Origin of the sequence: Actinomycetospora sp. NBRC 106375 (genome assembly GCF_030269665.1) — a bacterium.
GTDB lineage: Bacteria > Actinomycetota > Actinomycetes > Mycobacteriales > Pseudonocardiaceae > Actinomycetospora.
Window position 1 is genome coordinate 1 of sequence record NZ_BSTS01000024.1, and the last position, 98442, is coordinate 98442.

General features: G+C 75.2%; 87 protein-coding genes, 1 tRNA gene and 1 pseudogene. 50 read left to right on the forward strand and 39 right to left on the reverse strand.

Annotation, left to right across the window (positions count from 1 at the left end; all coding sequences use genetic code 11):
* Window positions 1-128 precede the first annotated feature (128 nt).
* Window positions 129-968, reverse strand: coding sequence for an SDR family NAD(P)-dependent oxidoreductase (locus QSK03_RS28380; RefSeq protein ID WP_285658939.1), 840 nt, complete (start codon window positions 966-968; stop codon window positions 129-131).
* A 60-nt stretch (window positions 969-1028) separates the two neighbouring features.
* On the opposite strand from QSK03_RS28380, the gene QSK03_RS28385 reads away from it, so the two are divergent.
* The gene (locus tag QSK03_RS28385) at window positions 1029-1904 is read left to right on the forward strand and encodes a LysR family transcriptional regulator (protein WP_285658940.1); all 876 of its coding nucleotides are present in this window, start codon (window positions 1029-1031) and stop codon (window positions 1902-1904) included.
* A gap of 80 nt (window positions 1905-1984) precedes the next feature.
* Here the strand turns inward: QSK03_RS28385 and QSK03_RS28390 are convergent, their stop codons facing one another.
* Together QSK03_RS28390 and QSK03_RS28395 are read right to left on the reverse strand one after the other, a co-directional pair.
* Entirely contained in the window at window positions 1985-3265 is a 1281-nt protein-coding gene (locus QSK03_RS28390; RefSeq protein ID WP_285658941.1) for an ATP-binding protein, read from the reverse strand.
* Between the two features lie 10 nt (window positions 3266-3275).
* Window positions 3276-3947, reverse strand: coding sequence for a response regulator transcription factor (locus QSK03_RS28395; RefSeq protein WP_285659017.1), 672 nt, complete (start codon window positions 3945-3947; stop codon window positions 3276-3278).
* 91 nt (window positions 3948-4038) lie between these two features.
* Here QSK03_RS28395 and hisN point away from each other — a divergent pair, with 91 nt between their 5' ends.
* Entirely contained in the window at window positions 4039-4854 is an 816-nt protein-coding gene (gene hisN / locus QSK03_RS28400; protein ID WP_285658942.1) for a histidinol-phosphatase, read from the forward strand.
* Here hisN and QSK03_RS28405 read toward each other — a convergent pair.
* Window positions 4851-5108: a hypothetical protein gene (locus QSK03_RS28405; RefSeq protein ID WP_285658943.1), complete on the reverse strand. Its 258-nt coding sequence runs from the start codon at window positions 5106-5108 to the stop codon at window positions 4851-4853. The two genes, hisN and QSK03_RS28405, sit on opposite strands and share 4 nt — an antisense overlap.
* 66 nt (window positions 5109-5174) lie before the next feature.
* Between QSK03_RS28405 and QSK03_RS28410 the strand changes: the two genes are divergently transcribed.
* On the forward strand, window positions 5175-5654 hold the full coding sequence (locus QSK03_RS28410) for a MaoC family dehydratase (RefSeq protein WP_285658944.1): 480 nt from the start codon (window positions 5175-5177) through the stop codon (window positions 5652-5654).
* Here QSK03_RS28410 and QSK03_RS28415 read toward each other — a convergent pair.
* Window positions 5599-6303 (reverse strand): PH domain-containing protein, encoded by a 705-nt coding sequence (locus tag QSK03_RS28415; protein WP_285658945.1) that lies wholly within the window; start codon window positions 6301-6303, stop codon window positions 5599-5601. The two genes, QSK03_RS28410 and QSK03_RS28415, sit on opposite strands and share 56 nt — an antisense overlap.
* A gap of 30 nt (window positions 6304-6333) precedes the next feature.
* Window positions 6334-7164, reverse strand: a complete 831-nt coding sequence (locus tag QSK03_RS28420; RefSeq protein ID WP_285658946.1) for a biotin--[acetyl-CoA-carboxylase] ligase — start codon at window positions 7162-7164, stop codon at window positions 6334-6336.
* 119 nt (window positions 7165-7283) lie between these two features.
* Between QSK03_RS28420 and QSK03_RS28425 the strand changes: the two genes are divergently transcribed.
* The 5 genes from QSK03_RS28425 (at window position 7284) to QSK03_RS28445 (ending at window position 11623) form a co-directional block, all read left to right on the forward strand.
* Window positions 7284-8927, forward strand: coding sequence for an acyl-CoA carboxylase subunit beta (locus tag QSK03_RS28425; RefSeq protein WP_285658947.1), 1644 nt, complete (start codon window positions 7284-7286; stop codon window positions 8925-8927).
* Window positions 8924-9151: an acyl-CoA carboxylase subunit epsilon gene (locus QSK03_RS28430; protein WP_285658948.1), complete on the forward strand. Its 228-nt coding sequence runs from the start codon at window positions 8924-8926 to the stop codon at window positions 9149-9151. Before QSK03_RS28425 ends, QSK03_RS28430 begins: the two co-directional genes overlap by 4 nt.
* 26 nt (window positions 9152-9177) lie before the next feature.
* The gene (locus QSK03_RS28435; RefSeq protein WP_285658949.1) at window positions 9178-10068 is read left to right on the forward strand and encodes a YceI family protein; all 891 of its coding nucleotides are present in this window, start codon (window positions 9178-9180) and stop codon (window positions 10066-10068) included.
* 89 nt (window positions 10069-10157) lie between these two features.
* Window positions 10158-10979, forward strand: a complete 822-nt coding sequence (locus QSK03_RS28440; RefSeq protein ID WP_285658950.1) for an SAM-dependent methyltransferase — start codon at window positions 10158-10160, stop codon at window positions 10977-10979.
* An 11-nt stretch (window positions 10980-10990) separates the two neighbouring features.
* Entirely contained in the window at window positions 10991-11623 is a 633-nt protein-coding gene (locus QSK03_RS28445; protein WP_285658951.1) for a Maf family protein, read from the forward strand.
* 338 nt (window positions 11624-11961) lie between these two features.
* Here the strand turns inward: QSK03_RS28445 and QSK03_RS28450 are convergent, their stop codons facing one another.
* Window positions 11962-12891 carry a hypothetical protein gene (locus QSK03_RS28450; RefSeq protein WP_285658952.1) on the reverse strand — a complete coding sequence of 310 codons (930 nt, stop codon included), beginning with the start codon at window positions 12889-12891 and terminating at the stop codon, window positions 11962-11964.
* A gap of 268 nt (window positions 12892-13159) precedes the next feature.
* Between QSK03_RS28450 and QSK03_RS28455 the strand changes: the two genes are divergently transcribed.
* From QSK03_RS28455 to QSK03_RS28465, 3 genes are all read left to right on the forward strand, one after another.
* Complete coding sequence (locus QSK03_RS28455) at window positions 13160-14968, forward strand: acetyl/propionyl/methylcrotonyl-CoA carboxylase subunit alpha (protein WP_285658953.1); 1809 nt, start codon at window positions 13160-13162, stop codon at window positions 14966-14968.
* A 28-nt stretch (window positions 14969-14996) separates the two neighbouring features.
* Window positions 14997-15431 (forward strand): DUF1707 SHOCT-like domain-containing protein, encoded by a 435-nt coding sequence (locus QSK03_RS28460; protein ID WP_285658954.1) that lies wholly within the window; start codon window positions 14997-14999, stop codon window positions 15429-15431.
* Window positions 15432-15603: 172 nt separating this feature from the next.
* On the forward strand, window positions 15604-17088 hold the full coding sequence (locus QSK03_RS28465) for an MDR family MFS transporter (RefSeq protein ID WP_285658955.1): 1485 nt from the start codon (window positions 15604-15606) through the stop codon (window positions 17086-17088).
* 71 nt (window positions 17089-17159) lie between these two features.
* Here QSK03_RS28465 and QSK03_RS28470 read toward each other — a convergent pair whose 3' ends face one another.
* Window positions 17160-17627 (reverse strand): anthrone oxygenase family protein, encoded by a 468-nt coding sequence (locus QSK03_RS28470; protein ID WP_285658956.1) that lies wholly within the window; start codon window positions 17625-17627, stop codon window positions 17160-17162.
* A 206-nt stretch (window positions 17628-17833) separates the two neighbouring features.
* A complete protein-coding gene (locus QSK03_RS28475; protein ID WP_285659018.1) occupies window positions 17834-19549 on the reverse strand; it encodes a glycerol-3-phosphate dehydrogenase/oxidase in 1716 nt (571 codons plus the stop codon).
* Window positions 19550-19961: 412 nt separating this feature from the next.
* Between QSK03_RS28475 and QSK03_RS28480 the strand changes: the two genes are divergently transcribed.
* On the forward strand, window positions 19962-20684 hold the full coding sequence (locus QSK03_RS28480; protein ID WP_285658957.1) for an MIP/aquaporin family protein: 723 nt from the start codon (window positions 19962-19964) through the stop codon (window positions 20682-20684).
* A gap of 48 nt (window positions 20685-20732) precedes the next feature.
* On the forward strand, window positions 20733-22235 hold the full coding sequence (gene glpK, locus QSK03_RS28485; RefSeq protein WP_285658958.1) for a glycerol kinase GlpK: 1503 nt from the start codon (window positions 20733-20735) through the stop codon (window positions 22233-22235).
* Window positions 22236-22301: 66 nt separating this feature from the next.
* On the opposite strand, the gene QSK03_RS28490 is transcribed toward glpK, so the two are convergent.
* Entirely contained in the window at window positions 22302-22748 is a 447-nt protein-coding gene (locus tag QSK03_RS28490; RefSeq protein WP_285658959.1) for a nuclear transport factor 2 family protein, read from the reverse strand.
* Between the two features lie 204 nt (window positions 22749-22952).
* Here QSK03_RS28490 and QSK03_RS28495 point away from each other — a divergent pair, with 204 nt between their 5' ends.
* Window positions 22953-26519 (forward strand): ATP-binding protein, encoded by a 3567-nt coding sequence (locus QSK03_RS28495; protein WP_285658960.1) that lies wholly within the window; start codon window positions 22953-22955, stop codon window positions 26517-26519.
* A 300-nt stretch (window positions 26520-26819) separates the two neighbouring features.
* Window positions 26820-29597, forward strand: a complete 2778-nt coding sequence (locus tag QSK03_RS28500) for a helix-turn-helix transcriptional regulator (RefSeq protein ID WP_285658961.1) — start codon at window positions 26820-26822, stop codon at window positions 29595-29597.
* Between the two features lie 3 nt (window positions 29598-29600).
* Here the strand turns inward: QSK03_RS28500 and QSK03_RS28505 are convergent, their stop codons facing one another.
* Window positions 29601-30998 (reverse strand): NAD(P)H-quinone dehydrogenase, encoded by a 1398-nt coding sequence (locus tag QSK03_RS28505; protein WP_285658962.1) that lies wholly within the window; start codon window positions 30996-30998, stop codon window positions 29601-29603.
* A gap of 147 nt (window positions 30999-31145) precedes the next feature.
* Here QSK03_RS28505 and QSK03_RS28510 point away from each other — a divergent pair, with 147 nt between their 5' ends.
* Window positions 31146-31616: a gamma-glutamylcyclotransferase family protein gene (locus QSK03_RS28510; RefSeq protein WP_285659019.1), complete on the forward strand. Its 471-nt coding sequence runs from the start codon at window positions 31146-31148 to the stop codon at window positions 31614-31616.
* 52 nt (window positions 31617-31668) lie between these two features.
* Here QSK03_RS28510 and QSK03_RS28515 read toward each other — a convergent pair whose 3' ends face one another.
* On the reverse strand, window positions 31669-34398 hold the full coding sequence (locus tag QSK03_RS28515; RefSeq protein WP_285659020.1) for a Tex family protein: 2730 nt from the start codon (window positions 34396-34398) through the stop codon (window positions 31669-31671).
* Between the two features lie 131 nt (window positions 34399-34529).
* Window positions 34530-35750: an amidohydrolase gene (locus tag QSK03_RS28520; RefSeq protein ID WP_285658963.1), complete on the reverse strand. Its 1221-nt coding sequence runs from the start codon at window positions 35748-35750 to the stop codon at window positions 34530-34532.
* A gap of 287 nt (window positions 35751-36037) precedes the next feature.
* Here QSK03_RS28520 and QSK03_RS33270 point away from each other — a divergent pair, with 287 nt between their 5' ends.
* The 4 genes from QSK03_RS33270 (at window position 36038) to QSK03_RS28540 (ending at window position 41596) form a co-directional block, all read left to right on the forward strand.
* Window positions 36038-39268: a serine/threonine-protein kinase gene (locus tag QSK03_RS33270; protein WP_352232063.1), complete on the forward strand. Its 3231-nt coding sequence runs from the start codon at window positions 36038-36040 to the stop codon at window positions 39266-39268.
* 10 nt (window positions 39269-39278) lie between these two features.
* Complete coding sequence (locus QSK03_RS28530) at window positions 39279-40109, forward strand: purine-nucleoside phosphorylase (protein WP_285658964.1); 831 nt, start codon at window positions 39279-39281, stop codon at window positions 40107-40109.
* Window positions 40106-40582, forward strand: coding sequence for a flavodoxin family protein (locus tag QSK03_RS28535; RefSeq protein ID WP_285658965.1), 477 nt, complete (start codon window positions 40106-40108; stop codon window positions 40580-40582). The genes QSK03_RS28530 and QSK03_RS28535 overlap by 4 nt, the downstream gene beginning before the upstream one ends.
* Before the next feature lie 78 nt (window positions 40583-40660).
* Window positions 40661-41596, forward strand: a complete 936-nt coding sequence (locus QSK03_RS28540; protein WP_352232064.1) for an NADP-dependent oxidoreductase — start codon at window positions 40661-40663, stop codon at window positions 41594-41596.
* A 36-nt stretch (window positions 41597-41632) separates the two neighbouring features.
* Here the strand turns inward: QSK03_RS28540 and rsmI are convergent, their stop codons facing one another.
* The gene (gene rsmI, locus QSK03_RS28545) at window positions 41633-42469 is read right to left on the reverse strand and encodes a 16S rRNA (cytidine(1402)-2'-O)-methyltransferase (protein WP_502872233.1); all 837 of its coding nucleotides are present in this window, start codon (window positions 42467-42469) and stop codon (window positions 41633-41635) included.
* 46 nt (window positions 42470-42515) lie between these two features.
* Here rsmI and QSK03_RS28550 point away from each other — a divergent pair, with 46 nt between their 5' ends.
* Window positions 42516-44078: a dolichyl-phosphate-mannose--protein mannosyltransferase gene (locus tag QSK03_RS28550; protein ID WP_502872232.1), complete on the forward strand. Its 1563-nt coding sequence runs from the start codon at window positions 42516-42518 to the stop codon at window positions 44076-44078.
* Here QSK03_RS28550 and QSK03_RS28555 read toward each other — a convergent pair.
* A complete protein-coding gene (locus QSK03_RS28555; RefSeq protein WP_285658968.1) occupies window positions 44029-44757 on the reverse strand; it encodes a DUF4386 family protein in 729 nt (242 codons plus the stop codon). The genes QSK03_RS28550 and QSK03_RS28555 overlap by 50 nt on opposite strands.
* A gap of 116 nt (window positions 44758-44873) precedes the next feature.
* Here QSK03_RS28555 and QSK03_RS28560 point away from each other — a divergent pair, with 116 nt between their 5' ends.
* Window positions 44874-47801, forward strand: a complete 2928-nt coding sequence (locus QSK03_RS28560) for an ATP-binding protein (RefSeq protein ID WP_285658969.1) — start codon at window positions 44874-44876, stop codon at window positions 47799-47801.
* Here the strand turns inward: QSK03_RS28560 and QSK03_RS28565 are convergent.
* Window positions 47779-48630 carry a class I SAM-dependent methyltransferase gene (locus QSK03_RS28565; RefSeq protein WP_285658970.1) on the reverse strand — a complete coding sequence of 284 codons (852 nt, stop codon included), beginning with the start codon at window positions 48628-48630 and terminating at the stop codon, window positions 47779-47781. The two genes, QSK03_RS28560 and QSK03_RS28565, sit on opposite strands and share 23 nt — an antisense overlap.
* Before the next feature lie 54 nt (window positions 48631-48684).
* Between QSK03_RS28565 and QSK03_RS28570 the strand changes: the two genes are divergently transcribed.
* Window positions 48685-49305: a PadR family transcriptional regulator gene (locus tag QSK03_RS28570; protein WP_285658971.1), complete on the forward strand. Its 621-nt coding sequence runs from the start codon at window positions 48685-48687 to the stop codon at window positions 49303-49305.
* 14 nt (window positions 49306-49319) lie between these two features.
* On the opposite strand, the gene QSK03_RS28575 is transcribed toward QSK03_RS28570, so the two are convergent.
* From QSK03_RS28575 to glp, 4 genes are all read right to left on the reverse strand, one after another.
* Window positions 49320-49392: transfer RNA gene (locus QSK03_RS28575), tRNA-Ala, on the reverse strand.
* 63 nt (window positions 49393-49455) lie between these two features.
* The gene (sepX, locus tag QSK03_RS28580) at window positions 49456-50757 is read right to left on the reverse strand and encodes a divisome protein SepX/GlpR (protein ID WP_285658973.1); all 1302 of its coding nucleotides are present in this window, start codon (window positions 50755-50757) and stop codon (window positions 49456-49458) included.
* Window positions 50758-50983: 226 nt separating this feature from the next.
* Entirely contained in the window at window positions 50984-51655 is a 672-nt protein-coding gene (locus QSK03_RS28585) for a GNAT family N-acetyltransferase (RefSeq protein ID WP_285658974.1), read from the reverse strand.
* A 21-nt stretch (window positions 51656-51676) separates the two neighbouring features.
* On the reverse strand, window positions 51677-52930 hold the full coding sequence (gene glp / locus QSK03_RS28590) for a molybdotransferase-like divisome protein Glp (RefSeq protein WP_285658975.1): 1254 nt from the start codon (window positions 52928-52930) through the stop codon (window positions 51677-51679).
* Between the two features lie 108 nt (window positions 52931-53038).
* Between glp and QSK03_RS28595 the strand changes: the two genes are divergently transcribed.
* The 3 genes from QSK03_RS28595 (at window position 53039) to QSK03_RS28605 (ending at window position 55561) form a co-directional block, all read left to right on the forward strand.
* The gene (locus QSK03_RS28595; protein ID WP_285658976.1) at window positions 53039-54400 is read left to right on the forward strand and encodes a UTP--glucose-1-phosphate uridylyltransferase; all 1362 of its coding nucleotides are present in this window, start codon (window positions 53039-53041) and stop codon (window positions 54398-54400) included.
* Window positions 54397-54984 carry a 5-formyltetrahydrofolate cyclo-ligase gene (locus QSK03_RS28600; RefSeq protein ID WP_285658977.1) on the forward strand — a complete coding sequence of 196 codons (588 nt, stop codon included), beginning with the start codon at window positions 54397-54399 and terminating at the stop codon, window positions 54982-54984. The genes QSK03_RS28595 and QSK03_RS28600 overlap by 4 nt, the downstream gene beginning before the upstream one ends.
* 190 nt (window positions 54985-55174) lie before the next feature.
* Window positions 55175-55561 carry an FmdB family zinc ribbon protein gene (locus QSK03_RS28605; protein WP_285658978.1) on the forward strand — a complete coding sequence of 129 codons (387 nt, stop codon included), beginning with the start codon at window positions 55175-55177 and terminating at the stop codon, window positions 55559-55561.
* 199 nt (window positions 55562-55760) lie between these two features.
* On the opposite strand, the gene QSK03_RS28610 is transcribed toward QSK03_RS28605, so the two are convergent.
* A complete protein-coding gene (locus tag QSK03_RS28610; RefSeq protein ID WP_285658979.1) occupies window positions 55761-56669 on the reverse strand; it encodes a DMT family transporter in 909 nt (302 codons plus the stop codon).
* 214 nt (window positions 56670-56883) lie between these two features.
* Here QSK03_RS28610 and QSK03_RS28615 point away from each other — a divergent pair, with 214 nt between their 5' ends.
* Window positions 56884-57567, forward strand: a complete 684-nt coding sequence (locus QSK03_RS28615; RefSeq protein WP_285658980.1) for an SAF domain-containing protein — start codon at window positions 56884-56886, stop codon at window positions 57565-57567.
* A 27-nt stretch (window positions 57568-57594) separates the two neighbouring features.
* Here the strand turns inward: QSK03_RS28615 and QSK03_RS28620 are convergent, their stop codons facing one another.
* Both QSK03_RS28620 and QSK03_RS28625 read right to left on the reverse strand, forming a co-directional pair.
* On the reverse strand, window positions 57595-57777 hold the full coding sequence (locus QSK03_RS28620; RefSeq protein ID WP_285658981.1) for a hypothetical protein: 183 nt from the start codon (window positions 57775-57777) through the stop codon (window positions 57595-57597).
* A 95-nt stretch (window positions 57778-57872) separates the two neighbouring features.
* Window positions 57873-58391: a MogA/MoaB family molybdenum cofactor biosynthesis protein gene (locus QSK03_RS28625; protein WP_460380314.1), complete on the reverse strand. Its 519-nt coding sequence runs from the start codon at window positions 58389-58391 to the stop codon at window positions 57873-57875.
* Window positions 58392-58483: 92 nt separating this feature from the next.
* On the opposite strand from QSK03_RS28625, the gene QSK03_RS28630 reads away from it, so the two are divergent.
* Window positions 58484-59542, forward strand: coding sequence for an NAD-dependent epimerase/dehydratase family protein (locus QSK03_RS28630; RefSeq protein ID WP_285658982.1), 1059 nt, complete (start codon window positions 58484-58486; stop codon window positions 59540-59542).
* Window positions 59543-59635: 93 nt separating this feature from the next.
* Here the strand turns inward: QSK03_RS28630 and QSK03_RS28635 are convergent, their stop codons facing one another.
* Window positions 59636-61015, reverse strand: coding sequence for a hypothetical protein (locus QSK03_RS28635; RefSeq protein WP_285658983.1), 1380 nt, complete (start codon window positions 61013-61015; stop codon window positions 59636-59638).
* 192 nt (window positions 61016-61207) lie between these two features.
* Between QSK03_RS28635 and QSK03_RS28640 the strand changes: the two genes are divergently transcribed.
* Genes QSK03_RS28640 through QSK03_RS28650 form a run of 3 tightly spaced genes read left to right on the forward strand, consistent with a single transcriptional unit; the run spans window position 61208 to window position 63365 of the window.
* Complete coding sequence (locus QSK03_RS28640; RefSeq protein ID WP_285659023.1) at window positions 61208-61903, forward strand: glycosyltransferase family 2 protein; 696 nt, start codon at window positions 61208-61210, stop codon at window positions 61901-61903.
* 47 nt (window positions 61904-61950) lie between these two features.
* On the forward strand, window positions 61951-62655 hold the full coding sequence (locus QSK03_RS28645) for a TIGR04282 family arsenosugar biosynthesis glycosyltransferase (RefSeq protein ID WP_285658984.1): 705 nt from the start codon (window positions 61951-61953) through the stop codon (window positions 62653-62655).
* A complete protein-coding gene (locus QSK03_RS28650) occupies window positions 62652-63365 on the forward strand; it encodes a class I SAM-dependent methyltransferase (protein ID WP_285658985.1) in 714 nt (237 codons plus the stop codon). The genes QSK03_RS28645 and QSK03_RS28650 overlap by 4 nt, the downstream gene beginning before the upstream one ends.
* A 16-nt stretch (window positions 63366-63381) precedes the next feature.
* Here the strand turns inward: QSK03_RS28650 and QSK03_RS28655 are convergent, their stop codons facing one another.
* Window positions 63382-65184: a S1C family serine protease gene (locus QSK03_RS28655; RefSeq protein ID WP_285658986.1), complete on the reverse strand. Its 1803-nt coding sequence runs from the start codon at window positions 65182-65184 to the stop codon at window positions 63382-63384.
* Between the two features lie 251 nt (window positions 65185-65435).
* On the opposite strand from QSK03_RS28655, the gene QSK03_RS28660 reads away from it, so the two are divergent.
* The gene (locus tag QSK03_RS28660; protein WP_502872234.1) at window positions 65436-66821 is read left to right on the forward strand and encodes a HAMP domain-containing sensor histidine kinase; all 1386 of its coding nucleotides are present in this window, start codon (window positions 65436-65438) and stop codon (window positions 66819-66821) included.
* Window positions 66822-66917: 96 nt separating this feature from the next.
* The gene (locus QSK03_RS28665; protein WP_285658988.1) at window positions 66918-68108 is read left to right on the forward strand and encodes an LLM class flavin-dependent oxidoreductase; all 1191 of its coding nucleotides are present in this window, start codon (window positions 66918-66920) and stop codon (window positions 68106-68108) included.
* 52 nt (window positions 68109-68160) lie between these two features.
* On the opposite strand, the gene QSK03_RS28670 is transcribed toward QSK03_RS28665, so the two are convergent.
* On the reverse strand, window positions 68161-68865 hold the full coding sequence (locus tag QSK03_RS28670) for a response regulator transcription factor (RefSeq protein ID WP_285658989.1): 705 nt from the start codon (window positions 68863-68865) through the stop codon (window positions 68161-68163).
* Between the two features lie 202 nt (window positions 68866-69067).
* Between QSK03_RS28670 and QSK03_RS28675 the strand changes: the two genes are divergently transcribed.
* Window positions 69068-70279: a L,D-transpeptidase gene (locus QSK03_RS28675; RefSeq protein WP_285658990.1), complete on the forward strand. Its 1212-nt coding sequence runs from the start codon at window positions 69068-69070 to the stop codon at window positions 70277-70279.
* A 384-nt stretch (window positions 70280-70663) separates the two neighbouring features.
* Here QSK03_RS28675 and QSK03_RS28680 read toward each other — a convergent pair whose 3' ends face one another.
* Both QSK03_RS28680 and QSK03_RS28685 read right to left on the reverse strand, forming a co-directional pair.
* On the reverse strand, window positions 70664-71239 hold the full coding sequence (locus QSK03_RS28680; protein WP_285658991.1) for a hypothetical protein: 576 nt from the start codon (window positions 71237-71239) through the stop codon (window positions 70664-70666).
* 11 nt (window positions 71240-71250) lie between these two features.
* Complete coding sequence (locus tag QSK03_RS28685; RefSeq protein WP_285658992.1) at window positions 71251-72240, reverse strand: helix-turn-helix transcriptional regulator; 990 nt, start codon at window positions 72238-72240, stop codon at window positions 71251-71253.
* A 64-nt stretch (window positions 72241-72304) separates the two neighbouring features.
* Here QSK03_RS28685 and QSK03_RS28690 point away from each other — a divergent pair, with 64 nt between their 5' ends.
* The 12 genes from QSK03_RS28690 (at window position 72305) to QSK03_RS28745 (ending at window position 84776) form a co-directional block, all read left to right on the forward strand.
* Entirely contained in the window at window positions 72305-73195 is an 891-nt protein-coding gene (locus QSK03_RS28690) for a DNA-3-methyladenine glycosylase family protein (RefSeq protein ID WP_285658993.1), read from the forward strand.
* Window positions 73196-73224: 29 nt separating this feature from the next.
* On the forward strand, window positions 73225-73833 hold the full coding sequence (locus tag QSK03_RS28695) for a TIGR03086 family metal-binding protein (RefSeq protein ID WP_285658994.1): 609 nt from the start codon (window positions 73225-73227) through the stop codon (window positions 73831-73833).
* 60 nt (window positions 73834-73893) lie between these two features.
* Window positions 73894-75282 carry an MFS transporter gene (locus QSK03_RS28700; RefSeq protein ID WP_285658995.1) on the forward strand — a complete coding sequence of 463 codons (1389 nt, stop codon included), beginning with the start codon at window positions 73894-73896 and terminating at the stop codon, window positions 75280-75282.
* Between the two features lie 208 nt (window positions 75283-75490).
* Window positions 75491-75925, forward strand: a complete 435-nt coding sequence (locus QSK03_RS28705) for a MarR family winged helix-turn-helix transcriptional regulator (RefSeq protein ID WP_502872235.1) — start codon at window positions 75491-75493, stop codon at window positions 75923-75925.
* 184 nt (window positions 75926-76109) lie between these two features.
* Window positions 76110-77378: an FAD-dependent monooxygenase gene (locus QSK03_RS28710; RefSeq protein ID WP_285658997.1), complete on the forward strand. Its 1269-nt coding sequence runs from the start codon at window positions 76110-76112 to the stop codon at window positions 77376-77378.
* Window positions 77379-77416: 38 nt separating this feature from the next.
* The gene (locus tag QSK03_RS28715) at window positions 77417-78808 is read left to right on the forward strand and encodes an MFS transporter (protein WP_285658998.1); all 1392 of its coding nucleotides are present in this window, start codon (window positions 77417-77419) and stop codon (window positions 78806-78808) included.
* Between the two features lies 1 nt (window position 78809).
* Window positions 78810-79679 carry an FAD binding domain-containing protein gene (locus QSK03_RS28720; RefSeq protein ID WP_285658999.1) on the forward strand — a complete coding sequence of 290 codons (870 nt, stop codon included), beginning with the start codon at window positions 78810-78812 and terminating at the stop codon, window positions 79677-79679.
* Complete coding sequence (locus tag QSK03_RS28725) at window positions 79676-82099, forward strand: xanthine dehydrogenase family protein molybdopterin-binding subunit (protein WP_285659000.1); 2424 nt, start codon at window positions 79676-79678, stop codon at window positions 82097-82099. The genes QSK03_RS28720 and QSK03_RS28725 overlap by 4 nt, the downstream gene beginning before the upstream one ends.
* Window positions 82096-82581 (forward strand): (2Fe-2S)-binding protein, encoded by a 486-nt coding sequence (locus tag QSK03_RS28730; RefSeq protein ID WP_285659001.1) that lies wholly within the window; start codon window positions 82096-82098, stop codon window positions 82579-82581. Before QSK03_RS28725 ends, QSK03_RS28730 begins: the two co-directional genes overlap by 4 nt.
* A complete protein-coding gene (locus QSK03_RS28735) occupies window positions 82578-83267 on the forward strand; it encodes an SRPBCC family protein (protein WP_285659002.1) in 690 nt (229 codons plus the stop codon). Before QSK03_RS28730 ends, QSK03_RS28735 begins: the two co-directional genes overlap by 4 nt.
* The gene (locus QSK03_RS28740) at window positions 83257-83925 is read left to right on the forward strand and encodes an isochorismatase family protein (protein ID WP_285659003.1); all 669 of its coding nucleotides are present in this window, start codon (window positions 83257-83259) and stop codon (window positions 83923-83925) included. The genes QSK03_RS28735 and QSK03_RS28740 overlap by 11 nt, the downstream gene beginning before the upstream one ends.
* On the forward strand, window positions 83922-84776 hold the full coding sequence (locus QSK03_RS28745; protein ID WP_285659004.1) for an alpha/beta fold hydrolase: 855 nt from the start codon (window positions 83922-83924) through the stop codon (window positions 84774-84776). Before QSK03_RS28740 ends, QSK03_RS28745 begins: the two co-directional genes overlap by 4 nt.
* Window positions 84777-84858: 82 nt before the next feature.
* Here the strand turns inward: QSK03_RS28745 and QSK03_RS28750 are convergent, their stop codons facing one another.
* Together QSK03_RS28750 and QSK03_RS28755 are read right to left on the reverse strand one after the other, a co-directional pair.
* A complete protein-coding gene (locus tag QSK03_RS28750; RefSeq protein WP_285659005.1) occupies window positions 84859-85641 on the reverse strand; it encodes a maleate cis-trans isomerase family protein in 783 nt (260 codons plus the stop codon).
* Window positions 85638-86669, reverse strand: a complete 1032-nt coding sequence (locus QSK03_RS28755; RefSeq protein ID WP_285659006.1) for a 2,5-dihydroxypyridine 5,6-dioxygenase NicX family protein — start codon at window positions 86667-86669, stop codon at window positions 85638-85640. Before QSK03_RS28755 ends, QSK03_RS28750 begins: the two co-directional genes overlap by 4 nt.
* A gap of 112 nt (window positions 86670-86781) precedes the next feature.
* Here QSK03_RS28755 and QSK03_RS28760 point away from each other — a divergent pair, with 112 nt between their 5' ends.
* Window positions 86782-87921 carry a PIN domain-containing protein gene (locus QSK03_RS28760; RefSeq protein WP_285659007.1) on the forward strand — a complete coding sequence of 380 codons (1140 nt, stop codon included), beginning with the start codon at window positions 86782-86784 and terminating at the stop codon, window positions 87919-87921.
* Here QSK03_RS28760 and QSK03_RS28765 read toward each other — a convergent pair.
* The 8 genes and pseudogenes from QSK03_RS28765 to QSK03_RS33280 all read right to left on the reverse strand — a co-directional run.
* A complete protein-coding gene (locus QSK03_RS28765) occupies window positions 87900-88628 on the reverse strand; it encodes an aspartate/glutamate racemase family protein (protein WP_285659008.1) in 729 nt (242 codons plus the stop codon). The two genes, QSK03_RS28760 and QSK03_RS28765, sit on opposite strands and share 22 nt — an antisense overlap.
* Window positions 88628-89347, reverse strand: a complete 720-nt coding sequence (locus tag QSK03_RS28770) for a mycothiol-dependent nitroreductase Rv2466c family protein (RefSeq protein WP_285659009.1) — start codon at window positions 89345-89347, stop codon at window positions 88628-88630. Before QSK03_RS28770 ends, QSK03_RS28765 begins: the two co-directional genes overlap by 1 nt.
* Window positions 89348-89356: 9 nt before the next feature.
* On the reverse strand, window positions 89357-90886 hold the full coding sequence (locus QSK03_RS28775; protein ID WP_285659010.1) for an NCS1 family nucleobase:cation symporter-1: 1530 nt from the start codon (window positions 90884-90886) through the stop codon (window positions 89357-89359).
* Window positions 90887-90996: 110 nt separating this feature from the next.
* Window positions 90997-91626 carry a maleylpyruvate isomerase family mycothiol-dependent enzyme gene (locus QSK03_RS28780; RefSeq protein ID WP_285659011.1) on the reverse strand — a complete coding sequence of 210 codons (630 nt, stop codon included), beginning with the start codon at window positions 91624-91626 and terminating at the stop codon, window positions 90997-90999.
* Window positions 91627-91670: 44 nt separating this feature from the next.
* The gene (locus tag QSK03_RS28785) at window positions 91671-92438 is read right to left on the reverse strand and encodes an SDR family oxidoreductase (protein WP_285659012.1); all 768 of its coding nucleotides are present in this window, start codon (window positions 92436-92438) and stop codon (window positions 91671-91673) included.
* A gap of 12 nt (window positions 92439-92450) precedes the next feature.
* Window positions 92451-93593, reverse strand: coding sequence for an acetyl-CoA C-acetyltransferase (locus tag QSK03_RS28790; RefSeq protein ID WP_285659024.1), 1143 nt, complete (start codon window positions 93591-93593; stop codon window positions 92451-92453).
* A gap of 102 nt (window positions 93594-93695) precedes the next feature.
* Window positions 93696-94064 (reverse strand): oxygenase MpaB family protein, encoded by a 369-nt coding sequence (locus tag QSK03_RS33275; protein ID WP_352232065.1) that lies wholly within the window; start codon window positions 94062-94064, stop codon window positions 93696-93698.
* Window positions 94057-94725, reverse strand: a pseudogene (locus QSK03_RS33280) (oxygenase MpaB family protein); the annotation flags it as partial. The gene QSK03_RS33275 and the pseudogene QSK03_RS33280, both read right to left, overlap by 8 nt.
* On the opposite strand from QSK03_RS33280, the gene QSK03_RS28800 reads away from it, so the two are divergent.
* The 3 genes from QSK03_RS28800 to QSK03_RS28810 are packed head-to-tail and all read left to right on the forward strand — an operon-like array spanning window position 94664 to window position 97699.
* Window positions 94664-95659 (forward strand): thiamine pyrophosphate-dependent dehydrogenase E1 component subunit alpha, encoded by a 996-nt coding sequence (locus QSK03_RS28800; RefSeq protein ID WP_285659013.1) that lies wholly within the window; start codon window positions 94664-94666, stop codon window positions 95657-95659. The pseudogene QSK03_RS33280 and the gene QSK03_RS28800 overlap by 62 nt on opposite strands.
* Window positions 95647-96651 carry an alpha-ketoacid dehydrogenase subunit beta gene (locus QSK03_RS28805; RefSeq protein WP_285659014.1) on the forward strand — a complete coding sequence of 335 codons (1005 nt, stop codon included), beginning with the start codon at window positions 95647-95649 and terminating at the stop codon, window positions 96649-96651. Before QSK03_RS28800 ends, QSK03_RS28805 begins: the two co-directional genes overlap by 13 nt.
* Before the next feature lie 7 nt (window positions 96652-96658).
* Window positions 96659-97699 (forward strand): hypothetical protein, encoded by a 1041-nt coding sequence (locus tag QSK03_RS28810; protein ID WP_285659015.1) that lies wholly within the window; start codon window positions 96659-96661, stop codon window positions 97697-97699.
* A 45-nt stretch (window positions 97700-97744) separates the two neighbouring features.
* Here the strand turns inward: QSK03_RS28810 and QSK03_RS28815 are convergent, their stop codons facing one another.
* Window positions 97745-98272 carry a TIGR03086 family metal-binding protein gene (locus QSK03_RS28815; RefSeq protein WP_285659016.1) on the reverse strand — a complete coding sequence of 176 codons (528 nt, stop codon included), beginning with the start codon at window positions 98270-98272 and terminating at the stop codon, window positions 97745-97747.
* Window positions 98273-98442: the final 170 nt, after the last annotated feature.

Sequence of the window (98442 nt, forward strand, 5' to 3'; positions counted from 1 at the left end):
ACAGTTCCCGGACGAACACCTCTGCAGGCCGTGCCATCGCCCCACCTCCCGGGCGACAGCCTCCAACCCCTCAAGATCCTGATCAAGCCCTCGGTTACAGCGCCAACGTTCCTTGCCGCGGCACTAGATCACCCGTCGTCCCGGTCGGTCGACGTCGACACCGCCTCCCAGCGGTCCAGGTCGTCGACGAGGCCGGTCAGCCGCGCACGGATGCCGGTGACGGCGTCGCGCCCGAGCGGCAGGCGCAGCGGCGCGTCCTCGGCGTCGAGCACCCGCAGGATCGCCGCGGCGGCCTTGTCCGGGTCGCCCGGCTGGCTCCCATCCCCGCCGGTGACGAAGGCCCGCGTCGGCCCGACCGTCTCCTCGTACTCGGCCATCGGCGCCGACATCACCGCCGCCCCGGGCCGGAAGAGCTCGGTGCGGAACGCGCCGGGCTCGACGATGAGGAACCGGACGTGCGGGCACTCCTGCGCGACCGTCTCGGTGAGCCCCTCCAGCGCGAACTTGGTCGCGCAGTAGACCCCGAAGCCCGGCACGCACACCTGGCCGCCCACCGACGACAGCTGGACCACGGCACCCGAGCCCTGCGCGCGGAAGTGCGGCAGCGCGGCCCGGGTCAGCAGCGCGGGGCCCATGACGTGCAGGTCGAACAGCGCCCGCAGCTCGTCCTCGGTCGTCTCCTCGAGCGCGCCGACCTGGGTGCGCCCCGCCACGTTGGCCAGGACGTCGAGACGGCCGTGGCGGGCGACGACGTCGTCGACGGCGGCGGTGAGGTCGGCGCCGGGCGCGGTGACGTCGAGGGCCAGGGGTTCGACGCGGCCGGGGTGGGCGTCGGCGAGCTCGGCGAGGGCGTCGGTGCGGCGCGCGGCGGCGACGACCGTGTCACCGGCCGCGACCGCGGCCTCGGTGATCGCGCGGCCGAATCCGCTCGAGGCGCCGGTGACCAGCCACACGCGGGGAGGAGTCATGCGACGAGCCTGGCGCGCGCCGCGCTGGACGTCCAAGACCTGCTGCGATCACCATCGGCTATGGACGTCCACTCCCGCGACCTGCGCTACTTCGTGGCGGTCGCGCAGGAGCGCCACGTGACGCGGGCGGCGGCGCGGCTGCACGTCTCGCAGCCGGCGCTGAGCAAGCAGCTGCGGGCTCTCGAGCGCCAGGTCGGCGCGACGCTGCTGCGGCGCCTGCCGCACGGGGTGGAGCTGACGCCCGCGGGCGAGGCCCTGCTGCCGCACGCGCACGCGGTGCTCGAGCGCGTGGACCTCGCCGCCGCGGACGTCGCGACCGCGGGCCGGCGCCTCGTGGTCGGCGTGAGCACCGGCGTCGGGCGGGGCCTGCTGCCGGCGGTGCGCTCGCGGGTCGCCGCCCGCGAGCCCGGCGTCGATCCCCACGTGCGCACCGTCGCCTGGGACGACCCGACCGCCGGGCTCGCCGACGGCACCAGCGACGTCGCCGTCGCGTGGGCGCCGGTACCCGGGCGCGTGCGCACCCTGGAGCTCGCGCGCGAGCCCGTCGTCGTGGCGCTGCCGCCCGGCCACCCGCTGGGCGGGCGGGCGGCGGTGCCGTTCGCGGCCGTGCGCGACGAGGCGTTCCTCGCGCTGCCGGCCGACGCCGGGCCGCTGCGCGCGTTCTGGCTCGCCGAGGCGCACCGCGAGGGCCCGGCGCGCGTCGGCGCGGAGATCCGGTCGGTGGAGGAGACCCACGAGGCGCTGCTCGACGGGCGCGGCGTCGTGCTGCTCGCCGCCGGGAACGCCGGGGCCCTGGTGCGCGACGGTGTCACCGTCGCCGCCGTCGAGGACCTCCCACCGTGCTCCCTCGTGCTCGCCTGGCGCCACGACGACCGACGCCCCGCCGTGCGCGCGTACGTCGACGCGTGCCGTGAGGTCGTCGCCGCGCGGGGCTGAGCCCTCGAGAGGCACCGTGCGCATGATCGACAGGGCCCGGCGCCTGCGGAACGTGCCCCTCGCACGAGGGACCGGGTCCCTCAGCGCGGCCCGCTCGTCGGCAGCGGGCGGGGTGCGGCGACCGTGCGGTCGGTGCGCGGCACGGGCAGGAACACCGCGAACGTCGCCGGGCGAGTGCGGGCGAGCTCGAGGCGCCCGCCGTCGGCCTCGACGAGCGCCCGGGCGAGCGCGAGCCCCACCCCGGTGGACGCGGCGCCGGAGACCCCGCGGTCGAAGACGTGCGGCGCCAGCGCGGGCGGGATCCCGTCGCCGTGGTCACTGACCTCGACGACGATGGTGTCGTTGTCGCCCAGCCGCGCCGTGAGCGCGACCGTGCCGCGGCCGTGGCGCAGGGCGTTGTCGACCAGCACGCCGAGCGCCTCCCGGAACCGTCCGGACGTCGCGCGGGCCACGAGCCCCTCGGGCGCGCGCACCCGGACGGCGCGGTTCTCCGTGCGCAGCGGGTCCCGCCACTCGTCCGCGACGGCCTCCAGCTCGCCCGCGACCTCGATCGGCGCCGCGCCCGCCGCCCGCGCCTCGCGCGCCGAGGCGAGGAGCTCGTCGAGGACCTCGTTGAGGCGCTCGGCCTGCTCGAGCGCGGCGGCGCCCTCGGCGGCGACCTCCTCGTCGGGGTGCGCCGAGAGCTCGTCGAGGCGCAGCTGGAGGGCCGTGAGCCGGCTGCGCAGCTGGTGCGACACGTCCCCGACCAGCTCCCGCTCGCGCTGGAGCAGCTCCGCGAGCGCCGTGGCCGAGGAGTCGAGGACGTCGGACACGCGGTCGAGCTCGGGGATGCCGTGGCGGTGCGGCGCGGGACGGAAGTCGCCGGCGCCCAGCCGGGCGGCGCGCCCGGCGACCTGTTGGAGCGGGTCGGCCAGACGCCGCGCGGTCAGCGTCGCCACCACCGCGCCGACCGCCACCGACAGCAGCACGGCCGCGAGCACGAGCGCGACGGCCTGGAGCTGGCGGGCCCGCATCTCGTCGATCGGCTCGGAGAGCACCGCCGAGCCCGACAGCCCGAACGGCAGCGTCTCGCTGACCGTGTCGCCCGGGGCCAGCACCCCGAGCGTGCTCACGCCGCGCGGCGTGCGCACGACCAGCGAGCCGCCCGGTGGAACGGCGATCCCCACGGCGCTGAGGTCGACGGGACGGTCGACCGACGCCTGCGAGTCCAGCGTCGCGACGACCTGGCGCAGCCGGGAGTTGATGTCCGCCCGGGTGAAGTCCTCGACGAGGCGCCAGGTGGTCAGCGCCAGCGGTCCCCCCAGCACCGCCACCGTGATCGTGACGACGATGAGCGTGGAGACGAGGATCCGGCGCCGCACCTGACGAGCCCTAGGTGTTGAAGCGGAACCCGACCCCGCGCACCGTGCTGATGCGCTTGCCGACGCTGCCGCCGTTGCCGCCGTCGTCGGCGAGCTTGCGGCGCAGCCACGACATGTGCATGTCGAGGGTCTTGGAGGTCTTCATCTCAGGGTCGTTCCAGACCTCGCGGAGGATCTCCTCGCGGGAGACCACCTGCCCGGCGTGCGCCATGAGCACCCGCAGCAGCTCGAACTCCTTGTTGGCCAGCCCGATCTCCACGCCGTCGACGGTGACCCGCCGCGCGGAGGGCTCGAGACGCACCCCGCCGGCGTCGAGCACCTCGGGTGCCCGGCGGCGCAGCAGGGCCCGGACCCGCGCCAGGAGCTCGGCGAGCCGGAAGGGCTTGCCCACGTAGTCGTCCGCGCCGGCGTCGAGGCCGACCACGAAGTCGACCTCGTCGGTGCGCGCGGTGAGCATGAGCACCGGCAGGTCGGGCTGGTCGACCCGGACCCGGCGACAGACCTCGAGCCCGTCCATCCCGGGCAGCCCGAGGTCGAGCACCATGAGGTCCGGCCCGGACGCGCCCGCCTGGTGGAGCGCGGCCTGACCGTCGCCGACGACGTCGACCTCGTAGCCCTCGCGCTGCAGGGCACGGGAGAGGGGTCCGGCGATCGCCGCGTCGTCCTCGACGAGCAGCACCATGGTCACAGCGCCACAGTAGACCTCGATCGATGGTCGAGCTCCGCTGCGCTTCGTCTCCCGCCCGGAGGTGGAGCTGGCACCATCGCCCGCCATGACCTCCGCCGGTCCGACCGGATCTCCCGCCGGCCTCTCGGCCGACCTCGCCCTCGCCCTGACCCTGGCCGACGCCGCCGACGCGGTGACGCTGCCCCGCTTCCGCGCGAGCGATCTGCGCGTCGAGCGCAAACCGGACCGCACCCCGGTGACCGACGCCGACACCGCCTGCGAGGACCGGCTGCGCGCCCTGCTCGCCACCCACCGCCCCGACGACGCGGTGCTCGGCGAGGAGCGCGGCGGCTCGCTCGGCGCCGGGCGCGTGTGGGTGCTCGACCCGATCGACGGGACCAAGAACTTCTCCCGCGGCGTGCCGGTGTGGGCGAGCCTCGTCGCGCTGGTCGAGGACGGGCGGCCCGTGGCCGGCGTCGTGAGCGCGCCGGCGCTGGGCCGGCGCTGGTGGGCCGCGGCGGGCGAGGGCGCCCACACCCGGGACCCGGCCCGCGGCATCGAGGACGGCCCGGTCGGCGTGTCCGGTGTCGCCGACCTCGCCGACGCCTACGCCTCCACGACCGACCTCGACCACTGGCGCACCCTCGGCCGGCAGGAGCAGTGGCTCGCCCTGACCCGCGAGACCTGGGAGAGCCGGGCGTTCGGCGACTTCTGGCACCACTGCCTGGTCGCCGAGGGCCTCCTGGACCTCGCGGTGGAGCCCGAGGCCAACACCTGGGACCTCGCCGCCACGCAGATCCTCGTCGAGGAGGCGGGCGGGCGCCTCACCGACCTCGCCGGCGCCGCCCGCCCCGACGGCGGCGACTCGCTGACCACCAACGGGCACCTGCACGACGCCGCCCTCGCGCTCGTGCGCCGCTAACCGGACCCGGCGAGCCGCGCCCACACCAGCCGCCCGAAGAGCGAGAAGCAGGCGGCCGACTCGTCGTCGAACCGCGTCCACTCGAACCGACCGCCCCGTTCGCACCAGAACACCTCCCAGATCCCTTCCTCGCCACCGTCCGTTCCGGGCACGGCGCGCACGCACCACGCCCGCTCGGCCTCCGCACCCACGCTGACCGGCGCGGACGTCACCCCGGCCGCGTCCAGCCAGCCCGCCAGCTCCGCGGCTCGCACACCGGGTTCGACGCAGCCGGGGCGCGCACGGTTCCGTCGGGGGAGGGAGATGGCACGATCACCGCCGTGAGCGAGCCCGAGGTCTTCTTCGAGGACCTGCCCGCCGGCCGTCAGGTCGCCCTGGGCACGGTGGTGGTCGACCGCGACGAGATGCTCGCGTTCAACCGGCGGTTCGACCCGCAGCCGTTCCACGTCGACGAGGAGGCCGCCCGCCGCTCGCTCTTCGGTGGGCTCTGCGCCTCCGGGTGGTTCACCGCGTCGCTGTGGATGCGGTGCTACGTCGACGGGCTGCTGACGCGGGCGGCGTCGCTGGGCTCGCCGGGCGGCGACGAGATCGCCTGGCCGTCGCCGGTGTTCCCCGGCGACCGGCTCGAGGCCGCCATGGAGGTCGTCGCCGCGCGCGCCTCGCGGAGCCGTCCGCAGCTGGGCCTGATCACCCTGAACGGCACGCTCGTGCGCGACGACGGCACCGAGGTCTACCGGGCGCGCTTCACCGGGATGTTCGCGCGGCGCGAGGCCGCCGACCCCGCCACGACCCCCGCCTGAACCGCCCGGCGAGACCGCGCCGCGGCGGCGGGTCCTCGCCCGGGTCCGCGTCCTCGTCCAGCTCGTCGTCCTCGTCCCCGGGGTCCTCGTCGTCCCACGTGCCCCCGTCCGACCGGACCAGCAGCGACGACCCGGTCGCCGCGCGGTCCAGTCCCCCGCGGTCCTCGGCCATGCCCTCGACGAGCCGGGCGAGGGTGTCGACGTCGCCGAGCCCGGCGAACTCCCACGGCTCGTCGGCGCCCGCCGTCGCCACGACCAGCGTGCCGGCGCCCAGCACGCGCTCGAGGGCGGTGCGGCGGGTGCGCACCCCGGTGATCGTCGCGCCGCCGACGTCGACGCTCTCGCGGGTGAGCACCCCTTCACGCACCAGCACGCGGCGATCGGTGACGACGAGGTGCGTGCACCGCCAACGCACCAGCGGGAGGACGGCGAGCCACCCGATCGCGACGACCGCGAGCAGCACGAGCGCGAGCCGCAGCGCCGTGCGCGTCGACCCGGCGGGGACCGCGTCCGCGAGCCCGGCGAGCAGGGCCGCCAGGAACACCGCGGCGGGCGGGACCAGCGCGGGCACGACGAGCATGCGCCAGTGCGGGCGACGGTGGGCGAGCACGTGCTCGCCGCGGCGCAGCACGCCGTCGGGGTAGGCCACGCACACCCCCTCCCCGGATCGGCCCCGAGGCTAGCGAGCCGCGGGCCGCACGTGGACGACGTCGCCCGCCGACACGACGGTCGTGTCCCCGTCGGGTGACCGCACGGCGAGGCGGCCGTCGCGGTCGACGTCCACCGCGCGGCCCTCGAGCACGCGGTCGCCGGGCAGCGTCACCGTCACCTCGCGTCCGAGCGTCGCGCACCGCGCCCGGTAGTCGTCGACGATCCCGGCCGCGACGACGTCGCCGTGCGCGTCTCGCCAGCGGCCGTCGAGGTCGGCCAGCGCGCGCAGGACGGCGACGAAGACCGCGTCCCGCGCGACGTCCGCCCCCTGCGCGGCGAGGGACGTCCCCCCGGCGGGCAGCGCGTCCGCGGGCGTCGCGACGTTCACGCCCATGCCGATCACCAGCGCCCGGTCGTCCGCGGCGCCGGCACCGACCTCGGCGAGGATCCCCGCGCCCTTCGCCCCGGGGTCGGGCCCCAGCAGCAGGTCGTTGGGCCACTTCAGGGCGGCCGGCACGGAGCTGACCGTCCGCACCGCCTCGACCAGCGCCAGGCCCGCCAGCAACGGCGCCCAGCCCCATCGTTCGGGCGCGATCTCGCGGGGGCGCAGCAGCACCGAGAACGTCAGCCCCTCGCCGGCGCGGTCCTCCCAGATGCGCTCGCGGCGACCCCGCCCGGCGTCCTGGTGCTCGGCCACGAGGACCGTGCGGTCGGCGGCGGGGGCGGGGCCGCCCGCGCGGGACAGGAGATCGGCGTTGGTCGAGCCGGTGCGGGCGACGACCTCGAGCGACGCCCACGGGCCGGACGGCGGGCCGAGGGTGCGCCGCAGCGCGTCCTCGTCGAGGGGAGCAGGTTCCACGGCGACGTACCGTAGTAGTGCGCCTGATCACCTCACCCGCACGAAACCGGGCGCTGTCGGGGCCGGTCGCTACAGTGCCGGGCCATGACCGACGCGCAGCGCAGCGGAGCCGGAGCATCATGAGTGCCGCGACGGAGCCGTTGCCGGAGCCCGAGGACTCGTCGGACGAGCCCGACGTCCACACCTCCGCGGGCAAGCTCGCCGACTGGCACCGCCGCCAGGACGATGTCGTCCACGCGGGCAGCGAGCGCGCCGTCGAGCGCCAGCACGCCAAGGGGCGCAAGACCGCCCGCGAGCGCATCGACCTGCTGCTCGACGAGGGCAGCTTCCTCGAGTTCGACGCGATGGCGCGCCACCGCTCCACCAACTTCGGCCTGGAGGCCAACCGCCCGTACGGCGACGGCGTCGTCACCGGCCAGGGCACGGTCGACGGCCGCCCGGTGTGCGTGTTCTCCCAGGACGCGACGGTGTTCGGCGGCGCGCTGGGCGAGGTCTACGGGGAGAAGATCGTCAAGGTCATGGACGTGGCCATGAAGATCGGCTGCCCCGTCGTCGGCATCAACGACGGCGGCGGCGCCCGCATCCAGGAGGGCGTGGTCGCCCTCGGCCTCTACGGCGAGATCTTCAAGCGCAACGTGCACGCCTCGGGCGTCGTCCCCCAGATCTCGCTGGTCATGGGCCCGGCCGCCGGCGGCGCCGTGTACTCCCCGGCGCTCACCGACTTCACGGTCATGGTCGACGAGACGTCGTTCATGTTCATCACCGGCCCGGACGTGATCAAGACGGTGACGGGCGAGGACGTCGGCTTCGAGGAGCTCGGCGGCGCCCGTACGCACAACGCCACGTCCGGCAACGCGCACTACCTCGCCTCGGACGAGGACGACGCGATCTCCTACGTCCAGGAGCTGCTGGGCTACCTGCCGTCGAACAACCTCACCGATCCGCCTCGGATCCCGGGCGAGGAGGAGACGGGCTCGGTGCCCGACGGGATCGGCGAGACCGACCTCGAGCTCGACACCCTGGTGCCCGACTCGCCCAACCAGCCCTACGACATCCGCGAGGCGATCACGCGGGTCGTCGACGACGGCGACTTCCTCGAGGTCCAGGCGCTCTACGCCGCGAACATGGTCGTCGGCTACGGCCGCGTCGAGGGCCGGCCGGTGGGTGTGGTGGCGAACCAGCCCACGCAGCTCGCGGGCTGCCTCGACATCGGGGCCAGCGAGAAGGCCGCGCGGTTCGTGCGCACGTGCGACACGTTCAACATCCCGGTGCTGACCTTCGTCGACGTGCCGGGATTCCTGCCGGGCACCGACCAGGAGTACAACGGCATCATCCGGCGCGGCGCGAAGCTGATCTACGCCTACGCCGAGGCCACCGTCCCGCTGGTGACGGTGATCTGCCGCAAGGCCTACGGCGGCGCGTACGACGTCATGGGGTCCAAGCACCTCGGTGCCGACGTCAACATCGCCTGGCCCACCGCCCAGATCGCGGTCACCGGCGCGTCCGGCGCGGTGAGCATCCTGTACCGCAAGGAGCTCGCGAAGGTGGAGGAGGACGGGGGCGACGTCGAGGCCCGCCGCGCCGAGCTCCAGCAGGAGTACGAGGACACCCTCGCCAACCCCTACATCGCCGCCGAGCGCGGGTACGTCGACGCGGTCGTCCCGCCGTCGCACACCCGCGGCTACGTCGCCCGCTCGCTGCGGATGCTCGAGACGAAGCGCGAGACGTTGCCGCCGCGCAAGCACGGGAACGTGCCCCTGTGAGCGAGGAGGAGGCCCCGGCCCGGCCGTTCCTGCGCGTCGTGCGCGGCGAGCCCGACGCGGCCGAGATCGCCGCGCTGACGGCCGTGCTCGCCGCCGCGGGCGGCGGCGGTGCGGACGAGCCCGACACCGCACCGGTGTCGAGCTGGGCCCGTCACGTCGATCTCGTGCGCGGCCCCGTCCAGCCCGGGCCCGGCGGCTGGCGGGCCTCCGCCCGCCCGCGCTGACCACCTCCGACCGACCTGGTGACCTGATGGCCCTGTTGCGCCGACGACGTCGCTCGCTCGTGGGTGGCGAGTCGTACCGCGACGCCGACCACGCCCTCATGCCGATCCCGCCGACCGGCGGGCTCGTGAGCTGCCAGCTCCGCAACACGGAGGGCCGCCCGCTGCCGGGCGTCACCGTTGCGGTCGTCGAGACCGAGGGCCTGCGCCGCGTCGTCACCGAGTCGCCCACCGACCCGTTCGGCTTCTACACCGCGGCGGTGCCGAGCGGCGCCTACACCCTGCGCGCGAGCCTGGGCGGCTACCGGACGCTCACCCGGGACATGATCATCGGGCGGGGCGAGCACGCCGCCCTCGGCGCCCTGACCCTCACGGCCGACCAGGGCAGCACCCGCCCCTCACCGGGCGAGTGGGTGATCGACGACGCCCACAGCAGGCTCGGGTTCGTCGCGCGGCACATCGCGCTGAGCAGGGTCTACGGCCAGTTCACGCGCTTCCGCGGGTCGATCCACATCGCCGAGGAGCTCGAGGACTCGAGCATCGACGTCGTCATCGACGCCGCGAGCATCGAGACCCACAACGCCCAGCGCGACGCCCATCTGCGGTCCCAGGACTTCCTGGCCGTCGACGACCACCCCCAGCTGCAGTTCTCGAGCACGCGCTTCGCGGTGCGCGCCGGCAACTCCTGGACGATCGACGGCGACCTCTCGATCCGCGGGCGCACCAACGACGTCCGGCTCGAGACCACCTACCTCGGCACGCAGTCGTGGAACGGCACACGCATCGGCGCTACCGCCACGACCTCGCTGCACCGCGAGCACTTCACGCTCAACTGGCAGCAGATGGTCGCGCGCGGCATCCCCGTCGTCGGCTCCACCATCCAGATCCACCTCGACGTGCAGGCCGTGCTGCAGCTGTAGCCCGGCCCGGCCCGGCCCGGCCACGTCACGGCCGGACCGTCGGGGCGGCCGGTTACGGTGACGCCCGTGCACGGGGGGCTGGGGCAGCGATGACGGACGGGTTCGACAGCGACGTGCCCTCGCCGGCCAGGATGTACGACTACTACCTCGGCGGACGCGACAACTTCGCCGCCGACCGCGAGGCCGCCGAGGCGGTGATCGCGAGCCATCCCGACCAGCGCCAGCTCGCGCAGAACAACCGCGCGTTCCTCGTCCGCGCCGTGGAGCACCTCGCGGCCGAGGGGATCACGCAGTTCGTCGACATCGGCACCGGGATCCCCACCGCACCGACGGTGCACGAGGTCGCCCGCCGCACCCACCCGGACGCCCGCGTCGTCTACGTCGACGACGACCCGGTGGTGCTCGCCCACGCCCGCGCCCTCCTCGCCGAGGACCGGGCGGTCGCGGTGGTCGAGGCGGACATGCACGACCCGGGGGCGATCACCACCCACCCCGACGTCGACCGCCTCATCGACTTCAGCCGGCCCGTCGGCGTGCTGTTCGTCGCCGTCTTCCACTTCTCCCCCGGCGACGAGCCGCACCGGATCGTCGAGCACTTCCGGCGCCGGATGGTCCCGGGGTCGTACCTGGTGCTCTCCACGGGCAGCTCAGAGGGCCTCGACGCCGACGAGCTCGCCGAGATCGAGGCGGCCTACGCCCGCACCCCGCGCGGCGGGCACCTGCGCACCGCCGACGAGGTAGCGGCGCTCTTCGAGGGCTTCACCGTCATCGAGCCCGGCATCGTCGACGTCAGCCGGTGGCGCGGGTTCGAGCGCCCGACGCACATCTCGATCCTCGCCGGGGTCGGGCGGCGACCCGAGGACGGCGACGTGGTGGGCCGCCGCGCGGAGTCCGGCGACCCCGCGACGTAGGGTGCCACCCCGTGCGTCTGGTGCTCGCGTCCGCGTCCCCGGCCCGTCTGGCGATCCTGCGGGGTGCCGGGGTGGAGCCCCTCGTCGAGGTGTCCGACGTCGACGAGGACGCCCTCGTCGCCGAGCTGGGTGAGGACGCCACGCCCGAGGACACCGTCGGCGCGCTGGCGCTGGCCAAGGCGCGCACGGTCGCCGCGCGCGTCGCGGAGGCGGTGCCGGACGGGGTGGTCGTCGGCGCCGACTCGATGCTCTGGCTCGACGGCGAGCTGGTCGGCAAGCCCGCCGGGGTCGACGCCGCCCGCGGGCGCTGGGACCAGATGGCCGGGCGTGCCGCCGACCTGTTCACCGGGCACGCCCTGGTCCAGCTCACCGGCGGCGCCGTCGGCCGCGAGGTGACCGGACACGCCCGGACCGCCGTGGCCTTCTCCGAGCCCACGACCGCCGAGCTCGAGGCCTACCTCGCCAGCGGGGAGCCGCTGGCCGTCGCCGGCGCCTTCACCCTCGACGGGCGCGGCGGCTGGTTCGTCGAGGGCATCGAGGGCGATCCGTCGAACGTCGTCGGCCTGAGCCTGCCGCTGCTGCGCCGCCTGCTCGCCGAGATCGGCGTGGGCGTCGACGCCCTGTGGGGCGCGCCCACGCCCTGAGTTCCGTCGTCCACCGTCCGGCGCGGCTCGGAGCGCCGGTTCAGGTTCTCGCGACACGGCCCGCGAGCGGGTGCACGCCGGCGCCGGGAAGATCAGGGGCGCGGTATCCACCGCTGGACCGCGGCGAGCGTCGATGAGGTGCTCGTGATCTCCCGGCTCGGGGCGCCGGTTCAGGTGCTCGTGACACGGCCCGCGGGCGGGTGCACGCCGGTGCCGGAGAGATCACGGGCGCGGTATCCACCGCCGGAGCGCGCCGAGGGTCGATGAGGCGCTCGTGATCTCCCTCCGGCGCCGCGCACCGGATCCGATCGCGCTCGGAGCCGCGCGCCCGGCGCCACTCAGGGTGCCGGGCGGCCCGGCGACGCCGGCCCGGCCGGCTCCGCGGGCTCTCCCGGCGCCACAGCAGCTCCCCGCTCCCCGGGCGCACCCGGCTCCGTCGGCGTACCCCGCTCCGCGGGCGCACCCGGCTCGCCCGGCGCCGGTGCCAGCCGCAGCGAGCGCACCACCGCGTCGGCCGCGTCGCCGTCGGCGTCGACGATCGGCGAGGGCCGGGCCACGGCCAGCACCGCGACCGTCCGGCCGGGCGCGGCGAGGGTGCTGACGCGGACGAGCGCGCCGTCCTGCGGGCCACCCTCGACCCGCCGCACCGAGGTGCGGGTGGGCAGGTCGGCGACGGGGTCGGGGTTGTCGGTCAGGGCCGCGGTCCGGGCGTCCGGCTGGAGGAGGTCGGCGTAGGCGTCGGCCAGGCGCCGGGCCTCGGCGTCGAGCGCCTCGTCGCCGGCCGGGTCGGGCGCGCCCGGGTCGGCCCGTGGCGGCACCCGGGCGGGGTCGGCGAGGCCGACGAGGACGACGGTGTCCGCGCGCCGCACGATCGTGGCGTCCCGGAACCGCTCCGGCGGGACCTCGACGACGTCCTGGGACGGCACCACCTGCCACCCGGGCGGCAGCGCCAGCGTCGTGCCGGTGACGTCGTCGGTCACCGGCGCGGCCTCGTCCCCCGGAGGCGCCGCCTCGGGGGTCGCGGAGGCCGGACGCGACGGCTCCGGGGACGGCCCCGTGGCGGGTTCGGTCGACGGCGCGGTCGGCGGCTCGGTCGACGGATCCGTCGACGGCTCGGGAGCGGGCGATGAGGACGGCGGGGGGTCGGCGTCCGCCGCGGCACGCTCGTCCGCGGCCGCCCGCACGGAGACCGCGCGGTCGGCTGTGACGGCGACGGCGACCACCGCGACGAGGCCCGCGAGCACGAGCACGAACGCACACGCGGCCACTGACCGCCACCACCAAGACCGCATCGAACGCCGACCGTAGCCACGTGCCGGGTGTGACGCGCACGGGGGCGGGGCAGAGGGTGGACGGCGGGCGGAGATCGGTCCGGCCGCCCCGGACGTGTGGTGCTCGTGTGGCCATGACCACGCCCGGGCCCCCGACGGCGCCCGGCCGAGTACGAGAGAGTGACCTGACCGGGCACCCGTCCGGCCGCCCCTACACTGCCCCGACCGTCCCCGGTTCAGCGACGATCCTCCAGGAGGTCCCCGAATGGCCGCGTCCGCCCCGGCGGGGTTCGACCCGCTGCACACCGTCCTCGTCGCCAACCGAGGCGAGATCGCGGTGCGGGTCGTGCGCGCGTGCCAGGACGCGGGGCTGCAGAGCGTCGCCGTGTACGCCGAGCCGGACCGGGACGCCCCCCACGTGCGGCTCGCGGACCAGGCGTTCGCGCTGGGCGGGGAGACCGCGGCGGACTCGTACCTGGACATCGAGAAGCTGATCGGCGCGGCCCGGGAGTCCGGTGCGAACGCCGTGCACCCGGGGTACGGCTTCCTCTCGGAGAACGCCGACTTCGCCCAGGCCGTCATCGACGCCGGGCTGATCTGGATCGGCCCGTCGCCGCAGGCCATCAACGACCTGGGCGACAAGGTCACGGCGCGCAAGATCGCCGAGCGCTCCGGGGCGCCGCTGGTGCCCGGGACGAAGGACCCGGTCGCCGACGCCGACGAGGTCATCGCCTTCGCCGACGAGCACGGGCTGCCGGTGGCCATCAAGGCGGCCTTCGGCGGCGGCGGGCGCGGCATGCGCGTCGCCCGCGAGCGCGACGAGATCGCCGAGATGTTCGACGCCGCGGTCCGCGAGGCCGTGTCGGCGTTCGGGCGCGGCGAGTCGTTCGTCGAGCGCTACCTCGACCGCCCGCGCCACGTCGAGGCCCAGGTGCTGGCCGATCAGCACGGCAACTGCATCGTCGTCGGCACCCGCGACTGCTCGCTGCAGCGCCGCCACCAGAAGCTGGTCGAGGAGGCGCCGGCGCCGTTCCTCACCGACGAGCAGCGCAAGCGCATCCACACCTCGGCCCGCGACATCTGTGTCGAGGCCGGCTACTCCGGCGCCGGCACGGTCGAGTTCCTGGTCGGCGAGGACGGCACGATCTCGTTCCTCGAGGTCAACACCCGCCTGCAGGTCGAGCACCCCGTCTCCGAGGAGACGAGCGGGATCGACCTGGTGCTCGAGCAGTTCCGGATCGCCGCGGGCCAGCACCTGCGGTTCACCGAGGACCCGGAGCCGCGCGGGCACGCGATCGAGTACCGGATCAACGGCGAGGACGCCGGGCGCGGCTTCCTGCCCGCCCCGGGCACGGTCACCCGCTTCGTGGCCCCCGACGGCCCCGGCGTGCGCGTGGATTCCGGCGTCGAGACCGGGACCGTGATCGGCGGCCAGTTCGACTCGATGGTCGGCAAGCTGATCGTCACCGGCGAGGACCGCGAGCAGGCGATGGCCCGGTCCCGCCGGGCGCTCGCCGAGCTGGTGGTCGAGGGGCTGCCGACCGTCATCCCGTTCCACCGAGCCGTGCTGGACGACCCGGCCTTCACCGCTCCCGACGGCGCCGAGTCCTTCCTCGTGCACACCCGCTGGATCGAGACCGAGTTCGACAACCAGATCCCGCCCTTCGAGGCCGCGCCGGCCGAGGACGAGGAGGAGACGGCGCCGCGCCAGACCGTCGTGGTCGAGGTCGGCGGCAAGCGCCTCGAGGTCTCGCTGCCCGGCGACCTCGCGCTCGGCGGCGGGGGTGGCGGCGCGCGTGCCGCGGCACCGAAGAAGAAGCGCGGCCGCTCCGGCGGCGGGGCGAAGGTCTCCGGCGACGCGGTCACCGCGCCCATGCAGGGCACCGTGGTCAAGGTCGCGGTCTCCGAGGGTGACACGGTCGCCGCGGGCGACCTCGTGGTCGTCGTCGAGGCGATGAAGATGGAGAACCCGGTCACCGCCCACAAGGACGGCGTCGTCACCGGACTCACGCTCGAGGCCGGCGCGAGCGTCAACCAGGGCGCCGTGATCTGCGAGATCCCGGACGCGAGCTAGGCCGTCCACCGGGGCGCATACTGGCGCCATGGCCGACGTGGGGGCTCACGAGCGCGAGCTGGCCATGGAGGCGCTCGACGCGCACCGGCGCACCGGCCGGCTGGAGCGCGACGAGCACGCGACGCGCTGCGCCTCGGCGTCGACGGCCACGTCGCGGTCCGAGCTCGACGCGCTGTTCACCGACCTGCCCGAGCCCCATCCGGCCTACCCCGGGCCGCCGCCGGGACGCGACCGCGCAGTCGCGGCCGGGCCGGTCGACGCCCCCGCCGCGCCGGAGCTGCCCGAGCTCGTCGCTCCTGGCGGCGCGGCCATCGCCCGGCACGCGGGGCTCATCTCGCTGCTGACCCCGGCGGTCGCCGCCGTGCTCTTCGCGGTCAGCGGCGGGCGGTTCCCGTGGATCTTCATCCTCGTCCCCGTCGTGCTGGCCGCGGTGGCCTGGATCTCCCACCGCGAAGGGCAGTGACGTCCGCGGCACGCGAAATTCCCGACGACCTCGTCACGACCAGGAACAGGCGCCTTCCCCGGCACGTTGTCGCGGGGGTCCGAGGGTCGAATTCGCTCGCCTGTCGGGGGTGCGTGTGATGCTCTGCCACGCCGGACCGTGACCGTCACGGCCGCTGCCACGAGGGGGAACGATGACCGGTCCGAGCGACGCCGGACCCACCCAGGCCGCCCGGCCGATGGTGATCGTCATGACGCTGGTCGTGTCGGCCTTCGTCATGATCCTCAACGAGACGATCCTCTCGGTGGCGCTGCCGCACCTCACGGGCGACCTCGGGGTCTCGGCCACCACCGTGCAGTGGCTGACGAGCGGGTTCCTCCTGACGATGGGCGTGGTCATCCCGACCACGGGCTACATCCTCAACCGGTTCACGCCGCGGCAGGTCTTCCTCGCGGCCATGTCGCTGTTCAGCACCGGCACGCTGATCTGCGCGCTCTCGCCCGGCTTCGAGCTGCTGCTCGTCGGTCGCGTCGTCCAGGCCACGGGCACCGCGGTGATGATCCCGCTGCTGATGACCTCGGTCATGCGCCTGATCCCGCCCGAGAAGCGCGGCGCGACCATGGGCACGATCTCGATCGTCATCGCCGTCGCCCCCGCGGTCGGCCCGACCATCGGCGGCCTCATCCTCGCCTCGCTCGACTGGCGGTGGATGTTCTGGAGCGTGCTGCCGCTGGCGGTGGCCGCGCTCGTCATCGGGTTCGTGATGTTCCGGCTCTCCGGCGAGACCCGCGTGACGCCGCTCGACCTGTTCTCCGTGCTGCTGTCGTTCCTCGGCTTCGGCGGCATCGTCTACGGGCTCTCGACGCTGGGCCACGGTGGCGGGGCCGTCGTCCCGCCGTGGGTGGCGCTCGTCGTCGGCGCCGTCGCGCTGACCGTGTTCATCGCGCGCCAGATGCGCCTGCAGCGCACCGAGTCCGCGCTGCTCGACCTGCGCCCGTTCGGCCACAAGCCCTTCGTGGTCGCGATCGTCCTCTCGGCGCTGCTGTTCATGTCGCTGCTCGGCGCCGGGGCGATCCTGCTGCCGATCTACCTGCAGACGGTGCTCGGAGTCAGCGCGGCGGCCACCGGTCTCGCCGTCCTGCCCGGCGGGCTCGTGCTCGGCTTCATGGGACGCCCGGTGGGCCGCCTGTTCGACCGCGTCGGCGCACGTCCGCTCGTGATCCCGGGCGCGATCGGGCTGGCGACCTCGATGTGGCTGCTCGCCGCGCTCGGCGCCGGGGCCGCGCTGTGGATGGTCATCGCCGTCCACATCCTGCTCATGGCCTCGCTCGGTCTCATGATGACGCCACTGCTCACGGAGGGGCTCTCGGTGCTTCCCGAGAACCTCTACTCGCACGGCAGCGCGATCCTCACGACGCTGCAGCAGGTCGCCGGTGCCGCGGGCACCGCGGGGTTCGTGACGATCGCCGCGCTCGGCTCCGCCTCGGTCACCGGGGCGCCGGACGCCCAGGGTCTCCAGGTCGCCTTCATGGCCGCCGGGGTCATCGGGCTCATCGCGGTCGGCGTCTCGTTCATGGTGCAGCGCAAGCCGGCGCCCGGGTCCGGCGGCGAGCCGACGGGCGACGCGGACGCCGACGAGGCCAGCGGAACCCCGTCCACGCCGGTGGCCGGTCACTAGCGCCGGTCACCAGCGCCGGTCACCAGCGCCGGTCACCAGCGCCGGTCACCAGCGCCGGTCACCAGCGCCGGTCACACGAGCAGGGCCACCGCGCCCACGGTCGTGATCGCGGTGCGCACGGCGTGGGCCCGGGTCCACGGCCGCTCGAACGCCTCGCGGGCCCGGACGACGTCACCGGCGTCGGCGGTCTCGCCGGCGTCCGTGCGGTCGAGGGCGGTGTTGAGCGGGATGTTCACGGCCACGGTCACGCCGATCGAGGCGAGCTGCAGCACGGCACCGAGCGCCACGAACAGCACCGGCGCGCCGACGACCAGGGCGAGCACCGCCGCCGCCACCGCGACCACCGGGGCGCCGAGGAAGAGCACGACGAACCCGGGGCGCACGATCACGCGGTTGACGGTCTGCATCACCGTCACGAGCACCCGATCGGGCAGCCGGGCGAGCGAGGGCATGATCACGACGCTGAACGCGAGGTAGAACCCCGCCAGCAGCGCGGAGAGCACGCCGGCGACGAGCTGGACGACGGTGAGAGCGGGCATGCGCCCAGCTCACCGGCGCACGCCGCCGCTCACCAGTGCCGCGCGTCCGGGGTCCGTGTCCGCCCGTCCGGGAGCGAGGGCTTCCCTCGCTGCGTGCCACGCAGCCAGGGCGTCCCTCGCTCCCCCCGGAACGCAGCGAAGGCGTCCCTCGCTCCCCCCGGGACGCGGCGAGGGCGTCCCTCGCTCCGTCGGAGGAGCCCGGCGGGTCAGCCCGTGCCGAGCGCCGCGAGCCGCGGGGCGCGGGGATCCGGGGCGGCGACGCGCAGCTTGTCGGCCTCGATGTCGGTGTCGACGGCCTGCGAGTCGCGCTCGGCCTGGACGCGTTCGACGTACGAGCGCACCTCGAGGTCGCGCTGCTCGTCGGTCCAGCCCAGCAGGTCGGCCATCTGCGCGCCGACCGCCTCGGCCGAGTCGACGCCGCGGTGGGCGTACTCGATCGAGATGCGGGTGCGCCGGGTGAGCACGTCGTCGATGTGCAGCGCGCCCTCGTAGGCCACGGCGTAGGCGATCTCGACCCGCAGGTAGTCCGGCGAGGCCGGCACGGGCTCGAGCAGCGAGGGGTCCTCGTCGGCCATCGACAGCAGGCCGTGCAGCAGCGAGCCGTAGCGGTCGAGCAGGTGGCGCACGCGGTGCGGGTGCAGCCCGTGGCGCTGCCCGAGGTTCTCGGCCTGGTTGACCAGGGCGAAGTAGCCGTCGGCGCCGATGAGCGGCACCCGATCGGTGACCGACGGGGCCACGCGGGTCGGGATGTCCTCGGCCGCCGCGTCGATCGCGTCGGCCGCCATCACGCGGTACGTCGTGTACTTGCCGCCGGCGATGGCGACGAGTCCCGGCATCACGCGGGACACCGCGTGCTCGCGCGACAGCTTCGAGGTCTCCTCGCTCTCGCCCGCCAGCAGCGGGCGCAGCCCGGCGTAGACGCCCTCGATGTCGTCGTGGGACAGCGGCGTCACCAGCACCGAGTTCACGTGCTCGAGCAGGTAGTCCAGGTCCTTGCGGGTGGCCGCCGGGTGCGCGAGGTCGAGGTTCCAGTCGGTGTCGGTGGTGCCGACGATCCAGTGGTTGCGCCACGGGATCACGAACAGCACGGACTTCTCGGTGCGCAGGATCATCCCGGTGTCGGAGGGGATCTTGTCGCGGGCGACGAGGAAGTGCACGCCCTTCGACGCCTTGACCCGGAAGCGGCCCCGCGTGCCCGCGGCGTGCTGCATCTGGTCGGTCCAGACGCCCGTGCAGTTGACCACCACCGAGGCGCGCACCTCGGTCTCGCGACCGGTCTCGACGTCGCGGATGCGCACGCCGGCGACGCGGTCGACCTCGTGGAGGAAGTCGACGACCTGGGTGGAGGTCCGCACGAGGGCGCCGTACTGGGCCGCCGTGCGGCCGACCATCATCGTGTGGCGCGCGTCGTCGGCCTGCGCGTCGTAGTACCGGATCGCCCCGACGAGCGCGCTGCGCTTGAGGGCCGGCGCCATCCGCAGCGCCCCGGAGCGGGTCAGCTGCTTCTGGTGGGGCAGCGAGCTCTTGCCGCCCATCGTGTCGTAGAGCGTCACGCCCGCGGTGACGTACGGGCGCTCCCAGTGCTTGGTCAGCGGGTAGAGGAAGCTGACCGGCTTGACCAGGTGCGGGGCGAGCCGCGTCAGGTTGAGCTCGCGCTCGCGCAGCGCCTCGCGCACCAGGCCGAAGTCCAGCTGTTCGAGGTAGCGCAGCCCGCCGTGGAAGAGCTTCGACGAGCGGCTCGAGGTGCCCGACGCCAGGTCGCGCGCCTCGATCAGGGCCACCTTGAGCCCGCGGGTCGCCGCGTCGAGCGCCGCGCCGGTGCCTACGACACCGCCCCCGACGACGACCACGTCGAACTTCTCGGAGCCCAACCGCTCCCACGACTCCTCGCGGGTGGCCGGCCCGAGCCGCGCCGGCTCCACCGACGCGTCCAGCGACTCGGCCTCCGCACCGGCGGCCGTCCCGTCACCCCGTGCGCCTCGTCCCGTGCCCACGTGCGACCCCTCTCGTCCGTCGTCGTTTCTCGGGAGGCCCAGGTCCGCCGTAGCGCCGTCACGTCGCACGGCACGGCCGGCTCCACCGACGAAGTCCCCGCGCACCACGCTAACCCGGCGTCCAAGGCCCTCGGCAGCCGTGCACGCGGTGCAGCCGTCTGCTCCGTTTCGGGCTCCGGGTGCCCCCTCACACGTCTCTCCACCCCCGAGATCCCCAGAAGCGTGGACACACGGTGAGCACCGCCACTACCGTCGCCGATCGCGAGCGCACCTTCTGATCGCGCCATCGGTACGGGGGGTCGTCGCAGGCAGGACCGGGTCGCCGTCGACAGGAGTCCTCGTGGGCGCTGGAAGCATCATTCTCTCGGAGTTCCTCGGCACCATGGTGCTGCTCCTCTTCGGTTGCGGTGTCGTGGCCAACGTGCTGCTGACCCGCACCAACGCCGACGGGGACACGGCATCGTGGGTGCTGATCACGTTCGGCTGGGGGTTCGGCGTGTTCGCCGGCGCCAGCATCGCGGACGCGTCGGGCGGCGCGATCAACCCCGCCGTCACGCTGGCGAGCGCGATCAACGGCGGCACACCGTGGTCGCAGGTGCCCTTCTACCTCATCGGCCAGTTCCTGGGCGCCTTCGTCGGCGCCGTCCTTGCGTGGCTCGTCTACAAGCTGCAGTTCGACCACAACGAGGACAACTCCGGCACGCTGAACATCTTCTCGACCAACCCGCCGATCAAGAAGCCGGCGTGGAACTTCGTCACCGAGCTCATCGCGACGTTCGCCCTGGTGCTGTTCCTGCTGGTCAACCCGTACGGCAGCAGCCCCGCGATCTACGCGGGTGCGGCCGCAGTGGTCATGGGCATCGGCCAGGCGCTCGGTGGGTCGACCGGCTACGCCATCAACCCCGCCCGTGACCTCGGGCCGCGCATCGCGTACGCCGTGCTGCCGATCCGCGGCAAGGGCAAGGCCGACTGGGGCTACTCCTGGGTGCCCGTCGTGGCCCCGCTGGTCGGGGCGACGCTCGCGGCGCTCGTCGCGCTCGTCGCACCCGTCAAGACGGGCTGACGCCCGCCCGCACGTTCCCACCCGAGACTCGCAGCTTGGAGCAGCCGCATGACGCAGTACGTCGCCGCGATCGACCAGGGCACGACGTCGACCCGGTGCATGATCTTCGACCACTCGGGCCGGGTCGTCGCGGTCGACCAGCTCGAGCACCAGCAGATCTTCCCGCGCGCCGGGTGGGTGGAGCACGACGCCGCGGAGATCTGGGGCAACACCCGACAGGTGTGCGGCGGTGCGCTGGCGCGGGCCGACATCAACGCCGACCAGATCGCGGCGGTCGGGATCACCAACCAGCGCGAGACGACCGTCATCTGGGACAAGGCGACCGGCGAGCCGATCCACAACGCCATCGTCTGGCAGGACACCCGCACCCAGGCCATCTGCGACGAGCTCGGCAACCTCGGCGGCGGCGCCGAGCGCTACCGTGCCAAGACCGGGCTGCCCCTGGCCACCTACTTCGCCGGCCCGAAGGCCCGCTGGATCCTCGACAACGTCGAGGGTGCCCGGGAGCGGGCGGAGCGCGGGGAGCTCGCGTTCGGGACGATGGACACCTGGGTGCTCTGGAACGCCACCGGCGGCAACGAGGGCGGGCTCCACGTCACCGATCCGACCAACGCGTCGCGGACCCTGCTGATGAACATCGACACTCTCGAGTGGGACCCGCAGCTCTGCGAGGAGATCGGGGTCCCGATGGCGATGCTGCCGGAGATCCGGTCGTCGTCGGAGAACTACGGCCCGATCCGCGCGCGGGGCACGTTCGCCGACGTCCCGGTGGCCGGCATCCTCGGCGACCAGCAGGCAGCGACGTTCGGCCAGGCCTGCCTGTCGGTCGGCGAGGCCAAGAACACCTACGGCACCGGCAACTTCGTGCTGCTCAACACCGGCACGGAGAAGGTCGAGTCGAAGAACGGCCTGCTCACGACAGTCTGCTACAAGATCGGCGACGCGCCGCAGGTCTACGCGCTCGAGGGCTCGATCGCCGTCACCGGCTCGCTGGTGCAGTGGATGCGCGACAACCTCGGGATCATCAGCTCGGCGCCCGAGATCGAAGAGCTCGCCAAGTCGGTCGACGACAACGGCGGCGCCTACTTCGTGCCCGCGTTCTCCGGCCTGTTCGCCCCGTACTGGCGCGCCGACGCCCGGGGCGTGATCGTCGGCCTGACCCGCTACGTCAACAAGGGCCACCTCGCCCGCGCGGTGCTCGAGGCCACGGCGTTCCAGACCCGCGAGGTCATCGACGCCATGAACGCCGACTCCGGCGTCCCGCTGACCACGCTCAAGGTCGACGGCGGCATGGTCGGCAACGAGGTCCTCATGCAGTTCCAGGCCGACCTGCTCGGCGTGGACGTCGTGCGGCCCGTGGTCGCGGAGACCACGGCGCTGGGCGCCGCCTACGCCGCCGGGCTCGCCGTCGGCTTCTGGGACTCCGAGCAGGACATCCGCGACAACTGGGCGCAGGACAAGGTCTGGACCGCCTCGATGGACCCGAAGGCCCGCGACGAGACCTACGCCGAGTGGAAGAAGGCGGTCACCCGCACCTTCGACTGGGCCTAGATCCCGGCCCTGGGCGCCGGGGAGCCCCGCGTTCCCCGACGCCGGGTCCTCTCCCGGCCCTCCCGGTCAGGCCTTCGTGGTGTCCTCGCCCCGCGTGGCGGCGAGGAGCTTGGCCGTGTCCAGGAAGTGGCGGATGGCGACGATCTTCCCATCGCCGTCGAAGGTCCACAGGTGCAGCTGCTCGTCCCGGTAGCGCCCGCCGCTGGGCAGCGTGTACTCGAGCGCGACGCGGGCCACCACGCGGTCGCCGTCGGCGATCACGTCGCGCACGTCGAGCTGGTGGAACGTGTTGGCGCCCATCGCCTCGAAGAAGCCGCCGAGCTCGCCCTTGCCGTGGAACGGCCGGTAGAACGCGGGCCCGCCCGCGCGCTGGGCGAAGTTGTCCTCCCACTCGGACTCCCAGCGCACGTCGTCGGCGATGAGGTCCATGAGGGTCGGGATGTCGCCGGACCCGAAGGCGCGGTAGATCGCGGCGGCGGTCTCGGCGTTGGTGCTGGTGGTGCTGGCAGTCATGACGGTCCTCCCCGGTCGGTGCTGTGATCGGCCTCCGGCGCGGCAGCTCCGCTGCGCTGCGTGCCGCAGCCACGGATCACTGTCGGCGACGACGTTGTCCGCGAGGTCACCCGTCTGTCACTCGGACCTCACAACGATCGTCACAGCGCGCTACTCTCGGCGCGGAGCGGGTGCCGGTGGGCCCGGTCCGGGGGGTTGTCGCCGATGGAGCTGCGGATCCTGGGCCCGCTCGAGGCCGTGGACGCACAGGGAGCGCCGGTCGATCTGGGCGGCGTGCGGGAGCGCACGCTCCTGGCCGTGCTGCTGGTGGCCCGCGGGCGGGTCGTGGCCGCCCCGCGGCTCGCCGACGAGCTGTGGGGCGACCACCCGCCGGCCGGCGCGGCCCACGCGCTGCGCGTCCACGTCTCGCGGCTGCGCCGGTGCCTGCGGGCCGGCGGCGCCGACGGCGCCCTGGTGACGCGGACACCGGGCTACCTCCTCGCGCTCCCCCGCCCGTGCAGCGACGCCGACCGCTTCGACGACCTCGTCGCCCGGGCCCGCGCGGACGACGATCGCCCGGCCGCCGCCGCGCTCCTGCGCGAGGCGCTCGGGCTGTGGCGGGGCCCGGTGCTCGGCGACCTCCCGGCCGCCGCCGAGGCCCCGGCGCTGCGGGCCGAGGCCGACCGCCTGGAGGAGGCGCGCCTGGCCGCGCTGGAGGACCGGATCGACGCCGACCTCGCCTGCGGACGCCACCGGGAGCTCGCCGGCGAGCTCGACGCCCTGACCCGCGCGCACCCGCTGCGCGAACGCCTCTCCGGGCAGCGGATGCTCGCGCTCTACCGGGCGGGACGGCAGGCCGAGGCCCTCGCCGCGGACGACGACCTGCGCCGGCGCCTCGGCGACGAGCTCGGGATCGACCCCGGCGCCGCCGTCACCGCGCTGCGCACCGCGATCCTGCGCCAGGATCCGGCCCTCGATGCGGCGCCCGGTACGAGCGATGCGGCTTTCCTGGCACGTGACGCCAGGATCGCCACATCCTCGCCGCCGCGACACGCCGAGGACGGCCAGGACGGCCAGGACGCCCGGCCCGCTCCCCCACCGCCGACCACGCCGAGCACGCCCCGCGCGCCGTCGCTGCTCACCGAGATGGGTCCGGTGTTCGTCGGCCGCGACGACGAGCTCGCGCGGCTGCGCGAGGTGTGCCTCGGCGGCCACGCGCAGGGCCCGCGGCTGGTGCTGATCGCCGGCGAACCGGGGGTCGGCAAGACGCGCCTGGCCGCCGAGCTGGGCCGCGTGGTTGCGGCGCACGACGGGACCGTGCTCGCCGGCCGCTGCGACGAGGACCTCGCCGTGCCCTACCAGCCGTTCGTCGAGGCGCTGCGCGAACGGCTCGCACAGGGACCGGCCCGCGCCGGGGACCTGGGCCGGCTCGCCGGCGAGCTCGTCCGTCTCGTCCCCGAGATCGGGCGGGCGTTCCCCGACCTCCCGCCGCCGCTGCGCGCCGACCCCGAGACCGAGCGCTACCGCCTCTTCGAGGCCGTCGCCGCCTGGCTCGCGCACGCCGCGGCCGACCGGCCGGTGCTGCTGCTCCTCGACGACCTGCACTGGGCGACGACACCCACACTGCAGCTGCTGCGCCACCTCACGCGCGCGGCCGCGCCCGGCCTCGTCGTCGGGACCTACCGCGACACCGAGACCGCCCGGGACGACCCACTGGGCGCGCTGCTCGCCGACCTGCGCCGCCAGCCCGGCGTCGAGCGGGTGACGCTGCGGGGGCTCGACGCCGCGGCCGTCGCCGACCTGGTCGCCGCCGCCTCGGACGACGGCACCGACACCACCGAGACCACCGGCGCCACCACCGGCTCCACCGGCTCCACCGGCTCCACCGGCTCCACCGACATCGCCGACCTCGCCCGCACGGTCCACGCCGAGACCGAGGGCGTCCCGTTCTTCGTCCGGGAGCTCCTGCGCCACCTCGCCGAGTCCGGGGCGCTCGACGACCGCACCGGCGGCTGGCGGCTCGAGGACGTCGGCCTGCCCGAGGGCGTGCGGGAGGTGATGGGCCGGCGCCTCTCCCGCCTGCACGCGGACACGCTCGGCGTCCTGCGCCTCGCCGCGGTCGTGGGACCGGAGTTCGACCCGGACCTCGTCCGCGACGCGGGCGGGCTCGGCGAGGAGACCGTGCTGGCCGCGCTCGACGAGGCCACCGCGGCCCGGCTGGTGATGGAGGGCGACGGGCTGCGCTACCGCTTCGCCCACACGCTGGTCCGCGCCACCCTCACCGACGACCTCACCGGTGCCCGGCGCGCCACGTGGCACCGCCGGATCGCCGAGGCCCTGGAGCGCCGCGGCGGCGCCGACACCCAGCTCGAGGCGCTGGCGCACCACTGGTCCCGCGCACCCGCCGACCCCGGGTCGCGGCGCCGCGCCGCGGGCTACGCCGCGCGTGCCGGCGAGCGCGCCGGGGCGCAGCTCGCCCACGACGAGGCGGTGCGCTCCCTGCGCGCAGCGGTCGACCTCCTGCCCGACGGGGACGAGGACGGGCGCGTGGCGCTGCTGGTGTCGCTCGGCGAGGCCCAGCGCCGCGCGGGACACGCCGCCCACCGCCAGACCCTGCTCGCCGCGGCCGGTCTCGCCCGGTCCCGCGGGGACGCCGACGGGCTCGCCCGCGCCGCGATCGCCAACAGCCCGGGCAGCAAGCCGTCGGTCTTCGGCGTCACCGACACCGACCGCGTGGCGATGCTCGAGGCGGCGGTCGCGATGGCCGGCGCGCGCGACAGCGCCGTGCGGGCGCGCCTGCTCGCCGTGCTCGCCCTCGAGCTGTTCCACGTCGGGGACCGCGACCGCCGCCTCGCCCTCTCCGACGAGGCGCTGGCGATCGCCCGCCGGCTCGGCGACCCGCGCACGCTCGGGCACGTGCTCGTCGCCCGGCCGTTCGCGATCGGCGGCCCGGACACGCTCGCCGCGCGCCTCGCCGACACCGCCGAGCTGCTCGACGTCGCCCGCCGCCTCGACGAGCCCGTGACGGTGCACCGCGCGTGGTGGCTGCGGTTCCGGGTGGCGGCCGAGGTCGGCGACGCCGCGGAGGCCGACCGCTGCCTCGACGCGCAGGACGCCCTGATGGCCGAGATCGGTCAGCCGACGCTGCGGTGGATGACCGGACTCCAGCACGTCGCCCGGCACCTGCGGCGCGGGGAGCTCGACGACGCGGACCGGCTCCTGCACGACGTCGCCGAGCGCGGGCGGGTGGCCGAGCAGGAGGACGCTCTGCTGTACCACGCCATCCAGCTGTTCGCGCTGCGTCGCGAGCAGGGCCGCGTCGGCGACGCCGAGGCGCTCGTGGCCCGGGTCGCGGCGGCGTCGCCGGAGCTCCCGGCGATCCACGCGGCGCTCGGTGTCCTGCACGCCGAGACCGGCCGGGACGACGAGGCCCGGCGGATCCTCGACGCGATCGCCGGCGACGACCTCGCGGCCCTGCCCGTCGAGGCCAGCACCATGGTCGCGTACCTGTTCTGCGCCGACCTGTGCGTCGCCCTCGGCGACCGCCGCCGCGCCGCGCAGCTGGTCGACCTGCTCGCTCCCCACGACGACCAGGTCGCCGTGTGGGCGGTCGGGCTCGGGACGGGCGCGGTCGCCGCCGCCCTCGGCCGGCTGACCGCCCTGCTCGGCGACACCGCCGGCGCCGACGCCCACTTCGCGCGGGCGCTGGAGGTCGAGGCGCGGGCGGGCGCACCGAGCTGGTCGGTGCGCACCCGGCGCGACCGGGCCGCGCTGGTCAGCCGGGCCTGCTGACGACGGGGCCTGCCGACGACGGACCTGTTGACGAAGAGCCGACGGGGTGAACCGGGGCCGCGGCGTCACCCGAGCGGCCGTTCCCGGCACTGCGGCACCGGGGCGCCGATGCGGGCACACCGCGCCGGCGCCCGCCGTCGGTGCCGGTCCGACCTCCGCGGTCCCGCCCTGGGGGGTTGGACGGGAACGCGCTGTCGTCGGCGGCCGCTCGGGCGACGTCTCCCACTATCGGCGCCTCCACCGGGGCCTCGCCCCAGGCACAATCCCTAGTCGTGCCGGGGGTTGCTGGGGGGTGGGCACGTGGTGGAGGCACCGGTCCGGGGCGGGCTCGACGGCGTCGGGCGCTCGGCCGAGCTGTACCGGTTGCTCGACGTGGCCCGCCGGGCACGCACCGGCACGCCCCCGCCGGTGCTGATCACCGGACCGGCCGGGATCGGGAAGTCCGAGCTCGTCGACCGCCTGCGCCGGCGGGTCGCCGGCGACGGTCCTGACGGGATGACCGTGGTGCGCGCGGTCGCCCCCGACGTCGCGCTGAGCCGCCCCGGCGAGCTGCTCGCCCGGTGCCTCGCCGCGGCGCACGCCGCCGGCGCGACCGCCGCGCCCGCGCCGAACGGGCCGTCGCCCCCCGGCGCGTCGGCGCTGCTCGCCGCGCTCGACGAGCTCGACGACCACCGGCCGGTGCTGTTCGTGGCCGACGACCTGCACCGGGCGGACCCCGAGTCGCTCGCGGCGCTGCGCCGCCTGCTGCGTCGCCTGCCCCCGCTGCGGGTGATGGCCGTCCTCGCCGGCCACGACCGTCCGGACGACTGGCTCGACCCCCCGCCGGGTGACCCCTGGCCCGAGGACACGGTCCACCTCGCCCTGTCGGGCCTCACGGTCGGGGAGGTCGGCGAGCTGGCGCGGGAGGTCGACCCGGATGTCACCGCCTGGACCGCGCGCCGCCTGCGTGAGGAGACCGACGGGAACCCGACCTACCTGCGGGCGGTGCTCGCCGAGGAGGACCTCTCGGCGCGGTACCGGCTGGGCCGGCCCCGCCCGCCCGGCTCCCTCGCCGCCAGCCTGCGGCGCCGCCTGACCCGGCTGCCCGACGGCGCGCGGGAGGCGCTGGAGGCCCTCGCGGTCGTCGGCGAACCGGCCCCCGTGCGCACCCTGCGCAGCCTCACCGGGCGCGCCACGGTGTCCGAGGACTGCGCACCGCTCGTGCGCGAAGGGCTCCTCGAGGCCCAGGTCGACGAGAGCGACGAGATCCTCGCCTTCCGCTCCGCCCTCGTCCGCGACGCCGTGTACGGCAGCGTGCCGGGCGAGCGGCGCCGGGCGCTGCACCGGCGGGCCGCCGAGCTGACCGGCGGGCCGGCGCACTGGCGCCACCTCGTCGGCAGCACCGACGGCCCCGACGCCGCCCTCGCCGACGCGCTGGAGCAGGCGGCGGCCACCGAGTTCGCGCGGGGGGCGCTGGTCACCGCCGCGGAGTACCTCCTGTGGGCCTCGGCGCGCAGCACGACCGATCGCGCCCGGGCCGACCGCCTCACCGAGGGCGTCCGCCTGCTCGTGCACGCCGCACGGGAGGGCGACGCCCTGCAGCACGCCGCCGAGATCGAGGCGCTGCCCGACGGCCCGGGGCGTTCCGGGCTGCTCGGGCTGCTCGCCTTCGCGCGCGACGAGGTCACCGCCGCGCGCGACCTGCTGCGCGAGGCACGGGCGGGCATGGCCGACCGGGTGCCCGACGAGGCAGTGGCCCGCCTCGACCTCGAGCTCGCCTACGTGCACATCCAGCTCGGTGCCGGGGAGGCGGCCCGGGAGGCGGCCGCCGACGCCCGCGCGCAGGTGCCCGAGGGCCACCGGCTGGTCGCCCTCGCCCGGGCCTTCCACGCCGCCGGCACCGCGCTCACCGACGGGCCGGCGGCCGGTCTCGACGAGCTCGCGTTCCTGCCGTCCGCACCCGGCGACGCGACCCCCTACGAGCTGGCCGGGCTGACCCACCGCGGCATCCTGCGCGGGCTGCTCGGCCGCCTGACGCCGGCGTGCGCGGACCTCACGGTCGTCGCCCGGCGGCGCGGCACGCCGCTCGCCCACCTCATGGGCGTGTCCGCCCAGGTCCACCTCGTGTGGTGCGACTACCTGCTCGGCGAGTGGGACGCCGCCCGCCGGGAGCTCGAGGTGGCCGCGGCCGCCGCCGCCCGGTACGGGCGCAGCTTCGACCACGCCACCCTCTGGTCGCTCTCGGCGATCCTGCACGCCGGTCGCGGGGAGCAGGACGCCGCCCGCGCCGACCTCCGGCGCGCCACCGAGCGCGCCGAGGCCGCGGACTTCCTCGGACCCCGGATCCACCTCACCCTCGCCGCGGCGGCCATCGCGCAGGCGGAGGGACGCGCCGAGGACGTGGCGACGGCGCTGAGCGGCCTGTCGCCGGAGCAGCTCGAGCCCGACCGCATCCAGCTGTACTCCGGGTGGTGGCTGCCCGCGCTGGTCGACAGCCACCTCGACACGGGCCGGCTCGACAGCGCGGCCCGGACGCTCGCCGCGCTGGACCGCGTCCCCGCCGCGGGCAGCTGCCTCCCGGTGGCGCGCGCCTGGCTCAGCGGCCGGCTCGCCGCGGCCCTCGGCGACCTCGCCGGCGCGCGGCGGGCCCTCGAGGCCGGGCTGGCGCTCCCCGCCGACGGCGGGGAGCCGGCCTGGTACCGCACGCGGCTGCGGCACGCGTACGGGACGACCCTGGTGCTCGCCGGGCAGCGCTCCGCGGGCCGCACGGCGCTGTACGCGGCCGCGGACGCCTACAGCAGGCTCGGGGCGCGGCCCTTCCTCGAACGCTGCCTGGCCGACGTCGACGACGCCGCGGACCCCGCCGACTCCCCCGGTCCCGCCGGCGGCGCCGTCCGCGTCGGCGGCCGGTGGGCCGACGGCCTCACCGACCGGGAGCGCGAGATCACGACCCTCGTCGGCCGGGGGTGGACGAACCCCGAGATCGCCGCCGAGCTCTTCGTGTCGTCGAAGACCGTCGAGTACCACCTGCGCAACGTCTACGGGAAGCTCGGCCTCCGCAGCCGGCGGGCGCTGCGCGACCGGGTGCAGCAGACGTGACCTCTAGTCCAGGTCGTCGTGCTGCATCAGGCGGCGCCCCGCCTCGGTCACCGAGCCCGACAGGGAGGGGTAGATCGAGAACGTGTGCGCGAGGTCGTCCACGGTGAGGTTGTTCTGCACCGCCATGGCCAGCGGGAGGATCAGCTCGCTGGCCACCGGGGCGACGATCACGCCGCCGATGACGACGCCCGTCGCCGGCCGGCAGAAGATCTTCACGAAGCCCTCGCGGAGCCCTGACATCTTCGCCCGCGGGTTCGTGCCCAGCGGCATGATGACCTCGCGCGCGGAGAACTCGCCGCTCTCGACCTGCTGGTGCCCGATGCCGACGGTCGCGACCTCGGGCCGGGTGAACACCGCGGAGGCGACGGTCTTCAGCCGCAGCGGGGCGACGCCCTCGCCGAGCGCGTGCCACATCGCGATCCGGCCCTGCATCGCCGCGACCGAGGCCAGCGGGAGCAGGCCGGTGCAGTCGCCGGCCGCGTAGACACCGGGGACGTCGGTGCGCGAGACGCGGTCGACGGTGATGTGCCCGGACTCGCGCAGGGACAGGCCGATGTTCGCGGCGCCGAGGTCGTCGGTGTTGGGCACCGAGCCGACGGTCATCAGCGCGTGCGAGCCCTCGACCTCGCGGCCGTCGGTGAGCGTGACCCGCACGCCGTCGGCGGTGGCGACGACCTTGTCCGCCCGGGAGCGCGGCTCGATGCGCACCCCGCGCTCGGTGAAGACCTCCTCCAGCGTGGCGGCGGCGTCGGGGTCCTCGTGGGGCAGCACCCGGTCGCGGCTGGAGATCAGCGTCACCTGGACGCCCAGCTCGGCGTAGGCGGAGACGAACTCGGCACCGGTGACGCCCGACCCGACCACGACCAGGTGCTCGGGCAGCGACTCGAGGTCGTAGATCTGGCGCCAGGTCAGGATCCGCGCGCCGTCGGGCTGGGCGTCGGGCAGCACCCGCGGCGAGGCGCCGGTTGCGATGAGGGCGACGTCGGCGGTGACCGTCTCGCTCGACCCGTCGGCGTACTCGATGCACACGTCGTGGGTGGCGCTCGTCCGGTCGCTCTCCTCGAAGAAGGCGCGGCCCGCGACGACGCGGACCCCGGCGCGATCCAGCGTCTGGTGGACGTCGGCCGACTGGGCGAGCGCGAGCCCGTGGACGCGGCTGTTGACCCGCGGCAGGTCGACCCGCGGGTCGTCGACGTCGACCCCCATCTCGGCGGTGCGCCGGAACCCCGCACGGACCCCCGCCGAGGCGATGAACGTCTTCGACGGCACGCAGTCGTAGGCGACGCAGTTGCCTCCGAGGCTGTCCTGCTCGACGACGGTGACGTCGGCGCCGTGCTGGGCGGCGACCAGCGCCGCCTCGTACCCCGCCGGTCCTCCGCCGAGGATGACGATGCGGGTCATGTGGTGGTTCCCCTCCTGTCGCGCGATGGTCCGGTCCGGCTCCGCCGCGCCGCTCATCGTCCCCGACACCGGTGACGGGCGCGCACCGATCGTGTTCCGCGGCCCGGTCGGGGCTGACGGACACCGGTCGTGGCTACCCTGTCCGCCGTGCCGCTCTACGCCGCGTACGGGTCCAACATGGAGCCCACGCAGATGATGCAACGCGCGCCCCACTCGCCCATGTCGGGGACGGGCTGGCTCGAGGGCTGGCGCCTGACCTTCGGCGGCGAGGACTACGGGTGGGAGGGCGCGCTCTCAACCGTCGTCGAGGACCCCTCGTCGCGCGTCTTCGTGGTGCTCTACGACGTCAGCCCGCTCGACGTCGACCAGCTCGACCGGTGGGAGGGCGGCGAGCTGGGCATGCACAAGAAGCTCCGCCTGCGCATCCAGACGATGGACGGCCCCCAGCTGGCCTGGGTCTACGTCCTCGACGCGTACGAGGGCGGGCTGCCCTCCGCGCGCTACATCGGCGTGCTCAGCGACGCCGCGGAGGCCGCGGGCGCGCCCGACGACTACGTGCAGGCGCTGCGCGAGCGCCCCTGCCGCTCGGTGGGGCCGGGGCCCGGCTCGGAGCTCTGAGCACCGCCGTCGCCGACCCGTGTCCCGAGGACACGGGTCGTCGGCGGAACCCTCAGCTCTTGTAGCCCGCGCGGCGCAGCGCCTCGGCCATCGCGTCGTTGGTGGGCGCGGGACGCCGGTCGCGGTTGCCCTGGCCGCGGTTGCCGCCACCCTGACCGCCGCGCCCGCCCTGGTCGCGTCCGCTCTGACCGCGTCCGCCCTGGTCGCGGCCGCCCTGGCCGCCGCGTCCGCCCTGACCACGGCCGCCGCCCTGGCCCTCGCGACCGCCCTGACCACGGTTCTGGCCACCCTGGCCCCGGCCACTCCCGCCGCGACCCCGGCCGCCGTCGCGCCCGCCCTCGGTCGGGGCGGTCGCGGTGGAGGCGTCGGCGGCGGTGTCGGCGGCGGTGTCGGCGGAGGTGTCGGCGGTGCCGGCCGCGGCCGCGGCGGCGTCCGTCGGAGCCGGCGCGGGCGCCTCGACCGTCGCGGCACCGGCGCCCTGACCCCGGCCGCCGCCGCGGTTCCGGCCGCCACGACCCCGCCCGCCGCGGCCGCCAGAGCGGCCGCCCTCGGACCGGCCGCCCTCGGCACGTTCGCCCTCGCCGGCGGCCTGCTCCTCGTCGAGGCGCAGCGTCAGCGAGATGCGCTTGCGCTCCACGTCGACGTCGAGCACCTTCACGCGGACGACGTCGCCCGGCCCGACGACCGCGCGGGGGTCGGAGACGAAGTCCTTGGACATCGCCGAGATGTGCACCAGGCCGTCCTGGTGGACGCCGACGTCGACGAACGCGCCGAAGGCCGCGACGTTGGTGACCTGGCCCTCGAGGACCATGCCGGGCGTCAGGTCGGTGATCTGCTCGACGCCCTCGGCGAACTCGGCGGTGGTGAACTCGGGGCGCGGGTCGCGGCCCGGCTTGTCGAGCTCGGCGATGATGTCGAGCACCGTCGGGCGCCCGAAGCGCTCGTCGGTGAAGGCGTCGGGGTCGAGGTCGGTGAGCAGCGCGGTGTTGCCGACGAGGCCCTCGACGTCGGTGTGGGTGGACTCCACGATCCGGTGCACCACCGGGTACGACTCGGGGTGCACCGCCGAGCGGTCGAGCGGGTCGTCGGCGCCGGGGATGCGCAGGAAGCCCGCGCTCTGCTCGAACGCCTTCGCCCCCAGGCGCGGGACCTCGCGCAGCGCCGTGCGCGACGCGAACGGGCCGTGCTCGTCGCGGTAGCCGACGATCGTCGTCGCGAGGCCGGCGCTGATGCCCGACACGCGGCGCAGCAGCGGCGCCGAGGCGGTGTTGACGTCGACGCCGACCGCGTTCACGCAGTCCTCCACGACCGCGTCGAGCGAGCGGGACAGCGCCGTGCCCGCGATGTCGTGCTGGTACTGCCCGACGCCGATCGACTTGGGGTCGATCTTCACGAGCTCGGCCAGCGGGTCCTGCAGCCGGCGGGCGATCGACACCGCGCCGCGCAGCGACACGTCGAGCTCGGGCAGCTCGGCCGACGCCTGCTCGGACGCGGAGTACACCGACGCACCGGCCTCGGACACCACCGCCGCGGTGAGCCCCAGCTCGGGCTCGCGGGCGATGAGGTCGCGCACCAGCGCGTGGGTCTCGCGCGAGGCCGTGCCGTTGCCGATGGCGACGAGCTCGACGCCGTGCTCGCGCGCCAGCTCGCCGATGCGGGTGCGCGACGCCTCCCACTGCCGGCGGGGCACGTGGGGATAGATGGTGTCGGTGGCGACGACCTTGCCGGTGCCGTCGATCACCGCCACCTTCACGCCGGTGCGCAGGCCCGGGTCGAGGCCCAGGGTCGGGCGGGCACCGGCGGGGGCGGCGAGCAGGAGGTCGCGCAGGTTGCCGGCGAAGACGAGGACCGCGCCCTCCTCGGCGACCTCGCGCAGCCGGACCCGCAGGTCGACCACCAGGCGGGACAGGATCCGGGTGCGCCACGCCCAGCGGACCGCCTCGCCCAGCCAGCGGTCCGCGGGACGCCCGCGGTCGGCCACGCCGACGGCCGCGGCGATGCGCGCGAGGTAGACCTCGCCGATCGCGGTCTCGTCGTCGTCGGCGGCCAGCGGGTCGAGCGTGAGGGCGAGGACCTCCTCGGTCTCACCGCGCAGCACGGCGAGGATCCGGTGCGAGGGCAGGCGGGTGAACTTCTCGTCGAAGGCCGCGTAGTCCGAGAACTTCGCCGCCTCCTTGTCGCCCTCGCCGCCACGCCCGTCGCGGTAGACCGCGGTGAGACGACCGCGGCGCCACATCTGCTCGCGCAGCTCGCCGACGAGGTCGGCGTCCTCGGCCCAGCGTTCGACGAGGATCGCGCGGGCGCCGTCGAGCGCGGCGTCGCGGTCCGGCACGCCGTGGTCGGGGTCGACGTACGCGCCCGCGGCGGTGCGCGGGATGTGCGTGGGGTCGGTGAGCAGCGCGTCGGCCAGCGGCTCGAGACCCGCCTCCCGCGCGATGGCCGCCTTGGTGCGCCGCTTGGGCTTGAAGGGCAGGTAGACGTCCTCGAGCCTGCTCTTGGTCTCGGCACCGAGGATGCGCGCCGCCAGCTCGTCGTCGAGCTTGCCCTGCGACCGCACGGACTCCAGGACGGCGTCCCGCCGCTCCTCGAGCTCCCGCAGGTAGGTCAGGCGCTCCTCGAGGGTGCGCAGCTGGGCGTCGTCGAGCCCGCCCGTCGCCTCCTTGCGGTAGCGCGCGACGAAGGGGACCGTCGCCCCGCCGTCGAGCAGCTCGACCGCCGCCGACACCCGGCCCTCGCCGACGCCGAGCTCGTCGGCGATGCGGCGGGGGACCGGGGGCAGCACCGGAGCCGGGGCCCGGTCCGTGGGGGCGTCCGTGGGGGCATCCGTGGCGGTCGCCGTCGCATCGCTCACGGGCGCCATCGTGCCCGACGCCCCCGACGCCGTGCGATGAGGATCCTTTCCGGCCGGGTTCGTCAGCCCCCGAGTGACGCCAGGGCCGCGTGGACGAGCGTGCGCACGCCGACCGGCAGAGCGCGCTCGTCGAGATCGAACGTCGGCTGGTGGATGTCGGACATGTCCCCGACGCCGGACCACACCCCGAGCCGTCCCATCGCCCCGGGCACGTGCTCGAGGTACCAGCCGAAGTCCTCGCCGCCACTGGACTGCTCGGTGCCCACCGCCGCGTCCAGGCCGTTCGCCCGCTGCGCGGCCAGGGCCAGCAGGTCGGCCGAGACGGCGTCGTTGACCACCGGCGGCACGCCGCGGCGGTGCTCGAGCACGTAGCCGACGCCCGTCGGGGCGAGCAGCGCGGTGACCAGCGAGCGCACCAGCGGCTCGAGCTCGTTCCAGGTCGCGTGCTGCGCCGTGCGCAGGGTGCCCGCCAGCACGCCCTGCTGCGGGACGGCGTTGGCCGCGTGACCGGCCTGGACCGTGCCCCACACCAGCACCGTGCCCGAGCGCGGGTCGACCCGGCGCGAGAGCAGATCGGGCAGGCCGGTGATGACGGTGCCGAGCGCGTGCACGAGGTCCGCCGTGAGGTGCGGGCGCGAGGTGTGCCCGCCCGGGGAGGTCAGGCGCAGCTCGAGCATGTCGCAGGCCGAGGTGATGGCCCCGGTGCGCGTGCCGACCTTGCCGACCTCCAGGCGCGGGTCGCAGTGCAGCGCGAAGATGCGGTCGACGTCGGCGATGGCGTCCGCGGCGATGGCGTCGAGCGCGCCGCCGGGCTGCACCTCCTCGGCCGGCTGGAAGATCAGCCGCACCCGGCCGGGCAGCGACGGCGCCGACGCCAGCGCGAGGCCGGCGCCGAGCAGCATCGCCGTGTGCGCGTCGTGACCGCACATGTGGGCGACACCGGGCACCCGCGAGGCGTACGGGACGTCGTTCTGCTCCTGCAGGGGCAGGGCGTCGAGGTCCGCGCGCAGCGCGACGGTGCGGGGGCCCTGGCCGACGTCGCAGATCAGCCCGGTGCCGGGCAGCAGCCTCGGCGCCAGGCCCGCGGCCGCGAGCGTCTCGGCGACCAGGCGGGTCGTCTCGTGCTCGCGGCGGGCCAGCTCGGGGCGCGCGTGCAGCGTGCGGCGCCAGCCGAGGACGTCGTCGGCGTGGGCGGCGAGCCACCGGTCGATCCACTCCGGGCCGTTGCCTACACCGAGGTCGGCCACGTGGGCCGGCACCGGGTGAGGCTCAGCCAGAGTCATCGAACACACCTCCTGTGTCGGGCTCGTGATGAGTCCGACTGTCCGGCCCAGCATGCCTGCGCCGGACGGCGGTTGCGGGCTCACGGCGCCCCCTCGCGGCGAAGGGTCGCGAACGCGCTGTGTGCGGCGCGCCACCCCGGAGAGCGATCCGACGAACGGCCGGTCGGCGCAGGTCACCGGCGTGCCCGGCCGCTGCCCGGCGATCGACGTCCGTCCGTCGCAGCCCGTCGACCGCCGGGTACCCCCGACGTGGTCCGGCCAGCGGTCGGCGTTGCCATCATGGAGTCGTGAGCCCCGCATCCGCCGACGCGGCCGGCCCCCGCCGGATCGTCGGGCGCTACCGCCTCGAGCACGAGCTCGGCCGCGGTGCCATGGGCACGGTGTGGTCCGCGTACGACGAGGTCCTGCACCGTCCCGTCGCCGTCAAGGAGGTGCGCCTGTCGTCCGTCCCGGTCGGCGAGCGCGCCATCGTGCGCGAGCGCACCCTGCGCGAGGCACGGGCCACCGCGATGCTCTCCCACCCCAACGTCGTCACGCTCTACGACGTCGTCGAGGTGGCCTCCGAGCCCTACGTCGTCATGGAGCTGCTGCCCTCGCGCAGCCTCGCCAGCTACATCGGCGAGCGCGGGACCCTCAGCCAGCCCGAGGCCGCCGAGATCGGGTCGGCCGTGGCGTCGGCCCTGCAGACCGCGCACCGGGCGGGCATCACCCACCGTGACGTCAAGCCCGGCAACGTCCTGATCGGCGAGAACGGGCAGATCAAGCTCACCGACTTCGGCATCGCCCGCAACGCCGCTGAGCAGTCCATGACGCAGACCGGCACGGTGCTGGGCTCGCCCCCGTACATCGCACCCGAGGTCGCGATGGGCCGCGCGGTCGGTCCCGCCGCCGACCTGTGGGGGCTCGGCGCCACGCTCTTCGCCTGTCTGGAGGGACGCCCGCCGTACGACGCGGGCGACCCGGTCGGCACGGTCACCGAGGTCGTGCACGGCGAGGTCCCGGTGCCCTCGGGCCGCGGTCCGGTGGTCGACGTCGTCCGCGGGCTGATGGTCAAGGACCCGACGCTGCGCATGCCGCTCGCGGCCGTGCGCCGGCGCCTGCGCCCGCTGCTCTCCGACCCCGAGGGACCCGTCCTCGCCGCGCCCGTCTCGCCGCGCACGGCCGCCTTCCGCCTGCCGCCGCAGGGCGCCCCGAGCGACCAGGCGGGTCTGATCCCGGTCCCCGGCCAGCAGCCGTCCGGCCCCCCCTCGGGACCCACGCCCCGGCCCCCGGGAAAGGGCCCGGCGGGCACGCTCGTCGAGGGCTCGCCCGACCAGCCCTCGCCCGGCCCGCGGCCACGCACCGACCGGCGCCCCTCACCCGGCCCGCGCACGGGTCCGGAGGCGACGCCCGCGGCCGCGGCGGCTGCGGCGGCGTCGGCGTCGGCGTCGGCGATCGAGGAGAAGGGCGAGACGGCGCCCGCCGAGGAGCCGGAGACCGCGGAGAAGCGGGTTGACGCCGGTGGAGCACCGGCCACGGACGTCCCGGGCCCGCCCGCCGGCGGCGAACAGGACGCGACACCACCGGGTGACGAGTCCGGGGACACGCCCGCGGCGGCGTCCGACGCGGCGGTCGCGGCGACCGGCACGGAGCCCGCCGGCGCGGAGGACACACCGGACGCGGCGGCCTCCCGGGCGGCGGCGGCCGCGGAGCCCGAGGACGCGGAACCGGCGGGATCGGCCGGCGCGACCTCCCCGGCCGCCGGGACATCCGACGACGAGGACGCCCCGGCCGGCGGGGACGGCGCGGGGCGGGGCGCCGAGAAGGGCGCCGGCGACACCGATGGCGCCGACGCCGACGGTGCCGACGGCGTGGGGCCCGCGGCGGTGGCCGCCGGCGCGGCCGTGGCCGCCGCCGGTGCCGCGGCACGGACGACGGCCGGCGACGGGGCCGAGGCGGACGCCGAGAACGAGGCGGCCGACGCCGCCGGCGAGGCGGCCGAGGCCGGCGCGACGCCCGGTGGGCAGCCCGCCGCCGGGGACGGGGACGCCACGGGGGACGACGCCGCGGACCCGATGGCGACCGTGGAGCGCGCCGACGGCGTGACGCCGGACCCGGCCGGCGCCCGCCCGGACGCCGCGGTGGACGCGCCCGACGAGGCGGCGGACCGGGGCACCGCGACGCCCACCGGCACGACCACCGGCACGACCACTGGCGCCACCAGCGGCGACGCCCCTGGGACGACCACCGGCACGTCCACCGGCTCGGCCGCCGGCACGTCCACCGGCTCGACCATCGGCGAGACCTCCGACGGGACCACCGACGACGCCCCCGACAAGGCCTCGGCCGAGGCGACGGACGAGGCCGCCCCGAAGGGCTCGTCCGAGGCCGCCGACGAGACCACGGGGACGACGTCGGACACGTCCGACGCCGGCGACCGGGACGCCGCCGACGCCTCCGCCGACGCCTCCGCCGGCGCCACGGGCACGGCCTCCGGGAAGACCCCGGACGACGAGGACGAGGCCGGGGACGAGACCGCCGACCGGGTCACCGACCCGAAGGCCGGCGCCGCGACGGGGACGGCCGGCAACGGTGCCGCCGCGCGCGGGCCGTCACCACCGAGCGATGCCGAGACGACGATGGTCGGCCCGCGGGTGCCCGCGTCGGAGGACGTGACGCGGACCGTGCGGCGCCCGCCGCCGCCCCCGCCGCGCACCGGCCCGCCCGGCCGCTGGACGCCGCCGGGCGGGGCACCGGCGCCCGCGTGGCGACCGGCCCCACCGCGCCCGGCCGCGGCGGGCACCGGCACCGGGTCCACCCAGGGCGGCCCGGGCCAGCCGCTGGCGGCCGATCCCGGGCCCCTGCCGTTCACGCCGTCCCCGCACCCGCCGGCCCCGCCGAAGCGCTCGCCGTGGGCCGTCGTCGCCGTCGTCGCGCTGCTGGTGCTCATGGCGGCGCTCGGAGCGGTCGGCGCCTACGCCCTGACGCGGTCGCTGGCCGGCCAGGGTCCGCTCACGTCGACCCTGCGCCCGGCGGGGCCGGAGGTCGCGAACACCCTGCTCATCGCGCACGCCGACACCGACGAGCGCTACAGCGGCACCGGGCTGGGGTTCAGCGCCCTGGTGCCCGCGAACTGGCAGCAGTTCCGGCTGGAGCAGCAGGGCGGCGACATCGCCGTGCGGTTCGTCTCCCCGTCCGCGGACCGGGAGCTGCGCGTCGACCGCGTCGTCGGCTTCTACCCCGCCCAGCGGGCGTCCGACTACGCCGCGCTCCTCGCGCGTCCCGCGAGTCTCGGCGTCGACGGGAGCAGCGTCGGGCCCCTGGAGGCCGTCGGCACGGCGGCGCCGGGCCGGGAGCCGCCCCAGCAGATCGTCTACCGCACCGCGTCCGGCCCCGACGACCGGACGACGTGGACGCGGCTCGTGCCCTCGGGCAACGACCTGTGGGTGGTGCGCCTGACCACCCCGAGCACCGACACGGCCGGGGCGGTCGAGCAGTTCCGGGCCGTGGCCGACAGCTTCGCCGCACCGCCCCCCTAGGCTCCGCGCGATGACGGAGATCGACCCCCTGGTCCCCGCGCTGCCCGCGCCCGAGGACGCCGCCGCCGAGCTGGCGAAACGCACCGGCGCCCTGACCCACGACGTCGCCGTGGTGCTCGGCTCCGGCTGGCGCGCCGCGGCGGACGCGTTCGGTCCGCCGGTCGCCGAGATCCCGGTCGCGGAGCTGCCCGGGTTCACCCCGCCCGGCGCGCCCGACCACGCGGGCGTGGCCCGGTCGGTCGACGTCGGCGGCCACCGTGTGCTGATCCTGCTGGGGCGCACGCACCTCTACGAGGGCTACAGCCCGGCGCAGGTCGTGCACCCGGTGCGGACCGCGTGCGCCGCCGGCGCCCGCACCGTCGTGCTCACCAACGCCGCGGGCGGCATCGACCCGTCGTACGCCGTCGGGCAACCGGTCCTGGTGTCCGACCACCTCAACCTCACGACGAGCTCGCCGCTGATCGGGCCGGACTTCGTCGACCTCACCGACGCCTACGACCCGGGCCTGCGGGCCCTCGCGCGCGAGATCGACCCCGACCTCGTCGAGGGCGTCTACGCCGGGCTGCGGGGCCCGCACTTCGAGACCCCGGCCGAGATCCGCATGCTGCGGACGCTGGGCGCGGACCTCGTGGGGATGTCGACGGTGCTGGAGACGATCGCGGCGCGGGCGGCGGGCGCGCGGGTCGCCGCGGTGGCGCTGGTCAGCAACCCCGCAGCCGGCACGGTCGACGCGCCGATCGACCACCTCGCGGTGATCGACGCCGTGCACGCCGCGGCCGCCCGCACCGGCACGCTGCTCGCGCGCCTCGTCCGGGCCACGCTGGAGGACCCCGACCGATGACCCGGCTGCTGGTGGTGCACCACACCCCCTCGCCGAGCCTGCACGAGCTGCTCACGGCCGTGCTGGAGGGCGCCGGCACCGACGAGATCGAGGCCGACGTGGAGGTCGTGGCCCGCCCGGCCCTGACCGCCGGCGCGGCGGACGCGCTCGACTGCGACGCCGTCGTGCTCGGCACCCCGGCGAACATCGGGACGATGTCGGGCGCGCTCAAGCACTTCTTCGACCAGGTCTACTACCCGTGCCTCGACCAGACCGCGGGACGGCCGTTCGGCCTGTACGTGCACGGCGGGTCGGACACCGCGGGCGCGGTGCGCGACATCCTGCGGATCACCGGTGCGCTGGGCTGGGAGCAGGTCGCCGAGGTCTGTGAGTCCACGGGCGAGATCGGCACCGCCGAGCGCGAGGCGGCGTGGGAGCTGGGCGCCACCGTCGCGCTCCAGGCGGCGGAGCGAACGGGGACTTCGCGCGCATAGACGCAGCGAACGCCACGTTCGCCGCAACCCGGCAGGGCTCGCGGGCATGTGTGGGCGCGCGCGGGCGTTGGCGGGGGCATGACATCGCGAGCCGTGCAGTACAGGCGTTTCGGCGGGCCCGAGGTCCTCGAGGTCGTCGACCGTGAGGACCCGGTGCCCGGCGAGGGCCAGGTCCGCCTCGCCGTGCGCGCCGCGGCGGTGAACCCGCTCGACTGGAAGCTCCGCTCCGGCGGGATGGCCAAGGAGGACGCCCCGCCGCAGCCACGCGTGCCCGGGTTCGACGTCGCCGGGGTCGTCGAGGCGGTCGGGGACGGCGTCACGACGCTCGCCGTGGGCGACGAGGTGCTGGGCAAGTCGGTCGGCGGGGCCTACGCGGAGAAGGCGCTGGCCGACGCGAAGGCGCTGGTGCGCAAGCCCGCCGAGGTGTCGTGGGAGGTGGCCGCGTCGCTGCCCGTCGTCATCACGACGGCCTACCGGGCGCTCGCCGCGCTGGGCCTGGGCGAGGGCGACCACACCGGCACCACGCTGATCGTCGACGGAGCGTCGGGCGGGGTCGGCGTCTATGCCGTCCAGCTGGCCGTCTCGCGCGGCGCGACCGTGGTCGGCACCGCGAGCCCGGCCCACCAGGACGAGGTCCGCGCGGTCGGGGCGACGCCGGTGGTCTACGGCGACGGGCTCGTCGACCGGGTCCGCGCGATGGCCCCGCAGGGTGTCGACCTCGCGTTCGAGACCGCGGGCAAGGGCGCCCTGCGCGACCTCGTGACGCTCGTCGGCTCGCCCGAGAAGGCCATCACGATCGCCGACTACGCGGGGTCCCAGGAGCTGGGCGTCGTGTTCACCTCCGGCGGCGACCCCGACGAGGAGACGCGGGCGCTGGCCGACGGCGTGGCCCGCGTCGCCGACGGCCGATTCCGCACCACCGCCGTCGTCACCTACCCCCTGGACCAGGCCGGCCAGGCCCAGGACGACAACCAGCACGGCCGCGTCAGCGGCAAGCTCGTCCTGGTCCCGTAGGTATGTGAGCAGTTGGCGCCCTCATGGGGTCGCCAACTACTCACGTGCCCGGAGCGCCGCGTCGTAGAGGGCCTTGGTGGAGACGCCGTGGGCCTCGCCGACCTCGCGCGCGGCGTCGCGCATCTTGCGCCCGTCCGCCACGAGCCCGAGCACCTCCGCCGCGAGGTCCTCGGGCTCGGGCGTCACCGGCGTCGCGGGGGCGAGCACCACCGTGATCTCGCCGAGCACGTCGCGCGCGGACGCCCAGGCCGAGACCTCCGCGAGCGAGCCGCGCACGACCTCCTCGTGGGTCTTCGTCAGCTCCCGGCAGATCGCCGCGCGGCGCTCCCCGCCCAGTTCGGCGACCGCGACCACCAGCAGCGACGCGAGCCGGCGCGGCGACTCGAAGAAGATCGTCGTCCGCGTCTCGGCGGCCAGCGTCCGCAGCCAGGTGCGCCGCGGCCGGTCGTCGCGCGGCGCGAAGCCCTCGAAGCAGAACCGGTCGCTCGGCAGGCCCGAGACGGCGAGCGCCGCGAGCACCGCGGACGGGCCGGGCAGGCAGCGCACGGGCAGGCCGGCCCCGACGCAGGCGGTCACGACGCGGTAGCCGGGGTCGGACACGACCGGCATCCCCCCGTCGCTGACCACCAGCACCGTCGCGCCGTCGCGGATCGCCGCGACCAGCTCCGGCGTCCGGCCGCGCTCGGCCCGCTCGTCGAACCGCACCAGGCGCCCGCCGACCGTGACGCCCAGCGACGCGGCCAGGCGCCCCAGGCGTCGCGTGTCCTCGGCGGCGACCACGTCGGCCGTGGCCAGGGCGTCGCGCAGGCGCGCCGAGGCGTCCGCGGGGTCCCCGAGCGGGACACCAGCCAGAAGGAGGACCCCCTCCGACACCCCGTCCGACACCGCCGCCACGGCGCGAACCCTACGATCGGAGCCCGTGACGGCCACCATCGCGCGCCCGGCACCCCCGCCGGCGGCTCTCCCGGCCCCCCGGGACGCCCCGGCCGTCGCGCAGCTCCTCGGGCGCCCGATGCCCACCGACCGCCTGCGCGGCTGGGTGGTCGCGCTCGTGCTCACGGTCGTGGGGGGCGTGGTCCGCTTCTGGGACATCGGCTGGCCCAGCGACCAGGGCACACCGATCTTCGACGAGAAGCACTACGTGCCCCAGTCGTGGCAGGTGCTGCGCAACGGCGGGTACGAGGACAACCCCGGCTACGAGCTCGTCGTCCACCCGCCGCTGTCGAAGCAGCTCATGGCCGTCGGCCAGTGGATCTTCGGCTACGACCCGGTGGGCTGGCGGGTCGCCTCGGCGCTCGCGGGCACGATCTGCGTGCTCGTGATCATCCGGGCCGGGCGGCGGCTGACGCGCTCGACGCTGCTGGGCGGCCTGGCCGGCGTGCTGCTCATCGCCGACGGCGTCAGCCACGTCTCCGCGCGCGTCGGGATGATCGACATCTTCCCGACCGTCTTCGTCCTCATGGCGTTCGCCGCGCTGCTGGTCGACCGCGACGACGTGCGGTCGCGCCTGGCGGTGGTCGTCGCCGAGGGCCGGATCGCCCAGAGCGTCTACGGGCCGCGGCTCGGCGTGCGGTGGTGGCGGCTGGCCGCCGGCGTCTGCATCGGGCTCTCGCTCGCCGCGAAGTGGTCGGGCCTGTACTACATCCTCTTCTTCGGGGCCCTGCTGATCGGGTTCGACGCCGCCGCGCGCCGCGCGGCCGGGGTCGCGCGTCCGTTCGTCGGGACGCTGGTGCGCGACGTCGCCCCCGCAGTCTGGGCGTTCGTCGCGGTGCCGGTGCTCTGCTACCTCGCGAGCTGGATGCCGTGGATCGCCAGCGAGACCGGCACCGACCGCCACGCCGTCGGCCAGCAGCTCCCGGTGGGCGGACCGACGGGCCTCCTGCCGGACTGGCTGCGCGGCCTGGCGTACTACAGCACCAAGGTCCTCGAGTTCCACGCCACGCTCGACACCCCCCGCGGCAACCCGCACCCGTGGGAGTCCAAGCCGTGGACGTGGCCGATGGGTCTGCGCCCGATGCTCTACTACTACGAGTCGGGCACCGGCGAGCTCGGCTGCGGCGGGCCGTCGTGCGTCTCGGCGGTCATGCTCATCGGGACCCCGGCCCTGTGGTGGGTCTCGATCCCCGCGCTCGGCTGGTCGATCTGGCGGGTGATCACGGCGTTCGACTGGCGCCACGCCGCCGTCCTCGTCGGCTACGGCGCGGGCTTCCTGCCGTGGTTCACCAACATCGACCGGCAGATGTACTTCTTCTACATGACGCCGGTGGCGCCATTCCTGGTCCTCGCGGTCGTGCTCGCGCTCGGGGAGTTCCTGGGCCGTCGCGAACAAGGGCTCGAACGGCGGCGCACCGGCACGCTCGTCGTCGGCGTCTACACCGGCCTCGTCGTCGCGAACTTCGCCTGGCTGTGGCCGATCCTCGTCGGCACGTGGGTCACCGCGGACCGGTGGAACGCGGAGCTGTGGCTGCCGTCCTGGAAGTGACCCCGCCCCGCCACAGCGCGACCGACACCGCGAGCAGCCACACGCACCACACGACGTAGCCCGCGAAGTTCGTCAGTCGCGCGAGGTCGACGCCGAGCGGGACGAGCACGCCGGTCGCGACGAGGGCGGCCGCGACGCACCCGGACACCGCGAGCCACCGGGCGAACCCGACCGCGACGAGCACGGTGAACACGGCGGTGAGCGCGTAGCCGAGGGTCTCGCCGATCATCTGACCGAGCCAGAAACCGAGCAGCTCGAACGTGTGCTGCGCCGACGCGCTCCCGTCGCGGGCGAGCCCCGGCACGAGCAGCACCCACCGCGACAGGCCGACGACCTGGACCACCGCCGCCGCGATCCCGACCACCGTGATCCAGCGGCCCCGCGTCCCGCCGGCGAGGCGCCCGAGCGCGACGGCCGCCGGCGCCAGCAGGGCGGCGCCGACGACGAGCACACCGAACCAGGCGCTGACGGCACCCTGGTGCTGGCGGTGGAGCGCGAGGACCGCCTCGGTGGGTTCCGCCAGGACCTGCGGGTAGTGGAACACCGAGCCCAGCGCGGTGAACCCGGCCGCCGCGAGCAGCGCGGCCGCCGTGAGCGAGACGGCGGCGAGCCGTCGCAGGCGGGTGGTCGACGCCGGCGTCGGGGTCGTCGTGGCGGCGGTGGTGCGGAGGTCGGGCATCGGGTCAGCTCCTGTCGGTCGGTGCGAGGGCCACACCGTCACGCAGAGCGCTGACGGGACGCTGACGACGGCGCTGACGGCTGCTGACGGTGCCCGATCCGGCCTACGCTGCTCACGTGCTGTCGATCGCCCTGCTCGGACCCGTCGAGGTCCGCCGGGACGGTGAGCTGCTGGCGGTGCCGGCCGGGCGGACCACCGAGGTCCTGGTCCGCCTCGCCCTCGACGCCGGGCGCACGGTGCGGGCGGAGCAGATCCGCGACGAGCTCTGGGACGGGGCCGGCGCCAACACCCTGCAGTCCAAGGTGTCGCAGCTGCGGCGCGCGCTCGGCGACGCCGCGCTCGTGGCCCACGACCACGGCGGCTACCGCCTCGCGCTCGACCCCGACCGCGTGGACGTGACCGCCGTGCGGCGCCGCGCGGAGCAGGTGGCCGCGGCCCGGGCGGCCGGCGACACGGAGGCCGTGCACGACCACGCGGCGCGGGCCCTCGCGCTCTTCCGCGGCGACGTCCTGACCGGCGCCGGCGACGCGGCCTGGCTCGCGCCGCACCGCCGGCGCCTCGAGGAGCTGCGCCTCGGGCTCGTCGAGGACCACCTCACCGCCCGGGTCGCGCTCGGCGCCGGCGGCGAGGTCGTCGGCGAGCTCGAGGAGCTGACCGCGCGGCACCCGCTGCGCGAGGGGCTGTGGGCCGCGCTCGTCACCGCCCTCTACCGCGCGGGCCGGCAGGCCGACGCGCTCGCGGCGTACCGGCGGGTGCGCCGCCGGCTGGTCGACGACCTCGGCGTCGATCCCGGGCCGGGCCTGCGACGCCTCGAGGAGCAGATCCTCGCCCAGAACGCCGCGCTGGCCGGGCTGGAGGCCTCCGCGGCCCCGGACCTGCGGCCGGGCAACCTCCCGCCCCGCGCCCCCGGTCCGGTCGGGCGGGCGACGGAGACGGCGGCGATCCGGGCGCGCCTCGACGAGCACCCGCTCGTGACCGTCGTCGGCCCGGCCGGGGTCGGCAAGACGAGGACCGCTCTCGCGGTCGCGGCGGATCTCGAGGCACCGGGCGGGGTGTGGCTCGTCCGGCTCGACGGCATCGCCGACCCTGCGGCGGTCCCGTCCGCGGTGGCCGCGACGCTCGGTGTCCCGGCGGCGGATCTCGAGGCGCACCTGGCCGGCTCCCCCGCCGTGCTGCTGCTCGACAACGCCGAGCACCTCCTGGACGCGGTGGCCGCCCTGGCCGATCGCCTGCTCGCCCGGGCGTCCCGGGTGCGCCTGCTCGTCACCAGCCAGGCGCCGCTGGGCGTCGAGGCGGAGAGCGTGGTCCCCCTCGACCCGCTGCCCCCGGCGGACGCGGCGGCGCTCTTCGCGGCCCGTGCGGCGCGGCTGCCGCGGCCGGTCGTCCTCGACGACGGCGACGACACGGTGGTCCGCCTCTGCCGGACCCTCGACGGGCTGCCCCTGGCCATCGAGCTGGCTGCGGCGCGCCTGACGACGCTGTCGGTCCCCGAGATCGCCCGCCGTCTCGACGACCGGTTCGGCCTGCTGCGCGACCCGACGAGCCGGGCCCCCGCACGCCGGCGGGCCCTGGTCGACGCGATCGCCTGGAGCCACGACCTGCTCGACGACCCGGACCGCCGCGGGCTGTGGGCGCTCGCCGTCTTCGCGGAGGGCGCGCCGCTGCCGGCCGCCGAGCACGTCCTCGCCGCCCTCGACGTCCCCGGCGCGCTCGACGTCCTCGGCAGGCTCGTCGCGCGCTCGCTGGTCGGCGTCGACGTCGGCGCCGACGGGGAGGTCCGCTATCGGCTGCTCGACAGCATCCGCGCCTTCGCCCGCGACCGGCTCGCCGAAGCCGGCCTGGCCGACGCCGCGGCCGCCGCGCACGCCGCGTGGTTCGCGGCGACCGCGGAGAGCCAGGCGCTGGCCGTCCGCGGCCCCGGCCAGCCCGCGTGCCTCGTCACCGCTCGTGCCGAGCGCGCCAACGTCGACGCCGCCCTGGACCGGTGCGCCGCCCACGACCCGCGCCAGGGCCTCCGGATCGCCGTCGGGTTCGGGTGGACGTGGGTCGTGCTCGGCGACGGCGCCGCCGGCGCGGCACGGCTCCGCCGAGCGCTCGGTGCGGTCGAGGCGGTCGGGGCGGTCGAGGCGGTCGGGGCGGTCGAGGCCGTCGGGGACCCACCCGACGAGCTCGTCGTGGACGCGCTCCTGCTCGCCGGCTGGCTCGAGGCCTCCGCGGGCGACGTCCACCGCGCCGAGGGCGAGCTCGACCGCGCGCTGGCCCTGGCCGGGGGCGACGGCCCTCGCCACACCGACGCCCGCCGGCACCGGGCGTTCCTGCGCATCCAGCAGGGCCGCCCGCACGACGTCCGCACCGAGGCGGACGCGGCCGTCGACGGCGCCCGGCGGGAGGGACGGTCCTGGGAGACCGCGGCGGCCCTGGTCCTCGCGGCCTACGGGTCGATCATGCTCGGCGACACGGCGGAGGCGACGCGGGCGGCCGAGGAGGCGCTCGGGATGCTCGAGCCGCTCGGGGATCCGTGGGGGCTGGTGCACGCGCGCGGGATGCTCGCGACGATCGCCGGGGCGCAGGGTCGCCTCGACGACGCCGCGGACGCGCTGGCCGGGCTGGCCGCCGACAGCGAGCGGCAGGGCTTCGCAGGCCAGGCGGCGCTGCACCTCACCCGTCTCGGCGGGGTCGAGCAGCAGCGCGGCCGACCCGACGCCGCCGTCGCCGTCCTCGACCGTGCCCTCGCCGCCGCCCGGCGCAGCGGCGACCCGCGCGTGGCGGCCACCGCGCGGACCACCCTCGCCCGCGCGCTGCACGACGCCGGCGACGACGTCGTCGCCCTGGCGCTGCTCGAGCAGAGCGACCGCTGGTACCGCGCCGCGGGCGGGGGCGAGGGCGCGCTGCTGACGCGGTGCCTGCTGGCCGTGCTGACCGGCGCGCACGACCGGCTCGTGGCCCTGCGGGACGAGGCATGGGCCGCCGGCGACGCGGAGGCCGAGGCCGTGGTGGGTGCCGCGCTCCCCGAGGACGTCGTCAGGGCGCCCGGCGGGCCGTGACGAGCCAGGCCGCGGACCCGAGCACGACGCCGTCCGGGCCCGCGTGGGCGCGCAGGGTCGCGCGGAGGGTTTCCGACCGGCGGTCCGCCTCGTCCGGGGTGAGCCCCTCGAGCAGCCAACCGAGCAGGCCCAGGACGAAGGCGTGGGCCTCGTCGGCGTCGCGCCCGTAGACCTCGGGCTCGGCGACGCCGTCGAGCGCGACGTCGACGAAGCCCGCGCCCTCGAGCAGGGTGTGCACGTGGTCGGGGTCGCTCAGGGAGAACGGCCCGGGCTGCCCGGCCGGCGACGGCGGGGGCGGCTGACCGGCGAGGTCGCGGACGAAGGTCACGAACCACTCGTTGACCGCGGCGGCCTGCCACGTCAGCAGCGTGAGCCGGCCGCCGGGACGCAGGGCACGGGCGAGGTTCGCGAACGCCGCGTCGGGCCGGCCGAAGAACATCGCGCCGGTCCGGCTGACGACCGCGTCGAACCCGCCAGTGGCGAAGGGGTGCACCTGCGCGTCGGCGCGGGCGAACGACGCGTTCGCGAGACCGTCGGCCGCGGCCCTGGCCCGCGCGACGTCGATCATGCGCGAGGAGAGGTCGATGCCGAGCGCCGTGCCCGCGGGCGCCGCCCGGGCCGCGGCCCGCGTGGTCAGGCCCGTACCGCACCCGACGTCGAGCACCCGGTGGTCGGCCTCGATCCCGGCGGCCGCCTGGAACGCGGGTTGGTAGCCCGCCAGGGCCGCGTCGAACCGGTCGGCGTGCGTCGCCCAGTAGCCGCCCTCGCGGCCGTCCCAGGCCTCGGCCTGCGCGGTGTTGGTCGGGTCGATGGTCAGGGTGGTGGTCATTCCGATCCTCCGATACTCTCTTTGGGAGTATGAGAGTCGTCCCCAGGGGAGTACGTGTCAAGCCCACGCCTGACCAGTACGTCGTTCGCCGTGCTCGGGCTGCTCGCGGTGCGGTCCTGGAGCACCTACGAGCTCACCCAGCAGATGGACCGCAGCCTCGGCCGGATGTGGCCGCGTGCGACGAGCAAGCTCTACGAGGAGCCGAAGAAGCTCGTCGCGGCGGGGTTCGCCGCCGCCGAGACCGAGGCCGTCGGACGCCGCCCGCGCACCGTCTACTCGATCACCGAGGAGGGCCGGACCGCGCTCGCGCGCTGGCTGGCCGAGCCCGGCGACGGCCCCGTCGTCGAGTTCGAGCAGCTGGTCAAGCTCACCTTCGCCGAGCACGGCACGCGCGAGGACGCCCGGCGCACCGTCGCCGCCGCGCGGGCCTGGGCGCAGGAGCGCAACGCCGAGAACCTCCTCGCCGCGCGCCAGTACGCCGCCGGCGAGGGCCCGTTCCAGGACCGCGCGGCCCAGACGATGCTCGCGGGCGCGTTCTTCACCGAGCTCTACGCCACGGTGGCGCGGTGGGCCGACTGGGCCGACGAGCAGATCGCCGCGTGGCCCGAGGACCCGGCGCAGGCGACCGCCGACCCGGACCAGCTGGAGGAGATCGCGCGGCGCGCCGACTGGTGAGCCGGGAGACAGGGTGGAGCTGAGGGGAATCGAACCCCTGACCTACTCGATGCGAACGAGTCGCGCTACCAACTGCGCCACAGCCCCTGGTGCGGCGCCAACTCTAGCAACGCCGCCGATCGCCGTCCGACGGCGGGTCAGGCCCTCGTGTCAGGCGCCGGCCGCCCGGCGGTAGCCGTAGCTGCGCTCGCCGTCGAGGTCGTGGAACGCGGGGTCGTCGTCGGTGTCGTCGACGAGCTCGAGGTCCTCGGGCACCGGCGGCGGGGGCGTGCGCGGCGCCGCCCAGCGGGGCGCCTCGTCGTGGTCGTGATGGTCGTCGCGACCGCTCCGCGCCGCGGGCACCCGCCGCGTGTCCTCCTCGCCCGGGTGGTCGTCGAGCTCGTCGTCGGCGTAGGCGGCCTCGTAGTCCCCGTCGATCCAGTCGGCCTCGTCCTCGCGGGCCGCGGCCATGCGGGCCTCGTGCTCGGCCTGGCGCACCCGGCGGGCCTCGAGCGCCCGGCGCTCGCCGGAGAGGCGGGCCGCGCGGCGGGCGCGGACCTCCTCGTCGATGCGCGTCTGACGGCGCAGGAAGATCAGGTAGCCGACCAGGATGACGTCGGCGGCGGCGTGCAGCCACCACATCGCGCTGGAGACCACCAGCGCCGCGAGCGCCGAGAGCACCGCGACCGCGATGAGGCCGAGCGCGATCCGCTGCCGGAACGCGTAGCGCGCCTGGGCCGCGGCCGCCGCCGCGTCGGCGTCGAACCCGCCGCGGCCGGGCCGGTACGGGCGCAGCTCCCGCGAGACGGTCTCGGCGTCCTCGAGGTCCTCGAGGTCCTCGAGGTCCTCGAGGTCCTCGAGGTCCTCGTCGTCGTAGCGGTCGTCGAACTCGTCGAGGTCGTCGTCGTACCCGCCGTCGATGTCGCACCGGCCGTCCCCGTCGTACCGGTCGTCCCCGTCGTACCGGTCGTCGTGGTCGTCCCGGTCGTCAAACTCGTCGACGTCCGGGGCGCGGCGCGGCAGGACCCGCTCGCGGCCGGCCGGGCGCTCGTCGGCCCCGGCCTCGTCGCCGTCGTCGTCCCCGTCGTCGAGCCCGCCGGCGAGATCGGTGTGGACGTCCGTGTCCAGGTCGCTGTCCAGGTCGCCGCGGTCGGCATCGAGGTCGAGCTCGGCGTCGAGGGCCTCGGGCGTCTCGTCGTCACGCTCGGCGAGCGTCGTCCCGGCCGTGCCCGCGACCCGGCCCGTCGACCCGGAGCCCGCCGCGGCGCGCTCGCCGCCACTGCGGCCCGTCGTCTGCGCAGTCGTCACGGCGACCTCCTCGATCAGGGGTGCGCCGGCCGTCCGCGGCAGCACCCGGGCGCTCAGGTCGGCCTCGGCGGGACGCGGGACCATCTGGCGGCGGCGGGCGACCACGGGGACCAGCACGACCAGCCACGCCAGGACCAGGGCTGCGAACACGACCGAGCTCGGCACCCGCAGACCTCCCACCGGGACGACCGCGACGACCGGATCCGGAGCGTCGCAGCCGCCACGCTAGCCACACGAGTCCCTCGCGCCCCGTAGCGACATCGGCGTGTCGTGTGCGAGCGGTGACGTCACCCCTCCAGTGGGGGAACCTCGTCCACCGGGGTCGGCCTGCGTATGCCACTCGACCGGGGGTCAGGTCAAGGGTTGAGACTGGGCCATGTGGGTGCGGGCCTCACGCCCGCTCGGCCAGACCCGCGCGCAGCAGCCGGGCGACCAGGCCGTCGGGCAGGACGTCCTCCTCGGTCACGGCGAGGACGAGGTGGTCGCGCCAGTCGCCGTCGACCTCCAGGTAGCGCCGCAACAGGCCCTCCTCGCGGAAGCCGAGCTTGGCGAGGACCCGCCGGCTGCGGGCGTTCTCGGGACGCACGGTCGCCTCGATGCGGTGCAGGCCGACGCGGGCGAAACAGTGGTCGACGGCCAGTGCGACGGCCGCGGTCGCGGCTCCCCCGCCGGCGACGTGCGCGGACACCCAGTAGCCGACGTAGGCCGAGAGCAGCGGCTCCCGGACCACGTTGCCGATGACGACCTGGCCGGCGAACTCGCCGTCCACGAGCAGCGTGAACGGGAGGGCCTGGCCGGCACGCCCCATCGAGCGCAGCGCGCTCCAGCGCGCGGGCCACTCGATGAGCGCGTTCCGCTCGGCCCACGGCCCCGGCAGCGTCGGCTCCCACGGGGCGAGGTGCTCCTCGTCGCGCAGGCGCGTCCGCGACCACGCCGCCCCGTCGCGCAGGCGCACCGGGCGCAGGCTCACGACGCCGGCCGGCACCCGCAGGTCGCGGGTGCGCGCCGGCCAGCCGGGGTGGCGCCCGGTCGGCCGGGCCCCGCCCCACGGGGCACGGGTCACGCGCTGGATCCTCTCCCCGCGTCAGGTGCGGGGCGCGAGGAACGACACGCGCACCGGGGCGTCCATGCCGACCTCGGTCGTGTCCTCGTCCACGACGATCAGCGCGTTCGCCTCGGCGAGCGAGGACAGCAGGTGCGAGCCCGAGCTGCCCAGCGGCTGGGCGAGGTAGTCGCCGGTCTGGCGGTCGCGCAGCAGGCGGCCGCGCACGTAGCTGCGCCGCCCGGGCGGGGAGCTGACCGGCGAGAGCAGCGCGGCGGTGACCTCGCGGCGGTGCAGCTCGCCGCGGCCCAGGGCGAGGCGGATCAGCGGGCGCACGAGCACCTCGAACACCACCAGGGCCGAGACCGGGTTGGCGGGCAGCAGGAAGGTCGGGACCTCCTCGGCGCCGAGGCGCCCGAAGCCCTGCACGGAGCCGGGGTGCATGGCCACCCGCGAGATGTCGACGGGCCCGAGGGCCGCGAGCGAGTCCTGGACGTCCTCGCCCAGCCGCCCGCCGACCCCGCCCGCGAGGACGACGATCTCCGAGCGCGCCAGGGCGGACTCCACGGCCTCGCGCAGCGCGCCGGCCTCGCTGGACGCGATGCCCAGCCGCGTGACCTCGGCGCCGGCGTCGGACGCCGCGGCCGCGAGGGCGTAGGAGTTGACGTCGACGACCTGGCCGGTGCCCGGCGTGCGGTCGAGGTCGACGAGCTCGTCGCCCACGGCCAGCACCGACACGCGCGGGCGCGGGTGGACGAGGACCTTGGTGCGCCCGACCGCGGCGAGCAGCCCGACCTGCGCGGCGCCCACCACGGCGCCGCGGCGGACCGCGACGTCGCCGGGCGCGACGTCCTCGCCGACCCGGCGCACCCACGCCGCGGACGGCACCGGCGCCTTGACGGTGAGCCGCGCCCGGTGGCCGGTGCCCCGGACAGCCGGGTCGTCGGCCGCGTCGGTGTGGTCGTGCGGCGCGACGGCGTCGGCCAGCGTCGGCAGCGGGGCGCCGGTGGCGACCCGCACGGCCTGGCCGGGCTGGAGGCGGTGCGCCTGGCGCGACCCGACCGCGACCTCGCCCACCACGGGCAGCTCGACCGGCTCCTCGGCCGCGGCGCGCACGTCGACGCTGCGCACCGCGAAGCCGTCGACCGCCGCCTGGTCGAACCCCGGGAGCGCCCGGTCGGCGACGACCTCCTCGGCGCAGAGCAGCCCCTGGGCGGAGGAGATGTCGACCCGGATGGGCGCCGGGCGGACGGCCGCGTCGAGCACACGACGCAGCTGGGCCTCCACCGTCCTCACCGTGATCGCCCCGTCATGGCGGCCATGGTCCTACGCCGGGCGCGTCGGATCGGGTTCCGACGCGCCCGATATCGTGGGACGGACCGGAGATCCGCACGTGGGAGCCGCATGAGCTACGTCGACGCCGCCCTGGCCGCCCTCACCGCGCGGGACGCGCACCCCGCGGAGGTCGAGGCCTTCCGCCGCCGGCTCGAGCAGCTGGCCAAGCCCGAGAGCGCGGTGGTGCCGGGCGAGGAGCTCGACGAGGTCGGCGGCCTGCCCACGCTCGAGGAGCTGGGCGAGCCCTCGGACGCCGACGCCCGCGCGGCGCTCGACCGGCTCGCGGTGATCAAGCTCAACGGCGGCCTCGGCACGAGCATGGGGCTCGCGGGCCCGAAGTCGCTGCTGGAGATCAAGCCCGGCACGAGCTTCCTCGACGCCGTCGCCCGCCAGACCCTGGCGCTGCGCGCGCACCACGGCGCGCGGCTGCCGCTGCTGCTCATGGACTCCGAGGGCACCCGCGAGCCGTCGCTCGCGGCGCTGCGCCGCCACGACGGGCTCGAGGACCCCGACCTGCCGCTGGACTTCCTCCAGGGCTCGGAGCCCAAGCTGCGCGCCGACGACTGGGAGCCGGTGTCGTGGCCCGCGGACCCGCGCCTGGAGTGGTGCCCGCCGGGGCACGGCGACCTCTACACCGCGCTCGCGGCCTCCGGGACGATCGAGAAGCTGGTGGCCGCCGGCGTGCGCTGGTGCTTCGTGTCGAACTCCGACAACCTCGGCGCGATCCCCGACGTGCGGGTCGCGGCGTGGATGGCGGCCCACGAGGTGCCCTTCGCCCTCGAGGTCGCGCGCCGCACGCCGATGGACCGCAAGGGCGGGCACCTGGCCCGGCGCCGTGGGTCGCTGGTGCTGCGCGAGACCGCCCAGGTGCCCGAGGGCGACGAGTCGTTCACCGACATCGAGCGCTTCTGCTTCTTCAACACGAACAACCTGTGGTTCGACCTCGAGCACCTGCGGGAGCTCCAGGACGCCGACCCCGCGGCCCCGTTCCTGCCGCTGATCGTCAACCGGAAGACCGTCGACCCCACCGACAAGGCCTCGACGGCCGTGCTCCAGCTGGAGACGGCGATGGGCGCGGCGATCGGCTCGATCGAGGGCGCCCGGGCGATCGAGGTGCCGCGCACCCGGTTCGCGCCGGTCAAGACCACCGACGACCTGCTCGTCGCCCGCTCGGATCTCTACGACCTCACCGACGACGGGCGCATGGTGCCGACGCTGGACCGGTTCCCGGTGGTCGGCCTGGAGAAGGCCCGGTTCGGGATGCTCGGCGACTTCGAGCGCCGGTTCGCGGGCGGCGCGCCGTCGCTCGCCGGGGCGTCCTCGCTGACGGTCTCGGGTGACGTCACATTCGGGTCGGGCGTCGTCGTCGAGGGTGACGTGACGGTGGACGGGCCGCGCCACGTCGAGGACGGCGAGACGCTGCGCGGGTGACGAAGCCCGAGCTCCGGCGCTCCCTCCTGGCCGCCCGGCGTTCCCGGTCCGGCGAGGCGCGGCGGGACGACGCGGCCGCCCTGGCCGCGGGGTTGCCGACGGTGCTCGAGGGCGTCGACGACCCGATCTGCCTCTTCGTCGCCGTCGGCGGCGAGCCCGGCGCGACCCCCGACGGCGCGCTGCCCGTGCTCGACGCCGCCCGCGCCCTCGGGCGGCGGGTGCTCCTGCCCGTGACCGTCGGCGACGCGCCCCTGGACTGGGCGGAGTTCACGGACGCCGACTCCCTCGGTCCCGGCCCGCACGGGCTGCTCGAGCCGACGGGCCCGCGGCTGGGCCCCGGCGCGGTCGCCGACGCGGGCCTCGTCGTCGTCCCCGCCCTCGCCGTCGACCACCGCGGCGTACGCCTCGGGCGCGGCGGCGGGCACTACGACCGCACCCTCCCCCTCGCGGGCCCCGCGACCCGTCTCGTGGCGCTGGTCGGCGACGACGGCCTCGTGACCGACCCCCTGCCCGCCGAGCCCCACGACGTCCCCGTCCACGCCGTCTGGCGCCCGTCGTCCGGGGTGACGTGGTTGTCCCGGTGAGTACGAGCAATGCGGCTTTCCTGGCGCCTGACACCAGGCTCGCCACATCCTCGCCGGCGCGACACGCGGGGCGTGCAGCGGAACAGCCGTGACGCATCCGGCGTTGGCACTCGCAGGGCGCGAGTGCCATCTACACTCTGCGCGGACATCACCACCCCGTCACCGGGGGCGGACGACCTCAGGAGTGCACGTGCCGACCTATCCCTACGCCTGCACCGCCTGCGACCACCGCTTCGAGCAGGTCCAGGCGTTCTCCGACCCGTCGCTGACCGAGTGCCCGGTCTGCGGCGGCCGGCTGCGCAAGGTGTTCTCGTCGGTGGGGATCGTGTTCAAGGGCAGCGGCTTCTACCGCAACGACGCGCGGTCGGGCTCGAACTCGGGCGGGTCGTCGGAGAAGTCCGAGAAGAGCGAGAAGGCGACGGCCGACTCGTCCGCGGGCTCGGGCGACGCCAAGGGCTCGGGTGACACGAAGAGCTCGTCGGACTCCGGGTCCTCCAGCTCGTCCGGCTCGAGCTCCGCGAGCACGAGCTCGTCCGGCTCGTCGACGACGTCGGGATCCTCGGCCAAGTCCGCCTGAGGGAGAGTCGAGGGGTGATCCGGGACGCCGACCCCGAGCCGGCGCCCCGGACCTACCTGACGCCCACCCGCTCCCCAGCGGTCGGCGTCGAGGTCCTCGCACCCGTCAAGACGGATCAGCGCCCGGATGGTTCCGGACTTCCCGACACGTCACCCTGTCGGGTGACACCGGTGACGTTTCGGCCCACGGAAATCGGGTTCTACAGCGGTCGCCGGCGCTCCCCGCCCTGACGCCCGGTCGCGGACGTGTCGCGCGGCCCGCCCTCCTGCGCCGCCAGGAGAGGCGAGCGCGACAGGAGGAACACGCCGACCGTCATGAGGACGGCGCCCGCCAGGCCGCCGAGCACGGCTGCCCCGCCGTTGACCTGCTCGCCGAGCAGGCCGATCCCCCAGATCGACGACAGCAGCGGGTTCCCCAGGATCAGACCGGGCTGCGACGCGAGCAGCCGGCCGGACCGCAACGCGTGCTGCAGGGTGAGGAACGCCGCCGGCGCGACGGGCACGAGCAGGTAGCTCTGCCAGGTCGTGAGAACGCCGACGAGGCCGCCCTCGGCCAGCGCCTCGGTCATCGCCTTGACGATCACGGCGACGAAGCCGGACCCGATACCCGCGGCGATGCCGTAGAAGGCGGCGCGACCGACCGCGCGGGAGCGCCTCGCGATCACCGTGGTGAGCCCGAGGAGGCCGAGGGTCACGGTCGTGCCGAGGATCCAGACGAGCGCGCCGGCGCCGAGCGCGTCGCCGCCGCTGGGCTGCAGGGTGACGAGCAGGACCACCAAGCCGACCGACATGATCGCGACGGCCGTCCACTCGTAGCGCCGCAGCGCGCCGCCGAGCACCAGCCAGCCCAGCAGCAGCGTGAACGGCAGCTCCATGACGAGCACCGGCTGCACGAGCGCGATGGACCCGATGCTCAGGGCCGTGGCCTGCAGCGCGACGGCCACCGCGAAGATCGAGGTCCCGATCAGCCAGGCCGGTCGCTGGACCATGTCGCGCAACGTCCCGGCGCTGATCCCGCGCGACCGCGCGCTGTCCTGGGCCGCCTTGCGCTGCAGGACCAGAGCGGTCGCGTTGGCGATGGTCGCGAGCAGCACGAGCACCACGGCCATTGCCTGCGCCCGCCCTCTTCCGATGTCTCGGCGACCCTCGGCCGCAAACTACCCGCGGGACGCCGGCCCCCACGCGCCGGGCCGATCGTGCACACCCGACCGGGCGCTCCCGGACCGCCGCCTGCTCCGGACGCCGTCCCCATCCGCCGAACGCGTCCCCAGCCCTCGAGAAGGTCCTCGGTCCCCGGGTGGCGCGCGCCCTACCGTCGATGACGTGCGAGAACGCGAGAAGCCGGCCCCGCGCCGGCGGCGCCGACGGCTCCCGCCGCCGGGGTGGCGACGGGTCGTGGCGCTGCGCCGGGCCGCCGCGGCGCTGCTCGTCGTGCTCGCGGCCGTGCTGCTCGCCGCGCCGGCGGCGGCGCCGTCCGGGACGCCGGTGCTCGTGGCGGCGCGCGACCTCGCCGCCGGTGTCGCCCTCGGCCCGGGGGACGTCACGGTGCGCCTGCTGCCCGACGATCTCGTCCCGGCGGGCGCCCTGCGCGAGCCCGGGGCGGTCACGGGGCGCCAGGTGGTGGGTGGGGTGCGGGCCGGGGAGGCGCTCACCGACGTGCGGCTGCTCGGCGCCGTCGCGGCCGTCGCCGCGGCGGGCGTGCCGGACGCGGCCGGGGTGCCGGTCCGCCTCGCCGACGCGGGCGTCGCGGCGCTGCTCACGCCCGGCACCCGGGTCGACCTGGTCGCCGCCGGCGACCAGCACGGTGCCGGCGAGCTGTCGACACCGCAGGACCCGCCCGGCGTCCCCACGGTGCTGGCGCCCGGTGCGGTCGTCCTCGCCGTGCTCCCGGCGCCCGAGCGGACGGCCACGGCGGCGCCGGTCGTGGTCGTCGCGCTGCCGGCCGGGCTCGCGGCGCGGGTCGCGACCACCTCGCTGCGGGAGGAGGTGACCGTCACGCTGCGCTGAGATGCGCTGAGGCGCTGTCCCGCGCCGTCAGGCCCGGTCGTGGTGCGGCGGGCGCTCGTCGTCGTAGCGACGTCGGTCGTCGTCCGGTCCCCCGCGGTCGTTGGGCTCGCGCTCGTCGGCCGACGCGACCGGCTCCTCACCGAAGATCGCCGCCCGGCGTGCGGCGCGGCGCCGGGCCGCGGTCTGCTCGTCGGTGACCGGCTCGTCCAAGGTCGGCTCGTCCCGGGCCCCGTCGCCGCGTTCCTCGGAGACAGCCCGGTCCGCGGACGACCGTCCGCGCGTCCCGGGATCGTCCCCGGAGGAGCTCAGTGCTCCTCCATCCCCGACAGCTCGGCGATCACGTGGGAGATCAACGGGGTGAGCGTGGCCATCCCGTCCCGGACCGCCGCGCGGGAGGAGGCGAGGTTCACCACGAGCGTGCTGCCCGAGACGCCGACGAGCCCCCGGGAGAGCCCGGCGTCGACGGCGCCGGCGGCGAGACCGGACGCGCGGATGGCCTCGGCGATGCCCGGGATCGGGCGGTCGAGCACGCCCGCCGTCGCGTCGGAGGTCACGGCGCGCGGCGACACCCCGGTGCCGCCGACGGTGACGACGAGATCGACCCCGCCGATCACCGCGGTGTTCAGCGCGTTGCGGATGGCGACCGACTCGCCCGGCACGACGATCGTCCCGTCGACCACCAGGCCGGCCTCACCGAGCAGCTCGGTGACCAGCGGGCCGATGGTGTCCGAGGACTCGCCCCGGCTGACCCGGTCGTCGACCACGACGACGAGGGCACGTCCCAGCAACTCCTCCGCGCCGCCGTGCAGCGGCTGGTTCTCCATGGCGCCCAACGTAGTCGGGCGTCCGGCGGCGCCGAGCAGGCCGTCGGGGGTGTGCCACCACCGGGTGGGACCTGGGCGGATAGCGTGCCGGGGTGCGAGTTCTCGTGACGGGCGGAGCCGGGTTCATCGGCTCGCGCATCGCCGACGCCCTGGCCGAGGGTGGTCACACCCCGGTGCTGCTCGACGCGCTGCTCCCGCAGGCGCACGCGGCCGGGAAGGCGCCGCCGTGGCTCGACCGCTATGAGCTGGTGCAGGGCGACGTCCGCGACGCGGCCCTGCTCGACCGGCTGCTGCCGCAGGTCGACACGGTGTGCCACCAGGCCGCGATGGTCGGCCACGGCGTGGACCCGAACGACGCCCCCGACTACGCCGAGAACAACGACGTCGCCACGGCCGTGCTGCTGGCCGCGATGTACCGCTCGGGGCACCGCGACCTCGTGATGGCGAGCTCGATGGTCGTCTACGGCGAGGGTCGCTACTCGTGTCCCGAGCACGGCGTCGTGCCGCCGCCGGACCGTCGGCAGGCCGACGTCGACGCCGGCCGCTACGACCTGCCGTGCCCGCACTGCGGCCGCGACCTCGCCGGCGAGCTCGTGCCCGAGGACGCCCCGCTCGAGCCGCGCAGCACCTACGCCGCGACGAAGCTCGCCCAGGAGCACCTCGCGGTCGCCTGGACGCGCGCCACCGGCGGGCGGGTCTGGGCGATGCGCTACCACAACGTCTACGGCCCGCGGATGCCGCAGAACACGCCGTACGCCGGCGTCGCGTCGATCTTCCGGTCGTCGCTCGAGCGCGGCGAGGCCCCGCGCGTCATGGAGGACGGGCGCCAGCGCCGCGACTTCGTGCACGTCTCCGACGTCGCCGCCGCCAACGTCGCCGCGCTCGAGACGCCGGCCGCCGACGGACGCTGCGTGCCCCTGAACGTGTGCTCCGGTGAGGTCCGCACGATCGGCGACCTCGCCACCACCCTCGCCGGGGCCATGGACGGCCCGTCGCCGCAGATCGTCGGCGGGGCCCGGCCCGGCGACGTCCGCCACGTCACGGCCGACCCCGCCCGCGCCGCCGAGCTGCTCGGCTACCGCGCCCGGACGACCTTCGCCGACGGCATCGCCGCCTTCGCGACCGACCCCCTGCGCGACGCCGTCGGCTGACCGACCCGGCTGATCAACGGGGACTTCGGGCGCGTAGAAGCAGCGAGGATCCGGTTGAGCACGCCGATAGGCCGTTCGCTGCGACCACCACGGTCACCACACGGTCGCGAGCAGGCTGTTGATCGCGAGGGCCAGGACGGCCTGGGCGAGGAGCCACCAGCGCGCCGCGGCGCGGGGCAGGAGCGCCGCGAGCGGGAGGATCCACACCGCGAACGGCAGCCAGATCCGCTCGACCTCCGACTTCGACAGCCCCGAGAGATCCGCGGCGAGCACCGCGACGAGGCCGGCCGCGGCGAGCGCGACCAGGGCGACCGGCGCGGCGCGGGGGCGCCAGGCGGCACGCCGCAGGCCGGCGATCACCGCGGGGCCGAGCACGAGGACCAGCGCGGCGAGGTTGCCCCACACCCAGTACTCGTACGGGCGCAGGAGGCCGAACTCGCCCTCCTGGTAGTAGCGCACCTGCACCTGCTCGTAGCCCTCGTACCACCAGAAACCGCCGGCGGTGAACGCCGCGACGACGGCCGCGACGCCGACGCCGCCGGTGATCAACGGGGTGAACCGCCGGGCGAGGACCGCGACGACGATCGGCACCAGGCCCGCGACCACGAGCCCGTAGGAGAGGTAGAGCGAGAGCCCGAGGACGACGCCGCCGGTCAGGCTCAGGACGTGCCCGGCGACGCCGCGGCGGGCGACCCCGAGGGCGAACAGGGCGACGCCCCAGGCGAACACGGCCGCGAACATCCCGTCCGCCGAGACCCCCACCCAGACCGCGGCCGGGGCGAGCACACCGAAGGGCAGGTAGGTCCGCGCGAGGTCCCGGTCGCCGACGGCGGCGAGCGTGATCGCCACGGCGACGGCCGCGGAGGCGCCGATCGCGGCGGTGACCGCTCCCGCGTACTCGCCGCCCGGGAACCCGGCGCGGTCGAGCAGGACGTAGAACAGCGTCGCGCCCGGCGGGTGCCCCGACGAGTGCGTGACGAGCGTGTCGGGCGTGCGGCCCGCGATCCGCTCGGCGAAGGTCTGCAGGAAGACCGCGATGTCGGGGGTGCGCGGCACCTCGGCGAGGTACTCGGTCGGCGTCGCGAGCCGCTCGGCGACCCCGACGATCCATCCGTCGATCGTCGCGAGCGCGAAGGTCCACGCCAGCGAGGCGACGTAGGCCACCGCGAGCAGCGGGCCCCAGCGCAAGGAGCGCGCCACCGCAGGGCCACCGAGAGCGACCAGCAGGGCCACGACGACCGCCGGGACGGTGCCCGGACCGACGTGCGGCAGCCAGGCCGCCAGCAGCGGCGGCCAGCCGACGAGCACCGGCACGCCCGCGTCGATCAGCATCCATCCGACGACGGACGACGCCGTGACCAGCAGCGCAGCGGCCAGGACGGCGAGGAGGTCGCCGCGCAGGCGCAACGGCCGCCGGGTCGGCGACGGGGGTCCGCCGGCGGAGCCCGGACGGTCGTGCACCACGGTCGTCATCAGCGCAGGACGGTACGACGACCCGGTGATCCCCCCGTGAGGAGGTCCGCCCGGACGCCGTCGGTCGCCCGTCCGGACCAGGACGGACCCGTCGCGACGGCGCACCGTCCACCCGACACGGGGACCCACCCCGTGCGTCGGGTTCACAGGCGATCTCATAGCGTGACCGAGGTGGAGCAGCCCGCGGACCGTGTGGACGTCGTGCTGCCCTGCCTCGACGAGGTCGAGGCCCTCCCCGGTGTCCTCGCCGCGCTGCCCGCGGGCTTCGACGCCGTCGTCTGCGACAACGGCTCCACCGACGGGACGCCCGAGGTCGCCGCGCAGCTCGGCGCGCTGGTCGTCCACGAGGCGCGACCGGGTTACGGCGCGGCCGTGCACACCGGGCTGGAGGCGACGCGGACCGACGTCGTCGCGGTGATCGACGCGGACGGGTCCCTCGACCCGGCCGAGCTGCCCGCGATGGTGCGGCTGCTGCGCGACACGGACGCCGACCTCGTGGTCGGGCGCCGCGTCCCGGCGGCCCGCGGGGTGTGGCCGTGGCACGCGCGGGTGAGCAACCTCGTGCTGTCCGGGCTGATGCGCACCCGCGGGGTCGGCGTGCGCGACATCGCGCCGATCCGCGTCGCGCGCCGGCAGGCCCTGCTCGACCTCGGGATCACCGACCGGGCCTTCGGCTACCCCCTCGAGCTGCTCATCCGGGCCGGCGCCGCCGGGTGGCGGGTCCGCGAGGTCGACGTCGCCTACCGGCCCCGGGCCGGCGGGCGCTCCAAGGTCTCCGGCTCGGTGAAGGGCACCGTGCGCGCCGTGCGGGACATGTCGAAGGCCATCGCGCGGACCCGGCCGGACCGACCGTCCACCGCCGTCGACGGCCGGGGCACCGCTTCATGACCGGCGGGGTCGAACCGATCACGAGCCCGCGCACGAACACGCCGTCCATGCGGACCAGTGCGCCGGTCACGAGGGTCGTCCTCGTGCTCGCGAAGGCCCCGGTGGCGGGCCGGGTGAAGACCCGCCTGACGCCCGCGGCGACCCCCGCGGGAGCCGCGGACGTCGCGGCGGCCGCCCTGCTCGACACCCTCGACGCCGCGCACGCGGTCCCGGGTGCCCGGGTCGTCGTCGCCCTCGACGGCGACCCCGCCGCGGCGGCGCGTCGCGAGGAGATCGCCGCGGCCCTGGCCGACGCGGTCGTCGTGCCGCAGCGCGGCGAGAGCCTCGGTGAGCGGATCACCGCCGCACACGGTGACGTCGCCGACACGTTCCCGGGCGCGGTCAGCGTGCAGATCGGCATGGACACCCCGCAGGTCGACGCGACCCTGCTCGCCGACGCCCTCGATCTCGTCACGACCGACGCCGAGGCCGCCCTCGGCCACGCGCGCGACGGCGGCTGGTGGGCGCTCGCCCTCGCCGACCCCCGGCAGGCGAAGCTGATCGCCGAGGTCCCGACGTCGCGCGACGACACCGGCGACCTCACGCTCGCCGCACTCCGGGCGGGGCACCCGGGCCACGTGCTCGCGCTGCCGCCCCTCTCCGACGTCGACACCCCCGACGACGCCGTCGCGGTCGCCGACCTCGTCCCCACCGGCCGTTTCGCCCGCGCCGTCGCGGACGCTCTCCCCGCCTCCGGAGGCCTCCCACGATGAGTTCCCTGACGTCGGCCCGCGCGAGCGCACCGGTCCGCCCGGGCGACGGGGTCGAGCCGGGCCCGACCGACACCGGGGCGGTGTTCGACGCGGCGCTGGCGGGACGGTGCCACCGGCTGGTGCGCGGTGACGGACTTGTCCTGCCGCTGGCCGTGCAGCGCTGGCACGACGACGCCGACGGCGACGACGCGTGGCTGCTCGAGCGCTGCTCGGGCGCGACGCTCGACCTCGGCTGCGGCCCCGGCCGTCTGGTCGTGGCGCTGGCCGACCGCGGCGTGGCGGCCCTCGGCGTCGACGTGTCGGTGCAGGCCGTCGAGCGCTGCCTCGAGCGCGGCGCCGCCGTGTTGCACCGCGACGCGTTCGAACGCCTGCCCGGGGAGGGCCGCTGGCAGCACGTCGTGCTCGCCGACGGCAACATCGGCATCGGCGGCGACCCGGTGGCGCTGCTGCGCCGCTGCCGCGCCCTGCTCGCCGACGGCGGCACCGTGCTGCTCGAGCTGGAGGCCGGCGCCGACCTGTGGTGCGGCACCGCCTACCTCGAGGGCCCCGACGACCTGACCGTCCGCGAGGCGGGCGGGCCGTGGTTCCCGTGGGCCGTGCTCGGCCCGGACGGCGTCGACGCCGTCGCGGCGGAGGCCGGGCTCGAGGTGGCCGAGCGCCACCAGACCGCCGACGGTGCCCGCTGTTTCGTGACGCTGACCCCGGCCTGAGCCGACCCGGGTCGCCTCAGCGCCCGCCGATGACCCGGCTGCCGAGGGTGACCGTGACCTGGCGCGTGCCGCCCGGCGCCTGCAGCGTGAGCGTCACGGTCTGACCCGGCGCCCGCGACTGGATGGCGGCGACGAACGCGTTGGCGTCCTCGATCACCCGGTTGTCGACGCCGACGACGACGTCGCCTGCCGCGATGCCCGCGGTCTGCGCCGGCGAGCCCGGCTGCACGTCGGCCATCGCCGCGCCGCGGGGCTGGGCGTCGGCCACCCCGACCCCGATGACCGCCTGCGTGGCCTGGCCGGTGTCGACGAGCTCGGTGGCCAGCCTGCGGGCCTGGTTGATCGGGATCGCGAACCCGAGACCGATCGACCCGGCCTCCTGCCCGGCGCTGCCGGTGACGCTCGCGATCGCGGTGTTGACCCCGATCACGCGGCCCTGGCCGTCGACGAGCGGTCCGCCGGAGTTGCCGGGGTTGATCGCGGCGTCGGTCTGGATGGCGTCGAGGACGCTGCTCTGGCCGGACCCGGAGCCGCCCGCCTCGACCGGGCGGTTCAGGGCGCTGACGATGCCGGTCGTCACGGTGCCCGACAGCCCGAGCGGGGAGCCGACCGCGATGACGGTCTGGCCCTGGGCGAGCTGGTCGGAGTTGCCGAGGTTCGCCGGCCGGAGGTCGGTGACGCCGCTCGCGCGCACGACGGCGATGTCCGCGGCCGGCGCGGTGCCCACCACCTGCAGCGGCGCGGCCCGGCCGTCGGAGAAGATCGCCTCGAGACCGCCGCCCTGGCCCGCCTGCAGGACGTGGTTGTTCGTCATGATGAGCCCGTCGGCCGACAGCACGACGCCAGAGCCCTCGCCGGCCGCCCCGCGGATCTGCACGGCGCTGGGGATCACCGTCGCCGCGACCTGCTCGATCGAGCCGGGTGCCGCCGCCGGGGCACTCCCCTCGGGGATCGGCTGGTCCAGCGCGGTGCCCTGCGACGACGAGCTCGAGCTGCCCACCCCGCCGACGACGACCGCCGCCAGCACGCCGCCGACGAGGCCCGCGACGAGCGCCAGGGCGACCAGACCGAGCGTGCCCGGCCGGCGTCCCGACGAGGAACCACCGGGTGTACCGGGTCCCGCCGGAGCGCCGGGAGCGGTCGTGCCGCCCCAGCCGGCGCCGGGATCGCGGGGGTAGCCCCCGGGCGGGGTCGCCGGACCCGCGGTGGTGGCGCCCCAGCCGTAGCCGCCCGCACTGCCGGAGGTCGGCGGGGCGAACCCGCCCGTCGGCGCCTCCCGCGTCTGCGGGGCGGTCGCGGGGTACGACGGCACCGCGCCGAACGCCGCCGTCGCGCCGGCGGCGCCCCCGGACGGGGTGCAGAGCCCGGGCGGTGATCCCGGCGGCTGGCCGCCGGGCTGTCCGCCCGGCTGGCCGCCTTGATGTCCGCCTGGACCGCCATGGGGCGTCTGCGGGGCGAAGGACGGGGTGGCGGACTGCGTGACCGTCGTCGGCGCGCTGTACGGCGCGGCGCGGTCGCCCTCGGTGGACGCGGTGGCGGACGTCGCGTCGTACTCGCGCCCGGTGCCCTCGGCCCAGCGCACCCCGCCGGGGCCGGCGGGGCGGGCGTCGCTCCGGGTGGCGGTCTCGGTGGTGGTCCCGGAGTCGCTCCCAGACGTGTCACCCGATGTCCCGGACGTCTCAGCCGTCGCCGACGTCCCAGCCGACTCCGACGTCCCCGACGCACCGGCGGCGGAGGCCGACGTCGGTCCGGGCGGCGGGCCGGCCCCGGGGGTTCCGGAGCCGTCCGGGGCGGCGGAGGCGGCGTCGTTCTCACTCATGGCCCCAGCCTCTCGCATCGCCCGTGGCGCCGCGTCGACAGGCGCCCGCCGCGGGCGTCGCCGGGACGGGGGAAGCTGGTGGGGTGGAACGCGGAGTGACCGGCCCGTCGCACGGCCCGCCGGCCGTCGACGACCGTCCCGAGGCACCCGACCCCGGGGCTCCCCCGGAGGGCACGGAGACCTCCGAGGGGACCGGGAGCGCCCCCCGCGACGACGAGCAGGACCACCCGCCCGGGCTCGTCCGCCACGTCCTGCAGGGCATCCCGCTGCGACGCCGCGTCGGGATCCTCGTCTCCGTCGGCGGCGGGCTGCTCGTCGCGCTGATCGCCGCGGCGGTCTTCTTCACCGCTCAGCGCGCGCTCTACGACCAGCTCGACGAGAGCCTGGTGCAGCGCGCGACCACGGCCGCGTCGGGCGACCTCGCGGACCCGGCGATCCTGCTGCGGGTCTCGTCGGACGCGCTCGCCGCCGGCGAGGTGCGGGTCGCGATCGTCACCGCCGACGGCGAGTTCGTCACCCTGCGCGGCAACAGCCCGCCCCTCGGCGCGGCGGAGGTGTCGGCCGCGCGCCGGGATCCGCCGACGTCGGTGCGGACCGGTGTCATCGACGGCGAGGTCTACCGCGTCGTGGCCGTCTACGCGGGCGAGAACCGGGCGCTGGTGCTCGCCCAGGAGCTCGACCCGACCCGGCAGACGCTGCGCAAGCTCGCCGTCGTGCTCATCGTCGCGGGCGCCTCGGGGGTCCTGCTCGCGGCGCTGACCGGCGTCGCGATCGCTCGCGCCGGCCTGCGCCCGGTCGAGCGCCTGATCTCGGCGACCGAGCGCGTCGCGCGCACCGGCGACCTGCGCCCGATCCCGGTCACCGGCGGCGACGAGATCGCGCGCCTGACGTCGAGCTTCAACGCCATGCTCGCGGCGCTCGCGTCGTCGATCGAGCGACAACGCCGGCTCGTGGCCGACGCCGGCCACGAGCTGCGGACCCCGCTGACGTCGCTGCGCACCAACCTCGAGCTGCTCATGGCCTCCGACCAGGCCTCCGGGCGGCCCGGGGCCCCGACGCTGTCGGCGCAGGACCGCGCCGAGCTCCAGGAGGACCTGCGCGCCCAGGTCGACGAGCTGGCGAACCTCATCGGCGACGTCGTCGAGCTCGCCCGCGACGACCCCCCGGAGGTGACGGCCGAGCCCCTCGACCTCGCCGACGTCGTCGAGCGCGCCCTCGACCGGGCCCGGCGCCGCGCGGTCGCGGAGAACGTGGGGTTCGACGTGGACCTCGCGTCCTGCGAGGTCGTCGGCGACGCCAACGCCCTCGAGCGCGCGGCGCTCAACCTGCTCGACAACGCCGCGAAGTGGAGCCCGCCGGGCGCGAGCGTGCGCGTGACCCTGCGCCCCGGCGTCGCCCCCGAACGACCGGGCACGGCGGTGCTCGAGGTGGCCGACGCGGGGCCGGGGATCGCCGACGAGGAGCTCGACCTCGTCTTCGAGCGCTTCTACCGCTCGCTCGACGCCCGGACGATGAGCGGGTCGGGACTCGGGCTCTCGATCGTCGCCCAGGTCGCCGAACGCCACCACGGCGGCGTCTCGGCCGGCCGTGCCCCCGAGGGCGGGGCGCTGCTGCGCTTCTGGATGCCCCGGCGTTAGTCCTCACGGACGTCACGCGCCGTCACGGACCTGTACGAAGAGCTGTGACGCCGCTTACCGTCGGACGCGAAGACGTCGACGTCGAGAGGTTGTCCCGTGAGCAGACTGCGCTTCGGCACGTTCCTGGCCCCGTTCCATCGCGCCGGTGAGAACCCGACCCTGGCCCTGCAGCGCGACCTCGAGCTCATCGAGCACCTCGACGCGCTCGGCATCGACGAGGCGTGGATCGGCGAGCACCACTCGGCGGGCAGCGAGATCATCGCCTCGCCGGAGATCTTCATCGCGGCCGCCGCCGAGCGGACCAGGCGGATCAAGCTCGGCACCGGCGTGACCTCGGCGAGCTACCACAACCCGCTCTGGGTGGCCGACCGGATGGTGCTGCTCGACCACCTCACCCGCGGGCGCTCGATGCTCGGCGTCGGGCCGGGCTCGCTGCCGAGCGACTCGTCGATGATCGGGCTGAACCCCACCGACACCCGCGAGCTGCTGGACGTCAACCTCGACATCATCATGCGGCTGCTGCGCGGCGAGGTAGTCACCGAGCAGACGAAGACCCACAACCTCATCGAGGCCCAGCTGCAGCTGCGGCCCTACACGGAGCCATGCTTCGACGTCGCCGTCGCGGCCGTCGCGTCGCCGACCGGGCCGCGCATGGCCGGCAGGCACGGCGTGGGGCTGCTCTCGATCGGCGCGACGCTGACCCAGGACGGCTTCGACGCGCTCGCGCACCACTGGAACGTCGTCGAGGAGCGCGCCCAGCACTACGGGCAGCCGACGCCGGACCGCGACAAGTGGCGCCTGGTGGGCCTCATGCACATCGCGGAGACCAAGGAGCAGGCCTACCGCGAGGTCGAGTACGGGATCGAGAACTGGTTCCGCTACTTCCAGAAGACCGCGGCGTTCCCGCAGATGGCGGTCGAGGGCGGCGACGTCAAGGAGATGATCGACTTCATCAACGAGGCCGGCATCGGGGCCATCGGCACGCCGGACGACGCACGCGCCCAGGTCCAGCGCCTCGCCGACCAGTCGGGCGGCTTCGGCGCGATGCTCCTGCTCGGCCACGAGTGGGCGAACCCGCAGGCGACCAAGCGCTCGTGGGAGCTCATCGCGCAGGAGGTCCTGCCGCACTTCCAGGGCACGACGTGGGGCGGGCGCTCGCACGCCGAGTCCACCCAGGCGGCCAAGGAGCGCGCCGGCCTGCGCCGCGACGAGTTCGCGGCCACCCAGCTCGACGCCGTCGACCACATGACGAAGAAGTACGCCGACGAGGTGGCCTCGAAGAGCTGACCCATGTGAGCAGTTGGCGCCCCGGTAGGGGCGCCAACTGCTCACATAGGCGTCAGGGCGGGGTCTCGCGCAGGACGTAGCCGACGCCGCGGACGGTGTGGATGAGGCGGGCCTCGCCCTCGGCCTCGGTCTTGCGACGCAGGTAGCCGACGTAGACCTCGAGCGCGTTGCCCGTGGTCGGGAAGTCGTAGCCCCAGACGTCCTCGAGGATGCGGCTGCGCGTGAGTACGCGGCGCGGGTTGGCCATGAACAGCTCGAGCAGCGAGAACTCGGTGCGCGTCAGGCTGATCGGCCGCTCGCCGCGGCGGACCTCGCGGGTGACGGGGTCGAGCGAGAGGTCCGCGAAGCGCAGCGGCTCGGGGTCGGGCGCGCCGTTGGTGCTCTCGTCGGGGGTGGTCCGGCGCAGCAGCGCGCGCAGCCGGGCGAGCAGCTCCTCGAGCGCGAACGGCTTGGCCAGGTAGTCGTCCGCGCCCGCGTCGAGGCCGGCCACGCGGTCGGAGACGGCCTCGCGCGCGGTGAGCACGAGCACGGGGATGTCGTCGCCGGCGTTGCGGAGTCGCCGGCAGACCTCCAGCCCGTCCACCCGCGGCATCATCACGTCGAGGACGAGGGCGTCCGGACGCTGCCCGTCGCCGGCCAGGGCGTCGAGGGCCTGCTGCCCGTCCGCGGCCAGCTCGACCTGGTAGCCGTTGAACGCCAGGGAGCGGCGCAGGGAGTCGCGCACCGCCCGGTCGTCGTCCGCGACGAGGATCCGCATGGCGCACAGTGTGGCCGCACGCCCTGAGACGGTGCTGAGACCGCGCCGCGGCGCTCCCCCGTCGGGAGCAGCCGGTTCCCGACGACGGGCCACCGAGATCGGATCGACACCCGCGACACGCAACCCTCGTCCACTCCGCGACGTCTGCCACGAGAGAGGATGTCGGGGCAGGATCTCCCCGAATCGGGATGAGGGGGTCGGTGTGTCGGGAACGGAGCGCACCCGCGCGGCGGGGGTCCGCAGGTCCGATCGGGCCACGGCGGTCCCGATCGTGGTGCTGCTCGCCCTGGCCGCCCTGCTGGGTGGGTGCGCCGTCGGCCCCACGGCGGTCCCGGCGCCGCCGCCGGCGCCGCCCGTGGCCCTGGCGGCCTCCGTCGCGCCCGGAGCGACGGACGTGGCGCCGGCCGAGCCCCTCGTCGTCTCCGCCGCGGGCGGTCGGCTGACCTCGGTGACGGTCACACCCACCGGCGCCGGCCCGCTCGCCGGCACCCCCGACCCGACCGGGACGCGCTGGACCAGCGCCGCGCTCGCCTACGACACCGAGTACCGCGTGCAGGCCGCCGGCGTCGGCGTCGACGGCCGCCCCGGCGCCCCGCTCGACCAGACCTTCCGCACCGTCGCCCCCGAGCAGACCCTCGAGATCGCCAGCACCCGCCCCACCGACGGGCAGACCGTCGGCGTCGCGATGCCGATCTCGATCACCTTCGACGCCCCGGTCACCGACCGCGCCGCCGTCGAGCGCCGGGTGTCGGTGCGCACGTCGGTGCCGACCGAGGGCTCGTTCCACTGGATGTCCGACGAGCAGCTCAACTGGCGCCCGAAGGACTACTGGCGCCCCGGCACGCAGGTCACGGTCGACGCGCGGCTCTTCGGGGTCGACACCGGCGAGGGCGTCTTCGGGGCCGAGGACAGCTCGATGTCGTTCACCGTGGGCCGCGACCAGCGCGCCCGCGGCGACGTCAACGCCCACACCCTCGTGCTGTACCAGGACGGGCGCGAGCTGCAGACCATGCCGGCCTCGTACGGCCGCCCGCAGTACCCGACCCAGTACGGGATCCACGTCGCGTTCGAGAAGCACGAGATCAAGCGGATGCGCTCGGACACATGGGGCGGCCCGGCCGAGGGCGAGCCCGGGTTCTACGACGAGGACCTGCCCCTCGCCGTGCGGATCTCCAACAACGGGGAGTTCGTGCACGTCAACGCCGCGACCGTGCGCCAGCAGGGCCGCAGCAACGTCTCCCACGGCTGCGTGAACCTCTCCCCGGCCAACGGGCAGATGTTCTTCAACTGGGTGCAGATGGGCGACCCGGTGGAGATCGTCGGCTCCCAGCGGCCGCTGACCCCGGCCGACGGCGACATCGCCGACTGGCTGATCCCGTGGGACCAGTACCGGCAGGGTTCGGCGCTGGCCTGATCCGGCGGCGCTCGCGGAGATCACGAGTACGCTGTCCACCCGGTGACGGCCGCCGACGTCGATGACGCGCTCGTGATCTCCGGCGGAGACGTTCACGGAGATCACCAGGCCGGACAGGCACGTCCGCGAGCCCTCGGGAGGTGCCTTCCGGACTGCTGATCTCCCGCGCGACGTCACCGGGTACGGCGGTCGGGCGAGGGGACCCGGGATGCTTCGATTTCCGAAGCACATCGCGCACCCCCGGCGCCCCGACCGGCGGCCCCGCGCCGCGTGACCAGGGCCCCGGTGATCACGAGCGCGCTGTCCACCCCTACCTGGCCGCGGACGTCGATGTCGCGCTCCTGATCTCCCGACACCGGCGACGCGGCGCCGACGTCCCCGCGCCTAGAACTCCACGCGCACGAGGCCGAGGACCTCGGCGCGCCAGTCGGCGTAGGCCTTGCCGATCGCAGCGCGGTCGCCGGACTGGTCGGCCGGCACCGCCGCCTCGGCGCCGCTGTCCTCCAGGGCCGCGGCGATGTCGGCGGGGCTCCAGTCCGGGCCGGCGGTGCGCACGCGCAGGTGGGCGGGCGCGCGCTCGGCGCGCAGGGCGTGGGCGAGCACGCGCATGAGGGCGGTGCGCGCCTCCTGGTCGTCGGGGGCGTCGATGTCGACGTTGGTCTGGCCGCCGACGAGGAGGACGGTCGCCGAATCGGCGAGGACGGGCAGCACGGTCTCCGCGGCGCGGAAGCGGCTGAGCAGGCCCTCGGAGAGGAACTGCTCCACGCGCGAGACGAGGCTGCCATGCCGGGGCGTCATGGCCACCGGCAGCTGCACGTAGCCGTCGAAGGTGGTGCCGCGGACCGCCTCGCCGAGTCGGTCGAGCGTGTCCACGACGGTGGTCTCCGCCCCCGTCGCGCGGATGGCCTCGGCCACCTCGGTCAGTCGCTCGCCGCCACCGGTCACCAACACCGTCGTCATGGCGCGTGACCCTAATCGGGCGGGGACCCCTCCGGCAGACGAGATCGCGTGTACATCGCCACCACCCGCGCGGCGGCGGCGGCCATCTCCGCGCGGAGCTCCGCGGGCGCGAGCACCTCGACGGTCTCGCCGTAGCCCAGCAGGGCGGCCCGTGCGGCGAGCACCGACCGGAACGGCGCCACCAGGCGCTCGCGACCGTCGGGCTCGGCGCCCTCGGAGCGCCACGGGCCGGCGAGCTGGGCGAGGTGGACCCGGCGCAGCGTGGCCGCCCAGTCGGGGTCGACGAGCAGCCGGACCTCCACCTCCTCGCCGGCGGTCTCCAGCCGGTGGCGCAGCTCGCCCCACACCTCGGCGAGCCCGCGCTCGTCGGGCCGGCGGGCGGGCGTGCCGGTGGACGCCACGGCGCGCACGCGGCTGACGCGGTACATCTTCGGTTGCCCGCGGTGGGCGGCCACGAGGTACCAGGTGCCCGCCTTGCTGACCAGGCCGTACGGGTCGACCGTGCGCCACGTGGCCCGCGGCGAGTCGCCCGTCGCGTACTGCATCCGCACCCGCTCGTCGGCGACGAGCGCCGCGTCGAGGGCCGGGAGCGCCGGCAGGTCCTCGGGCGCGCGCCGCCAGCCCTGGTGCTCCACGAGCAGCCGCCGCCGTGCCCGATCGACGTCGTCGCGGCGGGCCTCCGGGAGCGCGGCCAGGAGCTTGCGCGACGCCGAGGCGAGCGCGGGACCCAGCGCGCCGTCGGCCGACGCGCCGAGCGCCACCAGCGCGCGCACCTCGTCGTCGGTCATGCCGGTGACGTCGGTGCGGTAGCCCTCGAGCAGGGCCACCCCGCCCCGGCGCCCGCGCTCGCAGTACACCGGCACCCCCGCCGACGAGAGGGCCTCGACGTCGCGCTGCACGGTGCGCGTGGAGACCTCGAGCCGCCGCGCGATCTCGGGCGCGGGCAGGCGTCCGTGGGTCTGGAGGAGCAGCAGCGTCGCGAGCAGACGGTCCGAGCGCACCCCGTGGATTCTGCCTCGAAATCACGACAGCAGATGTCGTGTATGGGGGCGCAGCATGCTTCCCATGACCGCCGCGCTCGCCGCCCACACCCTGCAGCCGCTCGGGCCCTTCGACCTCGAGCGCACCCGCGCGTTCGTCGGCCGCTGGCCCCCGATCACCCGGCACGACCCGTCCCCCGGCGAGCCCCTGCGGCTGACCGCGCCGCTCGACGGCGACCAGCGCCCCGTCGCGTTCGCCCTGCGCCAGGACGCCCCCGACGGCCCGGTGACCGTCGAGGTCGCCGGGGCGGACGGCGCCGAGGACGTGGCGCTCGCCCAGATCGCGCGCATCCTGTCGCTCGACCACGACGCGCGCGACTACCCCGAGGTGGGGCGCCGCCTCCCGGCGATCGGCGACCTGATGGCCGCCTACCCCGGCCTGCGCCCCACGTTGTTCGGCGGGCCCTACGAGGCCGCGGCGTGGGGCGTCGTGTCGGCGCGGATCAGCGAGCGCCAGGCCGGCACCGTCTTCCGGCGCCTGTCGGCCGCGCACGGCGAGACCCTCACGGTCGCGGGCGCCGAGGTCGTCGCGTTCCCGCGCCCCGAGGCGCTGCGCCGGGTCGAGGAGGTCCCCGGGCTCTCCGCGGAGAAGGTGCACCGCCTGCACGGCGTCGCCGACGCCGCCCTGGCGGGCGAGCTCGAGGTGGCCCGGCTGCGGGCGCTCGGCCCCGACGGCGCCCGCGCGGCGCTGCGGCGGCTGCGCGGCATCGGCGAGTTCTACGCCTCGCTGATCTGGCTGCGGTCCTGCGGCGTGGTCGACGAGTTCCCCGACGAGCCCCGCTCCCGCGCCACCCTCGCCCGCCTCCACGGGCGGGGACCCGACGACCCGCTCGACGACCTCGTCGAGCTCCTGCGCCCCTACCGGATGTGGGTCGCGCTGCTCCTGCGCGTGGCCGGCTCCGACGCCACTGCCTGACCGACACCACCCCGAGAAGGAGAAGAACCATGACCGCTCCCGACCCCCGCCCGCTGATGACCCGCGCGCTGGACCAGATCGGCGCCCTCGTCGAGGGCACCACCGCCGACCAGCTCGACCGCCCGACGCCGTGCGACGACTGGGACGTCCGCGCGCTGCTCGGCCACCTCGTCGGCGTGCACCGCCGCATCGCGCACGTGGGCGCCGGCGGCCACTTCGCCGACGTCCCCGCGGACCCCGGGGCCGCCGACGGCGACCCGGCCGCCGAGATCGCCGCGGCCCGCCCGGACGTCGACCGCGCCTGGGAGCTGGGCGTCGCCGACGGTGACGAGGCCGCCGTCCTCGACCGCGTCCTCACCGTCCCGTGGGGCACGATGCCCGGCCGGTTCGTCGGCTTCGGGTACGTCCAGGAGCTCACGGTCCACGCCTGGGACCTCGCCGCGGCCACGGGGCGCTCCGCCGGCCTCGACGAGGAGCTCGCCGTGGCGATCGAGGAGAACGCCCACCGTGTGCTGCCCGCCGAGCCGCGCGGCGGGCCGATCCCCTTCGGTCCGCCGGTGGACGTCGCGGCGGACGCCGGCGCCTACGAGCGCGTGGTGGCGTGGCTCGGGCGAGAGCCGCGACCCACTTTCGTCTGATGACCAGACAATCCGGTCAGTCATCTGGCGTGAACAGCGTGTGAGGGCGACCATCGCCCGATGGCGGTACCCACCGGGGCGACGGAGCCCACGAGCCCGGCCGGCGCGATCCTCGAGCGGCTGCCCCTCGCGGGCTGGCACCGCCGCTTGGTCGTGCTGGTCGGGATCGGCTCGTTCTTCGACCTCTACGAGGTCTTCCTGGGCGGTGTCCTCGCCCCGATCCTGGCGAAGGAGTTCTCGCTCGGGTCGATCGGCAAGGCCGCCGTCGTCGGCAGCGGGTTCCTCGGCATGTTCGTGGGCGCGATCGTGCTCTCGGTGCTCGCCGACCGGCTCGGGCGCCGGCGGGTCTTCCTGCTCAACCTGCTCACGTACTCGCTGTTCTCGCTGGCCGCGGCGTTCTCCCCGGACATCGGGTGGTTCCTGGTGCTGCGGTTCCTCGCGGGCGTCGGGCTGGGCGCGGAGCTGGTGCTCGTCGACACCTATCTCGCCGAGTTCCTCCCGGCCCATTCCCGCGGGCGGTACACGGCGTGGGCGTACACCGTCGGCTTCCTCGGCGTCCCGGTGGCGGCCCTGCTCGGCGGCAAGCTCGTCGCGGCGTCCCAGCTCGGCGGGATCGACGGCTGGCGCTGGCTGCTCATCGCCGGCGGGCTCGGCGCGGTGTTCGTGCTCCTGCTGCGCCGGGTGCTGCCGGAGTCGCCACGGTGGCTCGAGTCGCAGGGGCGCACCGAGGAGGCGGTGCAGGTCGCCCGGACGATCGCCGCCAAGGTCGGGCACCCGGTGGCCCCGGACGACGTCCCGGCCCGCGTGGCACCGGAGGAGGCACCGGAGAAGCGCTCGACCCGGGAGGTCCTGCGCACCGCACTGAACGGTCAGTACCGCACCCGGATGGTCATGCTGCTGATCTTCCAGGTGCTCCAGACCATCGCCTACTACGGCTTCGGGACGCTCGCGCCGCTCGTGCTGGTGAGCAAGGGCTTCGAGGTCACCGAGTCGCTCGGCTACGCCGCCCTGTCTTTCTTCGGCTACCCGATCGGCTCGCTGATCTCGGTGCCGCTGGTGGAGCGCTTCGAGCGCAAGTGGCTGATCGTCGGCTCGGCGATCGCCATCGGCGTGCTCGGCATCGTGTTCGCCGCCGCGTCGGCGCCCTGGCTCATCGTGCTCGCCGGGTTCCTGCTGACCTCGTCGAGCAACATCTTCTCCAACGCGTTCCACATCTATCAGGCGGAGATCTTCCCGACCTCGATCCGCTCGACCGCCAGCGGCGTCGCGTACTCGCTGTCGCGGGCGACGTCGGCGGTCATGCCGTTCATCGCCGTCCCGCTGCTGGCCACGGCCGGCCCGGTCGCGGTCTTCGGCGGTGCGGCCTTCCTGATCCTGCTGCTCTGCCTCGACGTGGGCATCCTCGGGCCGCGCAGCACCGGGCTCGCGCTCGAGGAGGTGGACCCCTGACCGCGGCGTCGCACCACCCCATTCGTTCCGAGCACGTATCATCTCCGGCGACGAGAGTGACCTGACGGGTCACCGCGGGGGCAGCGGGGCGAAGGACGGGTGAGCGGTGGCGTCGAGATCGGGAGCCGCAGCGGCCACGAACACCGGTGACGAGGTCCGCGAGGCCCGGGCCGCGCGGCGCCGGGTCCGCCTCGACCCCCCGGCCGACCTGGTGGCCGCCCCCGGCTACGGCGCCCGCCGGGTCTACCAGGCCTACCTCGCGGCCTGGAACCGGCACGTCGACTCCGTGCTGACGGGCCCGCAGTTCGCGGTGCTCTCGGCCGTGCGCGCCTACCCCGACGCCGACCAGACGGCGCTGGCCAGCGCCGTCGCCCTCGACACCTCGACGATGGCGGACGTCTGCCGGCGCATGGAGCGCCGCGGCCTCATCGCCCGCCACGAGGCGCCCCACGACGCGCGGGCGAAGGTCCTGACCCTCACCGACGCGGGTGTCGAGGCCCTGGCCGAGACCAACCGCCGGGCCCGCGCCCTCGACGAGGCCCTGCTCGCGGGCTGCCCGCCCGAGCAGCGGCCGCACCTGGCGTCGCTGCTCAACGACCTCGGCCGCCAGTGGGAGGACGTCGCCGAGGGCGCCGACCTCTGACGCTCCCCCGGAGAGCAACGACGACGGCGCGGCGGGCGCAGACGGCTCGTCCCGACGCACCACGGGCGCCTCGTCGATCTGTTACGGCCACGTCTCGGGAACCGTTCAGCTATTGCGTCCTCGGATAGTACGTGCTCGGATTTAACGCAGCCGAACGCGAGCACCACACCGGGAGGGCGGCCAGATGGCGAGCCAGTCGTTCGAGGTCACCATCGTCGGCGGAGGGCTGGGCGGGCTCTGCGCCGCGCTGTCGCTGCGCCAGCGCGGCCTGCGCGTCACCGTCGTCGAGGCCGCCCCCGAGCTCGGCGAGATCGGCGCCGGCATCCAGACCGCGCCCAACGCGAGCCGCATCCTCATCGGGCTCGGGCTGCGCTCGCAGCTCGAGGCGATCCGCACCCAGCCCGAGGACCAGGTCCGGCGCCGCTGGGCCGACGGCAGCATCATCGCCCAGCTCCCGCTGGGCCAGCGCGTGATCGACCAGTACGGCGCCCCGTACTGGCACTACCACCGCGCCGACCTGCACCGCGTCCTCCTCGACGCCTGCACCGACCCCGACGTCCCCGGGCCCGTCGTCCGCCTGGTCACGGCCGCGAAGGTCGTCGAGCTCGACCGGACCGAGCCGCTGCGCCCCGTCGCCGTCGCGGAGGACGGGCGCCGGTTCGCCGGCGACGTGCTGGTCGGCGCCGACGGGATCCGGTCGGCCGTGCGCGACCTCGCGGGCTTCGACGACACCCTCGTGTTCTCCGGCGAGATGGCCTACCGCGCGCTGATCCCCGGCGAGCTGGTCGCGGCCGACCCGGCGACGCGCTTCCTGCTCGACCGCTACCACTCCACGATCTGGTACGGCCCCGACAAGCACCTCGTGCACTACGTCATCCGCGGCGGCCAGTACCTCAACGTCGTCGCGATCGTGCCGTGCTCGGAGGGCATCGCCGACGACTGGAGCGCGCCCGCGACCCCGGAGCGGCTCGCGTCGGACTTCGGCGACTGGGACGACCGCGTCCCGGCGATGCTCTCGAAGGCCAAGCCCGAGGACGTCTCCCTGTGGGCGATGTACCGGCGCCGCCGCGACCCCGTCTGGATCGACGGCCGGGTCGCCCTGCTCGGCGACGCCTGCCACGCCATGCTGCCCTACCAGGCGCAGGGCGCCTCGCAGTCGATGGAGGACGCCGCCGTGCTCGCCGAGGAGCTGGGCCGGGTGACCCGCGACGGGATCGACGGCGCGCTCGTGCGCTACGTCGACCGCCGCGCCAAGCACGCGGGGATGGTCCAGGACGCGTCGCTGCAGAACATGGCCTTCTACCACCTGCCCGACGGCCCCGAGCAGCGCGAGCGCGACGACAAGCTGCGCCGCTTCGACGGCGAGTCCGACCTCTCCTACGACTGGCTGTGGCACGGCAGCCCGCTGCACGACCCCGACACCGAGTCCATCCACTACCAGTTCGCCCGCTGACGCGCGGACAGTCACGAGCCGGACAGGGAGCGAACATCATGCGCACCGGAGACCAGATCGTCCAGGACCTGCCCTGGCGCTGGGGCGTCCAAGGAAAGATCTTCCTCATCGGCGGCCTCGGCTACATGTTCGACGCCTGGGACGTCGCCCTCAACGGGTTCCTCACCCCGCTGGTCGGCACCGAGTTCGGCCTGACGCCCGGGCAGAAGGGCCTGGTCGCGACGGCCAACCTCATCGGCATGGCCGTCGGCGCCGTCGCCTGGGGCACCGTCGCCGACCGCATCGGGCGCAAGAAGGCGTTCAGCATCACGCTGCTGGTGTTCGCGCTGTTCTCGGTGCTCGGGGCGCTGTCGCCGAGCATCGGGTGGTTCCTGCTGCTGCGGTTCCTCGCCGGGGTCGGGCTGGGCGGCTGCATCCCGGTCGACTACGCGATCGTGAGCGAGTTCTCGCCGAGGAAGCAGCGCGGCCGGGTGCTCGCCGCGATGGACGGCTGGTGGCCGATCGGGGCGACGCTCGCCGGCGTCTCGGCGACCCTGCTCGTCCCCGTCGGCGGCAACTGGCGCTGGATGCTCGTGCTGATGATCCTCCCGGCGCTGCTGCTGTTCTGGGTGCGCCGCGGGGTGCCGGAGTCGCCGCTCTACCTCTCCCGCAAGGGCCGCGAGGTCGAGGCCCGTGCCGTCATCGACGACATGGTGGCCCGCACCGGCGCCACCCCGGAGCCCTACGCCATCCCCGCCGCCGTCGCCGAGGACACCCGCGGCGGCGCCTGGGCCGCCGCCGTCGACCAGCTGCGCCGGGTCTGGGCCTTCAACCCGCGCGTCACCGGCGTCGCCTGGTCGCTGTTCATCGCGGTCATGCTCGTCTACTACGCCGCGCTGAGCTGGATGCCCTCGATCCTCAAGGCCCAGGGCTTCGGCGAGATCGCCGCGTTCGCCTCGACCACCCTGATGAACGCGCTGGGCATCGTCGGCGTCGCCCTGTCGGTGCTCGTGGTCGACCGCTACGGCCGCAAGCGCGTCATCGCGATCGCCGGGCCGGTCGCCGCGGCGACGCTCGTGGTGTTCTCGCTGCTGCTCGGCTCGCCCACCGCGGCCGTGATCGCGATCGGGGCGTTCGGCCTGTTCTCCCTGATCGTCATCCCGGTCATGTACGCCTATGTCTCCGAGCTCTACCCGACCGAGCTGCGCGCCTCGGGCTTCGGCTGGGCGTCGTCGTCGAGCCGCGCGCTCACCGGCTTCGCCCCGCTGCTGTTCGGCAGCGTGCTCTGGCCGGTGCTCGGGCTGCCGCTGACGTTCACGCTGCTCGGCCTGCTGGTCGTCGCCGCGGTGATCTACATGTGGGTGGGCGCCCCGGAGACCGCGGGCCGCGAGCTCGACCGGATCACGACCGACGTGCCGGACGCGCCGGCCACCGAGCGCACCCAGGTCTGACGTGAAGCCGGCCGCGTTCACCTACCACCGCGCGCACGACGTGGCCGACGCCGTCGCGCTGCTGACCGACCTCGCCGCGGCGGGCGAGGACCCCAAGGTCATCGCGGGCGGCCAGAGCCTCATGCCGATGATGAACTTCCGGCTCGCCCGCCCGACCGCGCTCGTCGACCTGGGCCCGCTGCGCCGGGTGCCGTCGATGACGGCGATCAGCGAGCGGGACGGCACCCTGACCCTGGGCGCCCTGGTGACGCACCACGCGGTGGAGACGGCCACCCTCTCCCCCGACTGGGCCGTCCTCTCGCGCACGATGCGCTGGGTGGGCCACCGGCCGATCCGCAGCCGCGGCACCGTCGCCGGCAGCCTCGTGCACGGCGACGCGACCGCCGAGTGGTGCCTGCTCGCGCTGCTCCTCGACGCGGTCGTCGTCGCCGAGGGCCCGGCCGGGCGCCGCGAGATCCCCGCCGGCGAGCTCTTCCACGGCTTCTACGCCACCGCCGTCGACCCCGACGAGGTCGTCGTCGAGGTCCGCTTCACCCGGCCGTCCCCGCATGCGGCGCTGACCGAGTTCGCCCGCCGCCACGGCGACTTCGCGATCGTCGACGCGGCGGTGGCGCTCGACGTGGAGGGGTCCGCCGTGCGCGGTGGGCGCGTCGTTCTCGGCGGCGTCGCGCCGGCCCCGGTCCGGGTGCCCGAGGCCGAGGCGGCGCTCGCCGGCGAGGCCGGGGACGACCGGTGGGCCGCGGTCGCCGACGCGGCCGTCGCCGCGATCGATCCCCCCGACGACGGGGGCACCACCGCCGCCTACCGCCGGCGCCTGACCCGGACGCTGGTCACCGACGCGTGCCGCGAGGCCGCGGGAGGGATCCCATGACCGCGACGGAGCTGCCGGCCGAGGTGGCCGGGCCCCGCTTCGAGGGACGGCGCGGCCGCTGGGTCGGCGCGTCCGTGCCCCGCCACGAGGACCCGCGCCTGCTCACCGGCCGCGGGCGCTTCGTCGACGACATCACCCTGCCCGGGATGCTGCACGCGGGCTTCGTGCGCGCGACGGTCGCGCACGGGCACCTCACCGGCGTCGACCTGACCGCGACCCGCGCTGTCTCCGGCGTCGTCGCGGCCTTCGACGCGGGCGACCTCGCCCTCGGCGACGTCGTCGCGCTGCTCGACCGGCCCGCCGAGGAGTTCACGCCGACCGCGATGCCCGTGCTCGCGAAGGACAAGGTCCGGTTCGTCGGCGAGCCGGTGGCGATCGTGATCGCCCGCGACCCGTACGCGGTCGAGGACGGCATCGAGGCCGCGGTCGTCGCCTGCGATCCGCTCGCGGCCGTGGTGGACGAGCCGTCGGCGTTGGCGGCCGCGACCACGGTGCACGACGGGGCCCCGGACAACGTCCTGCTCGACGTGTCGATGTTCGACACGCCGGGGGTGGACGAGGGGTTCGCCGAGGCGGCGGGAGACGGACCGGAGGGGAGCTCGACCCGGGGAGGCTGCGTCGTCGAGGTCACCACGCGCAGCGGCCGGCAGAACGCGCTGCCGTTGGAGACCCGGGGCGCGGTGGCGTCGTGGGACGCGCGGGACGACCAGCTGCTGGTGCAGACCTGCACCCAGGTGCCGCACCAGGTGCGCACGATGGTCGCGCGCTGCCTCGGCGTCCCCGAGCGCACCGTGCGCGTCACCGTCCCGGACATGGGCGGCGGCTTCGGCCAGAAGTGCGTGGTCGGGCGCGAGGAGATCGCGGTCGCGGCCGTCGCCCGGCGCCTGCACCGCCCCGTGAAGTGGATCGAGGACCGGCGCGAGGCGCTCACCGCCGGGTTCCTCGCCCGCGAGCAGCACTACGACACGCGCGCGGCGTTCGACGCCGACGGCCGCATCACCGCGCTCGCCGTCGACGTCGTCTGCGACATGGGCGCGTACTCCTGCTACCCCTTCACCGCCGGCATCGAGCCGCTGATGGCGTCGGCGGAGATGCCGAGCGTCTACCGGGTGCCCGCCTACCGCGTGCGCGGCCGGGCGATCACCACGAACAAGGCGCCCACCGCGCCCTACCGGGGCGTGAGCCGGCCGCAGTACGTCACGGCGATCGAGCGGGTGATGGAGAAGGCAGCGCGCGCGCTCGACCTGGACCCGGTCGAGCTCCGGCGCCGCAACGTCATCACCGAGTTCCCGTACACCGGCGTCAACGCCGTCACCTACGACCCCGGGACGTACCGCGAGTCGCTCGACCTCGCCGAGGAGACCCTGCGGTCCGAGGGCTGGTTCGGCGCGCGCGACGGCGGGGACCGGCACCTCGGGATCGGCTTCTGCTGCTTCTCCGAGCGCACGGGCTACGGGTCCGAGGCGTTCGCGAAGCGGCGGATGACCGTCGTCCCCGGCTTCGATCTCTCCGAGATCCGGATGGACACCACCGGGGCGGTCGTCGTCACCAGCGGGACGATGAACCACGGCCAGTCGCACGAGACGACGTTCGCGCAGATCGTGGCCGACCGGCTCGGCATCGACGTCGCCCGCGTGAAGCTGCGCCAGGGCGACACCGAGCGGATCGCCTACGGGTGGGGCACGTTCGCGTCGCGGTCGGTGACGATCGGCGGCTCGGCGGTCGCGCTGGCCTCGGAGCGGCTCGGCGAGCTGCTGTGCCGGATCGCCGCGCACCTGCTCGAGACCCGGCCGGAGAACGTCGCGATGGACGGTTCCGGCGGCGTGATCGTGGTGGACGACCCGGCACGACGGCTGTCCTACGAGGACATCGCCGACGTCGCCTACCTGCGCAGCCACCTGCTGCCCAAGGACGTCGAGCCGACCCTGACCGCGACGGCGAGCTTCGACGTCCCCGGCGACGGCACCTTCTCGAACGCGACGCACGCCGTCGTCGTCGAGGTCGACCCGGGCACCGGGCAGGTCCGCATCCTGCGCTACGTGTGCGTGGAGGACTGCGGCGTGGTGATCCATCCGCAGGTCGTCGACGGGCAGTGCCGCGGCGGGATCGCCCAGGGCATCGCGGGGGCGCTGTTCGAGGAGGTCACCTACGACGAGCACGGCGAGCCGTCGGCGGCGTCGTTCATCGACTACCTCGTGCCGACAGCGACGGAGATCCCCGACGTGTCGATCACCCACCTCGAGACGCCCTGCGCGTTCACCGAGAACGGGGCCAAGGGCGCCGGCGAGGGCGGCACGATCGGCGCGCCCGCCGCGGTGCTGAACGCCGTCAACGACGCGCTGCGCCACACCGGCGTCGAGCTCGACACGACACCGATCCACCCGGCCACGGTGCTGGACGCGCTGGAGGGCACGCCGTGAACGACCCGCACCTGCTGACGCTGCACGTCAACGGCACCGAGCACGAGGTGGTCGTCGAGCCGCGCCGGACGCTCGCCGACGTCCTGCGCCACGACCTCCACCTCACCGGCACCCACGTGGGCTGCGAGCACGGGGTGTGCGGCGCGTGCACCGCGCACCTCGACCACGCCCCGGTCCGCGCGTGCCTGGTGTTCGCCGTCCAGGCCGAGGGCGCCGACGTGCGCACCGTCGAGTCCCTCGACCACGACGGCGAGCTGTCGGACCTGCAGCAGGCGTTCACCGACCACCACGCCCTGCAGTGCGGCTTCTGCACGCCCGGCTTCCTCATGCTCGCCGAGGGCGTGCTCGCGGAGTCGCCGGACGCCTCGCGCGAGGAGCTCCGCGAGGCCCTCTCGGCGAACCTCTGCCGCTGCACCGGCTACCAGACGATCGTCGACGCGGTGTGCGCGACGGCCGCGTCCCGACGGGAGAAGATCTCGTGATCCTGGACAACCACCTCGCCGTCGCCGCTCCCCCGGACGACGTGTTCGCGCTGCTCAACGACGTGGAACGGGTGGCGGGCTGCCTCCCGGGCGCGGCGCTCGAGGGCCGCGACGGCGAGGCGTACCGGGGCCGCGTGAAGGTCAAGGTCGGCCCGATCAGCGCCGCGTACGCGGGCACGCTGCGGTTCACCGACGTCGTGCCGGACGAGCGCACCCTGCGCCTGTCCGCCCGCGCCAGCGACGCCCACGGCGCCGGCGACGCGGAGGCCGACGTCGTCCTCTCGGTCGCCGAGGCCGACGGCGGCTCGCGCCTCGACCTGCATACCGACCTGCTGATCCGAGGGAAGATCGCGCAGTTCGGGAAGGGCGCGATCACGACGGTCTCGAGCCGCCTGCTCGACCAGTTCGCCCGCAACCTCGCCGGCGAGCTGGCGGGCGGAAGTACCGGCACCTCCGGTGCGAGCAATGCGGCTTTCCTGGCGTCTGACACCAGGATCGCCACATCGTCGGTGCGCGACACGCCGAGCGAGGACTCGCTCGACGGCCTCGCCATGCTGCTGCCGCCTCACCCCGGGCGCTGGGCCGCGCTGGTGGGCGCCGCAGCGTTCGGCGTCGTCCAGGGCTATCTGCTCGGCCGGTTGAAGGGCCAGAAGACACTGATCGAGGAGCTGCGACGTGACCGCTGAGGGACTGCACGGCGAGGCGACCGACGCCGTCTACGACCGCGCCGGCTTCGGAGCCCGTGTCCCGCGAGGCCCGAGGCCGGCGCTGATCGTCGTCGACCTGACCCGCGGCTTCACCGAGCCCGGCTTCGACCTCGGCGCCGACCTGACCGCCGAGGTCGCCGCCACCGCGCAGCTCGTCGAGGTCGCCCACCGCCGCGACGTGCCGGTGATCGCCACCGTCGTCTCCTTCACCCCCGCCGAGGCCGACGGCGACGCGATCGCCTGGCTGCGCAAGGCCCCAGGCGTGCGCGCGCTGCGCGAGGGCAGCGACGCCGTCGCCCTCGACGCGCGGCTGGGGCTCGCGCCCGACGACCACGTCCTCACCAAGAAGGGCGCCTCGGCGTTCCACGGCTCGTCGCTGGCCGCGCTGCTCGCCGGCCTGCACGTCGACACCGCCGTGGTCTGCGGCGCCACGACCTCGGGCTGCGTGCGCGCCACGGCCGTCGACGCCGTCCAGTGCGGTTTCGACACGCTCGTGGTCGCCGAGGCGTGCGGCGACCGCGCGCAGGGCCCCCACGACGCCGCGCTGTTCGACCTGCAGGCCAAGTACGCCGACGTCGTCGCCCTCGACGACGCCGTGTCCTACCTCGACGACCCGTTCCGGAAGGCCGACGCGTGACCGAGTCCGCCAGCCACCGTATCCTGACCCAGCCGGCTCTCGCGGACCTCGCCGACATCCCGGCGGACAGCCGCTGGGTGCGCTCCCGCGGCCCGCTCCTGCACCTGCTCGACTACGGGGTGCAGGGCAGGCCACCCCTCGTGGTGGTCCCCGGGATCACGAGCCCGGCGATCAGCATGGACTTCGTCGTGCGGGGTCTCACCGACCTGGTGCACCCGATCGTCCTCGACGTCCGCGGCCGAGGGCTGTCGGACAACGGGGACGCCTACGACCTCGACACCTACGCCCGCGATGTCGAGGCCGTCGTGCGCGGGCTGCGCCTGCAGCGCCCGATCCTGCTCGGCCACTCGATGGGCGCGCGCATCGTGGCGACGGTCGCCGCGGCCGGACGGGTCAACCTCGGCGGCACTGTGCTCGTGGACCCGCCCATGAGCGGCCCGGACCGCGACCCGTACCCGACGACGCTCGAGGCGTTCCTCGGCCAGCTCGACCAGGCCCGACGGGGCACGGACGCCGACGAGGTCGCGGCGTCCTGGCCACGCTGGCCGCGCCGCGAGCAGGAGCTGCGCGCCCGGTGGTTGGGCTCGATCTCCCGCGACGCGGTCGTCGCCACCCACGCGGGCTTCGAGGCCGAAGACTTCTTCGCGACCTGGCCCTCCGTCCCCGCTCCCACGGTGCTGATCCACGGCGGCGACAGCCCGGTCGTCACCGCGGCCGGCGCCGAGGAGGCGGCGAAGGCGAACCCGGAGGCGTCGATCGTGGAGGTGCCGGGCACCGGGCACATGGTGTTCTGGGACGACCCGGCCGCCGCGCTCGCGACGACCCGCGAGGCCCTGCGCTCGCTGCTCTGAGGCCCTTTGAGGCACGGACCACAAGTGATCGAAGTACCGATACGGACGCTGAGCGTCCGCGAGGGCACTTCGCTGACAACCCTCAGGCGGCGCGGGTGACGTCGCCCGGGTCGGCGACGGTGCCGGAGAGCAGCGCGCCGGCGTCGGGGACGCGGGTCTCCAGCCCGAGCGACGACAGGATCCGGAACGTCGTCGCCGTGGCCGCGGAGAGCACCGGGATCCCGACCTCGTCCTGCACCGCCTGGACCACCGGCAGCGACGGCATCTGCACGCACGCCGAGAGCACGAGGGCGTCGGCGCCGGAGAGGTCGAGCTTCGTGTAGTGCTCCCGCAGGTCGGAGGGGTCCAGGCGGGCGACGGCGAGGTTGTCGGGCACCTCGAGCGACAGCGAGTCGACGACCTCGACGCCCGCGTCCTCCAGGTACGCCACGACCGCCTGCGTCAGCGGCTTCATGTACGGCGTCACGATCGCGACGCGCTTCGCCCCCAGCGCCGCGATCCCCGAGATCAGCGCGCCGGCACTCGAGACGACGGGAGCGGACGAGCCCTCCGCCCGCAGCGCCGCGGTGATGTCGTCCTCGGCGGTGCAGTGGAATCCCGGCCCCTGCGCCATGATCGCGACCAGGCACGCCGTCGCGACGACGTCGGGCCGGGCGTCGGCGAGCTCGGTGGCCGCGCGGGTGGCCTGGGCGTTCATGGCCTGGAGCTGCTCGGGCGTCACGTGCTGCATGCGCGCCCGGGCGGCGTGGAAGACGAACCGGTCGGACGGGATCGCCCGCTCGCGCGCGGCGAGCATCCGCGGCAGCTCGGTCTCCATCGTGAGGTTGGAGCTCGGGACGATCATCCCGATGTGGTGGTCGGTCATCGCTTCACGGTAGGACGCATCTCGGGGATGGTCAGCTCCCCGGAATCCACCACCAGCTCGTCGTCCAGGTACAGCGAGTTGCCGCGCATCGGGATGTCGAAGTGGCAGGGCGTGTCGTTCGGGCCGCCGAGCTCGTTGTTGGGCCCGATCGAGAACATGACGTTGCCGTAGAAGCTGCGCAGCTCCATGCCCATCCCGCCGGGGAACTGGGTCAGCCCGTGCCAGTGCGCCCGCTCGTCGAGACCCCAGCCGACGTGGGACATGCCGTAGCCGCGGGGGTCGTCGAAGCTGCGGATGTAGGAGCTCAGGAGGTCCGCGTCCAGGGAGCCACGGATGTCCCGGATGAAGCCCTGCTCGATCGTCAGCGTCACCGGGGTCTGCACGTAGGTGTTGAACGGCAGCAGCACGTCCCCGGGCGAGAGCACGATCTGCCCGTCGACGCCGTCGTCGGCGCCGCCGGTGAACACGAACGCCGCGGGCCAGTGGTCCCAGCGCCCCGGGGTGTCGGTGTAGCCGTACTCCGAGAGCGTCGGGTAGACGCCGAGACGGTAGGTGACGTCGGTGCCGGCCGGGCTGGTGATGCGCATCGTCTGCGCCTTGGCCAGCAGGTCGGCGCCGTACTCGACGCGTTCGCGCAGCTCGGTGGTCGGCATGAGCCGGGCCAGCAGCTCGGGCGGCTCGACCGCGGTGAGGATGCGGGTGCCGGCGTCCTGGATCGCGAACTGCTCCGGGGAGAAGAGCAGGAAGGTGCAGTCGACGACCATGTCGACGGCCTTCAGCGCGTCCACGGCCAGCGGGATGTTCCCCAGCCCGGAGTCGCCGACGGCCCAGGCGCCCGACGCGCTCGCGGGCGGGGGCAGGCGCAGGTGGAAGGTCGCCGCGCCGAGCTGCTGGGCAGCCCACAGGAACGCGTCGGCGTACTCGCCGCGCTCGGCACCCCGCGTCAGGACCGCGACGGTCTCGCCCTCGTGCACGCCGGAGAGCCGCAGCTGCTGCAGGCAGATGTCGTTGAACAGGTTCTGGTCCATCGGTCGACCACCTCCGCTCTAAATCCGAGCACGTACTATCCGAGCACGCAAGGTCTGCAACGCAATCGTCACCGCGGACCGGCCGCTCGGGGCAGGGGCCTACGCTGCCCCGGTGGCGCCGGAGGACGAACGCATTGCCCTGTTCCTCGACTACGAGAACCTCGCCATCGGGGCGCGCGACGGGCTCGGGGTCTCGCCGTTCGACTTCGGGCCGGTCGCCGACGCGCTCGCCGAACGCGGCCGCGTGGTGACGCGCCGGGCCTACGGCGACTGGTCGGCGTTCGACGAGGACCGCCGGCTGCTCGCCCGCGCCCAGGTCGAGCTGATCGAGATCCCGCAGCGCATCGGCGGCTCCCGCAAGAACGCCGCCGACATCAAGATGGCCGTGGACGCGATCGAGCTGGCCTACGAGCGCGGGTTCGTCACGACGTTCGCGATCGGCACCGGCGACTCCGACTTCACGCCGCTGATGCACAAGCTGCGCGAGATGGACAAGCGCGTCATCGGCATCGGCGTGCAGTCCTCCACCTCGGCACTGCTGCCCGCGGCGTGCGACGAGTTCCTCTTCTACGACCGCCTGCCCGGCGTCGAGGGCCGGCCGATGCCCGCGAAGCAGACGCGGCGGCGGTCGGCCCCGGTGACGACCCCGGCGCCGGCCGCGGGACCCGCGGCAGCCACGGCACCCGCCGCACCCCCGGCGCCGGTGCCGGTGCCGGTGCCGGTGCCCGACGATCCGATGCCCGAGGACGACGCCCCGGCCACCGGGTCCGACCCCGACCTCACCGCGATGGTCAGCAGCACCCTCGCCGGCCTCGCGCGCGCCACCGACGGCCCAGTGCGCGCCTCGACCCTCAAGCGCGCCATCCTGCGCAAGGACCCGACCTTCGACGAGGGCGACCAGGGCTTCCGCGGCTTCGGTGAGCTGCTGCGCCACCTCGAGAACCGCGGGGTCGTCGCCCTCGCGCCGGGCACCGCGGCCGGCGACCCCGAGGTCGCGTTCCCCGAGGACACCTCCGCCGAGGACGAGGCGTTCGCGCTGTTCGCGACCACCGTGCGCGACCTCGAGGCCGCCGGCGGGCCGCCCCAGCTCTCCGGGCTCAAGGACCAGATGCGCAAGCGCGACCCCGGCTTCTCCGAGAAGCGCTACGGGTTCAACAACTTCCTGTCCTTCGCCCGCGCGGCCCGGTCGCGCGACCTGGTCACGATGGACTGGGACGAGGGGCGCGGCGACTACCAGCTGTCGGTGTACTGAGCCCGTCGCTCACCGGGGAAGCCCCCGGGCTTCGGCGGGGGCGGGGCGTACTCGCTGCGGCGGGAGGTCGTGACGCCGAGGGCGACGAGCGACTCCGCGGCGCGGGTCGCGGCGGCGACGCCGTCGAGCACCGGGACGCCGAGCTCGGCGGTCAGGGCGGCGCACAGGTCGGCCATCCCGGCGCAGCCCAGCACGATCACGTCCGCGCCGTCCTCGGTGACCGCCGCCCGGCACTCGCCCAGGATCGCGGCCCGCGCGGCCGGGTCCTCCAGACCCAGCACCGGCACCTCGCAGGCCCGCACCCGCCGGCAGGCGTGCGCCGCCCCGTAGCGCTGCGCCAGCTCCTCGGCCCGCCCCGCGGTGCGGGCGAGCGTCGTGACCACGGAGAACCCGCGGCCCAGGTAGAGCGCCGTGCGCATCGCCGCCTCGGCGATCCCGACCACCGGGCCCCGCGCGACCTCCCGGGCGGCGTCGAGGCCGGGGTCGCCGAAGCACGCGATCACGTGCGCGTCCGCCGCCGGGTCCAGCGCCGCCAGCAGCCCGGGGACCGCCATCGCCTCGTCGTAGTGGCTCTCGATCGAGACCGGGCCGTGCGGCGAGGTCACCGCGACGATCTCCGTGCCGGGCGCGGCGACCGACCGCGCCGCCGCCGCGATCGTCGCCGTCATCGACGCCGTCGTGTTCGGGTTGACGACCTGCAGGCGCATCAGCGGTGCTGGCGGCGGCTCCCGCCGTGCCAGTCCTCGACGAGCCCGACGTCGGCGGTGGTGACGCCGAACGACGGGAGCTGCGGGCGCTCGCGCAGGCTGCGCTTGAGCTCCGCGAAGCCCGGGAAGCGGGCCAGCCCGACCGCGTGGTCCCACAGCTCGCCGGCCTGCTCCTCGGTGGGCATCCGGCTGATGACCGGGCCGAAGAACGCCAGCCCGTCGGGCGGGTCCACCTGGATGATCGGCGTCCCGACGTCCTTGCCGGTCAGCGCGAGCGCCTCGTCGGTCTCGGCCCGCACGACCTCGTCCCACGCGGTGTCGGCGAGGGTCTCGACCAGCGACGTCGGCAGCCCGGCCGTGGTCAGCACCTCCGCGACGAACGCCTCGGACCCCTGGGTCTCCCGCGACGTCGCGGTGTCCGGCACCGGCTCCCGCTCGAAGACGTGCCGGCCGAACGCCTCCTGCAGGCGGTCGAGCGCGTCGGCGCCGTGCTCCTTCCGCACGCGCGCGGCCACCCGCAGCATGCGCAGCCCGGCGGTGTGCCCCGCCTCGTACTCGGGCGGGAACCAGGCTTCGTAGTCGACGCCCGTGTTGACCAGCCGCAACGAGATGAAGCGCCATTCGATCGCCAGGTCACGCTGCCCGGCGACGAGTCGCAGCCACTTGCTCGTCATCCAACAGAAGGGGCACACCGGGTCGAACCAGAGACGGACGTCCATGGTCCGAGCCTAGGTCGGCGTGGCGTCCTCCGCCGGGAGCACGTGCCCCGCCCGGCGCGACAGCCCCCAGTGCAGGGCGAACGCGATCCCCGCCCCGACGAACCAGCTGAACGACGCCGCGTCGGTCGACCCGAGCAGCACCAGCAGCATCGCCCCGATCGCACCGACGACCGTGGCGGCGATCGCGATCGGGTTGTAGCCGCCGCGGAAGTGGTACCGGCCGGTCGGCGCGAGCGTGTACATGTCGTCGACGACCAGGCGGCGGCGCTTGACCAGGAAGTAGTCGGCGATCAGCACACCGTAGAGCGGGCCGATGAACGCTCCGAGGGTGTCGAGCGTGTAGTGGATGACCTCGGGGTCGGAGTAGAGGTTCCACGGCGTGAGCAGCACCGACCCGACGGCGGCGATCATGCCGCCCATCCGCCAGCTGATCCGGCGCGGGTTGACGTTGGAGAAGTCGAAGGCCGGCGAGACGAAGTTCGCGACGATGTTGATGCCGACCGTCGCGATCATGAAGGTGAGCGCGCCGAGGACGACGGCGAACGTCGAGTCGAGGCGGGCGACGGTCTCGACCGGGTCGTCGATCATCTCGCCGAACACCGGCTGGGTCGCCGCGGCCGTGACGACCACGAGGATCGCGAAGACGAGGAAGTTCACGGGCAGGCCGAGGAAGTTGCCCTTGCGCACGGCGGCGAACGACCGGCCGTAGCGGGTGAAGTCGCCGTAGTTGAGCATCGGGCCCGAGAAGTAGGAGACGATCAGCGCGACCGCGGTGGCCATCACCGGCAGCACCGCCCACCCGGAGACCAGGTTCTCCGAGAGGTTCAGGTCGATGTTCGACGGCCCGGCCTCGAAGACGAGGTAGCCGGCGAGCAGGAACATGACGACGTAGACCGCCGGGCCGCAGAAGTCGATGAACCGCCGGATGGCCTCCATGCCCTTCCAGAACACCAGCGCCTGCAGCACCCACATGATCCCGAAGGCGGCCCACCCGAGCGCCGACAGGCCGGTGAACCCGGTCGCGTCGTCGGCGTACGGGGCGAGCCCGGGCCAGAGCTTGAGCGCGACCACCACGAGCGACGCCGACGCGAGGTAGGTCTGGATGCCGTACCAGGCGACGGCGATGAGCCCGCGGATGATCGCGGGGATGTTCGCCCCGAGCACCCCGAACGACGTCCGGCAGACCACCGGGTAGGGCGTCCCCGTCGCCTGGCTCGGGCGGGCGACGAGGTTGCACAGCAGGTAGACGATCGCGATGCCGATGATCAGTGCGATGAACACCTGCCACGCCGCGAGGCCGAGCGCGAACAGGCTGCCCGCGGTGAGGTAGCCGCCCACGGAGTGCACGTCCGACATCCAGAACGCGAAGAAGTTGTAGGAGCCCCAGTGCTGCTCGCGCAGCGGGGCCAGGTCCTCGTTCGTGAGGCGCTCGTCGTAGCCCTCGCCGGCCACCCCGCTGCCGACGGGGTGGCCGCCGGCCTCGACGAGGTCGTCGTGGCCGGCGGAGTAGCCGTCGGGCCGCGGGAGGGCGTCGGTCATGTCGTGTCCCCCGTCCGGGTGGGTGATCCGGAACGGACGCTAGGAACCGGCACCCCGGAAACGGGAGACTCGGCGATCGCTCTTCACCGAGACTTAACAGGTGACGACGCTCAGTCGCGCGGCATCCGCTCGGTCAACGTGTCGAGACCGGCGCCGTCGACCTCGCCCAGCGCGTCCCGGCGACCGGCGGCCACCATGAGCACGGCCTCCCCCGGTCCCCGCACCTCGGGGCCCTGCCCGGAGCTCCAGTCGAGGTCGGTCGCGACGAGGCGGAGCCCGCGGGTGCGCACCGACGCGCGGATCGGCGGGGCGACCATCGCGAAGTCGAGGATCGCCCGCAGCCGCTCGGGCGGGATGGTGCGCGGCATCCCGAGGGGCCGGCGCATGTCCTGCTGGTGGATCGCCCCGTCGGTGAGCGCGATCCGGTAGCCGAACCGGGCCGTGGGTCCCTCCGGGGTCCGGTAGCGGCGCACGAGGTCGAGCAGGCCGAACGGCTCGAGCTCGCGGAAGGCGTCGACGACGCGCTGGTTGGCGCGGTCCGGCGAGCCGCCGGCGAGCACGAAGGTCCGCCAGAACCCCGTCATCCCCTGGACGTCGTAGCCGATGACGTGGGCGACGACGTCGCGCACCGACCACCGCGAGCACAGGGTCGGCGCGTCCCACTGCGCGGGCGTGAGCTCCTCGAGGAACGAGGCGAGCTCTCCCCGCTCCTCCTGCGCGAGCGCGAGGACGTCGGCCACCCGGAGAGCCTGCCAGCGCACACCCCGTGGTCACGAGGCTCCGGTCAGCGGCTGACGGACTCCTGCAGGCGGCGCATCCCGGCCAGCCAGCGCTCGTAGTCGTCGGCCTTCCGGCGGAAGAACGTCAGCACCTCGGGGTGGGGCAGGATGAGGAACTCCTCGCGCCCGATCCCCTCGACCACCGCGGCGGCCACCGCCTCCGGCGTGAGGACCTCGCCCGCCGCGCGCACCGCCCCCGTCGCCGCGGCCGACATCCCGCCCTCGTCGGCGCCCGTGTCGAGCATCGGCGTGGCGACGCCCATCGGGCACAGCGTGCTGACGCGTACGCCGCGGGCGCCGTAGGTCACCGAGAGCCACTCGGCGAACGCCACCGCGGCGTGCTTGCTCACCGCGTACGGCGCCGAACCGATCTGGGTGAGCAGGCCCGCGGCCGACGCCGTCGCGACGAAGTAGCCCTCGCCGCGCTCGAGCCACCCGGGCAGCAGGAGCTTCGCGGCGGTGATGTGCGCGCGGACGTTGACGCCGAGGACCGTCTCCCACAGCTCGTCGGGGGTGTCCATCGGATCGGTCCCCGCGGCGACGCCGGCGTTGGCGAGGTAGACGTCGACGGGACCGACCTCGTCCAGCAGCGCCGCCGTGGCCTCGGCGTCGGTGACGTCGAGCGCGCGGGCCACGGCCGCACCGTCGACCTCGGGCACGTCCAGATCGGTCGCCACCACGCGGGCGCCGGCGTCGGCGAGGGCCCCGACGAGCGCACGCCCGATGCCCCCGCCGGCGCCCGTGACGACCGCGACGCGATCACGCAGCTCCATGGGCGGAGGGTGTCAGACGCGCTCGATGATCGTCGCGTTGGACTGGCCGCCGCCCTCGCACATCGTCTGCAGACCGCGCCGCCCGCCGGTGCGCGCCAGCTCGTGGACGAGCTTGGTCGCGAGCACCGCGCCGGTGGCGCCCAACGGGTGGCCCATCGCGATCGCGCCGCCGTTGACGTTGGTGCGCTCGAGCGGCGCGCCCGTTTCCTGCGCCCAGGCCAGCACGACCGGCGCGAAGGCCTCGTTGCACTCGAAGAGGTCGATGTCGTCGATCGTCAGGCCGGCGCGGCGCAGGACGTCGCGCGTGGCCGGGATGGGCCCGGTGAGCATGTACACGGGGTCCTCGCCGACCACCGACAGCGTCGTCACCTTCGCGACCGGCGTCAGGCCGTGCCGGCGCACCGCGTCCTCGGAGGCGACGAGCAGCGCCGCCGCGCCGACCGAGACCTGGCTGGAGACCGCAGCGGTGATCTCGTAGCCCTCGCGCAGCGCCGGCAGGGTCGACATCTTCTCGACGTTCGCGTCCGGGCGGATGCCCTCGTCGCGCTCGAGGCCGTTGAGCGGGGCGATCTGGGCGGTGTAGCGGCCCTCGTCAGTGGCCCGCGCGGCGCGGCGGTGGCTCTCGACGGCGAACTCCTCGAGCTGCGGGCGGCGCAGGTCCCACTTCTCGGCGATCAGCTGGGCTCCGCGGAACTGGCTGATCTCCTGCTCGCCGTAGCGCTCGATCCAGCCCGCGCCCTCGCGGCGGGTGCCCATCTTCTCCAGCACCGCGGCGTTGGCGTCGATGGGGACGATCGCCATGTTCTCGACGCCCGCGGCGATGACCATGTCCTGCGTGCCCGAGAGCACCGCCTGCGCGGCGAAGTGCAGGGCCTGCTGGGACGAGCCGCACGCGCGGTTGATCGTCACCCCGGGCACGTGCTCGGGGAAGCCGGCCGAGAGCCAGGCGGTGCGGCCGATGACGCCGGCCTGCGGGCCGAGCTGGCTCACGCAGCCCATGAGGACGTCGTCGACGGTGCCGGGGTCGATGCCCGTGCGGTCCACCAGCGCCGTCAGCGCGTGCGCGCCGAGATCGGCGGGGTGCACGTCGGCCAGCGCTCCCTTGCGCGTGCCGATGGGCGTGCGGACGGCGTCGACGATGTAGGCCTCGGTCACGGCCACGCGTGCCTCCTCGCTCCGGGGATCGTGGGGGATTCCCTGACGTTGATTGTCAGCATGGTCGCCAGGCTGGCACCAGGGCGACCTCGTCACCCTCGTTCAGCCTGCGGCGCGGGCCTCCCGGACGAGGCGGCGCGCGCGGTCGATGTCGGGCGGGGCGGGGAGGTCGGGCAACAGGGTCGTGGCGGTGCGCAGCGCACGCAGGGCGACCGTGACGCCCAGGTCGGTGGTGGGCAGCCCCGGCAGCCCGTACATCCGCCGCGCCCACCGGGGCAGGGTGGAGAACGAGATCGCGGCGATCGACGAGAGCGCCAGCGCCATCCCCGTCGGGGCGCTCGGCTGGGGTGTCAGCAGGCCGCCGACGCCGCGGCGGGCCTCGTCGGTGAGCGCGAGCTGCGGGCGGACCCGGTCGAAGTAGGCGGCGAGCTCGGCGCGGGACGCGGGCACGATCGCCGGGTCGAGGCCCACGACCTCCGCGGCGCGGACGCTCGGCGACGTACGCGTCGGCCTCGTCGTCGTCGACCACCCCGGCGCGGCGGGCGACGTCGGCGTACGAGTCGATCTCCGCGTTGTGCACCCAGAGGAGGTTCGCCGGGTCGTCGAGGGCGATCACGGTGCCGTCGGGGTCGCGCCCGCGCAGGGTCGCGTGCAGCCGGCGCACCCGCGCTCCCGCCTCGTCGACCTCGGTCCGGTTGCCGAACGTGCGGGTGCCGACGAACCCGACCGTGCGCTGGAACCGCGGCCAGGCCTTCTTCGGGTCGAAGAGCGCCGAGTTCTGGTAGGTCGCGCGCATCACCTGCGGGTGCAGCGACTGCAGCAGCAGCGCCCGCATGCCCGCGACCCACAGCACCGGCTCTAGCTGGACCCGCCACGTCACCGACGTCGGTCCGAACAGGCCGAGGTCGCTCTCGGGCGCGGCGCTCGTCATGCCCGTGGGGTCACCACTCCGGGGCGCGGCAACCCCGCCGGGACGGTCGAGAGCTGGTCCCGCCGGTCCGAGGCCCCGGTGATCTGTTGACCTGCGAGGACGAGGCCCGGGTGCGACGTGCGTCACTAGCGTCGGGTCCGTGACGGGGTCGGTGGTGCAGGACGTGGGCCTGCGCGGGCTGTACGAGCAGATGCTGCGCATCCGGCACTTCGAGGCGAAGCTCGACGTGCTCTACCGCCAGGGACGCGTGCGAGGACCCGCGCACCTCGGGATCGGCCAGGAGGCGATCGCGGTCGGCGTCGCCTCGACGCTGGGCCCCGGGGACGCCTCGCTGGGCACCTACCGCGGCCACGCCCACGCGCTGGCCCGCGGCGCGGACCCGGAGGCCGTGCTGCGCGAGCTGCTCGGCCGCGAGGGCGGCATCTGCGGCGGCAAGGGCGGCTCGATGCACATCACGAGCGTCGCGCACGGCTACTACGGCTCCTACGCGATCGTCGGCGGGCACATCCCGACCGCGGTCGGCATGGCGTGGGCGAGCCGGATCCGCCGCGACGGCCGGGTGACCGCGTGCTTCTTCGGCGACGGCACCACGAACATCGGCGCGTTCCACGAGGCCGTGAACCTCGCCGCGGTCTGGTCGCTGCCCGTCGTGTTCGTCTGCGAGAACAACCAGTACATGGAGTACACGCCGATCGCCGACGTCATCCCCGTCGCGCGGCCGGCGGCGGACCGCGCGCCGGCGTACGGGCTCGAGCCGGTGGTGGTCGACGGCAACGACGTGGAGGCCGTCCGCCAGACCGTGGCGCGGGCCGTCGAGCGCGCCCGCCGCGGCGACGGCCCGACGCTGCTGGAGGCGACGACCTACCGGCTGGGCGGCCACTCGGTCGCCGACGGCGCGGCCTACCGCGACCCCGACGAGGTCTCCGCGGCGTGGCTCCGCGACCCGGTTGTCAAGGCCGCCCAGCGGCTCACCGAGACCGGCGACGCGACCGCCGAGGAGACCGAGGCGCTCGTCGCGCGCGTCAAGGGCGAGATGGACGACCTCGCGGTCCGGGTGCTCGAGGCCCCGACCCCCGACGCCGCGGCGGCGTGGACCGGGATGTGGAGCGACGGGAGCTCGACGTGGCGCAACTGACGTATCGCGAGGCGGTCGCCGGCGCGCTCGCCCAGGAGATGGCGCGCGACGAGCGCGTCGTGCTGCTCGGCGAGGACGTCGGCTCCGGCGGGGTGTTCAAGACGACCGCCGGGCTGCGCGACCGCTTCGGCACCGACCGCGTGTGGGACACCCCGATCTCCGAGCAGGCCATCGCCGGTGCGGCCATGGGCGCCGCGGCGGCCGGGCTGCGTCCCGTCGCCGAGATCATGTTCTCGGACTTCTACGCCACCTGCTGGGACCAGGTCGCGAACGAGATCGCCAAGGCCTGCTACATGACCGGCGGCCAGCTGCGGATGCCGTTGGTGATCCGCGGGACGAACGGCGGCGGGCTCGGTTTCGGCGCCCAGCACAGCCAGGCGATCGAGAACTGGGCGATGTGCGTGCCCGGCATCAAGATCGTGTCGCCGTCGGACCCCTCGGACATGTGGGGGCTGCTCGCGGCCGCGATCCGGGACGACGAGCCGGTCCTGGTCTTCGAGCACAAGGCGCTGTTCGGGACGAAGGGCGAGGCGCCGGCCGGGGACCACGTGGTGGGGCTCGGCGAGGCGGCCGTGCGACGGACGGGCGACGACGTCACGCTCGTCGGCCTCGCCCGCACCGTCGGGATGTGCCTGGAGGCTGCGTCGACCCTGGCGGACGACGGGGTCTCCGCCGAGGTGCTCGACCTGCGCACGCTCGTCCCGCTCGACGCGGCCGCGGTGCTCGCGTCGGTGCGGCGCACGGGGCGCGTGGTGATCGTCGAGGAGAACCCCGGCCAGCTCGGCTGGGGCGCCGGCGTCGCCGCGATCGTGGCCGAGGAGGCCTTCGCTGACCTGCGCGCCCCCGTCCGCCGGGTGTCCGGCGGCAACGTCCCGCTCCCCGTCGCCGCGGCCATGGAGGCCGCGGTCCTGCCGTCCGCGGACAAGGTCGTCGCCGCGGTCCGCGACGTGCTCACGCCAGCAACAGTCACATCAGCAACAGGGAGAGGATGAAGATCTCATGCGGATTCGGAACGAGGATGTCCTGCTCCCGGTGTCGGCCGTGTCCGCGTTCCCGCGGCCGCACTGGCTCCAGGGGCGGATCCTGGGGTGCGGGGACGAGCCCACGTACCGCAGCCACAACCTGCGCGTCGCCTACGAGGACGCCTGCAAGATCACCGCGCTCGAACAGGAACGGGCCGGGCTGCACGTCCTGTGCGACGGGGCGCAGTACTACGAGTGGGAGGCGCCGGGCTTCCAGCTCGAGCCGATCTTCCACTTCATCCCCGAGAACCTCGGCGGCATCACCAACTACGGCCCGCCCGGCGACGGCGCGAAGTACGCGCCGTTCTACAAGGGTCAGGTGATCAGCAAGGTCGAGTGGAAGCGCCCGATCTTCGAGTCGGTCAACTACGCGATGAAGAACGCGACCGACCGGCCGTTCAAGATCGCGATGCTCGGCCCGGCCCAGCAGTCGATCATCCTCGACGACCAGTACTACGGCGACGGCGTGGCGCTGGCCAAGGACATCGCCCGAGCCCTGAACAAGGAGCTGCGCTACCTGCAGGACCTGGGGCTCGAGGCCGTCCAGCTGATCGACGTGCTGCCGCCCTACACGACGGACATGTGGCAGATCGAGTGCCAGCAGATCCTCTTCGAGGGCGTCGACATGATGAAGTTCTGGCACGTCTGCTACGGCAGCGTCGACGGCCAGCGCGACATCTTCGACGACCACGCCACGGAGATGATGCCGCTCTTCCGCGAGTCGCCGGTCGACGTGGTGCACCTCGAGTTCACGAACAAGGACTTCGCCGAGCTCGACGCGTTCGGCGAGTTCCCCACCGACAAGGTGCTCGGTGTCGGCGTCGTCGACGCGAAGAACACGATGGTCGAGAGCGTGGAGCAGATCGCCGACCGCATCCGCCGCGCGCTCAAGGTCGTGCCCGCCGACCGCCTGCTCGTCGCGCCCGACTGCGGTCTCGGCTACTTCAGCCGCACCACCGCCTACGCGAAGCTGCGCCACATGGGCCAGGCCGCCGACGAGGTCCGGCGCGCCCTCTGACGCCTCCATGTGAGCAGTTGGCGCCCCTATCGGGGCGCCAACTGCTCACATACCCACCGCGCGGCCGGCGAAGGCGGCGATGCGGACGTAGGGGTCGGCGTCGTCGGGGGCGGGCTGTTCGGGGCCGAACGCCGGGCCCCGGATGTCGGCGGTGAGGTTGGCGCGCATGAACGCCAGCCCGCGCTCGGCGACCTCGGGGTCGAGGTGGGCGGTGGGGAGGCCCGTCGTCCTGGCGAGGTCCCAGGTGTGCACCGCGAGCTCGGCGCACTGCCAGTCGACGCCCGGCCCGGTCACGGTGTCGCCGTGCTCCGCCCACGCGGTCAGCAGCTCGGTGGCGTGCGCACAGAACGCGGCCACCGGGTCGCCGCCGGCGGGTGGTGTCGGCGCGGACCAGTCGAGTGCCTCGCCGCGCACCATCACCGCGAAGCGCCACGGTGCCGCGACGACGTGGTCGACGAGGTCCTGCAGCGTCCAGCCCTCGCACGGCGTCGGGGTGGTGGGCGGGTCTCCCTCCACACCCGCCAGCACGTCGGCCGTCTGCTCCAGCCCGCGCCGCAGCACCGCTGTGTCCATGGGGTGACCTCCGGTCATGTGAGCAGTTCGGCCTGCTATAGCAGGTGTCTAGTCCCATGAGTTCTGTCTCGGGTCGTGTCTCACCGTATGTGTCGCCTGATCATCGCCGAGGGTGTGCCCATGGCGGGGAAGCGGCAGGCCAGGATGCGACTGATGGACGCGATGCTGGA

Coding starts and splice junctions, on each gene's coding strand:
- QSK03_RS28380 (WP_285658939.1), bottom strand. CDS start 968: ATGACTCCTCCCCGCGTGTGGCTGGTCACCGGCGCCTCGAGCGGATTC.
- QSK03_RS28385 (WP_285658940.1), top strand. CDS start 1,029: ATGGACGTCCACTCCCGCGACCTGCGCTACTTCGTGGCGGTCGCGCAG.
- QSK03_RS28395 (WP_285659017.1), bottom strand. CDS start 3,947: ATGGTGCTGCTCGTCGAGGACGACGCGGCGATCGCCGGACCCCTCTCC.
- hisN (WP_285658942.1), top strand. CDS start 4,039: ATGACCTCCGCCGGTCCGACCGGATCTCCCGCCGGCCTCTCGGCCGAC.
- QSK03_RS28425 (WP_285658947.1), top strand. CDS start 7,284: ATGAGTGCCGCGACGGAGCCGTTGCCGGAGCCCGAGGACTCGTCGGAC.
- QSK03_RS28435 (WP_285658949.1), top strand. CDS start 9,178: ATGGCCCTGTTGCGCCGACGACGTCGCTCGCTCGTGGGTGGCGAGTCG.
- QSK03_RS28440 (WP_285658950.1), top strand. CDS start 10,158: ATGACGGACGGGTTCGACAGCGACGTGCCCTCGCCGGCCAGGATGTAC.
- QSK03_RS28455 (WP_285658953.1), top strand. CDS start 13,160: ATGGCCGCGTCCGCCCCGGCGGGGTTCGACCCGCTGCACACCGTCCTC.
- QSK03_RS28460 (WP_285658954.1), top strand. CDS start 14,997: ATGGCCGACGTGGGGGCTCACGAGCGCGAGCTGGCCATGGAGGCGCTC.
- QSK03_RS28465 (WP_285658955.1), top strand. CDS start 15,604: ATGACCGGTCCGAGCGACGCCGGACCCACCCAGGCCGCCCGGCCGATG.
- QSK03_RS28470 (WP_285658956.1), bottom strand. CDS start 17,627: ATGCCCGCTCTCACCGTCGTCCAGCTCGTCGCCGGCGTGCTCTCCGCG.
- glpK (WP_285658958.1), top strand. CDS start 20,733: ATGACGCAGTACGTCGCCGCGATCGACCAGGGCACGACGTCGACCCGG.
- QSK03_RS28490 (WP_285658959.1), bottom strand. CDS start 22,748: ATGACTGCCAGCACCACCAGCACCAACGCCGAGACCGCCGCCGCGATC.
- QSK03_RS28495 (WP_285658960.1), top strand. CDS start 22,953: ATGGAGCTGCGGATCCTGGGCCCGCTCGAGGCCGTGGACGCACAGGGA.
- QSK03_RS28505 (WP_285658962.1), bottom strand. CDS start 30,998: ATGACCCGCATCGTCATCCTCGGCGGAGGACCGGCGGGGTACGAGGCG.
- QSK03_RS28520 (WP_285658963.1), bottom strand. CDS start 35,750: ATGACTCTGGCTGAGCCTCACCCGGTGCCGGCCCACGTGGCCGACCTC.
- QSK03_RS28530 (WP_285658964.1), top strand. CDS start 39,279: ATGACGGAGATCGACCCCCTGGTCCCCGCGCTGCCCGCGCCCGAGGAC.
- QSK03_RS28535 (WP_285658965.1), top strand. CDS start 40,106: ATGACCCGGCTGCTGGTGGTGCACCACACCCCCTCGCCGAGCCTGCAC.
- QSK03_RS28540 (WP_352232064.1), top strand. CDS start 40,661: ATGACATCGCGAGCCGTGCAGTACAGGCGTTTCGGCGGGCCCGAGGTC.
- QSK03_RS28555 (WP_285658968.1), bottom strand. CDS start 44,757: ATGCCCGACCTCCGCACCACCGCCGCCACGACGACCCCGACGCCGGCG.
- QSK03_RS28565 (WP_285658970.1), bottom strand. CDS start 48,630: ATGACCACCACCCTGACCATCGACCCGACCAACACCGCGCAGGCCGAG.
- QSK03_RS28595 (WP_285658976.1), top strand. CDS start 53,039: ATGAGCTACGTCGACGCCGCCCTGGCCGCCCTCACCGCGCGGGACGCG.
- QSK03_RS28610 (WP_285658979.1), bottom strand. CDS start 56,669: ATGGCCGTGGTGCTCGTGCTGCTCGCGACCATCGCCAACGCGACCGCT.
- QSK03_RS28625 (WP_460380314.1), bottom strand. CDS start 58,391: ATGGAGAACCAGCCGCTGCACGGCGGCGCGGAGGAGTTGCTGGGACGT.
- QSK03_RS28635 (WP_285658983.1), bottom strand. CDS start 61,015: ATGACGACCGTGGTGCACGACCGTCCGGGCTCCGCCGGCGGACCCCCG.
- QSK03_RS28645 (WP_285658984.1), top strand. CDS start 61,951: ATGCGGACCAGTGCGCCGGTCACGAGGGTCGTCCTCGTGCTCGCGAAG.
- QSK03_RS28650 (WP_285658985.1), top strand. CDS start 62,652: ATGAGTTCCCTGACGTCGGCCCGCGCGAGCGCACCGGTCCGCCCGGGC.
- QSK03_RS28655 (WP_285658986.1), bottom strand. CDS start 65,184: ATGAGTGAGAACGACGCCGCCTCCGCCGCCCCGGACGGCTCCGGAACC.
- QSK03_RS28670 (WP_285658989.1), bottom strand. CDS start 68,865: ATGCGGATCCTCGTCGCGGACGACGACCGGGCGGTGCGCGACTCCCTG.
- QSK03_RS28680 (WP_285658991.1), bottom strand. CDS start 71,239: ATGACGACGGTGTTGGTGACCGGTGGCGGCGAGCGACTGACCGAGGTG.
- QSK03_RS28690 (WP_285658993.1), top strand. CDS start 72,305: ATGACCGCCGCGCTCGCCGCCCACACCCTGCAGCCGCTCGGGCCCTTC.
- QSK03_RS28695 (WP_285658994.1), top strand. CDS start 73,225: ATGACCGCTCCCGACCCCCGCCCGCTGATGACCCGCGCGCTGGACCAG.
- QSK03_RS28700 (WP_285658995.1), top strand. CDS start 73,894: ATGGCGGTACCCACCGGGGCGACGGAGCCCACGAGCCCGGCCGGCGCG.
- QSK03_RS28710 (WP_285658997.1), top strand. CDS start 76,110: ATGGCGAGCCAGTCGTTCGAGGTCACCATCGTCGGCGGAGGGCTGGGC.
- QSK03_RS28715 (WP_285658998.1), top strand. CDS start 77,417: ATGCGCACCGGAGACCAGATCGTCCAGGACCTGCCCTGGCGCTGGGGC.
- QSK03_RS28725 (WP_285659000.1), top strand. CDS start 79,676: ATGACCGCGACGGAGCTGCCGGCCGAGGTGGCCGGGCCCCGCTTCGAG.
- QSK03_RS28750 (WP_285659005.1), bottom strand. CDS start 85,641: ATGACCGACCACCACATCGGGATGATCGTCCCGAGCTCCAACCTCACG.
- QSK03_RS28755 (WP_285659006.1), bottom strand. CDS start 86,669: ATGGACCAGAACCTGTTCAACGACATCTGCCTGCAGCAGCTGCGGCTC.
- QSK03_RS28765 (WP_285659008.1), bottom strand. CDS start 88,628: ATGCGCCTGCAGGTCGTCAACCCGAACACGACGGCGTCGATGACGGCG.
- QSK03_RS28770 (WP_285659009.1), bottom strand. CDS start 89,347: ATGGACGTCCGTCTCTGGTTCGACCCGGTGTGCCCCTTCTGTTGGATG.
- QSK03_RS28775 (WP_285659010.1), bottom strand. CDS start 90,886: ATGACCGACGCCCTCCCGCGGCCCGACGGCTACTCCGCCGGCCACGAC.
- QSK03_RS28785 (WP_285659012.1), bottom strand. CDS start 92,438: ATGGAGCTGCGTGATCGCGTCGCGGTCGTCACGGGCGCCGGCGGGGGC.
- QSK03_RS28810 (WP_285659015.1), top strand. CDS start 96,659: ATGCGGATTCGGAACGAGGATGTCCTGCTCCCGGTGTCGGCCGTGTCC.
- QSK03_RS28815 (WP_285659016.1), bottom strand. CDS start 98,272: ATGGACACAGCGGTGCTGCGGCGCGGGCTGGAGCAGACGGCCGACGTG.